Consider the following 113,983-nt stretch of genomic DNA (forward strand, 5'->3'; position numbering starts at 1 on the left):
GTATATAAAAACAGTATCATTGAGAGGTTAAGATCATGCCACGCCTTTACGAAATTGAAACAGCCTGCCGGGCGGCGATAGTCATCGAGCCCAACGGCAGGCGCACCATCACCACCAGGCGGTTTCTTCAGGAGCTGGAAAAAGTAAACTGGCACTGGTCGCCACGGCAGGCCAATCAGTGGATAGAGGGTTATGTGACGACATTCAAAGACGTCTCTACGCAAGAGGGTGACGACCGCACATTCCAGCTCTACAACCCGAACGGAGGTCTGTAATGGGGTTTGAATCGCCAGCGAAAGACTATATTGAGGATACCCTCACCGTCACGAAACTGTGCCGCGTGGATGCCAACTCCAAAATCGTCAAAACAGATTCCGGTTATGCCATTTTAGATCTGTCGCTGCGTCCGCAGCCTGGTGATTATGTTTTGATTCGTTACGATGGGATAACGGATTTCGGTCAGCTGCAGGGCCAATCGTTCATTACCCGTGATGGAGAAGCGATCGAGGGCGAGGGTGTGGAGGTTTACGGAGTGGTGACGTTCACCGTTAACGATCTGCGTCGAGATGACTGTCCGGTGTGAGAGGTGGTGGCTCTACGCCACCTTTCCATCTAAATAATCCGCCCACCATTGCATCATCTCTTTGCGCTTATCCAGGTACTGAGCATGGTTGTATATCCCGCGAATTGAGCCGCTGTTGGCGTGCGCGAGTTGTTTCTCTATCGCGTCCGCCGGCCACTCATGCTCATTCATTATCGTACTAAACTGGTGGCGGAACCCGTGGCCGCTCGCCAGTCCTTCATATCCTATCTGCCGTATGACAAGCAGAACGGCATTTTCACTGATGGATTTCTTTTTGTCGTTGCGTCCGGCGAAAACGAAATCCGATACTGGGCTGGTTATTGGCTTCAGAGCGTTGAGCAGATTGATTACCTGATCCGACATAGGCACAACGTGGACACGTCGCCCCTTCATCACTGCGGCATCGATAGTTATCATCCTGTTTTCAAAATCGACGTTCGCCCATTGCATAGACCTGAGCTCTTTAGTGCGAAGCACGGTATATTGCAAAACCTGTGTAGCAATTTTCGAAACTATGCTTCCTGAGAAACCTGACAGGGCCTTATTGAATGCTGGTATCTGATCTGCCGGCAGGAAAGGGTAGTTCTGCTTACGATAACCTTTCATCGCATCTGCAAGGTCTGGTGCAGGATTGTATTTTGCTCGTCCAGTAACGATTGCGTACCTGAATACTTCCCCGCATCGGCGCCGAGCTTTATTAGCTCGCTCCATCGCTCCTCGGTCTTCAAACCGGCGGATCACCTCAAGTATCCTCATTGGCTCTATTTCATTAATTTCCAGACCGCCAATCATCGGAAGTATGTCATCCTGGAACATGCGAGCCAGCTCGTTACCGTACCCCTCTGACCATACCTGCTTCTTATGCTCATACCATTCAAGATAAATTGCGCCGAAAGAGTTGTCTTTGACGGATAGCTTTTTAGCTTTGACCGGATCAACCCCCACCGAAACGTCTTTCCTCGCAGCCCACGCTTTATCTCTCGCCTCCTGCAATGACATAAGTGGGTACTTCCCTACAGTCAGAACCCTTTCTTTCCCATCAATTTTGTAGCGCAACTGCCAGACCTTTTTCCCGGATACGGGCACGTACAGGTAAAGGCCGTTGCTGTCGAGCAGTCGATACGGTTTATCTTTCGGCTTCGCCGCGTCGATTTGCTTGATGGTTAGCATGGGTAAAATTCCAGTGGGTAAAATTATTTACTCGTTTTTTACCCGCTCAAGCATGCGGCTGTCAACGACCTGAAGCGAACTATGGCGAACGGGTGTTTTATGGAGTGCTTGCTGTGTAAGGGTTTATGCGAACTATGCCGGAGGGTGGCGAACTGATAAGAAGTGTCCCCTGCAGGAATCGAACCTGCAACTAGCCCTTAGGAGGGGCTCGTTATATCCATTTAACTAAGGGGACGAAGCGGCGGGATTATAGCGTTTTTTTCCTTACAGGTTAAGCAGCTATCGGCTGACTGCTCAATCTATCGCCACTTAGCGTGTTTTTTTAGCTTTAGCCCGCGCTTTTTTCTCATTACTGATGTCGTTACGGATCTGGGCATGGCTGAGCAGGGCGAAAATAAACGTCCCGCCGCAAATATTGCCGGCCAGCGTCGGCAGGGCGAATGGCCAGATAAACTCCTGCCATGGCAGCGAGCCGTTGAAGACCAGATAAAATATCTCGACGCTGCCGACCACAATATGGGTGGTATCGGCGAGTGCAATAAGCCAGGTCATCATAATTATGACCACGATCTTTGCCGCACCGGCGGCGGGGAACATCCACACCATCGTTGCTACCAGCCAGCCGGAAATAATCGCGTTGGCAAACATTTCGCCCGGCGTGTTCTGCATGACCTTCAGGCTGATTTTCTCAAAGGCGTCGCGGGTGGCAGGGTCAAATATTGGCATAACATCAAAGGCCCAGGCGGCGATGGCCGTGCCGATGAGGTTGCCCGCCAGCACAATGCCCCACAGACGTAATAACAGGCCGACGTTACCGAGGGTGGGTTTATGCATGATTGGCAGCACGGCGGTCACGGTATTCTCGGTAAACAGCTGCTGGCGGGCCATGATAACGATGATAAAACCGAAGGTGTAGCCGAGGTTTTCCAGCAAATACCCGCCCGCTACGTCGGTAAGATGCACGTGAAAAATGCCTTTTGCTACCAGCGAGGCGCCCATCGACAGGCCCGCAGCGACCGCTGACCAAAGCAGAGCCATGCCGTCGCGCTCAAGCTCCTTCTGACCCTCCTGGCGGATCTCTTCATGCGTGGCCATGGCGCGAGAGGGCAGACGATCCTCATCCACCTCTATTTCCTCGCCCTGCTGTTTCTCGTCGCTCTCAACTTCTATCTCTTCTTTACCGCTGCGGCGATCGGGCGATTCCGGGTATGGAGTCATGCCGTTTCCCTCAATGATTTTTCATTATCATAAGCGTAGAGATATTTTCCGCGGACGGCGCTGGTGAACCTCCTATTTTTTGTGCAATGGCAAGAATAGCAATACGAATATTGCAAAATATGTATAGAATCAGGACGCAACGATTATACCAAAGAGGGCTATGCTGAAAGCAGGCACCAGAGTGCACCTTGCTTCGGGCGATATCTTCATGGAGGCTGCAGTCCCCGGATGACCCACAGCGATAGCCAAAATTAACAGGGAGACACACCTATGAATTATCGCCTGTCGGCGCTTGCGCTCGGCGCCACACTGCTGGTGGGATGTGCCAGTTCCAGCTCTGGCGATTCGCCACAGGGGCGTTCAGACCCGCTTGAAGGGTTTAACCGTACGATGTTCAACTTCAACTTTAACGTGGTGGATCCGTACGTTCTGCGTCCGGTAGCCGTGGCATGGCGTGACTATGTCCCGCAGCCGGCGCGTAATGGGCTGAGTAACTTTACCAGCAACCTTGAAGAACCGGCGGTGATGGCCAACTACTTCCTGCAGGGCGATCCCTATAAAGGTATGGTGCACTTTACCCGCTTCTTCCTTAACACTATTCTCGGGATGGGCGGCCTGATTGACGTCGCCGGAATGGCGAACCCGCAGCTGCAGCGCGTCGAGCCGCATCGCTTTGGTAGCACCCTGGGTCACTACGGTGTTGGCTATGGCCCGTACGTGCAGCTGCCGTTCTACGGAAGCTTTACGCTGCGTGATGAAGGCGGTGATATGGCCGATGGGCTCTATCCGGTGCTCTCCTGGCTGACCTGGCCAATGTCTATCGGTAAGTGGGCGGTTGAAGGGGTAGAGACCCGAGCCCAGCTGCTGGATTCCGATGGCCTGCTGCGCCAGTCCTCAGATCCGTATATCCTGGTGCGTGAAGCCTACTTCCAGCGCCATGACTTTATCGCGAGCGGCGGTAAGCTCACGCCGGCAGATAACCCGAACGCCCAGGCGATTGAGGGCGATCTGAAAGATATCGACTCGCAGTAATCTGTTGATATAAATAAAAAGGGTGAACATCGCGTTCACCCTTTTTTTATGCCGTCAGCTTATCAGAAGCGATAGTTGAAGTTTGCGCCGTACAGCCAGGCCTTGCCTTCAGAACGGAAGGTGTAAGGACCTTCTTTGATCTCTACGTGCTGGCCGTGCATGTAGGAGACGCCAACGTCTACGGATGCATCTTTATTGAAGGCGTAGGTGGTACCTGCGCTCAGCCACAGACGGTCCTGATCCGGAATGGAGATGGAGCGGTTAGAGGCTGGAACCGGGCTATCATCGAAGGCGATACCGCTACGGAAGGTCCAGTTATCGTCGTAGTAATAGGTGGTACCCAGCGCGATGCGGTAGGCATCCTTAAAGCTCTCATCTTTATAGAACAGCGTCTCGCCGTTGCTGCCGGTCGCTTTCAGCTCCTGGAACTGACTCCAGCTGGTGTAGGTCAGGCTATAGTGAACCGCCCACTGCGGTGCGACGCGGTTATAGCCGGACAGCTCCCACATTTCAGGCAGGTTCAGGGTCAGAGAACCATTGGTAGTCTGACCGTTGGTCCCGGCCGGAAGGCCGAAATTGCCGAGGATTTGGTTGTACGCTGAAGGCAGGCTGCTCTTGTAGTTACCGTCAAAGTCGATTTTCACTTCAGAACGGTAGGTGAAGCCATAGCGGTTATTCTTATCAAGTTCATAAAGAATACCGGCGTTCCAGCCGAAGCCCCAGGCGTTACCGTTCAGGTGCGCAATCTGCGTATCCGCAGGGATTTGCGATACCGGGCCCGCCAGCTGCGGCGGCAGGGCGCCTGAACCGGCAACGATCTGCCCCAGATCGCCCGCGTAGCGCTCGATCTTGGCCTTCGCATACACCGCATCAAACCCTAAGCCAAAGCTCCAGTGGCTGTCCAGGCGATAGGCGCCGCTCAGGTTGAAGTTGGCGGTGGTTAAATCGGTTTTCCCCCCCATGCTGCCGGCGGCATAATCGTCGGCGTACTCGGTAGCCAGACCGTAGTTAGAGGTAATCGATGCCCCCCAGCCAAACTGATCGTTAATCGGCGACACGAAGTGGAAGTTAGGTACCCATGCGGTTGGCGCAATATTTTTGGCGTTCAGGCTTTTGCCCGTTGGCGAGTTGCCCGACATGTTGACATCGGGATCGACAAATACCGCGCCCATAGACATGGTTGGACGATCGAACATCATAATCAATGCTGGGTTACGGCTGGCATTGCCCGCATCGTCAGCAATTGCACCTTCACCGGAATAGGCGCGACCAAGGCCTGATGAAGAGAATTCGTTTAACTGAAAGCCTGCTGACCAGGCCTGTGTGGAAACAAGTGCTACAGCCACTGCGAGGGCAGATTGGGTAAAGCGGGTTTTCTGGCTCATGCCCATAACCTCATTGAGTTATTTTTATTTAAACTATGTTACATGCCGTAACAGAAGCGCGAAGTGTAGGGTCTGCTTTACGACAGAGAAATCAGACCAGTGCGCTGATTATAGGTCTGACCAGATGAGATGTTGCAAGTTTGTTCATGGGATTTTTCAATTGTGATACGAAAAAAGCGATCCAGCCGGCAAATTTGCCTTCATCCAGGGGGGCTGATTCGGGTAATTCTTGTTTTGGATCATTTTTAAGTGTGATTTCGGTCACTTAGAGCCGTTGTCATCATTAACGACTGGAGGCACTCCTCGACCGGGCGTAAAATAAGCCTATTAATTGTCTGGCACCTTGCGTGCATATACAGAGGAAATCTACGATGAGTAAAGTTAGTGCAGATGAAACCCCGGTTTGCTGCTGTATGGATGTTGGCACCATTATGGACAACACCGATTGCACCGCCTCCTACAGTCGCGTGTTTGCCAACCGCGCTGAAGCCGACGAAACCCTGGCGGCGTTGAGCGAAAGAGCCCGCGGCGTTGAATCCGATCCGTGCAAAATTATCCCGACCTTTACCGAGGTTGAAGGCGGCGTGCAGCTGGATATCGATTTTGTATTCTGCTGCGAAGCGGAAACCCTGATTTTCCAGCTCGGACTGCGTTAATTCCGTTCTGACGCCCCCTTTCTGCGGGGCGTCATCTTCTCCTTTCAATGTGTTTTGGCTCCCACTTTTTTGCTTCTCCGATTGGCTTAATGTAAAAAATTAGTTAAAACTGTTATCAGGTCAGACCACTTGGTCTTATCGGTTAACAGGGGAAAGTTATGAGTCAGGCACTACCGCTTGTCACCCGTCAGGGCGATCGCATTGCCATCGTCAGCGGTTTACGTACGCCGTTTGCCCGTCAGGCAACGGTATTTCACGGCGTTCCCGCGATTGATTTGGGAAAAATGGTCATCAGTGAAATGCTGGCTCGCGGCGATATTCCCCCGCAGATCATTGAACAGCTGGTCTTTGGCCAGGTGGTACAGATGCCGGAAGCGCCGAATATTGCGCGCGAGATCGTGCTTGGCACCGGCATGAGCGTGCACACCGATGCCTATAGCGTCAGCCGCGCCTGTGCGACCAGCTTCCAGGCCGTCGCCAACGTAGCCGAAAGCCTGATGGCCGGAACGATCCGCGCGGGCATTGCCGGCGGCGCCGATTCCTCATCGGTGCTGCCTATCGGCGTAAGTAAAAAGCTGGCCCGCACGCTGGTGGATGCCAATAAGGCGCGCACCCTTGGCCAGCGGCTGAAGCTTTTTTCTCGCCTGCGCCTGCGCGATCTTTTACCGGTACCGCCCGCCGTCGCCGAATACTCGACCGGGCTGCGGATGGGCGATACCGCAGAGCAGATGGCAAAAAGCTGGGACATCAGCCGTGAACAGCAGGATGCACTGGCGCTTCGTTCCCATCAGCTGGCGGCCAAAGCCTGGGAGGAGGGAAAACTTTCGGCCGAAGTGATGACCGCCTACGCGCCGCCGTTCCGCGAGCCTGTAGAAAGCGATAACAATATTCGTAAGAATTCTACCCTTGCTGATTACCAAAAGTTACGTCCGGCCTTCGATCGCCAGCACGGCACGGTCACCGCGGCCAACAGTACGCCGTTAACCGACGGCGCCGCGGCGGTGATGATGATGACGGAATCCAGAGCTAAGGAGCTGGGGTTAACCCCGCTGGGCTATCTGCGCAGCTACGCCTTCACCGCCATCGGCGTTCAGCAGGACATGCTGCTGGGGCCGGCATGGTCAACACCTTTGGCGCTGGAAAGGGCGGGTCTGACCCTCGCCGATTTAACCCTTATCGATATGCATGAGGCTTTTGCCGCGCAAACGCTGGCCAACCTGAAGTGTCTGGCAAGCGATCGTTTTGCCCGCGAAGTGCTGGGCCGCTCGCAGGCCACTGGCGAAGTGGATGACAGCAAGTTTAACGTCCTCGGCGGCTCCATTGCTTACGGTCATCCCTTTGCCGCGACCGGCGCGAGGATGATCACGCAAACGCTGCACGAGCTGCGGCGCAGAGGGGGCGGGTTTGGTCTGGTCACCGCCTGTGCGGCGGGCGGTTTAGGCGCCGCCATGATTCTGGAGGTGGAGTAATGACTCCTGCATCGGCGTTTACTCTCGATATTCGTCCGGACAACGTGGCGGTTATTACCATCGATACGCCCGGCGAAAAAATGAATACCCTGAAGGCCGAGTTTGGCAGCCAGGTGCGGGCTATTATCCGCCAGATCCGCGATAACAAATCCCTGCGCGGCGTGGTGATCATTTCTGCTAAACCGGACAACTTCATCGCCGGGGCGGATATCAATATGATTGCCCGCTGTACCAGCGCGGAAGAGGCGGAGGCGCTGGCTCGTCAGGGGCAGCAGATCATGGCCGAGCTCCACGGGCTGACTATTCCGGTAATCGCCGCTATCCACGGCGCCTGCCTTGGCGGAGGCCTTGAGCTGGCGCTGGCCTGCCACGGGCGAGTTTGTAGCGATGATGATAAAACTCGCCTTGGTCTTCCTGAGGTGCAGCTGGGTTTGCTGCCGGGTTCCGGCGGCACGCAGCGGCTGCCGCGGTTGATTGGCGTCAGAAGCGCGCTGGAGATGATTCTCACTGGCAAACAGCTGCGCGCCAGACAGGCGCTTAAGGCCGGGCTGGTGGACGATGTGGTACCGCAGGCTATTTTACTGCAAACGGCGGTGGAGCTGGCGCTGAAAGGGCGTCCGGCAAGCCGCAATATGCCAATGCGCGAGCGCGTTCTTGCCGGCCCGCTAGGGCGTAATCTGCTGTTTCGCCTGGTGGCGAAGAAGACGCAGCAGAAGACCCAGGGCAACTATCCCGCCGCGAGAAAAATTCTTCAGGTCATTGAGAACGGGCTGGCTCATGGCTGCAGCAGCGGCTACGCCGAGGAGGCGAAAGCCTTCGGCGAGATGGCGATGACGCCGCAATCGCAGGCGCTGCGCTCTATTTTCTTTGCCAGCACCGAGCTGAAAAAAGATCGCGGCGCCGAGGCTGAAGCTGGGCCTTTAAACAGCGTCGCCGTTCTCGGCGGCGGCCTGATGGGCGGGGGAATAGCTTACGTTACCGCCAGCAAAGGCGGATTGCCGGTGCGAATCAAGGATATTCAGGCCAGCGGGATTAACCATGCTTTGAAGTACAGCTGGGCGCTGCTGGACAAGCAGGTGCGCCGCCGCTATATGCGCGCCAGCGAGCGCGACCGCCAGCTGGCGCTTATCTCCGGGACCACGGATTATCAAGGGTTTGCCCACCGCGACGTGGTGATTGAAGCCGTATTCGAGGACTTAGCGCTTAAACAGCGCATGGTCGCCGAAATAGAACAACATTGCGGCCCGGAGACGATCTTTGCCTCCAATACGTCTTCGCTGCCGATCGCCGGGATCGCGGCGCAGGCCAGCAGGCCTCAGCGGGTGATCGGCCTGCACTATTTCAGTCCGGTTGAAAAAATGCCGCTGGTGGAGGTTATCCCGCACCAGCATACGGACCCGCAGACCGTCGCCACGGTGGTCCGACTGGCAAAAATGCAGGGCAAAACGCCGATCGTGGTGGCGGATAAAGCTGGCTTCTACGTCAACCGGATTCTCGCCCCCTACATTAACGAAGCGATGCGTTTACTGATGGAAGGCGAACCCGTTGAGCATATCGATAACGCACTGGTTAAATTCGGTTTTCCTGTAGGGCCTATCCAACTGCTCGATGAAGTGGGTATCGACACCGGCACCAAAATTATTCCCGTTCTGGAATCGGCGTGGGGAGAACGTTTTAGCCCGCCTGCAAATATCATTGATGCGATCTTGAATGACGATCGCAAAGGCAGAAAAAATAGCCGCGGTTTCTATCTTTATGAGAAAAAAGGGCGTACAAGCAAAAAACGACCCGATGCGGCAATTTATTCGCTACTGGGGATTTCTGCCCCGCAGGCGCGATTGTCAGCGCAGCAGGTGGCGGAACGCTGTGTGATGATGATGCTCAATGAAGCGGCGCGCTGCTTCGATGAGCAGGTTATTCGCAGCGCCCGCGATGGCGATATCGGCGCCGTGTTTGGTATTGGCTTCCCGCCGTTTCTTGGCGGCCCATTCCGCTATATGGATACATCCGGGGCGGGTGAAGTGGTTGCAATTTTGCAGCGTCTGGCCGCTCAGTACGGCCCGCGTTTTACGCCATGTGAAAATTTATTGCGCATGGCCGAGCAGGGGGCGACATTTTGGCCCGCTGGCGAACGGACGACCTAAGTTCTGGTCAAAGAAGATAAATCCGACGATGAATGACGCTGTCGGTTGGCTGTTTTGTCAACAATCATTGACTATACTTACGCCACTGAGGTAAAAAACAGCGTTTCATTCGTTGGATGGATCAGGCACAATGCCCGGCCACTGAGTCGACTGCGTATTACCTTCGCGGGCAAGACTACGGTGCTTCTGGTTAACAAAAGCGGTGCAATATGCAAGTTTTTATCATGCGTCACGGCGACGCTGCCCTCGATGCAGCCAGTGACTCGGTTCGTCCATTAACCGCATGCGGTTGTGATGAGTCTCGTCAGATGGCAACCTGGCTGAAAGGTCAGAAAGTGGATATTAAGCGGGTTCTTGTGAGTCCTTATCTGCGTGCAGAACAGACGCTGGATATCGTAAGAGAGTGCATGAACCTGCCGAAGAACGTCGACGTCATGCCGGAGCTGACGCCGTGCGGCGACGTTGGCCTGGTCAACGCCTATCTTCAGGCGCTGGCGAATGAAGGTGTGGCAACGGCGCTGGTCGTTTCTCACCTGCCGTTGGTGGGGTACCTCGTCTCAGAGCTCTGCCCGGGAGAGACTCCTCCGATGTTCACGACCTCGGCCATTGCCTGCGTGACGCTCGATGACAACGGCAAGGGCGAATTCAACTGGCAGATGAGCCCCTGCAACCTGAAGATGGCGAAAGCTATCTAATCTCTCCCCGGAGCCGACGTATTACGGAAGCTCCGGCGGTTGCCACTCTTCAATCTCAATCAGCACCAGCAGTGCGGCGTCTCCGCCGTACTCTTTTGGCGCCTGATGGAAGGCCATAATATGCGGATGCTGCGCCAGCCATAATGGCGTTTGCTGCTTCAGAATATGCTTTCCGTGGCCGTGCATCACACAGGCGCAGAATACGTGCTCCCGGCGGCATGCGGCAATCAGCGCGCCCAGCTCCTGCTTTGCCTGCTGCTGGGTTAAACCATGCAGGTCAAGAAACAGCTCGGGCGAATAGTCTCCGCGGCGCAGCTTTTTCAACTCAAAGTGGCTCACGTCCGAACGGACGTATTTTACCGACCCCTCGGTATTCAGCAGCGGCTGAAATTCATCCGAAAAGTAGTGACTGTTGTCGGCCTGCTCCTGAAGCAGACGCTTCGGCGGCACTTCGGTTATTTTCTTGCGCAGCGGGCGGTGAACGATAGTGTCCTGCTTAATCTTACGCGTGCCGGTCATGAGCTGACGGAACAGCGTCTGATCCTCCACGCTAAGCGATGTTTTCTTTTTCATTGCCCACTCTCATCTTTTCTTTGCGCTAGTTTACCCGACCCGGAGTAGATCCAGGCAAGCAAAACGTACTTTTCCCCCTCTGCCTGACGTAAGAATGCTGATTTATCGCCGTCTTCGTGGCAAACTAGCCGCCGAATTTACAGTAGAGCGTGTCCTGGAGGATGGCGTGGATAAAATTTTTGTTGATGAAGCAGTCAATGAGCTGCAGACCATTCAGGACATGCTGCGCTGGGCGGTAAGCCGTTTCAGCGCGGCGAATATCTGGTACGGTCACGGCACCGACAACCCGTGGGACGAAGCGGTGCAGCTGGTGCTGCCATCGCTGTACCTGCCGCTGGACATCCCGGAAGACATGCGCATTGCGCGCCTGACCTCCAGTGAAAAGCACCGCATCGTTGAGCGCGTGATTCGCCGCGTCAACGAGCGCATTCCGGTCGCCTATCTGACCAACAAAGCCTGGTTCTGCGGCCATGAGTTTTACGTCGATGAACGCGTGCTGGTGCCGCGCTCGCCGATTGGCGAGCTTATCGAAAACCAGTTTGCCGGACTGATTGACCATCAGCCGCAGCACATCCTCGATATGTGCACCGGCAGCGGCTGTATCGCCATCGCCTGCGCCTATGCCTTCCCGCAAGCGGAAGTCGACGCGGTGGATATCTCCCCTGACGCGCTGGCCGTCGCCGAACAAAACGTGGAAGAGCACGGGCTGATTCATCAGGTTACGCCGATTCGCTCCGATCTGTTCCGCGATCTGCCGAAGGTGCAGTATGACCTGATCGTCACCAACCCACCGTACGTCGACGAAGAAGATATGTCCGATCTGCCGGGCGAATATCGGCATGAGCCGGTGCTCGGGCTGGCCTCAGGCAGCGACGGTCTGAAGTTAACCCGCCGCATCCTCGCCTGCGCCCCGGATTACCTCAACGATGACGGTATTCTGATTTGTGAAGTCGGTAACAGCATGGTACATCTGATTGAACAGTATCCGGATGTCCCGTTCACCTGGCTTGAGTTCGATAACGGCGGAGACGGCGTGTTTATGCTGACCAAACCGCAGCTGATCGCCGCCCGGGTGCATTTCGGTATTTATAAAGACTAAAAAGCAAAAACAACACGCAAACATGACGGAGCCGTGATGGCAGGAAATACAATTGGACAACTCTTTCGCGTAACCACCTTCGGCGAGTCGCACGGCCTGGCGCTGGGCTGCATCGTCGACGGCGTACCGCCGGGCATCCCGCTGACCGAAGCCGATCTGCAGCACGATCTGGATCGCCGCCGTCCCGGCACCTCGCGCTATACCACCCAGCGTCGCGAACCGGACCAGGTTAAGATCCTGTCCGGCGTATTCGAAGGCGTCACCACCGGCACCAGTATTGGCCTGCTGATTGAGAATACCGACCAGCGTTCGCAAGATTACGGTGCGATTAAAGACGTTTTTCGTCCCGGCCACGCGGATTACACCTACGAGCAGAAGTACGGCCTGCGCGATTATCGCGGCGGCGGACGCTCGTCGGCGCGCGAAACCGCGATGCGCGTTGCGGCAGGGGCGATCGCCAAGAAGTTCCTCGCGGAGAAGTTTGGCATCGTCATCCGCGGCTGCCTGACCCAGATGGGTGATATCCCGCTGGCCATTAAAGACTGGGAGCAGGTTGAACAGAACCCGTTCTTCTGTCCCGATCCGGATAAAATCGACGCGCTTGATGAGCTGATGCGCGGCCTGAAAAAAGAAGGTGACTCGATTGGCGCAAAAATCACCGTCGTAGCCGATGGCGTGCCTCCGGGACTCGGTGAGCCGGTATTCGACCGCCTGGATGCTGACATTGCCCACGCGCTGATGAGCATCAATGCGGTGAAAGGCGTTGAGATTGGCGACGGCTTTGAGGTGGTTAAGCTGCGCGGCAGCGAAAACCGTGATGAGATAACCAAAGCCGGTTTCCAGAGCAACCATGCGGGCGGCGTGCTCGGCGGGATCAGCAGCGGTCAGCAGATTGTCGCGCATATTGCGCTGAAGCCGACCTCCAGCATCACCGTTCCGGGGCATACCATTAACCGCTTTGGCGAAGAAGTCGAGATGATCACCAAAGGGCGGCACGATCCGTGCGTGGGGATCCGCGCGGTGCCGATCGCGGAAGCGATGCTGGCGATCGTGTTAATGGATCACTTTATGCGTCAACGCGCACAGAACGGCGACGTGACGACATCAATTCCACGCTGGTAATCGATGAAAAAAACCGTTATCGCTCTGCTGGCACTCGTGGCCAGCTCTGCCTGCACTGCGGCAACGCCGTGGCAAAAAATCACTCAGCCGATAGGCGGCAGCGCGCAGTCTATCGGCGCTTTTGCTAACGGCTGTATTGTAGGAGCCCAGGCGCTGCCGCTGAACTCGGTAAACTACCAGGTGATGCGTACCGACCAGCGCCGCTATTTCGGCCACCCCGATCTTGTCCGGTTTATCCAGCGCCTGAGCAATCAGGTGCATAGCCGGGGAATGGGCACGATGCTGATTGGCGATATGGGCATGCCCGCCGGCGGGCGTTTTAACGGTGGCCACGCCAGCCATCAGAGCGGCCTGGACGTGGATATTTTCCTCCAGCTGCCGCAGACGCGCTGGAGCCCGGCGCAGCTGCTGAAGCCGCAGGCGCTGGACCTGGTTTCCGGCGACGGCAAGCGCGTTGTCCCGGCGCGCTGGAGCCCGCAAATTAGCCAGCTGATCAAGCTGGCGGCGGAAGATAGCGAGGTCACGCGCATCTTCGTTAATCCGGCCATCAAACAGCAGCTCTGCCTTGATGCCGGAAGCGATCGCGACTGGCTGCATAAGGTTCGCCCGTGGTTCCAGCACCGTGCGCATATGCACGTTCGCCTGCGCTGCCCTGCCGGAAGCCTGGAGTGCGAAGAGCAGGCGCCGCCGCCTGCCGGCGATGGCTGCGGTGCTGAGCTGCAAAGCTGGTTCGAACCCCCGAAACCCGGAACAACCCCTCCTGTGAAGAAGACGCCGCCTCCGCTGCCGCCTTCCTGCCAGGCGCTACTGGATGAGCACGTTCTTTAATGGATAGTTTTATCAACCTGTTTATGGTTTCGCCCACGGTGCTGGTAGTGCTTTTTTTCGTCGCTATTCTCGCCGGGTTTATCGATTCTCTGGCCGGCGGCGGCGGGCTGTTGACCGTCCCGGCGTTGATGGCTGCGGGGCTTCCTCCGGCGCAGGCGCTGGCGACCAACAAGCTGCAGGCCTGCGGCGGCTCGCTCTCCGCGTCGCTCTACTTTATCCGCCGCAAGGTGGTGAACCTCGCCGATCAGAAGCTTAATATTGTGATGACCTTTATCGGCTCCACCGGCGGTGCGCTGCTGGTACAGCACGTGCAGTCCGATATCCTCAAGCAGATTTTGCCGATCCTGATTATCGGGATTGGCCTCTATTTTCTGCTGATGCCAAAATTAGGCGAGGCCGATCGCCAGCGTCGTTTGTACGGCCTGCCGTTCGCGCTTATCGCCGGCGGCTGCGTGGGTTTTTATGACGGCTTCTTCGGCCCGGGCGCCGGCTCGTTCTACGCTCTGGCCTTTGTGACCCTGGCGGGGTTCAACCTTGCAAAATCAACCGCTCATGCGAAGGTGCTCAACGCAACCTCCAACCTTGGCGGCCTGCTGCTGTTTATAATTGGCGGCAAAGTGATTTGGGCCACCGGATTCGTGATGATGGCGGGGCAGTTTATTGGCGCCCGCGCGGGCTCACGGCTGGTATTGAGCAAAGGGCAATCGCTGATTCGACCGATGATCGTGGTCGTGTCCGCAGTGATGAGTGCGAAACTTCTTTATGACAGCCACGGGGCGGAAATCCTACAGTGGTTGGGAATGAATTAATGCAACAGCAACACCATTATGAGCAGCTGATCGCTATTTTTGACGGCTGCTTCGCCGACAATTTTAATACCCGTCTGATTAAAGGCGATGACGAACCGATCTATCTTCCGGCTGATGACGACGTACCTTTTAACCGTATCGTCTTTGCCCACGGCTTTTATGCCAGCGGCCTGCACGAAATTTCGCACTGGTGTATTGCCGGGAAAGCGCGTCGTGAACTGGTTGATTTCGGCTACTGGTACTGCCCGGATGGCCGCGATGCGATGACCCAGTGTCAATTTGAAGATGTCGAAGTGAAGCCCCAGGCGTTTGACTGGCTATTTTGCGTGGCGGCGGGCTTCCCATTTAACGTCAGCTGCGACAACCTGGAAGGGGACGTCGAGCCCGATCGCATTGCCTTTCAGCGGCGGGTCCATGCCCAGGTCATGAGCTATCTGGAGCAGGGGATCCCGGAACGTCCGGCACGATTTATTCAGGCATTACAAAAATATTATCAAACGCCGCCACTGACGGCAGAACAATTTCCGTGGCCGGAAGACCTGCACTAAGGCCACGCTTTACACTAGAAGAGGAAAGACAATGCTCGCGGAGTTTGAATCACGCATTCTGGCGCTAATCGACGAAATGGTAGACCACGCCAGCGATGATGAACTGTTTGCCGGCGGCTATCTGCGTGGCCACCTGACGCTGGCGGTAGCCGAGCTGGAAGGCGGAGACGATCACTCGCCGCAGGCGATCAGTGACCGGGTTACTCATAGCCTGGAAAAAGCGATCGGCGCGGGAGAGCTTTCGCCGCCGGACCAGATCCTCGTTCAGGATATGTGGAATAAATTGTATCAGCAGGCAAAACGCTAAATAGCCTGCTCGATAGCCCTGGCCGCGCGTTGCGAGGTCGGGGAATAGCCCGGAGAGTGCCATCCGGGCTACCTCAACGGATTATTTCACCTCTTTTCCCTTCAGCAGTTTCCTCACCCATAGCCGATTAGGATTGAGCGCCGCCAGCGTTTCGCGATCCATTGGCAGCGGTTCACCGCTCATCTGTGCCGCCAGAATTTCCGCCGTTAACGGCGCGGAGCACAGCCCGCGCGATCCCAATGCCCCAAGAAGATAGAGATTGCTATGCACCGGCGCAGAGGGCGCATCCTCCTTCTGCTCGGCAAGCTGAGCGTACCGGGCCAGGGTGGCATCATAGTCCGGCACGTTGCCGACCATCGGTAAATGGTCGCGGGTGGCGCAGCGCACACCGCAGCGGGCCTCGTTGGCGCTGATATCGACCTCCTGGGCCCACTGCGCATCGGGGAAGCAGTCTACCAAACGCTGACGGTTCTGCTGCTGGTCCTCGGCGCTGAACGCCGTTTCCGTCTGCCCGCGATGATAGCTGGCTCCGATACAGTGCTGCTGGTTACGCGGGTTTTGCGGCGTCAGGTAGCCGTCATAGCACAGCACCTGGCGCAGCTGAGAAAGCTCCGGCGTTGTCGGGATATGGCTAACCTGGCCGCCCACCGGATAGGCCGGCAGCTGCGCGGTTTGGCTGAAGGTTGTCAGCTGATGGCCGTTCGCCAGTACCACCACGGCATGCTGCTGGCGCTGGTTCAGCTGCCAGCCGTCGCCCTCGGCGGTGAGCGTCTCCACCTTAAAGCCATAGCGCGCGTGCAGCCCTCGGGTCGCCGCCAGCGCGAGGAGTTCGGCCGTCAGCTGCTGCGGGCAGAGCCAGCCTCCTGCGGGATAGGCGATCCCGCCGCAGCCGGTCTCGACGCCGGTCGCCTGCGCCACCGCTTCGGCGCTGACGACGGCGGCAATTTCCGCTGGCAGATTGAGCTCAAGCATCCGGGCGATTTTTTGCCCGCTTTTCTCATCCCAGGCGAGCTGCGTCACGCCGCACCACTGGTGGTCGAAGGTGACCGGCAGCGCATCGTAAATCCTGCGCGCGAAGGTAAATGCGGCGGGGAAGAAGCGGGTCAGGGCCGGGTCGTGCTGGCTGAGCAAAGGATACAGAGCTCCCTGACGGTTGCCGGATGCGCCTTTGGCAGGGGCATCGTCGGCGCAATAGAGCGTCACCTGCCAGCCGCGGCGCAGCAGCGCGAGTGACAGCAGGGCGCTGGCAATCCCACCGCCGATAATCGCCACCTCGCGTTTTTCGCTGGCGGTGCGGGCAAACCACGGCGCGCGCGCGGGCAGGTTCAGCTCGCGGCTCATCTCGCCGATCAGCATCTCTCGCTTGCGGCCGAAACCTTTATGCTTATGCATAGTGAAGCCGGCTTCCTGCAGGCCGCGACGCACGAAGCCTGCGGAGGTGAAGGTCGCCAGGGTTCCGCCCGGTTTTGCCAGACGGGCCATGGCCGCGAAGAGCTCTGGCGTCCACATATCCGGGTTTTTTGCCGGCGCAAACCCGTCGAGAAACCAGGCATCGACCTGCTGATTGAGAGAGTCATCAAGCTCAAGGGTCAGCTCGTTGATATCGCCGAACCATAAATCGAGGGTCACGCGTCCGTCATCAAGCAGCAGCCGGTGGCAGCCGGCAACGGGCAGCGGCCACTGGGCCTGCAGCTGCTCCGCCCACGGCGCCAGCTCCGGCCAGTGCTGGTGGGAGAGGGCCAGATCGGCGGCGGTGAGCGGAAATTTTTCAAAACTGATGAAATGTAATCTTTGCAGGGTAGCTTCGGGGTAGTCACGGTGAAAAACGTCGAACGCCTGCCACAGCGTAAGGAAGTTGAGGCCGGTGCCGAATCCGCTCTCCGCCACCACAAACAGCGGCTGTGAATGCACAGGAAAGCGTTCACCGAGGCGGTTGCCGCCGAGAAAAACGTAGCGGGTCTCTTCCAGACCGTTGTCATTGGAAAAGTACACGTCGCCGAAATCTCGGGAAACAGGTGTACCCTCAGCGTTGAATTCCAGGTTGGCAGGTTGTATGGCGTTTTGTTTCACGTAAGTTACTCGAATCTCAAGGCGTAGAACGATCTTAACGATGTGTGCCGGGAGGCGCAAATTTATACACAAAATGGCTGATCGGACTTGTTCGGCGTACAAGTGTACGCTATTGTGCGACTCGAAACTTAAAATAGTGCGACTTACAGAGGTATTGAATGAAACGTGCAGTGATTACTGGCTTGGGCATCGTTTCCAGCATCGGTAACAACCAGCAGGAAGTCCTGGCATCTCTGCGTGAAGGACGTTCAGGGATCACTTTCTCTCAGGAATTTCAAGATTCAGGTATGCGCAGCCACGTATGGGGCAACGTTAAGCTGGATACCACCGGTCTGATCGACCGTAAAGTGGTTCGCTTTATGAATGATGCTTCCATCTACGCCTATCTCTCAATGCAGCAGGCTGTAGAAGACGCTGGATTGAAAGAAGAAGTTTATCAAAATAACCCGCGCGTCGGTCTGATCGCCGGTTCCGGCGGCTCTTCAAAATATCAGGTGTTTGGCGCCGATGCGATGCGTAGTTCGCGCGGCCTGAAGGCCGTTGGCCCGTACGTGGTGACCAAAGCGATGGCCTCTGCCGTTTCTGCCTGCCTGGCCACACCGTTCAAAATCCACGGCGTCAACTACTCTATCAGCTCCGCCTGTGCGACTTCCGCACACTGTATCGGCAATGCCGTAGAGCAGATTCAGCTGGGCAAACAGGATATCGTTTTTGCCGGCGGCGGCGAAGAGCTGTGCTGGGAAATGGCCTGCGAATTCGACGCAATGGGCGCGCTGTCCACCAAATACAATGAAACCCCTGACAAAGCGTCCCGTACCTATGATGCGAACCGCGACGGTTTCGTTATCGCTGGCGGCGGCGGTATGGTTGTAGTTGAAGAGCTGGAGCACGCTCTGGCACGCGGCGCGCACATCTATGCGGAAATCGTCGGCTACGGCGCAACGTCCGATGGCGCTGACATGGTTGCCCCGTCTGGCGAAGGCGCAGTCCGCTGCATGCACATGGCGATGCAGGGCGTTGACACCCCGATTGATTACCTGAACTCCCACGGTACCTCAACGCCGGTTGGCGACGTGAAAGAGCTGGGTGCAATCCGTGAAGTCTTCGGTGATAACAGCCCGGCAATCTCCGCAACGAAAGCGATGACCGGCCACTCGCTGGGCGCCGCTGGCGTACAGGAAGCTATCTACTCTCTGCTGATGTTGGAACACGGCTTTATCGCTCCAAGCATCAACATCGACGAGATGGACGAGCAGGCCGCAGGCCTGAACATCGTGACTAAGCCGACTGAACGTGCGCTGACCACCGTGATGTCCAACAGCTTCGGTTTTGGCGGCACCAATGCCACCCTGGTGATGCGTAAACACGACGCATAGTCAGTCAGTAATTGAAAAGGGAGCCAGCAGGCTCCCTTTTTTGCATTATTGAGAGAGCCTGGCGCAGGGAGGCACACTCACCTCGTCTTACTCTGCGAACTGGAGTAAAGCATGTCCGCAGCGACAAAAAAAACGAATCCCTCTTCGGCGAATATTTCGCTATTTCGCATTACGTTCTCCGTATTTCTGACCTACATGACCGTTGGCCTTCCGCTGCCAGTGATCCCCCTTTTTGTGCACCACGAGCTCGGTTTTGGCAACACGATGGTTGGCATCGCCGTTGGAATACAGTTTCTGGCGACGGTTCTGACGCGAGGCTACGCCGGTCGCCTCGCCGACCAGTACGGGGCGAAACGCTCGGTGCTGCAGGGGATGCTCGCCTGCGCGCTGGCCGGCGCCGCGTGGCTGCTGGCGGCGCTCCTGCCGGTATCGATTGTGGCGAAATTTGCGCTGCTGGTGCTGGGCCGCCTGATCCTTGGCTTTGGCGAAAGCCAGCTGCTAACCGGTAACCTGAGCTGGGGGCTGGGCCTCGTCGGGCCGTCGCGCTCGGGGAAAGTCATGTCATGGAACGGAATGGCCATCTACGGATCGCTGGCGGCCGGCGCCCCGCTGGGGCTGCTGATTTACACGCAGTACGGCGTTGCCGTGCTGGCCTGCGTCACCATGGCGCTGCCGCTCCTTGCCCTCGCGATTAACGGCACGGTCCGCAAGGTTCCGGCGCACGGCGGCGAACGTCCGTCGCTGTGGAGCGTTGTCGGTATGATCTGGCGTCCGGGGATTGGCCTTGGCCTGCAGGGCGTCGGATTTGCGGTGATTGGTACCTTCGTCTCGCTCTACTTCTCCAGCAACGGCTGGGCGATGGCCGGCTTTACGTTGACCGCTTTTGGCGGTGCTTTCGTGCTGATGCGCATCCTGTTTGGCTGGATGCCCGATCGCTTTGGCGGGGTCAAGGTGGCGATGGTCTCGCTGCTGATTGAGGCCGCTGGCCTGACGCTGCTGTGGCTGGCGCCGGATGCCTGGACCGCCTTAGCGGGCGCCGCGCTGACCGGCTGCGGCTGTTCGCTTATCTTCCCGTCGCTGGGCGTGGAGGTGGTGAAACGCGTTCCGCCACAGGTGCGGGGCACCGCGCTCGGCGGCTATGCGGCATTTCAGGATATTTCCTACGGTATTAGCGGTCCGCTTGCCGGGCTGCTGGCGACTTCTCTGGGATACTCATCCGTCTTCCTGGCTGCTGCCATCTGCGCCGCGCTGGGTATCGTCGTTACCCTGATATCACTACGAAAATAGCCTTATGGCTCGGCCCTCGGTGAGTGAGGGCCGATCGCCTCATGCGGGCGTTATCGCAACGGTGACTTTAGCCGCCCGGCGACGGCGTTTCTCTGGCGGCAGGCGCTACGCAACCATCAGCCATATCAGCGCCAGCGCGACCAGCGCCAGCAGGATAAGCCACGGCTTTTTGAGCCGCGCGGAGAGCGAGGTGGCCTCCGTTTGTAGCGAGGGGATCGCCAGGGTTTCCTGGGCCCGCGCCACGCGCAGCACGAAAACTTTGTTTAACAGCGTCAGGATCTGGCTGGCGCTCAGCGTCGACTGCGGCGTCACGTGCCAGCTGTTGCGGGCAAAATCGGCGATCTTCTGCCACTCCTGCGCTTCAAGCGGCTGCTTCAGCGCGGCCTGCAGCGAGTTGAGTGTCGGGCTGGCCTGGGTGCTTAGCGTTTGTCGCGCCTGAAGCCAGTAGGAGAGCGGGGTAAAATGCGTTGCCGGGATCAGCTCGCCGGTTTTCACGCCGCACAGCTCCAGCATTGATTGCCAGATAAGCTTGCCGGGCTCGCCGGTTGCGGCGCCAAGGCGGGTCACCAGCTGATTCAGCGTGTTGTGCTCCGCCGGCAGCAGCGGGCGCAGCGTAGGCTGACGCTGCTGAGGCGACGGAATCGACAGCTGGCCGTTTTGCAGCAGCTGTAGCACGTTCTCAAGCTGCTGCTGGGTCAGCGCGTGTAGCGTAGTTTGCCCATAATTCTGGCGAATATAATCGCTCACCGCCTGACGATTGTTGCCCTGGCTCAGCAGCTCGCCGAGCTGCGCCAGAGTCTGACGGTGGTGATGGTTTTGCTGCGCAACGGTCAGGCGCTGGTTCAGGTGGCTTTCGGCGGCGTCAAAGTGGCATGCCAGCAGCGGCGCATCGCCTTTCAGTCCCAGATCGTGCTTGATTCCGGCCCACACTTCCGCGTTCTGCTGCGATGTTAGCGCCACCAGGCGCGTGATCAGTCGCTCGAGAACGGTGCGTTGTTGGGTGGTCAGCGAAAGCTCCCCGGTGACGGGCGCACCGGAGGGAGCCGTCCCCGGAGGGCGATCGGACATACCTGAAACGGGTTGTGTCATGATTAATCCTTTCCGTATTACTGTACTGAGGCCCGGTGATGATGTTCCTGGCGGCGAGATTATGGCACACTTCCCCGGTTTACTCTCGTTCTCAGACAGGTACTGAACCGTGAAAATCCTCGTTGATGAAAATATGCCCTATGCCCGTGAGCTTTTTAGCCGTTTGGGCGAGGTGAGGGCGGTCCCCGGCCGCCCAATTCCGGCTGAAGCGCTGACCGATGCCGACGCGCTGATGGTCCGCTCCGTCACTAAAGTCAATGAAGCGCTGCTTGCCGGTAAGGCTATTCAGTTCGTCGGCACCGCGACCGCGGGCACCGATCATGTCGATCAGGCGTGGCTCCAGCAGGCGGGGATTGGTTTTTCCGCTGCGCCCGGCTGTAACGCGATTGCGGTGGTTGAGTATGTTTTCTCGGCGCTGCTGATGCTGGCCGAGCGCGACGGCTTTGCGCTGACCGATCGTACCGTCGGGATCGTGGGAGTGGGCAACGTCGGCGGACGGCTGCAAAAACGTCTTGAAGCGCTGGGGATTAAAACGCTACTTTGCGATCCGCCGCGCGCGGATCGCGGTGATGAGGGCGATTTCCGCAGCCTCGACGAGCTGGTTCAGCAGGCCGATGTGCTGACGTTCCACACGCCTTTATATAAAGAAGGGCAGTACAAGACGCTGCACCTCGCGGATGAGGCGCTGATTAGCCGTCTGAAGCCGGGAACGGTGTTAATTAACGCCTGCCGTGGTCCGGTGGTGGATAACGGTGCGCTGCTGAAGCGCCTGCAGGCTGGGCAGCCGCTGAGCGTGGTGCTGGACGTCTGGGAGCCGGAGCCGGATCTTAACCTTGAGCTGCTGGATCGCGTGGATATCGGTACCGCGCATATCGCGGGCTATACCCTTGAAGGGAAAGCGCGCGGGACGACCCAGGTGTTTGAAGCCTACAGCGCGTTTATCGGCCATCCGCAGCAGGTTGCGCTGGATACCCTGCTGCCGGCGCCGGAGTTTGGACGTATCACCCTCCACGGCGCGCTCGATCAGGCAACCCTGAAAAGGCTGGTCCATTTGGTGTATGATGTGCGCCGCGACGATGCGCCGCTGCGAAAAGTGGCCGGTGCTGCGGGTGAATTTGACAAGCTGCGCAAAAATTACCAGGAACGCCGTGAATGGTCTTCGCTGTACGTACAGTGCAGCGATGAGCAGGCGGCGACGCTGTTGCGCCAGCTCGGCTTTAATGCCATACATCATCCTGTTCGTTAATATCTTCTTAATGACCCTGTTGGATACTCCTGCAGGGTCGCTTTTTTCTGGAGTAAACCACCATGTCTGAAGGCTGGAATATTGCCATACTGGGCGCAACGGGCGCCGTCGGCGAAGCCCTGCTCGAAACCCTTGCTGAACGTCAGTTCCCGGTGGGTGATATTTACGCCCTGGCGCGTAACGAAAGCGCGGGCGAACATCTGCGCTTCAACGGTAAGTCGGTCATCGTACAGGACGCCGCGGAGTTTGACTGGACCCAGGCCCAGCTGGCCTTTTTCGCCGCCGGCGTCGAAGCTACGGCGGCCTACGTTGATGAGGCGACTAACTCAGGCTGTCTGGTTATCGACCTCAGCGGCCTGTTCGCGCTGGAGCCGGACGTCCCGCTGGTCGTGCCGGACGTCAACCCATTCGTGCTGGCTGATTACCGCAATCGTAACGTTATTGCCGTGGCCAACAGCCTGACCAGCCAGTTACTGGCCGCGCTCAAGCCGCTGATTGACGAAGGCGGCCTGTCGCGTATTCAGGTCACCAGCCTGCTCTCCGTTTCTGCCCACGGTAAAAAAGCCGTCAGCGCGCTGGCAGGCCAGAGCGCTAAGCTGCTCAACGGCATGCCGATTGATGAAGATGATTACTTTGGTCGTCAGCTGGCGTTCAACATGCTGCCCATTCTGCCCGATCGTGAAGGCAGCGTGCTGGAAGAGCGGCGTATCGTCGACGAAGTACGGAAAATCCTCCAGGATGAAGGGCTGATGATCTCCGCAAGCGTGGTCCAGTCGCCGGTATTCTACGGCCATGCGCAGGTGGTTAATTTCGAAGCCATGCGTCCGCTGGCCGCAGAAGAGGCGCGCGATGCCTTCGTACGCGGCGAAGATATCGAGCTGTCCGAAGCGCGCGAGTTTCCGACTCAGGTTGGCGACGCCTCCGGCACCAGCCAACTCTCCGTCGGCTGCGTGCGTAACGATTACGGGATGCCGGAGCAGATTCAGTTCTGGTCCGTTGCCGACAACGTCCGCTTCGGCGGCGCGCTGATGGCGGTCAAAACCGCTGAGAGGCTGGTGCAGGAGTATTTTTACTGATGTCTGAGATGGAGCAGCAGCCGGTCTGTAAAATCGCGCTGGGCATCGAGTACGACGGCAGTAAATATTACGGCTGGCAGCGGCAGAACGAAGTACGTAGCGTGCAGGAGAAGCTGGAAAAGGCGCTCTCGCAGGTGGCGAATGAACCGATTAACGTCTTCTGCGCGGGCCGCACCGACGCCGGCGTTCATGGCACCGGACAGGTGGTGCATTTTGAAACGCGTGCGCTGCGTAAAGACGCGGCCTGGACGCTGGGCGTGAATGCGAATCTGCCTGGTGACATTGCCGTGCGGTGGGTTAAACATGTGCCGGAAGAGTTCCACGCGCGCTTCAGCGCAACGGCGCGCCGCTACCGCTACGTTATCTATAATCATCGGCTGCGCCCGGGGGTATTAAGCCAGGGGGTGACCCATTATCACCAGCCTCTGGATGCCGAACGGATGCAGCGTGCGGCGCAGTGCCTGCTGGGTGAGAATGATTTTACCTCGTTCCGTGCGCTGCAGTGCCAGTCGCGTACGCCCTGGCGCAACATGAAGCACATTAGCGTCACCCGTTATGGCGCATATGTGGTGGTCGATATCAAAGCAAACGCCTTTGTACATCATATGGTAAGGAACATTGTCGGCAGCCTGATGGAAGTAGGGGCCGGTAACCAGCCAGAGAGCTGGATTGCAGAACTTCTGGCGGCAAAAGACAGGAAGCTAGCCGCCGCGACGGCCAAAGCCGAGGGACTGTATCTGGTGTCGGTTGATTATCCGGCCCATTTCGATCTGCCGGTGATGCCGATGGGCCCGCTATTTCTGGCGGACTGACGTATACGCCTCATCCTTCAGGCCGCCGCGTTGCCAGCCGCGCTGGTTTTCCCGGACCCGCTTTTTTGCGCGCGTTCCGGGAGCTGTCGCTCGGCCGCCTGGCTGCGCCGCGAAGGATTTTACGTATTGCTATTAAGGACTAAAACGGTATGGACCTGATCCGCTTTTTAATTGATTTCATCCTGCATATAGATGTACACCTGGCCGAACTGGTTGCCGAGTACGGTATCTGGGTTTATGCCATTCTGTTTTTGATTTTGTTTTGCGAAACGGGTCTGGTGGTGACACCGTTCCTGCCGGGAGATTCGCTGCTGTTTGTTGCCGGGGCGCTGTCTGCGCTGCCGACTAACGATCTGAACGTGCATCTGATGGTGGTGCTGATGGTTATCGCGGCGATTCTCGGCGATGCCCTGAACTACACCATCGGCCGGCTGTTCGGGGAAAAGCTCTTCAGTAATCCTGACTCAAAAATCTTCCGCCGCAGCTATCTGGACAAGACCCACGCGTTCTACGAGCGTCACGGCGGCAAAACCATTATCCTCGCTCGCTTCGTGCCGATTGTCAGAACCTTTGCGCCATTTGTGGCGGGAATGGGCCACATGTCCTATCGTCATTTTGCGGCCTATAACGTTGTTGGCGCGCTGCTGTGGGTGCTGCTGTTCACCTACGCAGGCTACCTGTTTGGCGATTTACCGATCGTCCAGGAAAACCTGAAGCTGCTGATTGTGGCGATTATTCTCCTGTCCGTGCTGCCGGGAGTGATTGAAATCATTCGCCACAAGCGCGCGGCGGCTAAGCAGTCAAAATAATCACCGTAGCCTAATCTTCTTCGGGCGGAGCGCCGCCGCCCGAAGAGTGAAGTGTGAGCGGTACGACCACTTTTTTATCCCATGTGACGGGATGTTATGATTTAATGTGCAACATTCATGGTCTGTAAGGGTCAAAAATGGCATTATGCGCCCCTTACGACAAAACTGGCATCGACCAGGTTCAGGCAGAAAGGTTATCAATGAGCTGGATTGAACGAATTAAAAGCAATATAACTCCCACCCGCAAGGCAAGCATTCCTGAGGGTGTATGGACCAAGTGCGACAGTTGCGGTCAGGTATTGTACCGCGCAGAGCTGGAGCGCAACCTGGAGGTTTGCCCTAAGTGCGATCACCATATGCGTATGTCGGCGCGTAATCGCCTGCATAGCCTGTTGGACGAAGGTTCCCTCGTGGAGCTGGGAAGCGAGCTCGAGCCGAAAGATGTGCTGAAGTTCCGCGATTCGAAAAAATACAAAGACCGCCTGGCGTCGGCTCAAAAAGAGACCGGCGAGAAAGATGCGCTGGTGGTCATGAAAGGCACCCTGTACGACATGCCGGTTGTCGCCGTTGCTTTTGAATTCGCCTTTATGGGCGGTTCGATGGGCTCGGTGGTGGGCGCGCGCTTCGTACGTGCCGTTGAGCAGGCGTTGGAAGACAACTGCCCGCTGGTTTGCTTCTCAGCGTCCGGCGGCGCGCGCATGCAGGAAGCGCTGATGTCGCTCATGCAGATGGCGAAAACGTCAGCCGCGCTGGCGAAAATGCAGGAGCGCGGTTTACCGTATATCTCCGTGCTGACCGACCCGACGATGGGCGGTGTATCGGCGAGCTTTGCGATGCTCGGCGATCTCAACATCGCGGAACCGAAAGCGCTGATCGGCTTTGCCGGTCCACGCGTTATCGAGCAAACCGTGCGCGAAAAGCTGCCGCCAGGATTCCAGCGCAGCGAGTTCCTGATTGAAAAAGGGGCGATCGACATGATCGTACGTCGCCCTGAAATGCGCCTGAAGCTGGCCAGTATTCTGGCGAAGCTGATGAATCTCCCGGCACCGTGCCCGGAGGTTCATCATGAAGGCGACGTGGTACCGCCGGTACCGGATCAGGAACCAGAGGCCTGATAATGCAGAGGGCAGGCCTGACGGTGCTGCCCTTTTTTTATATTCAAATAGCTACGCGACATCGTCCTGACCTGACCGCTTCGCGGCACGCTGAAGGATGAGCGTATTTACCGTTAACTCTTGCGGACATCATGGAAAAAGAACCTATTCCTCAGGCCACGTCGCCCCTGGCTACGTGGCTTTCTTATCTGGAGCATCTGCACAGCAAAACTATCGATCTCGGGCTGACGCGGGTGAACGAAGTTGCCGGGCGGATGGCGGTAGTGAAACCCGCACCGTTCGTCTTTACGGTGGCGGGAACCAACGGTAAGGGGACCACCTGCCGTACGCTGGAGTCGGTGCTGATGGCGGCGGGCTATAGGGTCGGCGTCTACAGTTCCCCGCATCTGGTGCGCTATACCGAACGCGTTCGCGTGCAGGGAGAGGAGCTGCCGGAAGCGGCGCATACTGCCTCTTTCGCCGAAATCGAAGCCGCGCGCGGTGAAATCTCCCTGAGCTATTTTGAGTTCGGTACGCTCTCCGCGCTGTGGCTGTTTAAGCAGGCGCAGCTGGATGTCGTTATCCTTGAGGTTGGGCTCGGCGGTCGCCTTGATGCGACAAATATCGTTGATGCCGACGTGGCGGTGGTGACCAGCATTGCGCTCGATCATACCGACTGGCTGGGGCCGGATCGGGAGAGCATCGGCCGCGAAAAGGCCGGTATTTTCCGCTCAGGCCGGCCGGCCATCGTCGGTGAGCCGGATATGCCCCATACCATCGCCGACGTTGCGGCCGAAAAAGGCGCGGTGCTGCGGCGTCGCGGCGTCGACTGGCGCTACGCGAGCGGCGAGCAGGGGTGGGATTTCAGCGATGAGCAGGGGACGCTGGCGGGACTGCCGTTGCCTCAGGTGCCCATGCCGAATGCGGCTACGGCGCTTGCCGCGCTGCGCGCCAGCGGGCTGACGGTGGGCGAGCAGGCGATTCGCGACGGCATTAGGCAGGCGATGCTGCCCGGGCGTTTCCAGATAATTGGCGAGGCACCGCGCGTGATCCTCGACGTTGCCCATAATCCGCACGCGGCGGCGTATCTGGCCGGGCGTCTCAAAAGCCTGCCGAAAACGGGGCGCGTGCTGGCGGTTATTGGTATGCTGCATGATAAGGATATTGCCGGTACGCTGGCAAACCTGATGGCTGAAGTTGATTGCTGGTACTGCGCGCCGCTGGAAGGGCCGCGTGGGGCAACGGCGGAGCAGCTGCTGGAGCATTTGCGTGCAGGGAGAGCCTGTGCAGACGTCGCTCAAGCATGGCATGCGGCCATGGCCGATGCCGGACCTGAAGATACGGTGCTGGTGTGTGGCTCATTCCACACGGTAGCGCACGTAATGGAAGAAATAGACGCGGGGAGAATCGGTGGCGAGTAAGTTTCAGAACCGTTTAGTCGGGACGATTGTGCTGGTGGCGCTGGGGGTTATTATCCTCCCAGGGCTGCTTGACGGTCAGAAAAAACACTATCAGGATGAGTTTGCGGCGATCCCGCTGGTGCCAAAGCCGGGCGATCGCGATGAGCCTGATATGCTACCGGCGGCAACGCAGGCCTTGCCTGCCCAGCCTCCGGAAGGGGCGGCAGAAGAGGTGAGGGCCGGAAATGCGGCGGCGCCGTCGCTGGATCCGTCGCGCATCCCGGTAAACAATAACAGCTTCGATGATGTCCAGGAGCCGGTTGTCGCGCCAAAGCCGCAGCCGAAACCTCAGGCCCAGCCGAAGCCGCAACCTCAGCCGCAGCCTAAGCCGGTCGAGAAGCCTCAGCAGGCGCCGCCGCAGCAAACTGCCGCCCAGACGCCGGCGCCGAAGCCAGCTGAAATTCCTGCACCGACCGGCAGAGCCTACGTGGTGCAGCTGGGCGCGTTGAAGAACGCGGACAAGGTCAACGAAATCGTCGGTAAGCTGCGCTCCTCCGGGTTCAAGGTTTACACGTCGCCTTCAACGCCGGTGCAGGGGAAAATCACCCGCATTCTGGTTGGCCCTGATGCGTCGAAAGATAAGCTGAAAGGCCAGCTTGGCGATCTGAAGCAGCTGTCGGGTCTGAGCGGCGTGGTGATGGGATACACGCCAAACTAGCCTTGCTATTCAGTCTGATAGCGTTGAAGAACGCCGAGGCTTGTGCCGGGCAAGAAGGCATTCTTCCTTGCCCGGTCAGGGTCGGGCAGATCGGTGGGCCGTCGGGCCCTCCATCCCGCTTGCTGTCGGCGAGCAAAGGGGCTGGATCCCTTACCTGACGCGCCCTGCAGAGGCGAAAGGCAGCATGGCGTTGAATGTTTTTTCAGCGCCATTTTTATTTCTGTAGGGCATGGAAATCCCTACGCAAACGTTTTCTTTTTCTGTTAGAATGCGCCCCGAACCGGACGACAGGGCGTAAAATCGTAGGATGTATATGGTCTGGATTGATTACGCCATTATTGCGGTGATTGGTTTTTCCTGTCTGGTAAGCCTGATCCGCGGCTTTGTTCGTGAAGCGTTATCGCTGGTAACCTGGGGATGTGCTTTCTTTGTTGCCAGTCATTACTACACTTACCTGGCTGTCTGGTTCACGGGCTTTGAAGACGAAATGGTCCGCAATGGGATTGCTATCGCGATACTGTTTATCGCAACGCTTATCGTCGGCGCTATCGTTAACTACGTGATTAGCGCACTGGTAGAGAAAACCGGCCTGTCGGGTACCGACAGGGTGTTAGGGATCTGTTTTGGCGCTCTCCGTGGCGTGCTGATTGTCTCGGCGATCCTGTTCTTTCTCGATAGTTTTACCGGTATGGCGAAGAGCGACGACTGGCAAAAGTCGGAGCTTATCCCGCAGTTCAGTTTCGTTATCAGATGGTTTTTTGACTATCTGCAGAGCTCGTCAAGTTTCTTGCCCAAAGCATAAGCGTTGGGATGTAGCTGAACGAGGAAAAGACGTATGTGCGGTATTGTCGGTATCGCCGGTGTTATGCCGGTCAACCAGTCGATTTATGACGCGTTAACGGTGCTTCAGCATCGTGGCCAGGATGCCGCAGGCATCATCACCATTGATGCAAATAATTGCTTCCGCTTGCGTAAGGCAAACGGGCTGGTGAGCGATATTTTTGAGGCTCGCCACATGCAGCGTATGCAGGGCAACATGGGGATCGGCCACGTCCGTTACCCTACGGCTGGCAGCTCCAGCGCCTCCGAGGCTCAGCCTTTCTACGTTAACTCGCCGTATGGCATTACGTTGGCACATAACGGTAACCTGACCAACGCACACGAGCTGCGTAAAAAGCTGTTTGAAGAAAAACGCCGCCACATCAACACCACCTCCGATTCTGAAATTCTGCTCAATATTTTCGCCAGCGAGCTGGATAACTTCCGCCATTATCCGCTGGAAGCCGACAATATCTTTGCGGCAATTGCTGCGACCAATCGGCAGATTCGCGGCGCCTATGCCTGCGTGGCGATGATTATCGGCCACGGTATGGTGGCGTTTCGCGATCCGAACGGTATTCGCCCGCTGGTGCTGGGCAAGCGTGATATTGGCGACGGCCGTACCGAGTACATGGTGGCCTCCGAAAGCGTGGCGCTGGATACGCTGGGCTTTGAGTTCCTGCGCGACGTTGCGCCGGGTGAAGCGGTGTACATCACCGAAAAAGGCCAGCTGTTTACCCGCCAGTGTGCGGAGAACCCGGTCAGCAACCCGTGCCTCTTTGAGTACGTCTATTTTGCCCGTCCGGACTCCTTCATCGATAAGATCTCCGTCTACAGCGCTCGCGTGAATATGGGGACTAAGCTGGGCGAGAAGATTGCCCGCGAATGGGAAGATCTGGACATTGACGTGGTCATTCCGATTCCGGAAACCTCCTGCGACATCGCGCTGGAAATTGCCCGTATTCTCGACAAGCCTTATCGTCAGGGCTTCGTTAAAAACCGCTACGTCGGCCGTACTTTTATCATGCCGGGCCAGCAGCTGCGTCGTAAATCAGTACGTCGTAAGCTCAACGCTAACCGCGCCGAGTTCCGTGATAAAAACGTCCTGCTGGTCGATGACTCCATCGTTCGCGGCACCACCTCGGAGCAGATTATCGAGATGGCGCGCGAAGCGGGTGCGAAGAAGGTCTATCTGGCCTCCGCTGCGCCGGAGATTCGCTTCCCGAACGTCTACGGCATCGATATGCCGACGGCCACCGAGCTGATCGCTCACGGTCGTGAAGTTGACGAAATTCGGCAGATCATCGGCGCTGACGGCCTAATCTTCCAGGATCTGAACGATCTGATCGACGCCGTGCGGGCCGAGAATCCGGATATTCAGCAGTTTGAGTGTTCGGTATTTAATGGTGTGTACGTCACTAAGGACGTCGATCAGCAGTATCTTGATTATCTCGACTCTCTGCGTAACGACGATGCCAAAGCGGTGCAGCGTCAGAACGAAGTGGAAAACTTAGAGATGCATAACGAAGGCTAAGCCACGCCTTTGTTGTCAAAGCCCGCCGTCGTCAGGACTGCGGGCTTTTTGTTTTTCGGGCCCCGGCTAGCGGGCCACCGGACTTGCGTCCGGTGCTATAATCCGGCAAAGTCTGCGACTCTAAGCAGAAGGGGCAACCATCGTGAAACGACTTATCATTGGAATTTCTGGCGCCAGCGGTGCCGTTTACGGCGTACGGCTGCTACAGATATTGCGCGATGTCGCGGATGTTGAAACCCATCTGATCATGAGCCAGGCGGCGCGGCAGACTCTGGCGCTGGAGACCGACTACTCGCTGCGCGAAGTTCAGGGACTGGCTGATGTCGTCCACGATGCCCGCGATATCGCCGCCAGCATCTCTTCCGGCTCGTTTAAAACGGCCGGGATGGTGATACTACCCTGCTCGATGAAAACGCTTTCAGGCATTGTTCATAGCTATACCGATGGTCTGCTGACCCGGGCGGCGGACGTGGTGCTGAAAGAGCGTCGTCCGCTGGTGCTCTGCGTGCGCGAAACGCCGTTCCACCTCGGACACCTGCGTCTGCTGGTCCAGGCGGCGGAAATGGGCGCGGTTATCATGCCCCCGGTTCCGGCCTTCTATCATCGTCCGCAAACCCTGGACGACGTGATCAACCAGACGGTCAATCGCGTTATCGATCAGTTCGATATCACGCTGCCGCAGGACCTGTTTGCCCGCTGGCAGGGGGCCTGATAGCGCGCTAAAATAGTGCGCTTTATGATTCTTTGCGCCCCGATGGTGCAATTTTGTCGCCCCGATCAAATCCTCAACATTTAATTTGTTTTTTTGCGTTTCGACGCTGCGGTTTCTCCGTTAATACTGGTATCTTCCCTTTCAAGACAATCCTGCAACTTTATATTAACAAATTTAACGCTGTTTCCAGCACGCACTGAGAAAATGGCACAAAAACTGCAGGATACGTCGGCACTACACATAACTAACAACGCACCGCATAACAACATCACGACACTTAAGGGTATTGTATGAAGAAGACGATCCTGGCTCTCTCTTTAATTATGGGAATTAGCAGTGCTTCCAGCGTCTTTGCAGCTCTGCCGCAAAGCATCCGTATCGGTACCGATGCCACCTACGCGCCATTCTCCTCTAAGGACGCCAAAGGTGATTTCGTCGGCTTTGACATCGATTTGGGTAACGAACTCTGTTCGCGTATCAAGGTAAAATGTACCTGGGTAGGGAGTGATTTTGATTCACTGATCCCGTCGCTGAAGGCGAAGAAAATTGACGCCATCATCTCTTCATTATCGATTACCGAAAAACGTCAGCAGGAGATTGCCTTCTCTGACAAGCTTTATGCCGCAGACTCCCGTCTGATTGCGCCGAAAGGCTCCACCATCCAGCCGACCCTGGAGTCGCTGAAGGGCAAGCACGTCGGCGTACTGCAGGGCTCTACTCAGGAGTCTTACGGTAACGAACGCTGGCGCAGTAAAGGCGTAGACGTGGTGGCCTATCAGAACCAGGACCTGATCTACTCTGACCTCGCCGCCGGTCGTCTTGACGCCGCGCTGCAGGATGAAGTGGCCGCCAGCGAAGGGTTCCTCAAGCAGCCTGCCGGCAAAGATTTCGCCTTTGCCGGTCCCTCAGTCAAAGACAAACAGTTCTTCGGTGATGGCACCGGTATTGGCCTGCGCAAGGCGGACGGCGAGCTGAAAGCGGCCTTCGACAAAGCGTTGGGTGAAATGCGTAAAGACGGCACCTACGACAAGATGGCGAAGAAGTACTTCGACTTTAACGTTTACGGTGACTAAGCATGCGCGGGCCCGGTATACCGGGCCCTTTAGCGTGGCGATAGCGATGAATGCCCCTTATTGGTGCATTCATCGTATCGCCGTCTCATTTTGGTGCAAAAAATGCATAGTTAAGCGTTTATGATGCGAAAAAATTTGCTCCCCAGCGCAGAATGTTTTGCCATATCGGGGAGAAAAGTGGCACGATAACTGGCGTAAGTACTTCTAATAAACCCATTAGAATGACAGTTTGTTGAGGATAGTTATGAAAAAACTGGCGTTGTCTCTTTCTTTAGCGCTGGCCCTTTCCAGCGTTTCCACGGTATTCGCAGCAATTCCGCAAAAGGTTCGTATCGGTACAGATCCCACTTATGCCCCGTTTGAATCGAAAAATGCGCAGGGTGAGTTGATTGGTTTTGACATCGATCTGGCCAAAGAGCTGTGTAAGCGCATCAATACGCAATGTACCTTCGTTGAAAACCCGCTGGACGCGCTGATCCCCTCTTTAAAAGCGAAGAAAATCGATGCGATTATGTCTTCGCTTTCTATTACTGAAAAACGCCAGCAGGAAATTGCCTTCACCGACAAACTTTATGCTGCCGATTCCCGCCTGGTGGTGAAAAAGGGCAGCGATATCACGCCGGATCTTACTCGCCTGAAGGGCAAGCGTATCGGCGTGCTGCAGGGCACAACCCAGGAAACTTACGGCAACGAGCACTGGGCGCCAAAAGGGATTGAGATTGTCTCCTATCAGGGCCAGGACAATATCTATTCCGACCTGACCGCTGGCCGCATTGACGCTGCGTTCCAGGATGAAGTGGCCGCCAGCGAAGGCTTCCTCAAGCAGCCGGTAGGTAAAGACTATCAGTTTGGCGGCCCGTCCATTAAGGACGAGAAGCTGTTTGGCGTCGGCACCGGCATGGGCCTGCGTAAAGACGACAACGAGCTGCGTGAAGCGCTGAACAAAGCCTTCGCCGAAATGCGCAAAGATGGCACCTATGACAAGCTGGCGAAAAAATATTTCGATTTTAACGTGTACGGCGACTAACCATCACGCGTACGCCACCGCGCGTATTTTCGCGCGCGGTGGTCGATGATAGACAGGGCAGACAGCATGCTGTACGGGTTTTCACAGGTAATATTGCAGGGCGCTCTTGTCACGCTGGAGCTGGCCCTTAGTTCGGTTGTGCTGGCGGTCCTGATTGGTCTGGCCGGCGCCGGCGCGAAGCTATCGAGCAATCGACCGCTGGCGCTGGTATTTGAAGGCTACACCACCTTAATTCGTGGCGTACCGGATCTGGTGCTGATGCTGCTGATTTTCTACGGGCTGCAGATTGCACTGAACACGCTCACCGATGCGTTGGGAATGTCGCAGTTTGACATCGACCCGATGATTGCAGGCATCATCACGCTGGGCTTTATCTACGGCGCATACTTTACTGAAACCTTCCGTGGCGCCTTCCTCGCGGTACCGAAAGGACATATCGAAGCGGCGACCGCCTTTGGTTTCAGCGGCGGGCAGACGTTTCGGCGCATTCTGTTCCCGTCGATGATGCGCTATGCGCTGCCGGGGATCGGCAACAACTGGCAGGTTATCCTGAAAGCCACGGCGCTGGTTTCGCTGCTGGGGCTGGAGGATGTGGTGAAAGCGACGCAGCTGGCGGGGAAAAGCACCTGGCAGCCGTTCTATTTTGCCATCGTCTGCGGTCTGATTTATCTCGTATTTACAACGATTTCCAATGGTGTGCTGCTGCTGCTTGAACGCCGTTATACCGTGGGCGTGAAGAGGGCTGACCTGTGATTGAGATCATTCAGGAGTACTGGAAATCCCTGCTGTGGACCGACGGCTACCGCTTTACCGGCGTCGCCATCACGCTGTGGCTGTTAATCTCCTCGGTGGTGATGGGCGGCGTGCTGGCGATTTTTCTCGCCATCGGGCGCGTCTCCAGCAATAAGTACATTCAGTTTCCGATCTGGCTTTTTACCTATATTTTCCGCGGCACGCCGCTCTACGTGCAGCTGCTGGTGTTTTACTCCGGTATGTATACGCTGGAAATTGTCAAAGGTACCGAGCTGCTGAACGCCTTCTTCCGCAGCGGCCTGAACTGTACGGTGCTGGCGCTGACGCTGAATACCTGTGCCTATACGACGGAGATTTTTGCCGGGGCGATTCGTTCGGTTCCCGCCGGTGAAATTGAGGCGGCGCGGGCGTATGGTTTTTCATCGGCCAAACTGTATCGCTGCATTATTCTCCCCTCCGCGCTGCGCATCGCGCTGCCGGCGTACAGTAATGAAGTGATTCTGATGCTGCACTCCACAGCGCTGGCCTTTACCGCCACGGTGCCGGATCTGCTGAAAATTGCCCGTGATATTAACTCGGCGACCTATCAGCCGTTTACCGCCTTCGGCATTGCCGCGGTGCTGTACTTAATTATCTCGTATATGCTGATTAGCCTGTTCCGCAAAGCGGAAAAGCGCTGGCTGCAGCATATAAAACCTTCTTCGACGCACTGAGAACGCCATGTCCGACAATAAATTAAACGTTATCGATCTCCATAAACGTTACGGCGAGCATGAGGTGCTGAAAGGTGTCTCGATGCGGGCAGAAGCCGGGGACGTTATCAGCATCATCGGCTCATCGGGTTCCGGTAAAAGTACCTTTTTGCGCTGTATTAACTTCCTTGAGAAACCGAGCGAAGGCACGATTGTGGTGAGCGGGCAGAATATTGGCCTGGTGCGCGACAAGGATGGTCAGCTCAAGGTTGCGGATAAAAACCAGCTGCGCCTGCTGCGCACCCGTCTGACGATGGTATTCCAGCATTTCAACCTGTGGAGCCATATGACGGTGCTGGAAAACGTCATGGAAGCGCCCATTCAGGTGCTGGGGCTAAGCAAGCAGGAAGCGCGGGTACGGGCAGAAAAGTACCTGGCGAAAGTCGGTATTGACGAGCGTCAGCAGATCAAATATCCGGTGCATCTTTCCGGCGGTCAGCAGCAGCGCGTGTCCATTGCGCGCGCGCTGGCGATGGAGCCTGAAGTCCTTCTGTTCGACGAACCGACCTCTGCGCTTGACCCTGAGCTGGTGGGGGAAGTGCTGCGCATTATGCAGCAGCTGGCGGAAGAGGGGAAAACGATGGTGGTGGTGACGCACGAAATGGGCTTTGCCCGCCACGTCTCCTCGCACGTTATTTTCCTCCATCAGGGCAAGATTGAAGAGGAAGGCCATCCTGATGAGCTTTTCGGTAATCCGAAAAGCCCGCGTCTGCAGCAGTTCCTCAAGGGTTCGTTGAAGTAAATTTCACGCTCTCCCCGGCGGGGTTAACCCTGCCGGGACAGGATCAGCGCTCCAGGCGATAGATCCAGTCATCGTAGTCAACGCCGTCCAGATGCCAGGCCTTCTCGAGGATCTGGATCCGCCGGAAACCATGCTTTTCCAGCAGCCGCGAAGAACCTGAATTATCCCCGATGACCCACGCATTAATCGCGTTAACGCCGAGCCGGGTAAATCCGTAGCGGCAAACCTCCCCCAGCGCTTCACTGGCATAGCCATGCCCCTGAGCCTCAGGCAGCAGCGCGTAGCCGACGTCCGCTTCGTGCGGATTTTTACTGCTGATGCGCAGGCCGATGTCGCCAAGAGCCTCGCCGCGGCTATCGCGTAGTACGAATACGCCGGATGCTTCACGCCGCGCATCGAAGACGTTTCGCAGCGCCTCCTCGTCAAGGATAGGCCCCATAAAACGCATCACCTGAGGGTCGCTGCGCAGGCGCAGGAAAAAGGGCCAGTCGGATTCACTGAACGGAGAAAGCAGCAGGCGCGAGGTGGTTAGCGTAATCATAAGCGGGCCATAACGGGGGATCGTCCATTAACCTTAACACCAGAAAGTCCCGGATAACACGATCCTGTCCCGATCGTTGCGGCGGTTACCCGGCGGCCGGTGAGGCTGGCTGCGGCTTGTCGAGCCCGTGAAAATAGTGCAGCACGGTTTCGCTCTGCTGAGAGGCCCGCAGCTGCAGGGCCAGATTCAGGCTGTCGAGGACCTCTGCGTGTACCACCAGCGGTGAGTCTGCCGCAATTCTTGCTTCCGCGAGCAGCCAGCTGACAATGGTTTTCCAGCGCCACAGCGGCGAGTTGCCTTTTACGCGCTGTACGGGGCCGGGGAATTTGCCGGAGCCGCGCGCCCCGTCTTTCAGCAGGGCAACGGCCTGTCGTGAAAGACCGGTGAGTTCAGCGATATCGCTTAGGCCCACCAGCGTGGCGTCAACGGACTCGACCCGGGCATTCAGCTCCGATGCGGATTCGATGTTATCGATGGCAGACAGAATCGCCCGTTCGAGCGATTCGCTTTCGCGATCGAATTCCAGATACACCGCCGTTCCGTAAAAACAAACCAGCGCGTCGGCACAGCCGGCGCGATACAGCGCGTCCTCGAGATCTGGCGTGTGGGTGCTAACGCCTGATAGCGTCAGGGTAAAGTTATAGAGGGTCATAGTTTGCGATCCTTATGATTAAACCAGGCCGTCGACGTTGAACGACAGTGGTCGACCATCCTGATAATTTGCCTCGCGTGCTTCTCGGGAACGGCAGGAGTAGACCAGATGCTCATCATGTGCTCGCGATGATTGGCCGTACCGCACCTGAGCCGTCCGAAGCAGTGCGCGCTTTTCCCGCCAGCAATAAAAAATCCACCCCCGGGCGCGAGCATAATCGATGGCTGCCCTGATGTGCTTATCCGGATGTTCCTTCATCAATGTGTCCTCTGATACTGAGTGTTATGTTGACGATTGTCAACAGTGTTATGTTGACAAAACAAACACCGGGACGTTATGACAGAGAGCGAGAAAGGACGCTGGAACGAGCTTCACGGCGATAAGTGAACGGTGGCGGGAGATTGGATTACTGCGAGATAGCTTCCACGGGCGGCAGGGGAGTCCGGGAGAGCGGTAAATCTCCCGGGATTAAATTGTGTTAGCCAAGGACGTCTTTTAGCGCTTCTTCTAAATCGTACCAGCGAAAGCCAAAGCCCGCGGCTTCCAGTCGTTTTGGCAACGCGCGCTGGCCGCCGAGCACCAGTACCGAGGATTCACCCATAAGCAGGCGCATCGCCGCCGCCGGCACGCGAAAAATGGCCGGGCGATTTAGCGCCTGGCCAAGCGCGTGGGCGAACTGTTCGTTGCGTACCGGATAAGGCGAAACCATGTTAAAGGGGCCGCGCAAGTCGTTATCCAGCAGCCACAGAATAGCGTTAACCATATCGTCGATATGGATCCACGCCAGATACTGCCTGCCGCTGCCGATAGGGCCACCAAGGCCGAGCTTAAAGGCGGGGGTCATTTTGGCAAGGATGCCGCCTCTCGAGGCCAGCACAACGCCGGTTCGCAGCAGACAGACGCGGGTGCGGTCGCTTTGCGCTTCGCAGGCCAGCTGTTCCCAGCGGGCGCAGAGTTTGTGGGTGAACTCGTTGTGCGGCGGCTCTTCTTCGGTGACAACAACCTCTCCGAGGTCGCCATAATAACCTGCCGCAGAGCCGCTAATCAGCACCGCAGGCGGGGTGTCGCTGGCGTTGATGAGCGCGACCAGCTTTTGCGTGATATCCCAGCGGCTGTGGCACAGGCGCTGCTTTTGCTCCGCCGTCCAGCGCTTGTCGGCGATAGGCTCGCCCGCCAGATTGATAACGGCGTCAATGTCGTTGAGGTGCTGGTGATTGTCAAAGCCGCGCCACAGCGTGACGCGGGGATCGAGCCGGGCGCGGGCTTTTTCCGGGCTGCGCGTGGATACCGTTACGTTATGCCCCAGCTCAAGCAGCCGGGGGATGAGATGCCGACCAATCAGGCCGGTACCGCCGGTAAGCAGAATCTTCATAGCGCCTCCCTAAGAAGCCTACCGCCGCCAGCTCATGGTCATTGATACCGAGTCGGCGTAGCGTAGTGCATAGAGTTTATCGATCTCAACTTCAGCATAAGTGACCCAGTGATTTTCGCATGCGATATCGAGCACATCCTGAGTTAATTTTTCCAGTAAGAAGAAGCGGTTATTCTCAATATGGCTGATGATACGCTTGGTAATGGTGCGGTAATTCAGCGCATCGTTGATATCTTCGCTGTTGCGGGATTGATCCGCTGGGTAGTGGATGGCGACGTTGACCACCACATCCTGGCGGTTGGCGATCTCTTCCTCTTTAATACCAATAAAAGTACGCAAGCGTAGGTTTTTTATACGAATAATGGCGTCTGGCTGAGACATTGCAGGCTTCCTTCGTGTTGTCATTCCCGCAATCATACATGAAAGCGGTTCGTGCGAGCAGGGGGTTAATATTGTTGAATTTTCAGCAATGCCTGAGCGGTTGCAGGGCGCTGGCGAATACGCTCAAACCAGTTATGTACCGCCGGGAAGTTTGCCAGATCGATACGCTGGCGCTGGTGCGCGCTAATCCACGGCCAGCAGGCGATATCGGCAATGCTGTAGCGTTCTCCGCCGAGCCACGGGCTGACCTCCAGACGCCGGTTGAGCACGCTATATAGCCGCTGCGTTTCCACCTGATAGCGCTCAATGGCATAGGGAACCGTCTGCGGTGTCGAATGGTTAAAGTGCTGATTTTGCCCAAGCATCGGTCCCAGTCCGCCCACCTGCCAGAACAGCCACTGCAGCGTAACGTGGCGCTCGCGCAGCTCGCCGCTCAGCAGCTTTGCCGATTTCTCGGCGAGGTAGAGCAGAATGGCCCCGGATTCGAACAGGCTCAGCGGCGCTCCGCCGTCAGCGGGAACGTGGTCAACTATCGCCGGGATTTTATTGTTGGGTGAAAGGCTGAGAAACTGCGGGCGGAACTGTTCGCCCTTGTTGATATCGACCCGAATCAGCCGATAGGCCAGCTCAGCCTCTTCGAGGAACAGAACGATTTTTTGGCCGTTTGGGGTGGGTGCGTAGTAAAGATCGATCATGATGTCTCCCGCCGTCGTGGGTCGCCAGTTTTCGAGTATAGGTGACCTGGCGTATTACGGGAGCGCAGGGCAGAAATTCAGCGCGCCGCGGTGGACGGAGACCTCATTTCGCGCACCAGGGCGATAAACGCCTGCAGCCCCGGCGGGATATGGCGGCGGCCCGGGTAGTAGAGGGAGAGGCCGCCAAAAGAAGGGCACCAGTCGTCCATCACGCTGATGAGCCTGCCGCCGGCAAGATCGTCCTGGATAAACCAGTCAGAAATAAACGCCAGCCCGATCCCCGCCAGCGCCGCGCGGTGAATAGCCTGCATCTCGCTAAGAATAATGCGCGGCGGGACGTTAAGCGCCATTTTTTGCCCATCCCTCTCGAGCTCCCAGCGATAAATTCCGCCGTGTGACATACGCATGCTAATCCCCTGATGATGCATAAGATCGTCCGGACCTTGCGGAACGCCGTGGCGGGCAAAATAGTCCGGGGTGCCGACGATCAGCATCCGCGCGTCGGGCGTCAGGGTGACGGCAATCATATCCTGCGGCAGCGACTCCGCCAGGCGGATCCCCGCGTCGTAGCCTTCGGCAACGATATCCACCAGCCGGGATTCGGTGGTGATATCCAGGCGCATGGATGGATAGCGCTTGAGGAAGGTCTCGAAAATATCAAACAGTAGGGCAACGCTTTCCCGCGGCGCGTTGATCCGCAGCGTCCCGCTCGGCATTTCAGGCCGGGTGGCGACCTCCTCCGAGGCGCGCTGGATTTCGGCTACGGCGGGCGCTATCCGCTCAACGTAACGCTGTCCGGCTTCGGTCAACGCGACGCTGCGGGTCGTACGATTGAACAGGCGCACGTTCAGGCGGGCCTCCAGTCCGGCAACGGCGTTGCTGACGGCGGTCGCCGACATACCCAGCTCCCGGGCCGCTGCCCGAAAGCTTTGCCGGTGCGCGACGGCGAGGAGGACTGCGAGTTCGGTAATACCGCTACGCTGCATAATTATCCCGATTTTCGTAACAGACTGTGTTGATTATACCCGCTTATCGCGGCAATACGACGACCCTATACTGCCGGGTATCCAGCAAGGTGGGGAGAGCGTTATGCAGAACATCAACCAAATTTATATCAACGGCCAGTTTGTCACGCCGCACGGTAGCGAAGAGTTTGCACTGTTTAATCCGGCGACCGAAGCGACGATTGGCCGGGTCCGACTGGCTGACGAACGGGATGCGGAGCAGGCGATTGCTGCGGCAAAGGCGGCATTTCCGGCGTGGTCGCGGACGACGAAAGAGGAGCGTTTGGCGGTGCTGGAACGCATGTACCTTGCCGTTCAGGCGCGGGAGGCCGACCTGCTGGAAGCGATTGTCACGGAATACGGCGCACCGGCTTCCCGCTCGCAATGGATGGCGGCGTGGCCGGCGCAAACCATCAGGCAGGCGATGGTCACGCTGGAGTGTTTTGAGTTCGTCGAGCAGGCCGGGCGTGCCCGGGTGGTGATGACGCCGGTCGGCGTCGCGGGATTGATTACGCCGTGGAACAGCGATGCCGGTTTTATTTGCAGCAAGCTGGCGACGGCGATGGCGGCAGGCTGTACGGCGGTGATTAAGCCGAGTGAGATGAGCGCCTGGCAGACGCAAATTATTAGCGAAGCGCTGCATGCGGCTGGGATCCCGGCGGGCGTATTTAATATCGTCACCGGGCGCGGCGAGGTCGTGGGGGATGTCATTAACCATCACCCCGATATCGCAAAAATTTCGTTTACCGGCTCAACCGCCGTCGGCAAACATATTATCGAAAGCGGGGCGCAAACGCTCAAGCGCGTGACGCTGGAGCTTGGAGGCAAGTCGCCCACCGTGATTCTTGATGATGCGGATATCGAGCTGGCGGTTCCGCTGGCGCTGGCGGCCGGGTTTATGAACAGCGGGCAGGCGTGCGTTGCCGGCACGCGTATTTTGCTCCCCGCCCGGCGCCAGGCCGAGTTTGAGCAGGCTATCGTACAGGCCGTTGAAGCCGACTATAAGTCTGGCGACCCGCGCGATCCGCGGACCGTGATTGGCCCGATGGTCAGCCATAAGCAGTGGCAGCGGGTGCAGGATTATATCCGCCTTGGCCAGCAGGAGGGCGCCCGGGTGCTGACGGGAGGCGTTGGCCGGCCGCAGGGCATGGAAAAAGGCTGGTGCGTTAAACCGACCGTGTTCAGCGATGCGCATAATCAAATGCGTATCGCGCGGGAAGAGATTTTTGGCCCGGTGCTGGTCATTATCCCTTATCAGGACGAGGCTGAAGCAATTGCGATTGCCAACGACACCGCGTACGGACTGAGCGCGCTGGTATTATGCGGCGATCGCCAGCGCGGGACGGAGGTGGCGCTGGCGATTGAGTCCGGGCGCGTGCTGGTCAATACCCTCGAACATGAGCCGCAGGCGCCGTTTGGCGGGTTCAAGCAATCCGGGGTGGGGCGTGAAATGGGGAGATGGGGAATGCAGGCCTATCTGGAGCCGAAAACGCTGCTTGTTGGCTAGTGCAAAATCCTCATGGTGCGGTAAGTGACATCCCTCAGAAGACAGGATATGTTGCTTTATCGCCCCATTATTAATTGAGGATGCCATGAGTCAGCCGGTCATTACCCTGTGGTCCAATTCCGATTTTTTCTCTCCGTACGTGATGTCAGTCTACGTTTCCCTGCAGGAGAAGAGCCTGCCTTTTACGCTTAAAACCGTCAATCTGGATAGCGGCGAACACCTGCAGGCGGGCTGGAAGGGATACTCTGCCACCCGGCGCGTGCCGCTGCTGGAGGTTGACGATTTTGCCCTCAGCGAATCGTCCGCGATTAGTGAATATCTCGACGAGCGCTTTGCGCCGCCGGAGTGGGAGCGGCTCTATCCCCACGATCTGCAAAAGAGGGCCCGTGCCCGTCAGGTTCAGGCCTGGCTGCGCAGCGATCTGCTGCCCATTCGCGAAGAGCGCTCTACCGACGTGATTTTCGCCGGGCAAAAGAAACCTGCGCTGAGCGCGGCGGGGCGCAGGAGCGCAGAAAAACTCTTCGAGACGGTTTCCGGACTGCTGGCCCACGGCGGCACCAATCTGTTCGGCGAATGGTCAATTGCCGATACTGACCTCGCGCTTATGCTCAACCGACTGGTGCTTAATGGTGATGAGGTGCCGGAGCGGCTGGCAGATTACGCCGCCTTCCAGTGGCAGCGGGCATCCGTTCAGCGCTATGCCGCACTGTCGGCCAAACGAGCCGGCTGATTCGCGTTCGCGGTTCCGCTATCATAGGGCATCGTAATGCGTGGAGATGAAAAAATGCGGCTGATGTTTGCATCGGATATTCATGGTTCTCTGCCCGCCGCCGAGCGCGTGCTGGAACGGTTCGCGCAGAGCGGGGCGCAGTGGCTGATTATTCTGGGTGACGTGCTCAACCACGGGCCGCGTAACGCTCTCCCTGAGGGCTACGCGCCGGCAGAAGTTGCCGGGAAGCTCAATGGCGCTGCGGCGCGCATTATTGCCGTACGCGGCAACTGCGACAGCGAAGTCGATCAGATGCTGCTGGACTTTCCCATCACCGCGCCCTGGCAGCAGGTTCTGACTGAACGGTGTCGGCTGTTTCTGACTCACGGGCATCTGTACAGCCCCGAAAAATTGCCGTCGCTCTGCGCTGGCGATGTCCTGGTTTATGGTCATACTCATATTCCGGTAGCCGAGAAGCGCGGCGATATTTTTCTCTTTAACCCCGGTTCCGTGAGCATCCCCAAAGGGGGATTTCCCGCCAGCTATGGCCTCCTTGAAGGGGATCGGCTGCAGGTTTTAGCACTCGATGATCATCAGGTTATTGCAGAGGTGGCAATTAACCCGTAATTTACCCCCAACCGTAAAGACGCGCCGCAAGAGCGCTTTAAAAAGTAAGGTTTCCTGATGGCGGAACAGAACGATTTGGCAAGCACAGAATGGGTAGATATCGTTAATGAAAACAATGAGGTGATAGCGCAATCCAGCCGCGAGCAAATGCGCGCGCAGTGCCTGCGCCATCGTGCAACCTACATTGTCGTTCATGATGGAATGGGCAAAATTCTGGTGCAGCGTCGTACCGAGATAAAAGATTTTCAGCCGGGCATGCTGGATGCCACCGCCGGTGGCGTGGTGCAGGCCGACGAGCAACTGCTGGATTCAGCGCGTCGCGAGGCCGAAGAGGAGCTGGGCATTGCTGGCGTACCCTTTGCCGACCACGGCCAGTTCTACTACGAAGATAAGCACTGCCGCGTCTGGGGAAGCCTGTTTAGCTGCGTGTCGCACGGCCCCTTTGCTTTGCAGGAAGAGGAGGTCAGCGAAGTGTGCTGGCTGACGCCGGAAGAGATCACCGCCCGCTGCGATGAGTTCACCCCGGACTCGTTAAAAGCGCTGGCGCTGTGGATGACCCGCAATGCCAACAACGAGTCGGCAAAACCGGAAAAGCAGGAAAAGCAGGAAGAGGCCGAGTAGCCGCCTAGCAGCTATCCCGCAGGCATAAACTGGAGACGATGGGTTTTCCGCCGCTCCAGTTTCCTTCATTAAGGCGCTCCAGAAGCGCGCGTCCAGCTTCAATACCAATCTTGTGATGCGGTACGGCCATCGTGGTTAGCGGCGGCTGGCAGACCCGGCTGACATCGCTATCGCCGAAGCCGACGACCGCCAAATCGTCCGGGACTTTAATACGCCGACGCTGGCATTCGTACAGCGCGCCGCACGCCAGCTCGTCGGAGACGCAGACCAGCGCATCCAGCTCCGGCCACGCCAGCAAAAATTCCGGTAGCTGCGAAGCGCCGGTGGAAAAACTGGGGGGAAGCGCGGCGTTAATCACCCTATTTGGCGACATATGGTGGCGCAGCATCGCTTTGTACCACCCCTGCAGATGCTGCTGAAAAATCCACTGCTCCTGGTTGGCGCACAGCAGGCCGATATTCTGATAGCCGCGATGAATGAGCATTTCGGTGAGCTCGAACATGGCGGCAACGTTATCAATGCCGATATTCATATCAATCGGGTCGGCGCGCATGGCGCCCATCTCCATCACCGGAATCGACGCGTTATTCAGCCAGTGGCGTACGGTATCGCTATGTTCAACGCTGAGCAGAATGGCGGCCGCAATGTTCGACGCCAGCAGCGTTTCCAGCAGCTTCTCTTCCTGTTCAAGACGATGCTGCGACTCCGCCAGCATAATCTGATAACCCGCCGGCTGCAGCACCTGCTGAAGCCCGGCAAACATCGCGGAGCAGCCCGCTTCGGCAAGATTTGGCACCACCATGGCTATCGTTCTTGAGGAGGCGGAAGCCAGCGCGCTGGCGGCCAGATTGGGCATATATCCCAGCTCCTGCACCGCGGCTTCGATTTTTTCACGAAGCTTGTCGGAAACCTGCTCCGGCGTGCGCAGCGCACGCGAGACGGTCATCGTGCCCACGCCGGCAAGCTGGGCAACATCGGCGATCGTCACCTTACCGGTACTACGCCGTTTTCGGGTTAGAGACATACATATTCCTGCTGAACAGACGCTTTTCATTAGCATCCATCACTTTACGTTTCAGGGAGTATACGCTTTAAATCCACATTTTTGCTGCGTTTTCATATGATGATTGCGAATTGATAGCGCTATCACAATTTTGAATGTTATCTGTTGATAGCGCTATCTTTGTGATCACCATCGCAGCTAACTGCTGTGCGCTTGAATAAAGTTTGCCCATCTTTTGCTAAAAGACGGGGGAGATAAAATGCTCAGTAAATGGATCTTTGATGCCACTATCACGCTCCGGCAGAGCGTAGAAGCCTGGCCTCAGGCTCTTGAGGTTTGTGCCACGCCGCTGCTCGACGCCGGCGTTATTGCGCCCGAGTACGTGACCGCGATTGTTGAACAACATGCGAAGCTGGGACCCTACTATGTGCTGGCACCGGGGCTGGCAATGCCGCATGCGCGGCCGGAAGAGGGCACCAAAGGTCTTGGCCTTTCGCTGCTGAAGCTGGAGCAAGGCGTGTCGTTTGGTTCAGAAGAGTTCGACCCGGTCGATGTTATTATTATGCTGGCGGCGCCCGATAAGCATAGCCATATCGAGATGATTTCCGCGCTGGCTGAATTATTTTCCAGCGACGAAGATATGGAACAATTACATCAAGCGAAAACCCTGGAGGAAATTAAAACGATAATCGCGCGATTCTGATCTTATTCATAACCTGATTTATAACCCATTACGCCTGGCGTGATGCGGACCAACTGTACCCAAAAAAGGTGATAACAATGAAAATTATGGCGATTTGTGGTTCTGGCCTGGGCAGTAGTTTTATGGTTGAAATGAATATTAAAAAAGTGCTTAAAAAGCTCGAAATTGAAGCGGAAGTTGAACACTCCGATCTCTCATCGGCAACGCCGGGAGCGGCAGATTTATTCGTGATGGCTAAAGACATTGCCGCCAGCGCCAGCGTGCCGGAAAGCCAGCTGGTGGTGATCACCAACATCATCGACATCAATGAACTCGAAGCGCAGCTGCGCGCGTGGTTCGCCAAACAATAACTATTTGTAGCGAGGCGGATATGTTTATCCTGGAAACGCTGAATTTTGTTGTTGATATTCTGAAAGTGCCCTCGGTGCTGGTGGGGTTAATTGCGCTGATCGGCCTGGTGGCACAAAAAAAATCATTTTCTGACGTCGTCAAAGGAACGATTAAAACCATTCTTGGATTTATTGTTTTGGGCGGCGGAGCGACGGTATTAGTCGGTTCGCTGAATCCGCTGGGAGGCATGTTTGAACACGCCTTTAATATTCAGGGGATTATTCCAAATAACGAGGCGATTGTTTCTATTGCCCTCGAAAAATACGGCGCGTCAACCGCGCTAATTATGGCCTTTGGGATGGTTGCGAATATCATCGTCGCTCGCTTTACGCGGCTGAAGTATATCTTCCTGACCGGGCATCATACCTTCTATATGGCCTGTATGATCGGCGTGATCCTCACCGTGGCGGGCTTCGAAGGCGTGGGGCTGGTGTTTACCGGCTCGCTGATCTTAGGCCTGGTGATGGCGTTCTTCCCGGCGCTGGCGCAGCGCTATATGAAGCGAATTACCGGAACCGATGATATTGCCTTCGGCCACTTCGGTACCCTGGGCTACGTGCTTTCGGGCTGGATTGGCAGCGTCTGCGGAAAAGGCTCCCGCTCCACCGAAGAGATGAATCTGCCGAAGAACCTCAGCTTCCTGCGTGACAGTTCCATCTCTATCTCCCTGACGATGATGATTATCTACCTGATCATGGCCGTGAGCGCGGGACGTGAGTATGTGGAAAGCACCTTTAGCGGCGGCCAAAACTATCTGGTCTACGCCATTATCATGGCGATTACCTTCGCCGCCGGGGTGTTCATCATCCTGCAAGGGGTGCGTCTGATCCTTGCGGAAATCGTGCCGGCATTTACCGGATTCTCAGAAAAACTGGTGCCGAACGCGCGCCCTGCGCTGGACTGCCCGGTGGTCTACCCATATGCGCCCAACGCGGTGCTGATCGGCTTCCTGTTCAGCTTCCTCGGTGGTCTGGTGGGGCTGTTCCTGCTCGGACAAATGAATCTGGTGCTGATTCTACCGGGCGTCGTGCCGCACTTTTTCACCGGTGCGACGGCGGGAGTCTTCGGCAACGCCACCGGCGGTCGTCGGGGCGCGATGATTGGCGCGTTTGCCAACGGCCTGTTGATCACCTTCCTGCCGGTGCTGCTGCTGCCGGTTCTGGGGGCGATCGGTTTTGCCAATACCACCTTCTCTGACGCCGACTTCGGCGCAATCGGCATCGTGCTCGGCAACCTGGCGCGCTACCTGTCGCCGTTTGCGATTACGGGTCTTGTTGTGGCGCTGTTCGCTCTGCTGGTTGCGTACAACGTCTTTGCGAAGAAGAAATCTGCGGGCAATAGCGCGCAGGAGAATACCGGAGCTAAATCATGAATGTGCAAGAAGTGACCCAACTGGCGCGCGACATTCGCGTCGCCACGCTTAAATCGCTGACCAATCTGGGTTTTGGCCACTATGGCGGCAGCATGTCGGTCGTCGAAACGCTGGCGGTGCTGTACGGCGCGGTGATGAAAATCGACCCCGCTGACCCGGACTGGCCGGAGCGCGACTACTTTGTGCTGTCAAAAGGGCATGCCGGTCCGGCGCTCTACAGCACCTTAGCCATCAAGGGCTATTTCCCAATGGAAGATCTCAGCACGCTGAACCATAACGGCACTCGTCTGCCAAGCCACCCGGACCGCCTGAAAACGCGGGGAGTCGATGCGACCACCGGTTCGCTGGGGCAGGGGATTTCCATCGCTGGCGGCATGGCGCTCTCGCATAAGCTGGCCGGGCGCCCGAATCGGGTATTCTGCATTGTCGGCGACGGCGAGCTCAACGAGGGGCAGTGCTGGGAGGCGTTTCAGTTTATCGCCCACCATCGCCTGAATAATCTGACGGTGTTTGTTGACTGGAACAAGCTGCAGCTTGACGGCACGCTCGACGAAATTATCCGCGCCTTCAACCTCGAGGAGAAGTTCCGCGCCTTTGGTTTTGACGCCATCACCGTGAAGGGAGATGACATTGTCGGGCTGCTGGAGGCGGTACAGCCCGTGCCGGCCGCCGATGCCCGTCCGCGGGTGGTGATCCTCGACAGCATTAAGGGGCAGGGCGTGCCGTATCTTGAGCGGCTCAGCAACTCCCATCACCTGCGCCTGACGGATGAGATGACTGCGGCGCTGAATGAGACGATTCGTCAACTGGAGGCCGCACATGATTAACGTCGTACCCGCAGGACAAAAAGACGCCGTGGAAATGCGCAAAGTGTACGCCGGATTTGTCGCCCGGCAGATTGAGGCCGGGAGCGACATTATCGCCCTCGAGGCCGATCTGATGAGTTCGATGGCAATGGACGGCGTGGCGCGGAATTATCCGCAGCACGTGATCAACTGCGGCATCATGGAGGCCAACGTTATCGGGACCGCCGCCGGCCTGTCGCTGACCGGACGTCAGCCGTTTGTTCATACCTTTACCGCTTTTGCCAGCCGTCGCTGTTTCGACCAGCTGTTTATGGCGCTGGATTATCAGCGTAACAACGTCAAGGTTATTGCCTCCGACGCCGGCGTTACCGCCTGCCATAACGGCGGCACCCATATGTCGTTTGAAGATATGGGGATTGTTCGCGGCCTGGCGCACTCGGTGGTACTGGAGGTCACCGATGCGGTGATGTTCGACGATATCCTGCGCCAGCTGATGAAACTTCACGGTTTCTACTGGGTGCGTACCATCCGCAAGCAGGCGCCGAGCGTCTACGCCCCGGGCTCAACGTTTACCATCGGCAAGGGCAATGTGCTGCGGGAAGGCGAAGATATTACCCTGATTGCCAACGGCATTATGGTGGCCGAGGCGCTGGAGGCGGCGCGACAGCTCGAGCTGGAGGGCGTCAGCGCGGCGGTGATTGATATGTTTACCCTCAAGCCTATTGACCGCATGCTGGTGAAAAATTATGCCGAGAAAACCGGGCGCATCGTGACCTGCGAAAATCACAGCATTCACAACGGGCTGGGCTCAGCCGTCGCCGAGGTGCTGGTGGAAACCTGTCCGGTGCCGATGCGCCGCGTGGGGGTGAAGGAGCGCTACGGTCAGGTCGGTACCCAGGATTTCCTGCAGAAGGAGTACGGCCTGACGGCCCATGACATAGTGTCGGCGGCGAGAGAGCTGCTGTAAATAAAAAAGGCGACCACGTGGTCGCCTTTGTTTTTACCGACCGGCGCAGGCGCCGGCGGAGAGTATTACTGCTGCTGCTGAGACGACTGAATCGCGGTCAGCGCGATGGTGTAGACGATATCGTCTACCAGCGCGCCGCGGGACAGGTCGTTCACCGGCTTACGCATACCCTGCAGCATCGGCCCGATGGAGATCAGGTCAGCAGAACGCTGTACGGCTTTGTAAGTGGTGTTACCGGTGTTCAGATCCGGGAAGATGAACACGGTCGCGCGGCCGGCAACCGGAGAGTTCGGCGCCTTGGATTTTGCCACGTCAGCCATAACGGCGGCATCGTACTGCAGCGGGCCGTCGATCATCAGGTCAGGACGTTTTTCCTGCGCCAGACGCGTTGCTTCACGCACTTTTTCGACGTCGCTACCGGCGCCGGAGGTGCCGGTGGAGTAGGAGAGCATCGCCACGCGCGGTTCAATGCCAAAGGCGATTGCGGAGTCCGCGGACTGAATCGCGATCTCTGCCAGCTGTTCTGCGGTTGGGTCCGGGTTAATCGCGCAGTCGCCGTACACGTAAACCTGTTCAGGCAGCAGCATGAAGAACACGGAGGAGACCAGAGAGCTGCCCGGCGCCGTTTTGATCAACTGCAGCGGCGGACGAATGGTGTTGGCGGTGGTGTGTACCGCGCCGGACACCAGACCGTCGACTTCGTCCTGCTCCAGCATCAGCGTGCCGAGAACCACGTTGTCTTCCAGCTGCTCGCGAGCAACCGCTTCGGTCATGCCCTTGCTCTTACGCAGTTCGACCAGGCGAGCCACGTAGCTTTCGCGAACCACTTCCGGATCGACGATTTCGATACCCGAACCCAGCTCTACGCCCTGAGCGGCGGCAACGCGGTTGATCTCATCCGGGTTACCCAGCAGCACGCAGGTTGCGATACCGCGTTCTGCACAGATTGCCGCGGCTTTAACGGTACGCGGCTCGTTGCCTTCCGGCAGAACGACGCGTTTGCCCGCTTTGCGCGCCAGCTCGGTGAGCTGGTAGCGGAAGGCCGGCGGAGAGAGGCGACGGCTGCGCTCGGAGGTCGCAGTCAGGGACTCGATCCAGTCGGCGTTGATGTAGCTTGCCACGTATTCCTGAACTTTCTCGATGCGCTCGTGATCGTCAACCGGAACTTCCAGGTTGAAGCTCTGCAGGCTCAGAGAGGTCTGCCAGGTGTTGGTGTTAACCATGAATACCGGCAGGCCGGTGGCAAACGCGCGTTCGCACAGCTTGCTCACGCGGGCGTCCATTTCGTAGGCACCGGTCAGCAGCAGCGCGCCGATTTCTACGCCGTTCATCGCCGCCAGGCAGGCTGCAACCAGGACGTCAGGACGATCGGCGGAGGTCACCAGCAGTGAACCTGCGCGGAAGTGTTCCAGCATGTGCGGAATGCTGCGCGCACAGAAGGTAACGGATTTCACGCGGCGGGTATTGATGTCACCTTCATTGATGATGGTGGCATTCAGGTGGTGCGCCATATCGATTGCGCGGGTGGCAATCAGATCGAAGCTCCACGGCACCGCGCCGAGGATCGGCAGCGCGCTGCCGTTCTGCAGCTGAGCCGGATCGATCTTGACCACTTTCGCTTTCGAAGAGTCATCGAAAATTTCAGACAGGTCGGGACGGGTACGCCCCTGCTCGTCAACCGGCGCGTTCAGCTTGTTGACGATAACACCGGTAATGTTGGTGTTCTTCGTGCCGCCGAAGCTGTTGCGGGTCAGTTCGATACGCTCGTGCAGCTGTTCCTGGGTGTCGGTGCCCTGAGACATCACGAAGACGATTTCAGCGTTCAGGGTTTTGGCAATTTCGAAGTTCAGCGACTGGGCAAACTGGTGTTTACGCGTCGGAACCAGGCCTTCTACCAGCACGACTTCAGCATCCTGAGTGCTTGTGTGGTAGTTAGCAATGATCTCTTCCATCAGCACGTCTTTCTGGTTGCTGGACAGCAGCGACTCGACGTGGCTCATCTTCAGCGGCTCTGCGGCCGGAAGGTTGGAATTCGCGCGAACGATGGCGGTCGTCTGGTCAGGCGCATCGCCGCCAGCACGCGGTTGCGCGATAGGTTTAAAGACGCTCAGGCGAACGCCTTTACGTTCCATAGCACGGATAACACCGAGGCTGACGCTGGTCAGGCCTACGCTGGTTCCGGTAGGGATTAGCATGATTATACGGGACACGATATATCCTCTTTCGTTACCGCCAGTATCAGGCGGGATACAAAAACTGCACCCCCAGCTTCCCGTCATACTTCAAGCTGCATACGCGTTGGCATTTGCCCTTGTGGGCCGCCGCGACGACGGATTTGTCGCTCACCCCGGTCACGTACTTCTCTTACGCTCCCGGGGATTTGCTGCGTCGCCGCTTTCCTGCAACTCGAATTATTGAGGATTATCGCTGGTGGTGTGCAATCAGGCGGTCAGACGGTTGGCGTCTTGCGCGATAACCAGCTCTTCGTTGGTCGGGATGACCAGTGCAGGGCGGGTACCTTCTTTGTTGATGAAGCCGGATTTGCCGAAACGGGCTGCCAGGTTGCGTTCATGGTCAACATCGAAGCCCAGTACGCCCAGTTTGCCCAGAGACAGTTCACGAACCATCGCCGCGTTTTCACCGATGCCGCCGGTGAAGATAACCGCGTCCAGACGACCGTCCATCAGCGCGGTGTAGGAGCCGATGTATTTTGCCAGGCGGTGGCAGTAAACGTCCATCGCGCGCTTAGCGTCTGCTTTATCCGTGTAGTTGTCTTCAACATAACGACAGTCGCTGGTGACTTCAGTCAGGCCGAGCAGGCCGGACTCTTTGGTCAGCATTTTGTTGATAGCATCAACGCTCATGCCCAGGGAGTCGTGCAGATGGAAGATGATTGCCGGGTCGATATCGCCTGAACGGGTACCCATGACCAGGCCTTCCAGCGGGGTCAGACCCATAGAGGTATCAACGCACTGGCCGTTACGGATAGCGGAAACAGAACCACCGTTGCCCAGATGGCAGGTGATGATGTTCAGCTCTTCAACCGGTTTGTTCAGGACTTTTGCTGCTTCCTGAGTCACGTAGAAGTGGCTGGTGCCGTGGGCGCCATAGCGACGGACGCCGTGCTCTTTGTAGAGGCTGTACGGCAGGGCGTAGAGGTAAGATTCTTCCGGCATGGTCTGATGGAACGCGGTGTCGAACACGGCAACGTTCTTGTCTTTCAGGTGTGGGAAGGATTTCAGCGCTTCAGCAATACCGATCAGATGCGCCGGGTTGTGCAGCGGTGCGAAAGAGGCGGAATCTTTGATGCCCTGAATGACGGAATCGTCAATCACCACGGAACTGGTGTATTTCTCACCACCGTGAACGATACGATGGCCAATTGCGGTCAGCTGAGCAGACAGTTCTGGTTTTTGTGCCAGAATAGTGTTAACGATAAAGTTAAGCGCTTCACTGTGAGCGGCGCCAGCGCCTAAATCTGCTTCTTGTTTGCTGCCATCCATTTTCCATTTGATACGTGCTTCAGGAAGATGGAAACATTCGGCTAAACCGGACAGATATTCGTCACCGTTGAGAGCATCAATGATAGCAAATTTCAGTGAGGAACTACCGCAGTTCAGAACCAGTACTAGCTTACTCGACATGGAAGTACCTTTTATGATACGTGGCTAAAAAAACGTCATTGTGTCACAAAGCGTAGCGCAGGATGACATCGACATTTATGATTAACATCATGCCTTGTTCTGTTTCCGGGCACGATGAGATAAGTACATTTGATTTTATGCCATTTTGAATAATTTTCAGACAATGGCAGAATATGCGATAATTTGACTAACCTGGTAAAAGGGTCTATCGCCCTTTCAAGTGGGCACAGGATACCTGATTGCCGCACCCATTGCCAAAATGTTTTGAACGTTGTCATGCACAGTTGGTGTTTTGCACGAATATTTTAAGATTTATATGTAAAGTTGAGGTACAGCCATGTCGACACCCGAGAATCGTCCCGTTAGCTTTTTCAGCTTGTTTCGCCGCGGGCAGCATTACACAAAGACCTGGCCTTTAGATAAACGCCTCGCCCCGGTGTTTATTGAAAACCGCATTATTCGCGCCACCCGCTACGCGATTCGCATCATGCCTCCGGTCGCCGTCTTTACGCTGTGCTGGCAAATTGCCCTCGGCGGCCAGTTGGGTCCCGCGGTCGCCACGGCGCTGTTTGCGTTGAGTCTGCCCATGCAGGGACTGTGGTGGCTGGGTAAACGTTCGGTGACGCCGCTGCCGCCGTCAGTATTGAACTGGTTTTATGAAGTTCGCGGCAAGCTGCAGGAGGCGGGACAGGCGCTGGCGCCGGTTGACGGTAAGCCTGATTATCAGGCTTTAGCTGACACGCTTAAGCGCGCCTTCAAACAACTGGATAAAACTTTCCTTGATGATTTGTAATTCCCTAAGGAAAACGCATATAAAAGAAGGCGCATGATTAATGCGCCTTCTTTTTTCACGCCGTAAAGTGCCACAGGAGTCAAAAAATGGAAATGACCAATGCGCAGCGCCTGATTTTGTCAAATCAGTACAAGATGATGACGATGCTCGACCCGGACAACGCTGAGCGCTATCGCCGTCTGCAGACCATCATCGAGCGTGGTTACGGGCTGCAGATGCGCGAACTGGACCGCGAATTCGGCGAGCTGACCGAGGAAACCTGCCGTACCGTCATCGATATCATGGAAATGTATCATGCGATGCACGTCTCCTGGACTAACCTCAAGGACGGCAGCGAAATCGACGAGCGTCGGGTGACCTTCCTGGGGTTCGACGTGGCTACCGAAGCGCGCCTCCTCGGCTACGTGCGTTTTATCGTCAACGTCGAGGGGCGCTACAGCCACTTTGACGCCGGCACTCACGGTTTCAATTCGCAAACGCCGATGTGGGAAAAATATCAGCGTATGCTGGCCGCCTGGCACTCATGCCCGCGGCAGTACCATTTGAGCAGCAACGAAATTAATCAAATTATCAACGCCTGATGGAGGTTTCCGTGCAGTGTAAAGGTTTTCTGTTCGATCTTGACGGGACGTTAGTCGATTCTTTGCCGGTGGTGGAACGCTCGTGGTGTACGTGGGCGGATCGTTTCGGCATCCCGCATGATGAAGTGCTGAACTTTATCCACGGCAAGCAGGCGATAACCTCTTTACGCCATTTTTTACCCGGGCGTAGCGAAGAGGAGATTCAGACGGAATTCCGCTACCTCGAAGCAGTAGAGGCGCAGGATACCGACGGTATTACGGCGCTGCCGGGGGCGGTTGCGCTGCTGACTCAGCTGGATAGTGCTGGCATTCCGTGGGCTATCGTCACCTCCGGTTCGGTGCCCGTCGCCCATGCGCGCCATCGCGCCGGGGGACTGCCCGACGCTAAAATTTTCGTCACGGCGGAGCGGGTTAAGCACGGCAAGCCGGCACCCGATGCCTATCTGCTCGGGGCCGAGCTGCTGGGGCTGGCGCCGCAGGCGTGTGCGGTGGTTGAGGACGCGCCGGCGGGATTACTGTCCGGCCTGAGCGCCGGATGCCGTACTATTGCCGTTAACGTGCCTGCCGACGCGCCGCGTCTCGATGAAGCAGACTTTGTGCTGACCAGCCTCGAAGAGCTGGAGATTATCCGGCAGCCAGACGGCAACGTTAGCGTTACGCTTAAAGCATAATCTCATGATTTAGCCCCGCTCTGTCGGGGCTTTTTTGTGCCACAATTTCGACTCCATCTTCAGACAAGGATAAGTTGTGAACGGTGAACTGATTTGGGTGCTGTCTCTTCTTGCCGTTGCGGTCGTGCTGTTTGCCACCGGAAAAGTGCGCATGGATGCTATCGCGCTGCTGGTGATCGTCGCCTTCGTCCTCAGCGATACGCTGACTCTCAGCGAAGCGTTTTCCGGTTTTAGCGATCCGAACGTTATTCTTATCGCCGCGCTGTTTATCATCGGTGACGGCCTCGTGCGCACCGGCGTCGCAAGCAAAGTCGGCAGCTGGCTGGTGAAGGTAGCGGGCAGCAGCGAAACAAAAATGCTGATCTACCTGATGCTGACCGTCGCCGGGCTGGGCGCGTTTATGAGCTCCACCGGAGTAGTGGCTATTTTTATTCCGGTGGTGCTGAGCGTTTCTGCACGCATGAATACCTCCCCGTCGCGCCTGATGATGCCGCTGAGCTTTGCGGGGCTTATCAGCGGGATGATGACCCTGGTGGCAACGCCGCCTAATCTCGTAGTCAACAGCGAGCTGATACGCGAAGGGCTGCAGGGCTTTAGCTTCTTTAGCGTGACGCCCATTGGTCTGGTGGTTTTGGTGCTGGGCGTTTTCTACATGCTGGCGGTTCGCTTTATGCTGAAAGGCGACGAGAGCGAGTTGTCGCGCGACGGACGTAAGAGAAGCACCTTTCGCGATTTAATCAAAGAGTACCATTTAACCGGCAGGGCGCGTCGCCTGGCGATCCGCCCCGGTTCGCCGATGATTGGCCAGCGTCTCGACGATCTTAAGCTACGCGAGCGCTACTGCGCTAACATTATCGGCGTGGAGCGCTGGCGTCGTTTTCGGCGGGTGATTGTGAACGTTAACGGGGTATCCGAGTTCCGCGCCCGCGACGTTCTGCTGATTGACATGTCGGCTTCGGACGTCGATTTGCGCCAGTTCTGCGGGGAGCAAATGCTTGAGCCGATGGTGCTGCGCGGGGAGTATTTCTCCGACCAGGCGCTGGATGTTGGCATGGCGGAGGTGACGCTGATCCCCGACTCGGAGCTTATCGGTAAAACGGTGCGTGAAATCGCCTTCCGCACCCGCTTTGGTCTCAATATTGTCGGCCTGAAGCGGGACGGCAAAGCCCTCGATGGCGCGGTGGTCGATGAGTCCCTGCAGCTTGGAGATATCATGCTGGTGGTCGGCAACTGGCGGCAGATTGCCCTGCTGGCGAAGCGTGGGCGTGATTTTGTGGTGCTAAATATGCCGATCGAGGTGAACGATGCCTCACCGGCCCACAGCCAGGCGGCGCATGCTATTTTCTGCCTGGTGCTGATGGTGGCCCTGATGCTCACCGATGAAATTCCCAACCCAATTGCCGCCATTATCTCCTGCCTTTTGATGGGGAAGTTTCGCTGTATCAACGCCGAGAGCGCTTACAAAGCGATTCACTGGCCGAGCATTATTCTGATTGTCGGGATGATGCCTTTTGCGCTGGCGCTGCAGAAAACCGGCGGCGTGGATTTAGTTGTTCAGGGACTGATGGACGTTGCCGGCAACAAAGGACCCTATTTAATGCTGGGCTGTCTGTTTGTGATGTGCGCGGCCATCGGCCTGTTTATTTCAAACACCGCAACGGCGGTGCTGATGGCGCCGATTGCGCTGGCGGCAGCGAACTCAATGGGCGTGTCGCCTTACCCCTTTGCGATGGTGGTGGCGATGGCGGCTTCGGCGGCATTTATGACCCCGGTATCTTCACCGGTTAACACCCTGGTACTGGGTCCCGGTAAATACTCGTTCAGCGATTTTGTGAAGATCGGCGTGCCTTTTACCGTGCTGGTGATGGTGGTTTGCGTGCTGCTGATCCCGGTCCTGTTCCCGTTCTGAGCCCCGTTTCCTCATGGCCCGGCCGCAGGCCGGGCTAGCGTCGATTTACAGCGGGGAGTCCTGGCTGATTTCATCCAGAGAGAGATGAAAGCTCGGGACAAACACCTGCATAAAATAATCCATTTCATCGCTGCGGCGGGATTCCAGCGTTTTCTCGAGCCGGCCTTTGGCCAGTAAAAATTCGTTATTCCCGGCCGACAGCTCTTCGAGGCATTTCAGATAGGCGCAGAGCGCATCGGCCTGCTTGACGATTGATTTTTCCTCTTCGCTGTAGCTGTGTTCATCAATCAGCGGCTCAAAAATATCGCGCAGCTCGTCGGGGACCATATCGATCAGCTTCTGCTGGGCAATTTTCTCAATGGCCTTATATTCCTGGGCGATCTGCGAGTTGAAATATTTTACCGGTGTCGGCAGATCGCCGGTTAAAACTTCCGACGCATCATGGTACATCGCCAGCAGCGCGATCCGCTCGGCATTAACGTTGCCCGCAAACTTGCGATTCTTAATTGCCGCCAGCGCATGGGCGACCATGGCGACCTGCAGACTATGCTCGGACACGTTTTCGGTACGCACGTTGCGCATCAGCGGCCAGCGGTTAATCAGCTTCAGGCGGGAGAGGTGGGCAAAGAAATGACTCTGACTCATAAGGACCCTTAATCAGTGACGACATCGGGTTCCATTGTGCGCAGGGATTGCCGCCGGATGCAAATACCGGCGGCGGGTTCGACTTATCAGAGCTGGTGATAGCCCGAGAGGAAGCGGCCGAAACGTGAAATGGCCATTTCCAGATCGTCTTCGCGAGGCAGGGTCACGATACGCACGTGATCCGGCCACGGCCAGTTAAAGGCGGTACCCTGTACCAGCAGCACTTTCTCCTGCAGCAGGAAGTCGAGCACCATTTTCTGATCGTCGTGAATGTTAAAGCGCTTAGCGTCTATTTTCGGGAACATATAGAGCGCGCCTTTCGGCTTCACGCAGGAGACACCCGGGATCTCGTTAATCAGCTCCCAGGCGCGGTTACGCTGTTCATACAGGCGCCCGCCGGGAACAATAAACTCGCTGATGCTTTGATAGCCGCCAAGGGCCGTCTGAATGGCATGCTGCGCCGGAACGTTGGCACACAGGCGCATGGAGGCCAGCATTTCCAGGCCTTCGATATAGCCCTTAGCGTGTTTTTTCGGTCCGTTCAACACCATCCAGCCCTGGCGGAAGCCGGCGACGCGATAGGTTTTTGACAGGCCGTTAAAGGTAATCGTCAGCAGATCGGGAGCCAGCGCGGCGATCGAGTGGTGCTGGGCTTCGTCGTAGAGGATCTTGTCGTAGATTTCATCAGCAAAGATGATCAGATTATGCTGGCGAGCAATTTCGACGATCTCCAGCAGCAGCTCTTTTGAATAGACCGCGCCGGTCGGGTTGTTCGGGTTAATAATCACGATCCCGCGGGTGCGTGGGGTGATTTTTGCGCGAATATCGTCGAGATCCGGGAACCAGTCGGCGGATTCATCGCAAAGATAGTGCACTGCTTTGCCGCTGGAGAGCGATACTGCCGCCGTCCACAGGGGATAATCCGGCGCCGGGACCAGCATTTCGTCACCGCTGTTCAGCAGCGCCTGCATGGCCTGGACAATCAGTTCCGATACGCCGTTGCCGATATAAATATCTTCAACCGTCACGTCGCGCATGCCGCGGGCCTGATAATGCTGCATGATAGCTTTGCGCGCCGAGTAGAGGCCTTTAGAGTCGCAGTAGCCCTGGGCGGTCGGTAAATTACGAATGACGTCAACGAGGATTTCATCCGGGGCATCGAAGCCAAACGGCGCCGGGTTGCCGATGTTCAGCTTGAGGACTTTATTGCCTTCTTCTTCAAGGCGCTTCGCTTCTTTGAGAACCGGGCCGCGGATGTCGTAACAGACGTTGTCTAACTTGCTGGATTTTTCGATAGGGGACATGAATCTTTGCCTTTTTAGCTGTTATCGCCACTCCCTGCCGTGGAAGTCAGCTCGGAACAATGTACTCTTCATCCCCGCTGTTTTGAAGGGTTAGCAGGAGAAGATTTTGCTAATATTCTTTTTTTAGGGTAATTGATTTATCTGTTGATTGGCTTCCGTGTTTATATAATATGCCTGTAAGTCGTATTTTATTGGTCATATCTTGTGGTTTTATCGCTATATGATGAGCGTTTATCTGGTTTGAGACGGCGGGGAGGTCCTGCGCTGATACTTTTTTGCTCACAAAAAAGCACTATGCTTTTAACTGACGGGGGAAGACTGTAGCGGTAATGTTAAATATACTTAATAAAAACATCTAAGAGATTAATGAGTCTTATTTTTTTGGCAATGAATAATCCTGGTTTTGTTAATTTAATTAAAGTCCTGAAAAAATGTTTAAAATTATATTTAATAATACTGATTTACCCTTATAAATAAGGCTGTTTTCGGTTAGGATGTCGTTGTTAATATCAAATAAACCTCGTAAATAATGCGGTTTTTATTGTTAATATATTGTTATTGCAGGTTTTTTGTTTGTCGTTCAGCAAGCTTTTGCGTAGGCAGACTGCGTATTGACGTGCAGGGCTGCGCTGTAGATGGCTTTTTGAATCAGGTCACATAAAGCGGCTCGCCGTAATTAGAAAAAGCTTAGGCGTACGAACAAAATATGACTCAGAGGTTCCGCACAATTGACGCGGACGAGCACTTTCAAATGCAATAACGTTCTTCCAGCTGTTGCCCGTTTCCTTTTTGCGGATGACACGAGGCTCAAGGAATAGCCGGAAACCTGGAGCACAGCATCAACAAGGCAGGTCAGCGATAGCTACCTGTGAGTGAAGCAACATGATGAATGCAAATCGTCCAATACTAAATCTCGACCTCGATCTGCTGAGAACGTTTGTTGCCGTTGCCGATTTGAGTACGTTTGCTGCCGCCGCTACGGCGGTACGCCGTACCCAGTCTGCGGTGAGCCAGCAGATGCAGCGGCTGGAGCAGCTGGTCGGAAAAGAGCTCTTTGCCCGCCACGGGCGCAATAAGCTATTAACTGAGCAAGGCATTCAGCTGCTCGGCTATGCGCGTAAAATTCTGCGCTTTAACGACGAAGCCTGCATGTCGTTGATGTTTAGCAGCTTGCAGGGGACGTTGACTATCGGCGCCACCGACGAAACGGCGGATACTATTTTACCGTTTTTGCTTAATCGGATCGGCAGCTTCTACCCGCGGCTGACCCTGGAAATTAAGGTATTCAATCATGCCGAGGCGGTGGAGAGACTGGCAAACGGCGCGATAGATCTGGCGTTGACCACCCATCAGTCTGACAGCTTTGAAATGCTGACGCTGCGCACGTCGCCAACCCTGTGGTACTGCGCGGCGGACTACGTGCTGCCGCACGAGGCGTCGGTACCGCTGATCCTGCTTGAGGGGCCCGGCCCCTTCCGGGATGATATTACCTCGGCGCTCAATAGCGCGAAGACGCCGTGGCATTTGGCCCACTCGGCATCCTCACTGGCAGGCGTTAAAGCGGCGGTGAAAGCCGGGCTTGGCGTGACGGCGCGGCCGGTTGAGATGATGAGCCCCGAGCTGCGGGTGGTTGGCAAGAGCGACGGCCTGCCGGGATTACCGGATACTCGCTACGTTTTGAGCTGCGATCCGCAGAGCGTGAGCGAACTGGCGCAGGCCATCTTTCAGTCGCTGAGCCAGGACCATAATCCCTGGTCGTCGGACCCGCTCTTTACCCCCGAAGGGGGAGGCCATACCCTCATCTCCTGAGGGGTATTTAAGCCACATTGGTCACAAAAAGCTGGTAACAAAATGTAAATGCAAAAAGGAGCCGCTGAGGTGAGAATTAGACCCTGCGGTTCTTTTTTTTCTTATTTTACAGTTATTTTTAATATATTGTTGTTTTATTGTTATTAATATCAGTTGGTTAGTGGTGATCCGACCTACACTTCTCTACTTTTCCCTGCACTTTCAATAGTTCATGCTAATGTTAAAAAACGGGCCAGTTTGTTGCTGTTTTTTTGGTTTAATTAACAAAAGCGTGTCACAGATCAAGAAAATACCCCTCCTTAGGGGGAGGAATCGAGGCTAAATCCTGTCAAAATAGGCGGGTAATTATGATTTACAATGGAAACGGACACGATTCAACAACACTAAATCCAATTGGTATGCAAGGTTATTTCGCATAAAAGGGCATTTAATGTTAATGAAAAAAACGTAATGTAAATTAATGTTGTTAAAACTTTTGTTGAAGTTGACAAAAGGTTAAAGAAAGGGGTAAAAAGCCAGCGCATGTGGCCTTCTACGATAAGTAGGGACGCTTTTTTGCAAGGTTATTTTTTTATTCCTCCCCGTGAAACGCTGTGGCGTTCATCTGCCAGTAAGAGCAGAGGGTTTAGCGCTACACTTTTTTGGTTAAGCAATGCGTATGTCAACATCCACTGAAGTCATCGCTCATCATTGGGCATTCGCTATATTTCTCATCATTGCCATCGGCCTGTGCTGCCTGATGCTTGTCGGGGGCTGGTACCTCGGCGGTCGCGCGCGCGCGCGAAGCAAAAACACGCCGTTTGAATCGGGGATCGACTCCGTTGGTTCGGCTCGCTTACGTCTTTCTGCGAAGTTTTATCTGGTTGCCATGTTCTTCGTTATCTTCGACGTGGAAGCCCTGTATCTCTACGCATGGTCGACCTCTATCCGCGAAAGCGGTTGGGTTGGCTTTGTGGAAGCCGCAATTTTCATTTTAGTGCTACTGGCTGGTCTGGTTTATCTCGTACGTATCGGCGCACTGGATTGGACGCCTGCGCGTTCCCGTCGCACGCTGGTTAACTCAGAAACAGACAGTCCCACTAACCGTCATATGCAGTAAAAGCGAGGCAATAAGATGGATTATACGCTCACCCGCATAGATCCTAACGGTGAGAACGACCGTTACCCCCTGCAAAAACAGGAGATCGTAACTGACCCCCTGGAGCAAGAAGTCAACAAAAGCGTGTATATGGGGAAACTCGAACACGCGCTGCATGACATGGTGAACTGGGGCCGTAAGAACTCAATCTGGCCCTATAACTTCGGCCTTTCTTGCTGCTACGTAGAAATGGTGACGTCATTCACCGCGGTGCATGACGTCGCGCGTTTTGGCGCAGAAGTTCTGCGTGCCTCTCCTCGTCAGGCTGACCTGATGGTGATCGCGGGCACCTGCTTCACCAAGATGGCACCGGTTATTCAGCGTCTTTACGATCAGATGCTGGAGCCGAAATGGGTTATTTCCATGGGGGCGTGTGCCAACTCCGGCGGTATGTACGATATTTATTCTGTCGTGCAGGGCGTAGATAAATTTATTCCGGTTGATGTTTACATCCCGGGCTGTCCGCCGCGTCCGGAAGCTTATATGCAGGCGCTGATGCTGCTGCAGGAATCTATTGGTAAAGAGCGCCGTCCTCTCTCGTGGGTGGTTGGCGATCAGGGCGTTTATCGCGCCAACATGCAGTCGGAACGTGAGCGTAAACGCGGCGAACGCATTGCAGTGACCAATCTGCGGACTCCGGACGAGATTTAATTTGCGCCTGCGGGCGGCGGTAAAATACTTCGCAAATCAATCTACAACAGCGCGAAGCGTCGCCCGGCAGAACGACGGACCTTTTGCAATGGTGAACAATATGACCGATTTAAACGCGCATGATGCCGCACCAGCCTGGCAAACCCGCGATCACCTTGATGACCCGGTGATCGGCGAACTGCGCAATCGTTTTGGCCCGGATGGCTTTACCGTTCAGCCAACTCGTACCGGTGTACCGGTAGTTTGGGTGAAGCGCGAGCAGCTGCTCGAGGTGGCCGATTTCCTGAAGAGATTGCCAAAACCTTACATCATGCTGTTCGATCTGCACGGCATGGACGAACGTCTGCGCACCCACCGTGACGGGCTACCCGCCGCGGATTTTTCCGTTTTCTATCACCTGATTTCTATCGAACGCAATCGCGATATCATGCTCAAGGTAGCATTATCCGAAAACGATCTGCGCGTGCCGACATTGACCAAACTGTTCCCTAACGCCAACTGGTATGAGCGTGAAACGTGGGAAATGTTTGGCATTGATATCGAAGGCCACCCGCACCTGACGCGCATCATGATGCCACCGACCTGGGAAGGCCACCCGCTGCGTAAAGACTATCCGGCACGCGCCACCGAATTCGACCCGTTTGAGCTGACGAAAGCGAAACAGGATCTGGAAATGGAAGCGCTGACCTTCAAGCCGGAAGAGTGGGGCATGAAGCGCGGGACCGAAAATGAGGACTTTATGTTCCTTAACCTCGGCCCGAACCACCCCTCCGCGCACGGTGCTTTCCGTATCGTTCTGCAGCTGGATGGCGAAGAGATCGTCGACTGCGTTCCGGATATCGGCTACCACCACCGCGGTGCTGAAAAGATGGGCGAGCGCCAGTCGTGGCACAGCTACATTCCTTACACCGACCGAATCGAATATCTCGGCGGCTGCGTCAATGAGATGCCGTACGTGCTGGCGGTAGAAAAGCTGGCGGGTATAACCGTGCCGGATCGCGTCAACGTGATTCGCGTGATGCTCTCCGAGCTGTTCCGCATCAACAGCCACCTGCTGTACATCTCCACCTTTATTCAGGACGTTGGCGCCATGACGCCGGTGTTCTTTGCCTTTACCGATCGCCAGAAAATCTACGATCTGGTAGAAGCCATCACCGGTTTCCGTATGCACCCTGCGTGGTTCCGCATCGGCGGCGTCGCGCATGACCTGCCGCGCGGCTGGGATCGCCTGCTGCGTGAATTCCTTGAGTGGATGCCAAAGCGTCTGGATTCCTACGAAAAGGCCGCGCTGCGTAACAGCATTCTGATTGGCCGTTCGAAAGGGGTGGCCGCTTACAATGCGAAAGAAGCGCTGGAGTGGGGCACCACCGGTGCTGGCCTGCGCGCGACCGGCATTGGCTTCGACGTGCGTAAATGGCGTCCGTATTCAGGCTATGAAAACTTCGACTTTGAAATCCCGACCGGCGGCGGCATCTCCGATTGCTACACCCGCGTGATGTTAAAAGTCGAAGAACTGCGCCAGAGCCTGCGCATCCTTCAGCAGTGTCTCGATAATATGCCGGAAGGGCCGTTCAAGGCGGATCATCCGCTGACCACGCCGCCGCCGAAAGAGCGCACGCTGCAGCATATCGAAACCCTGATCACCCACTTCCTGCAGGTTTCCTGGGGCCCGGTGATGCCGGCCAACGAATCCTTCCAGATGGTTGAAGCGACGAAGGGTATTAACAGTTACTACCTGACCAGCGACGGCAGCACCATGAGCTATCGCACCCGTATCCGCACGCCGAGCTATGCGCACCTGCAGCAGATTCCGGCGGCGATTCGCGGCAGCCTGGTATCCGATCTTATCGTATATCTGGGTAGTATCGATTTTGTTATGTCAGACGTGGACCGCTAATTATGCACGAAAATCAACAACCACAAACCGAGGCTTTTGAGCTGAGTGCGGCAGAACGTGAGGCAATTGAGCACGAGAAGCACCACTACGAAGACCCGCGTGCGGCGTCCATCGAAGCGCTGAAGATCGTTCAGAAACAGCGCGGCTGGGTGCCGGATGGCGCGATCTATGCGATCGCAGACGTACTGGAGATCCCGGCAAGCGATGTCGAAGGCGTTGCGACCTTCTACAGCCAGATCTTCCGTCAGCCGGTTGGCCGTCACGTTATTCGCTACTGCGACAGCGTGGTGTGTCACATCACCGGCTATCAGGGGATTCAGGCCGCACTTGAGCAAAAGCTGAATATCAAGCCGGGTCAGACGACGTTTGATGGCCGCTTTACCCTGTTACCGACCTGCTGTCTGGGTAACTGTGATAAAGGCCCAAGCATGATGATTGATGAAGACACCCACAGTCATCTGACGCCGGAAGGAATTCCTGATTTGCTGGAGCGGTATAAATGAAAAACGTTATCCGAACTCCCGAAACGCATCCGCTAACCTGGCGCCTGCGCGATGACAAACAGCCGGTATGGCTGGATGAGTATCAGAGCAAAAACGGCTACGAGGGCGCCCGTAAGGCACTGCTGGGCCTGGCGCCGGATGAGATCGTCAATCAGGTGAAAGACGCCGGCCTGAAAGGGCGCGGCGGCGCGGGCTTCTCCACCGGTCTGAAGTGGAGCCTGATGCCGAAAGACGAATCCATGAACATCCGTTACCTGCTGTGTAACGCCGATGAGATGGAGCCGGGCACCTATAAAGACCGCCTGCTGATGGAGCAGCTGCCGCACCTGCTGGTGGAAGGCATGCTGATCTCCGCGTTTGCGCTGAAAGCGTACCGCGGCTACATCTTCCTGCGCGGCGAATATATTGAAGCGGCGGTTCATTTACGCCGTGCCATTGCCGAAGCGACCGAAGCCGGCCTGCTGGGCAAAAACATTCTCGGCACCGGTTTCGATTTCGAACTGTTCGTGCACACCGGGGCAGGGCGCTACATCTGCGGTGAAGAGACCGCGCTGATTAACTCCCTCGAAGGTCGTCGCGCCAACCCGCGCTCCAAGCCGCCGTTCCCGGCGAGCTCCGGCGTTTGGGGTAAGCCGACCTGCGTCAACAACGTTGAGACCCTGTGTAACGTCCCGGCCATTCTGGCCAACGGCGTCGAGTGGTATCAGAACATTTCTACCAGCAAAGATGCCGGTACCAAGCTGATGGGCTTCTCTGGCCGGGTGAAAAATCCGGGCGTCTGGGAGCTGCCGTTTGGTACCACCGCGCGTGAAATCCTCGAAGACTATGCCGGCGGTATGCGTGATGGCCTGAAGTTTAAAGCCTGGCAGCCGGGTGGTGCAGGGACTGACTTCCTGACCGAAGCGCATCTCGACCTGCCGATGGAGTTCGAAAGTATTGGTAAAGCGGGGAGCCGTTTGGGTACCGCGCTGGCGATGGCCGTCGACCACGAGATTGGCATGGTTTCGCTGGTGCGTAACCTTGAAGAGTTCTTCGCCCGTGAGTCCTGCGGCTGGTGTACGCCATGTCGCGATGGCCTGCCGTGGAGCGTGAAGATCCTGCGCGCCATTGAGCGCGGCGAAGGCCAGCCGGGTGATATCGAGACACTTGAGCAACTGTGTCGATTCCTTGGGCCGGGTAAAACCTTCTGCGCGCATGCGCCAGGCGCGGTCGAACCGCTGCAAAGCGCCATTAAATATTTCCGCGACGAATTCGAAGCAGGCATTAAGCAGCAGTTCAGTAATACCCATGCAATCAACGGGATTCAGCCGAACCTGCTTAAGACGCGCTGGTGATTCCCACCGACTCATTCAGCCTGCGTCAAGACGGCAGCTGAGTGAGGAAGTGGTAACGATTTTTTTAATTTGGAAGCATGCTAATGGCTACGATTCATGTAGACGGCAAAGAATACGAGGTCAACGGAGCGGACAACCTGCTAGAGGCTTGTCTCTCTCTCGGTCTTGATATTCCATACTTTTGCTGGCACCCGGCGCTCGGGAGCGTCGGCGCTTGCCGCCAGTGTGCGGTGAAGCAATATCAAAACGCGGAAGACACGCGTGGTCGCCTGGTGATGTCCTGTATGACACCGGCATCGGACGGCACTTTTATTTCCATTGACGACGGCGAAGCGAAGCAGTTCCGCGAAAGCGTGGTTGAGTGGCTGATGACCAACCACCCGCACGACTGTCCGGTCTGCGAAGAGGGCGGTAACTGCCACCTGCAGGATATGACCGTGATGACCGGTCATAGCTTCCGTCGCTACCGCTTTACCAAGCGCACCCACCGCAATCAGGATCTGGGGCCGTTCATCTCGCATGAAATGAACCGCTGCATCGCTTGCTACCGCTGCGTACGCTACTACAAAGACTACGCTGACGGCACCGATCTGGGCGTTTATGGCGCTCACGACAACGTCTACTTCGGTCGTCCGGAAGACGGCGTGCTGGAGAGCGAATTCTCCGGCAACCTGGTTGAGGTCTGCCCGACCGGCGTGTTCACCGATAAAACGCACTCCGAGCGCTATAACCGTAAATGGGATATGCAGTTTGCGCCAAGCATCTGCCAGCAGTGCTCCATCGGTTGTAACATCAGCCCGGGTGAGCGTTACGGCGAACTGCGTCGTATCGAAAACCGCTACAACGGCACCGTCAACCGCTACTTCCTCTGCGACCGCGGTCGTTTCGGCTATGGCTACGTGAACCTGAAAGACCGTCCGCGTCAGCCGGTTCAACGCCGCGGCGACGACCTAATCGCCCTCAACGCCGAACAGGCCATGCAGGGTGCGGCGGATATTCTGCGTCAGTCGAAAAAAGCGATCGGCATCGGCTCCCCGCGCGCCAGCCTCGAAAGCAACTTTGCGCTGCGCGAGCTGGTCGGCGCCGAGAACTTCTATACCGGCATCGCTAAAGCTGAGCAGGAACGTCTGCAGATGATGCTGACGGTGCTGCGCGACGGCGGTATTCATACCCCGACGCTGCGCGACATTGAATCCTACGATGCGGTACTGGTGCTGGGGGAAGATATTACCCAAACCGGCGCCCGCATTGCGCTGGCCGTACGCCAGGCGGTGAAAGGTAAAGCGCGTGAAATGGCCGCGGCGCAGAAAGTCGCCGACTGGCAGATTGCCGCGATCCTTAATATCGGCCAGCGTGCGAAGCATCCGCTGTTTGTCACCAATATCGACGACACCCGTCTGGACGACGTCGCCGCGTGGACCTACCGCGCGCCGGTTGAAGATCAGGCGCGGCTGGGCTTCGCCATCGCGCACGCGCTGGATGAAACCTCGCCGGCGGTGGAAGGCCTGAGCAAAGATCTGCAGGGCAAAATTGACGTGATCGTCCAGGCGCTGGCCGGGGCGAAGAAACCGCTGATCGTCTCCGGAACCAACGCCGGTAGCATCGAGATTATTCAGGCGGCGGCCAACGTGGCTAAGGCGCTGAAAGTTCGCGGCGCAGACGTCGGTGTGACCATGGTTGCCCGCGCGGTGAACAGCGTCGGTCTGGGTATGATCGGCGGCGGTTCGCTGGAAGAGGCGTTGAGCGAGCTGGAAACCGGCGCTGCCGACGCGGTTATCGTGCTGGAAAACGATCTGCATCGTCATGCTTCCGCCGCGCGTGTAGACGCTGCGCTGGCCAAAGCGCCGCTGGTGATGGTTGTTGACCATCAGCGCACCGCGATCATGGAAAAAGCGCACCTGGTGCTCTCTGCGGCAAGCTTTGCAGAAAGCGACGGCACGGTGGTCAACAACGAAGGGCGCGCCCAGCGTTTCTTCCAGGTTTATGACCCGGCCTACTACGATGCGAATACCGTGATGCTGGAGAGCTGGCGCTGGCTGCATTCTCTGCACAGCACCGTCGACAACCGTCAGGTTGACTGGACGCAGCTGGACCACGTGATTGACGCGGTGGTGGCTAAGCTGCCGCAGCTAGCAGGCATTAAAGATGCCGCGCCGGACGCGAGCTTCCGCATTCGCGGTCAGAAGCTGGCCCGTGAACCGCATCGCTACAGCGGCCGCACGGCGATGCGCGCCAATATCAGCGTGCATGAACCGCGCCAGCCGCAGGACAAAGACACCATGTTTGCCTTCTCGATGGAAGGGAACAACCAGCCGTCCGCCCCGCGCTCGCAAATTCCGTTTGCGTGGGCGCCGGGCTGGAACTCACCGCAGGCGTGGAACAAATTCCAGGATGAAGTGGGCGGTAAGCTGCGCCACGGCGATCCGGGCGTGCGCCTGATTGAAGCCTCCGCCGAGGGTCTGGACTACTTTACCGCGGTGCCGGCAAGCTTCCAGGCCGAAGAAGGGAAATGGCGGATTGCGCCGTACTACCATCTGTTCGGCAGCGATGAGCTGTCGCAGCGCTCGCCGGTGTTCCAGAGCCGCATGCCGCAGCCGTATCTCAAGCTTAACCCGGAAGATGCCGCGAAGCTTGGCGTCAACGCGGGGGCGATGGTTTCCTTCAGCGTTGAGGGTCATCTGCTCAGCCTGCCGCTGATTATCTCTGCGGGCCTGACGGCAGGGCAGGTTGGCCTACCGATGGGGATGCCTGGCATTGCGCCGGTTCTGACCGGAGCGCGTATTGATACTCTGCAGGAGGCAAAAGCATGAGTTGGTTAACACCGGATCTCATCGACATTCTGTTAAGCATCCTGAAGGCGGTGGTCATTCTGCTGGTGGTTGTCACCTGTGGCGCATTCATGAGCTTCGGCGAACGTCGTCTGCTCGGGCTGTTCCAGAACCGCTATGGACCTAACCGCGTCGGCTGGGGCGGTTCGCTGCAGCTGGTTGCCGACATGATCAAAATGTTCTTTAAAGAGGACTGGGTTCCGCATTTTACCGATCGCGTGATCTTTACTCTGGCCCCGGTTATTGCCTTTACCTCGCTGCTGCTGGCCTTTGCTATCGTGCCGGTCAGCCCGTCGTGGGTGGTGGCCGACCTGAACATCGGCATCCTGTTCTTCCTGATGATGGCAGGCCTGGCGGTCTACGCGGTGCTGTTTGCCGGCTGGTCGAGTAATAACAAATACTCGCTGCTGGGCGCGATGCGCGCCTCCGCGCAGACGCTGAGCTATGAAGTGTTCCTCGGCCTCTCCCTGATGGGCGTGGTGGCGCAGGCGGGATCGTTCAATATGGGCGATATCGTCAACAACCAGGCGCATCTGTGGAACGTTATCCCGCAGTTCTTTGGCTTTGTTACCTTTGCGATTGCGGGCGTGGCCGTGTGTCACCGTCACCCGTTTGACCAACCGGAAGCCGAGCAGGAACTGGCCGACGGTTACCACATCGAATATTCCGGCATGAAGTTCGGCCTGTTCTTCGTCGGTGAATATATCGGGATTGTCACCGTTTCGGCGCTGATTGTGACGCTGTTCTTCGGCGGCTGGAATGGCCCATGGTTACCTCCGTTCATCTGGTTCGCGCTGAAAACTGCGTTCTTCATGATGATGTTCATTTTGATCCGCGCATCATTACCGCGTCCACGTTATGACCAGGTAATGTCCTTTGGCTGGAAGGTATGCCTGCCATTAACGCTGATCAACTTGTTGGTAACGGCGGCTGTCATTCTCTGGCAGGCGCAATAAGGGGTGAATTGACCATGACCTTAAAAGAATTATTGGTGGGGTTCGGCACCCAGGTCCGCAGTATCTGCATGATCGGGATGCACGCCTTCGCCAAACGTGAAACCCAGATGTACCCGGAAGAGCCGGTATATCTGCCGCCGCGCTATCGTGGCCGCATCGTGCTGACGCGCGATCCGGACGGCGAAGAGCGCTGCGTTGCCTGTAACCTGTGTGCGGTAGCGTGTCCGGTAGGCTGTATCTCTTTGCAAAAAGCAGAGACCAAAGACGGCCGCTGGTACCCGGAGTTTTTCCGCATCAACTTCTCACGCTGCATTTTCTGCGGTCTGTGTGAAGAAGCGTGCCCAACCACGGCGATTCAGTTGACCCCGGACTTCGAACTGGGTGAATACAAGCGTCAGGATCTGGTGTACGAAAAAGAGGATCTGCTGATTTCCGGTCCGGGCAAATACCCGGAATATAACTTCTACCGGATGGCGGGTATGGCAATCGACGGCAAAGATAAGGGCGAAGCAGAGAACGAAGCTAAGCCTATCGACGTCAAGAGCCTGTTACCGTAAGGAGAGGGCAATGGAATTCGCTTTTTATATCTGTGGCCTTATCGCCATCCTCGCAACCCTGCGGGTGATCACCCACACTAATCCGGTGCACGCGCTGCTGTACCTGATTATTTCGCTGTTAGCGATTGCTGGCGTGTTCTTCGCGCTGGGCGCGTACTTCGCCGGGGCGCTGGAGATCATCGTCTACGCCGGGGCCATCATGGTGCTGTTCGTCTTCGTAGTGATGATGCTTAACCTGGGCGGCAGAGAAATTGAGCAGGAACGTAAGTGGCTGCAGCCGGGGATCTGGATCGGCCCGGCCATCCTTTCCGCGGTGCTGCTGGTGGTTATCGTTTATGCCATCCTCGGTCTTAACGATCAGGGCATTGAAGGCACCGCGATAAGCGCGAAAGAAGTCGGTATTGCGCTGTTTGGCCCGTACGTACTGGCGGTGGAGCTGGCCTCCATGCTGCTGCTGGCCGGTCTGGTCGTTGCCTTCCACATCGGCCGCGAAGAGCGCATCGGTGAAGTGCTGAGCAACCGCCAGAACGATAGCGACAAAAGAAAAACGGAGGAGCACGCATGATCCCCTTAACACATGGACTGATCCTCGCCGCGATCCTGTTTGTTCTCGGTCTGACGGGGCTGGTGATTCGCCGCAATCTGCTGTTTATGCTGATTAGCCTGGAGATCATGATCAACGCCGCGGCGTTAGCCTTCGTGGTTGCCGGAAGCTACTGGGGTCAGGCCGATGGTCAGATAATGTACATTCTCGCGATCAGCCTTGCGGCTGCGGAAGCGAGTATCGGTCTGGCGCTGCTACTGCAGCTCCATCGTCGCCGCCAGAACCTGAACATCGATTCAGTAAGTGAGTTGCGTGGATGAACATGCTTTCCTTAACCATTCTTTTGCCATTGATTGGCTTTGTGCTGCTGGCCTTTTCCCGCGGGCGCTGGTCGGAAAACCTCTCCGCCACTGTGGGGATGGGGTCGGTAGGCCTGGCCGCGCTAGTTACGGCCTTCGTTGGGATGGACTTCTTTGCTAACGGCAGGCAGGCGATCAGCGTTCCGCTGTGGACGTGGATGTCGGTGGGCGATTTCAACATCGGCTTTAACCTGGTGCTGGACGGTCTCTCCCTGACCATGCTCTCGGTGGTCACCGGCGTCGGTTTCCTGATCCACATGTTCGCCTCCTGGTACATGCGCGGGGAAGAGGGCTACTCCCGCTTCTTCGCCTACACCAACCTGTTTATCGCCAGCATGGTGGTTCTGGTGCTCGCCGATAACCTGCTGCTGATGTACCTCGGCTGGGAAGGCGTGGGCCTGTGCTCCTATCTGCTGATCGGTTTCTACTATACCGATCCGAAGAACGGCGCCGCGGCGATGAAAGCGTTTGTGGTGACCCGCGTCGGCGACGTGTTCCTCGCCTTCGCGCTGTTCATTCTCTACAACGAGCTGGGAACCCTGAACTTCCGCGAAATGGTCGAGCTGGCGCCCCAGCACTTCGAAGCCGGCAACAACATGCTGACGTGGGCGACGCTGATGCTGCTGGGCGGCGCGGTGGGTAAATCCGCCCAGCTGCCGCTGCAGACCTGGCTTGCGGACGCGATGGCGGGCCCGACCCCGGTCTCCGCGCTGATCCACGCCGCAACCATGGTGACCGCGGGCGTGTATCTGATTGCGCGTACGCACGGTCTGTTCCTGATGACGCCGGAAATTCTGCATCTGGTGGGTATCGTCGGTGCGGTGACGCTGGTGCTGGCAGGGTTTGCCGCGCTGGTGCAAACCGACATCAAACGCGTGCTGGCCTACTCGACGATGAGTCAGATTGGCTACATGTTCCTGGCGCTGGGCGTTCAGGCATGGGACGCGGCGATTTTCCATCTGATGACCCACGCGTTCTTCAAAGCGCTGCTGTTCCTCTCGTCCGGTTCGGTCATTCTGGCCTGCCATCACGAGCAGAACATCTTCAAAATGGGCGGCCTGCGTAAATCGATTCCTCTGGTGTACGTCTGCTTCCTGGTGGGGGGCGCGGCGCTGTCCGCACTGCCGCTCATCACCGCAGGCTTCTTCAGTAAGGATGAGATCCTCGCCGGCGCAATGGCTAACGGTCATCTCAATCTGATGGTTGCCGGCCTGGTCGGCGCGTTTATGACCTCGCTGTATACCTTCCGCATGATTTTCATCGTGTTCCACGGCAAAGAGCAGATTCACGCTCACGCAGGCAAGGGGATTACCCATCACCTGCCGCTGATTATTCTGCTGGTTCTCTCCACCTTCGTTGGCGCCATGATTGTGCCACCGCTGCAGGGCGTACTGCCGCAGACCACCGAACTTGAGCACGGCCGCGTGATGACGCTGGAAATCGTCTCCGGGATTGTGGCTATCGCCGGTATCCTGATCGCCGCATGGCTGTGGCTGGGTAAACGCACGCTGGTGACCTCCATCGCCAACAGCGCCCCTGGCCGCCTGCTCGGCACCTGGTGGTACAACGCCTGGGGCTTCGACTGGCTGTACGACAAGGTGTTCGTGAAACCGTTCCTCGGCGTGGCGTGGCTGCTGAAAAGCGATCCGCTGAACTCGATGATGAACATTCCGGCTATCCTCTCCCGCTTTGCAGGTAAAGGCCTGCTGTTAAGCGAGAACGGCTATTTACGCTGGTATGTCGCGTCAATGAGCATCGGTGCGGTTGTCGTGCTGGCGCTGCTGATGGTACTGCGTTGAGTTTGTTGGCTGGGTGAGTGATTGCCGGATGGCGCTGCACTTATCCGGCCGACAAACCCTAAAAGAATTTTAGAATTCGTTGAAAATCTGTTCCTGAGGTACAGGCGTCATCGGCGAAGTCAGACCGGAGACCGCCAGCGCAGAGCAACCGCAGCGTACGAAAGTGCGCGAGGAGTGCGAGCACTGCCGGAATTCGGGCTGGCGAGCGAGATAGCCTGAGCAGGAGTAAATATAAGGGACATACTCAGCTATGTTATTACCCTGGTTAATACTAATCCCCTTTATCGGCGGGTTCCTGTGCTGGCAGACCGAACGCTTTGGCGTGAAGATGCCGCGCTGGATTGCGCTGATTACCATGGGACTGACGCTGGTTCTCTCACTGCAGCTGTGGCTGCAGGGCGGCTATTCTCTGACACAGGCCGCGGGTATCCCCCAATGGCAGTCTGAATTTGTCATGCCGTGGATCCCTCGCTTCGGTATTAGCATTCATCTGGCTATCGACGGTCTGTCGCTGCTGATGGTGGTGCTGACCGGCCTGCTCGGCGTACTGGCCGTACTCTGTTCATGGCGCGAGATCGAAAAGTATCAGGGCTTCTTCCACCTCAACCTGATGTGGATCCTGGGCGGCGTTATCGGCGTGTTCCTTGCCATCGACATGTTCCTGTTCTTCTTCTTCTGGGAGATGATGCTGGTGCCGATGTACTTCCTGATCGCGCTGTGGGGCCACAAGGCTTCCGACGGTAAAACGCGTATCACGGCGGCCACCAAGTTCTTCATCTATACCCAGGCGAGTGGGCTGGTGATGCTGATTGCCATCCTGGCGCTGGCGTTCGTGCACTTCAACGCCACCGGCGTGTGGACCTTCAACTATGAAGATCTGCTGAAGACGCCGATGTCCCACGGCGTGGAATACGTGCTGATGCTGGGCTTCTTCATCGCCTTCGCGGTGAAAATGCCGGTGGTACCGCTGCACGGCTGGCTGCCGGACGCGCACTCCCAGGCGCCGACCGCCGGTTCCGTTGACCTTGCGGGGATCCTGCTGAAAACCGCGGCCTACGGTCTGCTGCGTTTTGCGCTGCCGCTGTTCCCGAACGCCTCTGCCGAATTTGCGCCCATCGCTATGTGGCTGGGCATCATCGGTATTTTCTACGGCGCGTGGATGGCCTTCTGCCAGTACGATATCAAACGCCTGATTGCCTACACCTCGGTTTCTCATATGGGCTTCGTGCTGATTGCCATCTATACCGGCAGCCAGCTGGCCTATCAGGGTGCGGTGATTCAGATGATTGCGCACGGCCTCTCCGCTGCCGGTCTGTTTATCCTTTGCGGCCAGCTCTACGAGCGCCTGCACACGCGTGATATGCGTCAGATGGGCGGCCTGTGGAGCAAAATTAAGTGGCTGCCGGCGCTGTCGATGTTCTTCGCCGTGGCGACCCTCGGGATGCCGGGTACCGGTAACTTTGTCGGTGAGTTCATGATCCTGTTCGGCAGCTATAAAGTGGTGCCGGTGATTACCGTGATCTCCACCTTTGGTCTGGTGTTCGCTTCCGTCTACTCGCTGGCGATGCTGCATCGTGCCTACTTCGGTAAAGCGAAGAGCGAGATTGCGGCGAAAGAGCTGCCGGGAATGTCGCTGCGCGAGCTGTCGATTGTTCTGCTGCTGGTGGTTCTGCTGGTGCTGCTGGGCTTCTTCCCGCAGCCGATTCTGGACACCTCACATGCTGCGATGAGCAACATTCAGCAGTGGTTTGTTAATTCTGTTTCTACTACAAGGCCGTAATTCGCCATGACAATAACTCCACAACAACTGATCGCACTGCTACCGCTGCTGATCGTCGGCTTGACGGTGGTGGTTGTGATGCTCTCCATTGCGTGGCGACGCAATCATTTCCTTAATGCCACGCTGTCGGTTCTCGGGCTTAACGCCGCGTTGATATCGCTTTGGTTTGTCGGTCAGAACGGTGCGATGGACGTTACGCCGCTGATCCGCGTTGACGGCTACGCCATGCTCTACACCGGACTGGTGTTGCTGGCGAGCCTGGCGACCTGTACTTTTGCCTATCCGTGGCTTGAGGGTTACAAGGACAACAAAGAAGAGTTCTACCTGCTGGTGCTCATCGCCGCGCTGGGTGGGATTCTGCTGGCGGGTGCAAACCATCTGGCGGCGCTGTTCCTCGGTATTGAATTGATTTCTCTGCCGCTGTTCGGTCTTGTCGGCTACGCCTTCCGTCAGAAACGGTCGCTGGAAGCGAGTATCAAATACACCATTTTGTCTGCCGCAGCGTCGTCGTTCCTGCTGTTCGGTATGGCGCTGGTGTATGCCAACTCCGGTAACCTGTCGTTCCTGGCGCTGGGCAAGAACCTGGCCGATAACACCCTGCATGAACCGCTGCTGCTGGCGGGTCTGGGTCTGATGATCGTGGGTCTGGGCTTTAAGCTGTCGCTGGTGCCGTTCCACCTGTGGACGCCGGACGTTTATCAGGGCGCGCCGGCGCCGGTATCAACCTTCCTGGCCACCGCCAGCAAGATTGCTATCTTCGGCGTGGTGATGCGTCTGTTCCTGTATATGCCGGTAGGCAACAGCGAAGCGGTGCGCATCGTGCTGGGTCTGATAGCCTTTGCGTCCATCATCTTCGGTAACCTGATGGCGCTGAGCCAGACCAACATCAAGCGCCTGCTCGGCTACTCCTCGATCTCGCATCTCGGCTATCTGCTGGTGGCGCTGATCGCCCTGCAGAGCGGCGAAATGTCGATGGAAGCCGTCGGCGTCTATCTGGCCGGCTACCTGTTCAGCAGCCTCGGCGCCTTCGGCGTGGTGAGCCTGATGTCCAGCCCGTACCGCGGCCCGGATGCCGACTCGCTGTACTCCTATCGCGGCCTGTTCTGGCACCGTCCGATTCTGTCTGCGGTGATGACGGTAATGATGCTGTCGCTGGCCGGTATTCCGATGACGCTGGGCTTCATCGGTAAGTTCTACGTGCTGGCGGTCGGCGTGCACGCGCACCTGTGGTGGCTGGTTGGCGCCGTGGTGGTGGGTTCGGCGATTGGTCTTTACTACTACCTGCGCGTCGCGGTGAGTCTCTATCTGAGCGCGCCGGAGAAACTGAACCGCGATGCGCCGTCTAACTGGCAGTACAGCGCCGGCGGTATCGTGGTACTGATCTCAGCTCTGCTGGTGCTGGTACTCGGCGTCTGGCCGCAGCCGCTGATTAGCATCGTACAGCTGGCAACGCCGCTGATGTAAAGCGGCTACGGCTGCAAAAAAACCGCCGGTCTACGATCGGCGGTTTTTTTATGCGCGTCGTTAAGCCGGGCTAGCCCGCTTAGCGGATGGGATAGACCATAAAATCCTCCGCCAGCAGGGTCTGCGGGAAGATCTCCCGGCACTCCGCCAGCAGGCGCTGACAGCCCTGCAGATCGTAGCGCGAGCTGAAATGGGTGGCGATAAAGGTGCCGACCCCGGCATCGCGCGCCAGCGCCGCCGCCTGCTGGCTGGAGGAGTGCCCGCGAGCGTTCGCCTTCTCGGCCATCGCCTGTTCCAGGGTGGTCTCATGAATCATGACGTCCACGCCGTGCGCCAGCTCAAGCGCCGCCGCACAGGGTGCCGTATCGCCAAAGATGGCCAGCTTTTTCCCCGGCGTCGTCGGGCCAAGATAGCGCCGGCCGTCAACGATGCGCCCGTCGGCAAGCTCGACGCTCAGCCCCTGTTTGAGCTGCTGAAACAGCGGCCCGGAGGGAACGCCGTCGGCGATAAGACGGGCCGCGTCCAGGGGGCCGGGCTTATCGTACTCTTCAATGCGGTAGCCGTAGCACTCCACCGGATGGTTTAGCGGCCAGGCCGTGACCCGATATCCGGCGTCGTCCAGGATAAGGCCGGGGCCAATTTCGACAATATCCAGCGGATAATCGGTCCACGAGCCGCTGAGGCGCAGCGCCACTTCGACAAACTCCCGCAGCCCTTTTGGCCCGTAGAGGGTCAGCGGCAGCGAGTTGCCTTGCATCGAGCGGCTGCACAGCAGGCCGGGGAGGCCAAACAGATGGTCGCCGTGAAGATGGGTAATAAAAATTTTATTCAGCTTGCCGGGGTGCAGGGCGGTATGCAGAAACTGATGCTGGGTGCCTTCTCCGCAGTCGAACAGCCAGACCTCCGCCGTCGTTGGCTGTTGCAAATTCAGCACGATAGACGTCATATTACGCGTACGGGTCGGCACGCCAGCGGATGTCCCCAAAAAAGTTAATTCCATCGTCCTGTGTCCTTAGGGCGTGAGTCAAAAACAGAGTATACCCGTCATCCTTCAGGTTGCGCGCGCGTTGGTTGAGCCTGTTGCCGTCAGTCGCTCGCCTGCCGCCTTCATGCCGCCGGAATGAATGCAGGGCCCACTTCAATAAAGGAATAATAGATGATGATATGGCAGGATCTCCACCACAGCGAGCTGACCGTCCCGCAGCTCTATGCGCTGCTAAAGCTGCGCTGTGAAGTCTTTGTCGTCGAGCAAAACTGTCCCTATCAGGACGTTGATGGCGACGACCTGATCGGTGAAAACCGTCATCTTCTCGGCTGGCGCGGCGATGAGCTGGTGGCCTATGCGCGGATCCTGAAAAGCGCAGAGGATTTCGAACCGGTGGTTATTGGCCGGGTTATCGTCAGCCCGACGGTGCGAGGGGAGAAGCTCGGCTATCAGCTGATGGAGAAGGCGCTTGCCAGCTGCGCCCGCCTGTGGCCGCAAAAGGCTATCTATCTCGGCGCTCAGGCACATCTACAGCCCTTCTACGCCAGCTTCGGCTTCCAGGCGGTGACCGACGTTTACGATGAAGACGGGATCGCGCATATCGGCATGGCCCGCGAGGCCGCTGCGGACCCGCTCCAGCCCAGGTAGCCGCAGGCTATCTATACTTCCTGAGTGAGCGACGGGCCGCCAAAGGCCACTCCCTCATCGTGGGTACTGCTATTTCTCGCCAGGACCCCGTATAATGTGGGGTTTTTATCCTGAGGAGGTTTGCGTGCTGTCTGTTTCCGCTGCGCTGGAAAGCTTACGCGGCTGTCTGAACGATGAGTTCCCCGCATCGTCCGGCACGCGAATTTTCGATGTTTCGTTTCCTCTCCACGATGCGTTCGATCCCCTGCTGTGGTGCGGGCATCAGCCTCAGTGGCCGCAGTTTTACTGGCAGCAGCGTAGCGGCGACGAAGAGCTTGCCGCGCTCGGGGCGGTGAAAAGGTTCTCTTCGCTGGCCGAAGCGCAGCGTTTTTTACAGCATCAGCAGCATCGGGACCTGCGTATTTGCGGCCTGAATGCGTTCAGTCCGCAGGCCGGGGCGCTGGTGCTGCCGCGGCTCGAGTGGCGTCGGGTGGGGGGCGCGGCGTCGCTGCGGCTGGTGCTGTGCAGCGACGCTTCTCTGCGCGAAGATGCTCATGCGGCGCGCGAGTTTCTGCACTCCTTGACGGCGGAGCAGGCGCGGCCCGCGGCGATACCTGAGCTACTCAGCGAACGGCACGTCCCGGAATATCCGCGCTGGCGTGAGCTTATCCTGCAGGCTACCCGGGCCATTGCGGCCGCAGAGATGGAAAAAGTCGTCCTGGCACGCGCCACGGACCTGCGGTTCGCCGCTCCCTTAGATGCCTGGTCGATTATGGCCGCCAGCCGCCGCAGCAACTTTAACTGCTTCCATTTCCTGATGGCCTTTAACCCGCAGCAGGCGTTTTTCGGCTCAACGCCGGAGCGGCTGTGGCGTCGGCGCGGAACGCTGCTGCGCACCGAGGCGCTGGCGGGGACCGTCGCCGGCCATGCTGACGATCGCCAGGCGCAGGCGCTGGCCGACTGGCTAATGCACGACGATAAAAACCAGCGGGAAAACATGCTGGTGGTGGAGGATATTTGCCAGCGTATGCAGGATGAAGTGCCGATGCTGGAGGTGCTGCCGCCGCAGGTGGTGCGCCTGCGTAACGTACAGCATCTGCGGCGCTGCATCTGGACGGTGCTAAACGCACCCGACGATACCCGCTGCCTGCAGCAGCTGCAGCCTACGGCGGCGGTCGCCGGGCTACCCAGGCGGGCGGCGCTGGACTTTATCACTCAGAATGAACCCTTTATCCGCGAATGGTACGCCGGTTCCGCCGGCTATCTGTCGCTGGCACAAAGCGAATTCTGCGTGGCGCTACGCTCGGCGAAGGTGGAGAACGACACCCTCAGGCTTTACGCCGGCGCCGGGATTGTCAGCGGTTCCGATCCTGAGCAAGAGTGGCAGGAAATTGAAAATAAAGCGGCGGGGCTGCGTTCGTTGCTGTTGAGAAAAATGTAGATAAACGACGCATATCAATACTCCATCACTTTGTATTACCTATACTTAGCCTCAATATTTGATATCGGACAATTTCATGTCAGTAAGCGCATTTAACCGACGCTGGGCGGCGGTGATCCTTGAAGCATTAACCCGCCACGGTGTGCAGCATATTTGCATTGCGCCGGGGTCGCGCTCGACGCCCTTAACGCTGGCAGCCGCGGATAACCGCGCATTGATTCCCCATACTCATTTTGACGAACGCGGGCTTGGCCACCTGGCGCTGGGGCTGGCGAAGGCCAGCCGGCAGCCGGTGGCGGTCATCGTCACCTCCGGTACCGCCACGGCCAATCTCTATCCGGCGCTGATTGAAGCCGGGCTGACCGGCGAAAAGCTGATTCTGCTTACCGCCGACCGGCCGCCGGAGCTGATCGACTGTGGCGCCAACCAGGCTATCCGCCAGCCGGGCATGTTCGCATCGCATCCGTCCGAAACCCTCTCTTTGCCGCGTCCGTCGCAGGATATTCCCGCGCGCTGGCTGGTCTCAACCATCGACCAGGCGCTGGGCGCGCTGCATTCCGGCGGCGTGCATATTAACTGTCCGTTTGCCGAGCCGCTGTATGGCGATATGGACGATACCGGCGTGAGCTGGCAGCAGCAGCTCGGGGATTGGTGGCAGAGCGAGACGCCCTGGCTGCGTCAGTCGCTGCATCTCGGCAGCGAAAAGCAGCGCGACTGGTTTTTCTGGCGACAAAAGCGCGGTGTGGTGGTTGCCGGGCGCATGAGCGCCGCCGAAGGAGTACAGGCCGCCGGGTGGGCGAAAATGCTCGGCTGGCCGCTGATTGGCGACGTGCTTTCGCAAACCGGGCAGCCGCTGCCCTGCGCCGATTTATGGCTGGGTAACGGTAAAGCGGTCAGCGAGCTGGAGCAGGCGCAAATCGTCGTTCAACTGGGCAGCAGCCTGACCGGAAAACGCCTCCTGCAGTGGCAGGCGACCTGCGAGCCCGAGGAGTACTGGCTGGTCGATAATTTACCCGGCCGTTTAGATCCGGCTCAGCACCGCGGCCGCCGTCTGGTCTGCCCGGTGGGGGAGTGGCTTGAGCTGCATCCGGCGGAAAAACGCCAGCCCTGGGCAACGACGCTGCCGGTTCTTGCCGAGCAGGCCTGGCAGGCGACGGTCGAATGCAGCGAGCGCTTTGGCGAGGCCCAGCTGGCCCACCGCATTCATCGCTATCTGCCGGATCAGGGACAGCTGTTCGTGGGCAATAGCCTGGTGGTGCGCTTAATTGACGCGCTCTCGCAGCTGCCGGCGGGATATCCGGTCTACAGCAACCGCGGCGCCAGCGGCATTGACGGCCTGCTGGCAACCGCCGCCGGCGTGCAGCGGGCCAGCGCCCGCCCTCTGCTGGCGATCGTTGGCGATCTTTCTGCGCTCTACGATCTGAATTCGCTGGCGCTGCTGCGCCATGCGTCGGCGCCGCTGGTGCTGATTATTGTCAACAATAACGGCGGGCAGATCTTCTCTCTGCTGCCGACGCCGCAGGAAGAAAGGCGCCAGTTTTATTTAATGCCGCAGGATGTCAACTTCGGCCATGCCGCGGCGATGTTCGATCTCGACTACCACCGCCCCGGCAGCTGGGACGAGCTGGAGACGGCGCTGTCCGGCGCGTGGCGGACCCCTGGCGCGACGGTGATTGAGCTGGCGGTGAACGAAACCGACGGCACCCATACTTTGCAGCAGCTGCTGGCACAGGTGAGTCGTCTATGAGTTTGCACGCCGAGTGCGAACGCGGCCAGGCCAATCAACCCTGGCTGATTTTTTTACACGGTTTTTCGGGCGACAGTCGTGAATGGCAGCCGGTCGGGGAGGCGTTTAGCGCCCGTTCGCGGCTCTATATCGACCTGCCCGGCCACGGCGGTTCCCGCGATATTCAGGTCGATGATTTTGCCGATGTCTGCCGGCGGCTGCAGGAGACGCTAGATAGTTACAGCATCCTTAACTACTGGCTGATTGGCTACTCCCTCGGCGGCCGCATCGCGATGGCCTTTGCCAGCCAGCCGCGCGACGGTCTGTGCGGGCTGGTCGTGGAGGGCGGTCATCCGGGACTTGTTGACGATAGCGAGCGCCTGCTGCGTCGGCGCAGCGATGCGGCCTGGGCCGAACGCTTTCGCCACGAACCGCTGTCCCAGGTTTTTGCAGACTGGTACCGGCAGCCGGTTTTCGCCTCGCTGGATGCGCAGCAGCGAGCGGACTTAATCGCGCTCCGCAGCCGCAACCATGGCGCCAATCTGGCCGCCATGCTGGAGGCGACGTCGCTGGCGGTCCAGCCCGATCTGCGCCCGGCGCTGCATGCCTGCCGCTTTCCTTTTCACTATCTTTGCGGCGCGCGCGATGACAAATTCCGCGCGATAGCCAGCGATCTCGCCGCGACGATACACGTTATTCATCATGCCGGGCACAACGCGCATCGGGAAAATCCCGCCGCGGTAACCGCCTGCCTGGCGCAGTTTTTAGCAAGTTAACTAAAGGACATTCTATGATCTCTCTTGATGAAGCCATGCTCTACGCCCCCGTTGAATGGCACGATTGTTCCGAAGGCTATACCGATATTCGTTACCAAAAATCGACGGACGGTATTGCTAAAATCACCATTAACCGCCCACAGGTGCGTAATGCATTCCGTCCGCTGACCGTAAAAGAGATGATTCAGGCGCTGGCTGATGCCCGCTATGACGACAATATTGGCGTCATTATCCTGACCGGCGAAGGGGACCTGGCGTTCTGCGCCGGCGGTGACCAGAAGGTGCGCGGCGACTACGGCGGCTATCAGGACGATTCCGGCGTGCATCACCTGAACGTGCTCGATTTCCAGCGTCAGATCCGCACCTGTCCGAAACCGATCGTCGCGATGGTCGCCGGCTACTCCATCGGCGGCGGCCACGTGCTGCATATGATGTGCGACCTGACAATCGCGGCAGAAAACGCCATCTTTGGTCAGACGGGTCCGAAAGTCGGCTCCTTCGACGGCGGCTGGGGCGCAGCCTATATGGCCCGCATCGTTGGCCAGAAAAAAGCGCGTGAAATTTGGTTCCTGTGCCGCCAGTATGATGCGCAGCAGGCGCTGGATATGGGGCTGGTCAACACCGTCGTCCCGCTGGCCGATCTGGAAAAAGAGACCGTTCGCTGGTGTCGCGAAATGCTGCAAAACAGCCCAATGGCTCTGCGCTGCCTGAAGGCTGCGCTGAACGCCGACTGCGATGGTCAGGCGGGTCTGCAGGAGCTGGCGGGTAATGCCACCATGCTGTTCTACATGACTGAAGAGGGTCAGGAAGGGCGCAACGCATTTAATCAGAAACGTCAGCCGGACTTCAGCAAATTTAAACGGAATCCGTAATGCGCCGGGCGCAGGTTTACCGCTGGCAGATACCGATGGACGCGGGCGTGGTTCTACGCGAACGGCGGTTAAAAACCCGTGACGGGTTATTCGTCCATCTCCAGGAGGGCGAGCGCGAAGGCTGGGGAGAGGTTTCTCCTCTGCCGGGATTTAGCGAAGAAACCCTGGAAGAGGCGCAGGCTGCGCTGCTGGTCTGGGTGATGGCCTGGCGTCAGGGACAGGATCTTCCTTTTCCTGCGCAGCCCTGCGTGGCGTTCGGGATCAGCTGTGCGCTGGCCGAGCTGAATGAGCAGCTGCCGCAGGCGGCAGATTATCGCGCCGCGCCGCTGTGCACCGGCGATCCGGACGAGCTGTTTGCCAGGCTTGCAGCGATGCCGGGCGAGAAGGTCGCCAAGGTCAAAGTGGGCCTGTATGAGGCCGTACGCGACGGCATGGTTGTGAATCTGCTGCTGGAGGCTATCCCTGAGCTGCGGCTGCGTCTGGACGCCAACCGTGCCTGGACGCTGCTCAAAGCGCAGCAGTTCGCAAAATACGTGGATCCGCAGTATCGCGATCGCATCGCTTTCCTCGAGGAGCCGTGCAAAACTCAGGCTGATTCTCGCGCTTTTGCGCAACAAACCGGCATTACCATTGCCTGGGATGAGAGCCTGCGTGAAGCCGATTTTTGCCTGCAGGCCGAGGCGGGAGTGGGGGCGGTGGTGATTAAGCCAACCCTTACCGGTAGCCTGCAAAAAGTGCAGGAGCAGGTTGCCGCCGCCCACGCTCTGGGGCTGACGGCGGTCATCAGCTCCTCGATTGAGTCGAGCCTTGGGCTGACGCAGCTGGCGCGTATTGCGGCCTGGCTGACGCCGCAGACCGTTCCGGGCCTCGATACGCTGACGCTGATGCAGTCCCAACTGGTGCGCCCGTGGCCTGAAAGCCCGCTGCCGTGCCTGTCAACGGATACGCTGGAGCCGCTGCTGTGATCTTTCGCGACTGGCCGTGGCACCACTGGCGTCAGCGACGGGGCGAGGCGTTTGCTCTGCGGCTGAACGACGATAGCCTGACCTGGCAGCAGCTGTGCGAACAGGTTGACGCGCTGACGGCAGGGTTTGTCGCTCAGGGCGTAGGTGAGGGCGATGGCGTTATTCTGCGAGCCCACAACCAGCCGGCGGCGCTGTTGGCCTGGCTGGCGCTGCTGCAGTGCGGTGCCAGGGTGCTGCCGCTTAATCCGCAGCTGCCGTCGGCAATGCTGGCGCAGCTGCTGCCGTCCCTCGATATGCACCATCTACTGGCGCTTAGCGGTGAGGATAATGCTGTCCTCGGCTATTCGCCGCTGGCTATGCGCGCCGATGCCGGAGAACGCAGCCTGGCCTGGAGCGAAGATCGTCTGGCGTCGATGACGCTGACCTCAGGTTCTACCGGGCTGCCGAAGGCCGCAGTGCATACTTTCCGCGCTCATCTTGCCAGCGCGCAAGGGGTGCTGGCGATGATCCCGCTGGCCGCCGACGATGACTGGCTGCTTTCCCTGCCGCTGTTTCACGTCTCGGGGCAGGGAATTCTCTGGCGCTGGCTGCTGTCCGGATCGCGTCTGACGGTGCGGGAAAAGCGGCCGTTAGAACAGGCCCTGCAGGGCTGTAGCCATGCGTCGCTGGTGCCAACCCAGCTGTGGCGGCTGCTCAACGGCGATACGCAGGTCTCGCTGAAGGCCGTTCTTCTGGGCGGGGCGGCGATCCCCGTCGAACTGACCGAGCAGGCCCGGGAGAAAGGTATTCGCAGCTGGTGCGGATATGGCCTGACCGAATTTGCCTCGACGGTGTGCGGCAAAGAGGCCGACGGCGAGGCGGATGTCGGACAGCCGTTGCCCCAGCGGGAGCTGAAAATTGTCGACGGCGAGGTTTGGCTGCGCGGGGCCAGCATGGCGGCGGGCTACTGGCGCGACGGCGGGCTGGTGCCGCTGGTTAACGAGCTGGGCTGGTTTGCCACGCGCGATCGCGGCGAACTGCGCGGCGATAAGCTGACGATCCTTGGGCGTCTGGATAATCTCTTTTTCAGCGGCGGCGAAGGCATCCAGCCGGAAGAGGTTGAGCGGGTGATTATCGCGCATCCGCAGGTCCGCCAGGCGTTCATCGTGCCGTTGGATGATGCCGAGTTTGGCCAGCGTCCGGTGGCGGTGGTTGAAGGCGATGAACGGTGCGACATGGCGGCTTTAGCGGCCTGGGTAGAGGATAAACTGGCGCGCTTTCAGCAGCCGGTACGCTGGCTGGCGCTGCCTGAAACGTTGAAAACCGGCGGGATTAAAATCTCCCGCCGGGCTTTAAGCGAATGGGTCAACGCCATCTTACGTGACGCAAGTTAGCCCACATCTGCTTCGGTATGATGCTGGCGTTTTTTGCGCAGGAAGCGCAGCAGCGGTGGAACGATAATCACCGCGATGGCAAGGAACAGTAAGGTTTTGGTGACGCCGCTTCCCCATAAAATCGCCAGGTCGCCGTTGCTGATAGAGAGCGCGCGGCGCAGGTTTTGCTCCAGCATCTCTCCGAGGACGAAGCCTAAGATCAGCGGCGACATCGGGAAGTGCATTTTACGCAGGATGTAGCCGAGCACGCCGAGTCCGACCATCAGCAGTAAATCGAAGGTGGTGCTGTGAACGGCATACACGCCGACGGCGGAGACGGCGGCAATCGCCGGTACCAGGAACCACAGCGGGATCGTCAGCATGCGGGTGAACAGACCGATCAGCGGAATATTCATCAGCAGCAGCATAACGTTGGCGATAAGCAGCGCGGCGATCAGCCCCCAGACGATATCCGGCTGTTCGGTGAACATGGCCGGGCCCGGAGTGATGTTATAGAGCGTCAGCGCCCCCATCATCACCGCCGTGGTTCCGGAACCGGGTACGCCCAGCGTCAGCATCGGGATGAATGAGCCGCAGGCGGAGGCGTTGTTAGCCGCTTCTGGAGCGGCAACGCCGCGGATATCGCCTTTGCCGAAGCTGTCGCTGTTGCCGCTGAGTTTTTTCTCGGTCATGTAGGTAATGGCGCTGGCTATCGTCGCGCCGGCGCCGGGCAGAATCCCGACAAAGAAACCGACCACCGACGAGCGCAGCGTTGCGCCCACGCACTGACCGGCCTCCCTGGCATTAAACAGCATGCGCCCGGTTTTGCGGACCAGGGTCTGGCCACCGCTGGTGCTTTCCAGCATCAGCAGAATTTCAGACACGGAAAACAGCCCTATTACCACCACAATAAACTGCACGCCATCGGAGAGGTGGATGCTGTCAAAGGTGAAGCGGTAAACCCCGGTGTTGGCATCCACGCCCACCGTCGCCAGGCCTAAACCAATCAGCGCGGCGAGGAAGGATTTCAGCGGATTCTCTGCCATCATGCTGCCCAGGCAGGCAATGGCGAAGACCATCAGGGCAAAATATTCCGCGGGTCCAAACGCCAGCGACCACTGAGCCAGTATCGGAGCGAAGAGAATAATGCCGCCAATGGCGATTAATGAGCCAACAAATGAGCTGACCGCCGAAATCGACAGCGCCACGCCGCCACGGCCCTGCTGCGCCATTGGGTAACCGTCCAGGGCGGTCATTATGGCGGCGGCATCACCGGGAACATTGAGCAAAATAGAGGAGATTCGGCCACCGTACTCGCAGCCGATATAGACCGTTGCCAGCAGAATCAAGGCGGACTCGGCGGGCAGATGCAGGGCAAACGCCAGCGGCAGCAGGATCGCCACGCCGTTAATCGGCCCCAGCCCCGGCAGCAGTCCGACAATGGTACCCACAAAGCAGCCAATCAGGGCAATCATCAGGTTCGATGGCGTCATCGCCACGGCGAAGCCCTGCGAAAGATAAATCCAGGTATCCATAAACTTCTCCGTTAACTTAACCACACGCCGAGCGGCAGGGTGACATCGAGCAGGGTGTCAAAGGCGTACCACAGGGTGATGCCCATTACCGCTCCAGCCACGCCTGCGGCAGGCAGCGTGGCGCCAAACAGCAGGCCAATGATCGCGGTCAGCAGAGCGGTGGCAAGCGGGAAGCCGAGCCATTCAAACCCCCACGCGTAGATCATCAGCACCGCCACCATGGTCAGTAAGCGTTGTAAAACCCGCCGCCCGGGCCACTCCACCGCATCAGGGCGGCGCAGCAGCAGCAGCACTGAACAGAGCAGCATCAGGCCGACAATCCCTAGCGGAAACGGGCGGGGTCCAACGGGTTCGTAGGAGTACTCGCTGTGAATCTGCCAGGCAACGAACATCCCGCCTACGCATAGCAGCAACCAGATCCCAGCAAAAATACGATCGCTCATCGCAACCTCCGCAGATTATTTCGCCAGACCAAAGGCCCTGGCCTGTTCGTGATAGTTGTTGACCTGTTTTTTCACGTATTCATCCAACGCACTGCCGCTCATGTTGAATTCAAACAGGCCGCGCAGTTCGCGCTGCTTTTTAAACTCTTCGGTCTGCTGGAGCTTGTTGAACTCTTCAACCCACCACTGATAGTCGACATCGCTGACTTTCGGACCGACGTAAAAACCGCGAATAATCGGCCATACCAGATCGTAACCCTGCTCCCTGGCCGTCGGGACGTTGGCTAGCGCGCCGGGCAGACGTTCGGCTGAGAACACTGCCAGCACGCGGATTTTGTTGCCCTGCAGGTACGGCACCATTTCGCTCAGATCGCCCGACACCGCCTGGACGTGGTTACCCAGCAGTGCCGTCACCGGCTCGCCGCCGCCTTCAAAGGCCACATAGCGCATTTTATGCGGGTCGACGTGGGCCTTTTGCGCCATCAGCGCCGCTTTCATCCAGTCCTGGCTACCGATAGAGGCGCCTGCGCCGATGACGATATTGGCGGGATCTTTTTCCATTGCCGCCAGAAACGAAGGTAAATCTTGCCATGGGGAGTCGGCGCGTACGGCGATCATCCCGTAATCGGTTCCGACGCTGGCCAGCCAGCGGACGTCATCAACGCCGTAGCGGCCAAATTTCCCCTGCGATAAATTGAGTAACGAACCGCCGGAGAAGGCGACAACGGTGCCCGCTTCGCCGGGACGCTGGGCAACGATAGCGTTATAGGCTACCGCCCCGACTCCGCCGGGCATGTAGGTCACGCGCATCGGTTTTTTGATAGCCCCGGTTTCCATCAGGCTGACCTGAATCAGTTTGCAGGTGAGGTCAAAGCCGCCGCCGGGTTTTGCCGGGGCGATACATTCGGTACGAGAAGGCGCCTCGGTGGCATACGCGGAGGCGCTACAGAGGCATAAAGCGAGCGCGCTAAGATGGCGCAAAAATGGTTTGTTCATAAGCTTCCTCAGTCAGGTACGGGTACGTTTATTGTGATTATGTGAAACGATGCTGGACTGCTTGGTTGCGTAATTGTTAAATCAATAACCTTTCATTTCCCTTTCAATCCCCGCGCAACTTTGCAGGATGTGATAGATATCTCTTATTGGTCGTCGCGAAGGGCGTGAGTCAGCGCGGAGAACATATCCGTAGCGAAGGGCATGTTGCCATAATGAACAGGACCAATACTGACCCAGGGGATTGTGGTGAACGGCTTAATGAAAAACTATTGTGCTCATGAAAATAAAAATAGCAGATTAGTCTAATATATCATGAATAAATATTAGCGCTCGGCGGCGTTTATTCTTGAAGGCATGTTTGTACTTTCTGATATCTTTCAGGTAGGAACGTAAAGAGAAAACGGATATAATGATAAGAGTGACCGCCAGAGCTAAAATAAAAACTAACCGTGCCTTTAGTTCATTGATAAGGTGGTGTTTTTTTGTTTATGGCATAATATGTTGATATTCCTGAGGCGAAAAAAAGATCGCCATCAAGTGCCACGCCCAATCATCCTTTTACCGGTCTAATTCATACATTCCGATGGTCCGTATTACATTGTCTGTGGCGCTCCGCTGATGGTCGTTTAAAATAGTGTGGATATATATTTCCGCGAAAAGTTATGACTCTCATTTAACCGATAATAATAAGATTCTGGCGTGGCCGGTGAATGACACCTGCGTCAACGCTGCTCAGTAAATCGGCACATTCCGGCGTATAACAAACATCGTGCGATCGGGGGAACCGGGGCGATCTCGTCGATAGTGTTAAATCGCTTACAAATAAGCCGCTCTGGTGTTGCATATTTGTTTCATTTTGTCATTCTCATCCTTTCCTGCGCGATGATAGATGACGGTGGCTACGGGTTAGCTACGGAATCAACAACGATCGCCGTCAGGCTGTTGTGCCGATAAACATGGAGAGACCATCACAATGCGCCTTTTATTAGCCGAGGATAACCGGGAGCTGGCCCACTGGCTGGAGAAAGCGCTGGTGCAGAGCGGGTTTGCCGTCGACTGCGTATTTGATGGACGCGCGGCAGACCATCTGCTGCAAAGTGAAAAATACGCCCTCGCGGTGCTGGATATTGGTATGCCTGGCCTCGACGGGCTGGAAGTGGTTCAGCGGCTGCGTAAGCGCGGGCAGACGCTGCCGGTGCTGCTGCTGACGGCCCGCAGCGCGGTGGCGGACAGGGTCAAAGGGTTGAACGTCGGGGCCGATGATTATCTGCCGAAGCCCTTTGAGCTTGAAGAGCTGGATGCGCGCCTGCGGGCGCTGCTGCGGCGCAGCGAGGGCCAGGTGCATGAAGTCCAGCAGCTCGGGGAGCTGGAGTATCGCGACGAGGGCTATTTTTTGCTGCGCGGGCAGATGCTGTCGTTGACGCCGCGCGAGCAGGCGCTGCTGACGGTGCTGATGTTTCGCCGCACGCGCCCCGTCTCGCGCCAGCAGCTGTTCGAACAGGTTTTCAGCCTGAATGATGAAGTCAGCCCGGAGAGCATCGAGCTCTATATTCACCGCCTACGTAAAAAGCTGCAGGACAGCAACGTGCGGATTACGACGCTGCGCGGGCTGGGCTATGTGCTGGAGTGCGGGCATGAAGTGGGGTAAGCCGCAGTCGCTGTTTGTCCAGCTGCTGCTGTTTCTCGGACTGCCGCTGGTGCTTCTGTGGGGGCTGTCGGCGTTTAACAGCTATGTCAGCGCACTCCAGGCGGCGACGCAGGCCTACGACCGGACGCTGCTCTCCTCCGCCCGCACCGTCGCGGAGCGCCTGGTGGTGCGCGAAGGTAAGCTCGAAGTCAACGTGCCCTGGGTGGTGCTGGACAGCTTCGAGCTCAACATGAACGATCGCCTGTATTACAAGGTTGTAGACCCTGAAGGGAGGGTTATTTCAGGCTTTGACGACCTGCCCGCCATGCCGCCTTCCACCACGCGCACTCAGCTCTACCCGGCGCTGGCATGGTTTTACCATACCGAATATCGTGGCCAGGCGATCCGCGTCGCGCGCCTGCTGCAGCCGGTCAACGAAGGCGGGATCCTCGGGATGGCGGAAATCTATATCGCTGAGACCCTGCAGTCGCGGCGCTGGCTTGCCGGGCAGCTACTGTTCTCATCCTGGGTGTCGCAGGGGCTATTGGTGCTGCTGACGCTGGTGCTGACCGGCTGGCTGCTGCGGCGCGTACTGCGACCGATGCGCCAGCTCTCGGCGCTGATGGTCCGACGGGAGCCCGGTCTGCTGACGCCGCTGCCGGAGCTGCTGCCGTGGTCGGAAACCCGGCTGCTGATTGTGGCATTTAACCGTTATATTGACCGCCTCAGAGTCATGATTTCGCGCCAGGAACGCTTCAGTGCCGATGCCGCTCATCAATTAAAGACCCCGCTGGCGGTACTAAAAACCCAGGCTTCCGTTGCTCTGGCCAGTGATGACCCGCAGCTGTGGCGCGAAAGCCTGCAGGCGATGCGCGGCACGCTGGATGGCACTATTCTGCTGACCGAGCGCCTGCTGCAGCTGGCGAGCGTGAAGCGAAAAGAGCAGGGGGAACGCGCATTTTTACCGCTCAACCTGCTGGAAATTGTGCAGCACAGCTGCTTTTCGCGGATCCCTCAGGCGCGAAGTAAAGAGATAGACCTGGGCTACGAAGGGGAGCAGTCGGCGGTGATGATTGAAGGCGATGGGGTGCTGCTCGGCGAGCTGTGCGCCAATCTGCTCGATAATGCCATTCGCTACACGCCGGTGCAGGGCACGGTTACCCTGAGCCTGCGGCGTGAGGGCGACGCGGTGGTGATGGAGGTTGAAGATAGCGGCCCGGGGATCGATGATGACCAGATCCCGCAGGCGCTGCTGCCGTTTCATCGCCTGGAAAATGTCGGCGATAACCCCGGCGCGGGGCTCGGACTGGCGTTGGTCAGCGACATTGCCCGGCTGCATCGCAGCCACCCGCAGCTGCTGCGAAGCACAGCCCTTGGCGGCCTGAAGGTCAGCCTGCGTTTTCTGGCCGCAGCGCCGGCGCGATCAGAGCAGACCCTTCAGGGTTAAGGTCTTACGCGTGGCGACATTCAGATCGTAACGCGGTAAATCCTCGGGGCTGACCCAGGCATACTCCTGAAACTCTTCGTTAATGGCGATCTCGCGATTGGCGCTGATGCAGTCGAAAATCAGGTAAATCATATAAATCTCTTCCTGGCGACCGTCGGCATAGGTTTTGACCCGAATATCGTCGCTGAAGGTCCAGGGCGTAATGCTCGTCAGCCGCAGGGCTTCACCCAGCTCTTCACGAATTTCACGCCTCAGGGCGTCCTCAATTCGCTCGCCTTGCTCGACGCCGCCGCCGGAAAGTGCCCACTGCCCGGGGAAAACGCCGCGATCGTCCGCCATTTTACACAGCAGATAGTGTCCTTCATTCTGAATCAGCGGACAGACAATGGTCCTTTGGCGCATGGTTTCTCCTTTGGATGAATGAACGGCTAGCAAAGCATCTGGCTGCCAGTTTGCGAGCCGCCTCGGTAAACCGCAAGCGAAAACGCGCGCCCGGCGTTGGCGGTGGTAGGGTGGGTTGAAATGACGGACAGGAGGTCAGCATGAGCCGGGCGACAGCGCACTTCCCGCATGATGCCGTGTTTAAGAGCCTGCTGTCGGACCGGGCGACGGCGGCGGATTTTTTACTGATTCACCTGCCGGAAAATTTACGCGAGCTGTGCGACCTGCAGACCCTGCATCTGGAATCCGGCAGCTTTATTGACGACGATTTACGGGCAAGCCACTCGGATATTCTCTATTCCGTGCAGACCCGGACTGGCGAAGGCTATATCTATCTGCTGATTGAGCATCAAAGCTCTGCGGAGCGGCATATGGCCTTTCGTTTAATGCGCTACGCCGTGGCGGCGATGCAGCGTCATCTTGATAAAGGCCTGCAGCAGCTGCCGCTGGTGATCCCGCTGCTTTTCTATCACGGTAAGGCGAGCCCCTGGCCGCACTCGATGCGCTGGCTGGACGGCTTTTCACAGCCAGAGATAGCCGAAAAGCGCTATAGCCAGCCTTTTCCGCTGGTGGATGTGACGACTATCCCGGACAGCGAGCTGCTGCAGCATCGACGCGTGGCCATACTGGAGCTGCTGCAAAAACACATTCGACAGCGGGATCTGATGGAGCTTCAGGCACAGGTGGTCAGCTTATTAGCGCTGGGATACACTAGCGAAAGACAGCTGCAGACGCTGTTGCACTATATACTCCAGGCGGGGAGTACCGCCGATCCCGTGGCATTTCTGCGTCAGCTGGCGCAAAGCGTGCCGCTACAGCCGCATAAGGAGGCGCTCATGAATATTGCTCAGTTTCTGGAAGACCGCGGTCGTCAGGAAGGGATGCAGCAGGGAAGGCAGCAAGGGCTTGAGGCAGGGCTGGAGGCAGGAATAGAAAAAGGCCGACAGGAAGGTGAACAAAAGGCCGCCGAGCGTATTGCGCTGGCGATGATCGACTGCGGACTTGAATTGCCTCTGGTCGCCGAGCTGACCGGCCTGTCCCTGCAGCGCCTGGCGCAGCTTAAGCACTAGCGCATAATGCTCACAACGCGGCGGCCGAATGGTTGCCGCTTTTTTTACGCCGCTATTTTTTGCCGCTGCCCGGCGCCGACGCCCGACGATGCGCCACGACGGCGCGCAGAACGCCTCTTTTTACCAGACATCTTGCCCTCGCCAGCGCTGATGGCGGCGCAGCGACCGGCCAAATCCTGCGTTCCGGTAGCAACTGCTTACAATCCCAACAATAAAGGTCGTTTTGTGCATTGATTCCTCAGCATTCGGCAGTACAATTCTGCGGTTTTTGGGACTTTTTTGATTCTTGTTTTCTGGATAGAGTAAAAATGAAAAAGAGCATGTTTTTAGGCCTGGCTGGCATGATGCTGGTCTCGACGGCGGCCAACGCTATTAGCGTCACCGGGCAGGCCGGTGAGCACTACACCAACCTTGGCGTGGGTTTTGGTACCGAATCAAGCGGACTGGCGGTAACCGGCAACTGGATGCACAGCGACAACGACGGCGACGCGGCAGGTTTAGGGCTGGGTTTAAACATTCCTCTGGGGCCATTCCTGGCAACGGTGGGTGGCAAAGGCGTATATACCAATCCGAAAAGCGGTGATGAAGGGTATGCGGCGGCGGTCGGCGGCGGCCTGCAGTGGAAAATTGGCGACAGCTTCCGCCTGTTCGGCGAATACTACTATTCTCCGGACTCCCTCTCCAGCGGTATCCAGAGCTATCAGGAAGCCAATGCCGGCGCGAGCTGGACGGTCATGCGCCCTCTGAGCATTGAGGCCGGCTATCGCTATCTGAACCTGGAAGGTAAAGACGGTAACAAAGATAATACCATTGCTGACGGCCCGTACGTCGGCGTCAGCGCCAGCTTCTGATCCCCAGGCGCGGTATTATGCCGCGCCGATTTCCTGTCTACCCAGCCAGCGCCTTTGCGTTATAGTATTTCCACTTATCAGGCTGGAGTTCACAATGTTAAACGTGGAAATGCTGTCCACCGGCGACGAAGTGCTGCATGGGCAAATCGTCGATACCAATGCCGCGTGGCTGGCGGATTTCTTTTTTAATCAGGGATTGCCTTTAACGCGTCGCAACACCGTCGGTGACGATCTTGATTCTCTGATCGCAATTTTACGCGAGCGCAGCGAGCATGCGGACGTACTGATTGTCAACGGCGGGCTAGGGCCGACCAGCGACGATCTCAGCGCGCTGGCTGCGGCAACCGCTAAAGGCGAATCGTTAATTCTGCACGCCGGATGGCTGGAGACGATGACGCGTTTCTTTGCCGAACGCGGACGGCCGATGGCGGAAAGCAACCGCAAGCAGGCGGAAATCCCCGCCAGCGCGGAGATGATCAACAACCCGGTGGGCACCGCCTGTGGTTTTGCCGTTCAGCTTAATCGCTGTCTGATGTTTTTTACCCCCGGCGTGCCGTCGGAATTTAAGGTGATGGTTGAGCAGGAGATTTTACCGCGCCTGCGCGAACGCTTCCCGCTGTCTGCGCCGCCGCTGTGCCTGCGCCTGACCACCTTTGGTCGTTCAGAAAGCGACCTGGCGCAAAGCCTAAATCCGCTGCCGCTGCCGCCTGGCGTGGTGATGGGCTACCGTTCTTCGATGCCAATTATTGAGCTTAAACTCACCGGTCCTGCTGAACAGCGCGAGGCGATGCTGGCGCTATGGCCAGAAGTGCAAAAAGTGGCCGGCGAGAACCTGATTTTTGAAGGTACCGAAGGGCTGCCTGCGCAGATTGCGCGCCGCCTGCAGGAGCGGCAGCTGAGCCTGACCCTCAGTGAGCAGTTTACCAGCGGCCTGCTGTCGCTCCAGCTCTCCCGCGCCAGTGCTCCGCTGCTGGCGAGCGAAGTGGTCCCCGCGCAGGAGGAGACGCTGGCACAGTCGGCCCGCTGGACGTCAGAGCGGCGGGTGAAGCATTTTGCCGGCCTGGCGCTGGCGGTCTGCGGCCAGGAAGCCGACTACCTGAACTTCGTGCTCTCCACCCCGGAAGGCACCCACGCGCTGCGGGTTAAGCTCAGCGTCACCCGCTACAGCCTGCAGGTCCGCCAGGAGGTTTGCGCGATGATGGCCCTGAATATGCTGCGCCGCTGGCTGAACGGCCAGCCGGTAGCCGGCGATCACGGCTGGATTAACGTTGTCGAAACGCTGTCGATCTAAGCCGCCAATCGCGCCGGGAACCCCTCCCGGTGCGTTTTCAGTCCAGCCCGCTGTACTTATTTTTAAATATTCTGTGCGCTATCCCTCATTTATACGCTGCGAAATGTCCACCCCGCTGGAATAACGCCGTGATTTGAGGCCGCTCACAATTTTCTCCCCTGACAATCGCAACACTGATTCCAGTATTCAGGATTGGAGTCCAGTATGTTGGAATCAAGCAAGGTCCCGGCGCTGACCCGCGCCATCGATATTCTCAATCTCATCGCCCGCATTGGCCCCTGCGGCGCGGCGACGATTATTGACGAACTCGGTATTCCGAAAAGCACCACCTATCTGCTGCTGGGAGAGCTGAGAAAGCAGCGTTTCCTCAGTATGGATAATCAGGATAACTACTGCCTGTGGACCAAGCTGGTGGAGCTGGCCGGGCACGCCGTAAGCAAAATGGATCTCCGCGAGCTGGCGCGGCCGAGGCTGACTCAGCTCATGGACGAATGCGGGCTGCTTTGCCATCTGGGGATCATCGATCAGGGTAACGCCTACTACATTCTGAAAGTCGAATCTTCGGCCACGATCAGCGTCCGCTCACACGAGGGGAAAAGCCTCTCGCTCTACCGCTCCGGCATTGGCAAATGCCTGCTGGCCTGGCAGCCCGCGCATATACAACGCGCCATCATCAGCGAACTGCGGTGGGAGCGCTCTACGCCGACCACCATCACCACCGCCCAGCGGCTTCACGAGGAACTGGAGCTTATTCGCGCCAGAGGCTGGAGCTTTGATAACGGCGAGGATTACCTCGACGTCCGCTGCGTCGCAGCGCCGGTCTTTAACGCCAATAACGATCTCACCGCCGCGATCTCGGTGGTGGGGACGCGTTTGCAAATCAATGAAGATAATCGTGATTACCTTGCCGGTAAGGCGATTGCCTGCGCCAAAGATATTTCCCGTTTGCTGGGGTGGAAGAGCCCCTTCGAGCGACGAGCTTCATAACAAGGAGAACATCATGACCCTACCGAAAATTAAACACATCCGCGCGTGGTTTATCGGCGGCGCGACCGCGGAAAAGGGCGCCGGCGGCGGCGACTACCACGATCAGGGCGCAAACCACTGGATTGACGATCATATCGCGACCCCGATGAGCAAATATGCCGAGTATGAACAGTCCCGCCAGTCGTTCGGCATTAACGTGCTGGGCACGCTGATTGTTGAAGTGGAGGCCGATAGCGGCCAGACCGGCTTCGCGGTAACCACGGCGGGAGAGATGGGCTGCTTTATTGTCGAAAAGCACCTCAGCCGCTTCGTTGAAGGAAAATGCGTCAGCGATATTAAGCTGATCCACGATCGGATGCTCAATGCCACCCTGTTCTACTCTGGATCCGGCGGTCTGGTGCTGAATACGATTTCCTGTATCGACCTGGCGCTGTGGGATCTGTTCGGCAAAGTGGTTGGCCTGCCGGTTTACAAGCTGCTGGGCGGTGCGGTTCGCGATGAGATTCAGTTCTATGCCACCGGTGCGCGGCCGGATCTTGCGCAGGAAATGGGTTTTATCGGCGGCAAAATGCCGACGCACTGGGGGCCGCACGACGGCGACGCCGGGATCCGCAAAGACGCCGCCATGGTTGCGGAATATCGCGAGAAATGCGGCGCGGATTTCTGGCTGATGCTTGATTGCTGGATGAGCCAGGATGTGAATTACGCCATTAAGCTGGCTCACGCCTGCGCGCCATATAACCTCAAGTGGATTGAAGAGTGCTTACCGCCGCAGCAGTACGAAGGCTATCGCGAACTCAAACGCAGTGCCCCTGCCGGGATGATGATCACCAGCGGCGAGCACCACGGCACGCTGCAGTCCTTCCGTACGCTGTCGGAAACCGGCATCGATATTATGCAACCCGACGTCGGCTGGTGCGGCGGATTAACCACCCTGGTAGAGATCGCGGCGATCGCCAAGGCGCGCGGTCAGCTGGTGGTGCCGCACGGCTCGTCGGTCTATTCGCACCATGCGGTGATTACCTTCACCAACACCCCGTTTAGCGAGTTCCTGATGACCAGCCCGGACTGCGCCACGCTGCGCCCTCAGTTTGACCCGATCCTACTGGGCGAGCCGGTGCCGCAGAACGGAAGGATCCATAAATCCGTGCTGGATAAACCGGGCTTTGGCGTCGAATTGAATCGCGACTGTCATCTCAAACGCCCCTATAGCCACTGATCTCGTCGTGCTGCGCGGCGTTGCCGTGCGGCCAATTCCTGAGGATATTGCGATGAGTAATACTTTGCTGGAGAGCGTGGTGAAGAAAAACCGCGCCCGTTTGATCCCCTTTATGCTGGCGCTGTACGTGCTGGCGTTTCTTGACCGTTCGAATATTGGTTTTGCCAAAGAGACCTACCAGCTGGATACCGGGTTGAGCAATGAGGCCTACGCCCTTGGCGCCGGAATATTTTTTGTGGTGTATGCCTTCCTCGGGGTGCCCGCGAATCTGCTGATGCGTAAATTTGGTGCGAGAAAATGGATTGGCTGCACCACTTTACTATGGGGCGTGCTCTCTGCGGCAATGGCATGGGCGGATAGCGAAACAAAATTCCTGCTGGTACGGACGTTGCTCGGTGCCGCCGAAGCGGGCTTTTTCCCGGGAATGATCTACCTGACTTCCCAATGGTTCCCCCAACAGAACCGCGCCAGCATTATGGGGCTGTTCTATATGGGCGCGCCGCTGGCGCTCACGCTCGGCTCGCCGCTATCCGGCGCGCTGCTGGAAATGCACGGCTTTATGGGGCATCCCGGCTGGTTCTGGATGTTTGTGATTGAGGGGCTGTTGGCCGTCTGCGCGGGATTTTTCACCTTCTTCTGGCTCGACGATACGCCGCAAAATGCGCGTTTTCTGACCGCCGCCGAAAAGCAGGTGCTGCTTAGGCAGCTGGCCAGCGAAGAGGAGAAAAAGGTGACTTCGCGGCTCTCCGATGCGCTGCGCAACGGGCGCGTCTGGCAGCTGGCGATTATCTATTTGACGATTCAGGTTGCGGTTTATGGCCTGATCTTCTTCCTGCCGACCCAGGTTGCCGCGCTGCTGGGCACCAAAGTGGGGTTTGTGGCCTCGGTGGTGACGGCGATCCCGTGGATTGCGGCTCTGCTGGGGACCTGGCTTATTCCGCGCTACTCCGATCGGACCGGCGAACGGCGCAATATTGCGGCTCTGACCTTACTGGCGGCGGCGATTGGTATCGGCGTCTCCGGGCTGGTTCCACCGGTGCTGGCGATACTGGCGCTGTGCGTCGCGGCGGTCGGTGTGATCGCCGTGCAGCCGGTATTCTGGACGATGCCGACGCAGCTATTGTCCGGTACCGCGCTGGCCGCGGGCATCGGCTTCGTCAACCTGTTCGGCGCAATCGGCGGTTTTCTGGCGCCGATCGTGCGCGTTCAGGCGGAGACGATTTTCGCCAGTGATTCCGCCGGCCTGCTGACGCTCTCCTGCGTGGCGATAGTGGGCGTCGTTATTATCTTTTCATTGCGCGTCACACGCATGGTGCCGCAGTCCGGCAGCGTACCGCATTAATATAAGGAAGACCTATGAACGCTATTTTATCGAACCCGTTTAAAGCGGGATTATCCAGGGGAGAAACGCAAATTGGCCTGTGGCTGAGTTCAACCTCTTCCTACGTGGCCGAGATAGCCGCTACGGCAGGCTACGACTGGCTGCTGATTGACGGCGAACATGCGCCAAATACCATTCAGGATCTTTACCATCAGCTGCAGGCCATTGCCCCCTATGCCAGCCAGCCGGTGATACGCCCGGTCGAGGGGAGCCGCAGCTTGATTAAGCAGGTGCTGGATATTGGCGCCCGGACGTTACTTATCCCAATGGTCGATACGGCCGAGCAGGCGCGGGATATCGTCGCGGCAACCCGCTATCCGCCGGTCGGCACGCGCGGGGTAGGCGCCGGCGTGGCGCGCGCGGCGCGCTGGGGAAGAGTAGGGAACTATATGGCTCAGGCGAATGATGAACTCTGTCTGCTCATTCAGGTCGAGAGCAAAACGGCGCTCGACAATCTGGATGAGATCCTCGAAGTGGAAGGCATTGACGGCGTATTTATTGGCCCTGCCGATTTGTCTGCCTCCCTCGGCTATCCGGATAACGCCGCTCATCCTGACGTGCAGCGGATTATTGAGCAGAGCATTCGCCGCATTCGCGCGGCGGGCAAAGCGGCCGGCTTCCTTGCCGTCGATCCGAAAATGGCGCAAAAAAGCCTTGAGTGGGGCGCCAGTTTTGTCGCCGTTGGCGTAGATACTCAGCTCTATACCGACGCGTTGGATAGCCGGCTGGCGATGTTCAGGCCCGGCGCACGGCGGGAGGAAGAAAAGGGGAGCTACTGACTCCCGCAATCATCGCGCAGAGGTTCAGGCCAGCGCCTGCGCCAGCAGGGTGATGGGATGTTCGCAGCGCTTGCTGGTGGACATCTCAATCTGCCATTTGCAGGTTTCACAATCGGTCACCACCCTATCGGCGCCGCTCTCCTCAATCTGGCGGAAGAGCGGCGCGCCGATGGCCTGGGAAGACGCGTAGTTCTCCGACTTAAACCCGTAGGTGCCGGCGATGCCGCAGCATTGCGAATCCAAAACCTCCAGCTGCAGGCCGGGGATTTGCCGCAGCAGTTCGAGGGTATAGAGCGACCAGCCCATCTTTTCCATATGACAGGGAGTGTGGTAGACCACCTTCAGCGGCAGCGGTTTTAGCGGCAGGGTTCGCCCGCCGTCAAGCTGGCGCCAGATCCAGCGGGTCGCCAGCTCAACCCTGTCGCGCACGTCGCTATTGTCAACATCCAGCACGTGCGGGTACTCATCGCGCAGGGTAAAGGTGCAGGTGGAGGAGGTGGCGATGGTCGGCAGTGCGCTTTCGCGCATGGCGGCGACGTTACTCAGCGCCTGCCTGCGGGCTTTGGCAAAAAAGCCGTTGGCAATCAGCGGCACGCCGCAGCATTTTTCTTTGGACAGCAGCTGTACCCCGGTGCCCATGGCGTTCAGCACGCGGATAAGATCCTTACCCAGCTGGGGATGGTTGTAGTTGACGTAGCAGCCGTGAAAGAAGGCGACCTGGTCGCTAAACTGCGCCTGCTGGGCGGCGAGCTGGCGGTATGCCCGGCGGAAAGTGCCGAAACCGTATTTTGGCAGCGTTCGGCGGTGATCTATCCTGAGTGCCGTATCGAGCAGCCGACGCACCGGCTGCAGTCCCGTGACGGCGTTGACCAGCGGCGCAAACGGCGTAGAAAGGGTGCCCATCAGATCCGTATGGCTCAGTACCGCATCGCGTAGGGTGGGCTTCTGCTGGCCGTACTGCGCCCGCGCCCGCTGGATAATATCGCCGATTTTCACGTCAGAAGGGCAGGCGACCTCGCAGCGCTTGCAGTTAATGCAGTACTTCAGCGCTTCATCATACAGCGCGCCGTCTTTTAGCCGCAGCCGCTCGCCGTCGGGTCCCGCCTGTTTAGGGCCGGGATAGCGCGGATTAACCCGGCTGACCGGGCAGGCGGTGGTGCAAACCGTGCATTTGATGCAGCTCTCAAAGCGGGTATCGTTCATCGTTCGCCTCCGGCAAGGTCGTTGATCTGTTTGGCGACGTGCAGCGCGGTGATCGCGCAAACGCCGCCGCCGCATCCTAGCTGAATGGCGTCGAAGCCGCCGAGCAGAGAACCGGCGGCAAACAGGTTGTTGAGCGGCCGCCCCTGCAGCAGCGGACGCAGCATCGCATCCGTTTTAAGGCCGAAGCGCTGCCAGGGCTGAGAGGCGAAGAAATCCCGCTGATACCAGTTCTCGCGCGGCATGCTCTGCTGTAGGTCAAGGCCCAGAATCGGCTCGCGCACGCCATCGCGCCCGGCGATCAGGCCGTTGCTGAAGAAGCTGCCGCTGGCCAGGACGGTAAAGCGCGGCCGCAGCGGGATATCGCCGTGGTTACGCGTCCATACTCTGCTGACCGTTCCATCCTGATGGCTGATGTTGGTCACCTCATCTCCGGCCAGCCAGGTGCCTCCGCCGCGAATAAAGTGGCGCTGGAGCTGGCTATGCAGGCGCATTCCTGGTACGGAAGCGGGCAGAGTTGGCAGCAGGCGCAGCGGGCAGGGCAGGCGCTCCTGTAGCCACAGATAGAGCCGGTTATCGCTAAGGCCAAAGCAGGCGGGCAGGATCAGCAAGTCGTGTTCCTGCGCCAGCGGAAGCAGTGCGGCCAGCAGCGCCGGCCAGTGGCGCTCGTCATCCAGCACTCTGGCAATATTGGCGGCGCGAAATTCGCTTGGGCTCTCGCGCAGGACGTCCAGCAGCGGTAAATCGATTTCCGCCGCGCTGGCGTTCATTCCGTGCTGATTAAGCGACGCGGCGGCCAGGTGCGGCTGGAAGTCGGCAAAGCCGCCGATCCCGACCATGCAGGGGGATTGGGCGGTTAACGGGTAAACGGGAACCTCCTGCGGGGAGAGCCACGCGGCGCGCAGGGTGCCGAGGGGCGTAATGCGCAGATGCGGCCGGGCGGCATCGCCCTGCATCACAATGCCGCTGGCTGCCAGCAGCGCCTGGGTTTGCGCCGCGTAGCCCATGACGCGTTCGACGCCTATTCTCGCGTAGGGATGCTCCGGAGTCTGCTCTGCCAGCCGGGCGAGACCCTGGGCAACCTCGGTCACCTTTTCGCCGCTGGGCAGCTCAGAGAGCAGGTCCAGCGAGGCGGAGGAGAAATGCAGCGCGCTTTGGCCGCGGCTGACGATCGCGCTGCGTAAGCCATTCTGATTCAGGCTCAGCCCGCAAAGTAGCCCGGCGAGCCCGCCGCCGATAATCGCGCAATCAAATTTCATCCTGCTGCTCCTTTTGCAAACCGCACAGCCCGAGATAGACCCAGCGGGTGAATTCACTTTCGCGCAGCGCATCGCCCCAGGCGACGGGCTGTACGCCTTTCCAGCGCTCGTTTAAAAACTCAGAAAGTTGGGTCAGCGATTGGGCCGGCGTGGCGACATTGAAGCGCTGCAGTAGCCCGGCGGCGCGGCAGGCGCACAGCTCGCCCTGGCAGGTTCCCATCCCGATTCGGGTACGGCGGCGTAAATCGAGCAGGTTGTTGACCGCTAAATTTTCTACCGCGTACTGCACTTCCCCCGCGGTTACCGCTTCGCACTCGCAGACCAGGCTGCGATGCTGGCGGCTATCGCCAAGCCACGCGGGCGTGCGATCGCCGTGGCGGTACACCGCCGATCCCCGCAGCGGCGCGGGCAGAGAGATGATTTTTTGCAGCGTGGCTTCGACCGGCTCGCGGGATCCCGGTAAAGGGGTTTCGGCGGTGGTGCAGGGGACAGTGTTGCCAAGCTTGCGGCAAACGGCGTCCGTCGCCCATTCCGCCATCAGGCGGTAGGTCATCAGCTTGCCGCCGGTTATGGTAATAAACCCGGCCATCCCGTCGCGTTCGGCATGATCCAGCAGCACAATGCCGCGGCTGACGCTACGACCGCTGGGGTCGTTATCGCTGGCGACCAGCGGGCGTACGCCGGAGTAGGCGCGCAGCACCCGGGTGCGGGCCATGACGGGTGTCAGCTTCTCGCCTTCGCGCAGCAGGGTATCGACTTCCGCAGCGGTGACCCGGTTATCGTCAATTTCATCGTAGGGTATATGCACCGAGGTGGTGCCAATCAAGGAGATGGTATCCCCGGGAACCAGAATATCCGCATCGGCAGGCTTGCGGCAGCGGTTGATAACGTGGCGATTAATGCGATGGTCGAGGATCAGCAGCGATCCTTTAGCCGGAAACATCGCAATGCGCAGATCGGCATATTCCGCAATCCTCTGACCCCAGATCCCGGCGGCATTGACCACTACGCTGGCGCGCAGCGTGCGGTTTTCACGGCGCTTATGGTCATAGCACTGCACGCCGTTGACCCGATCGCCGCTGCGCAGCAGGCCGGTGATTTCACAGCCGGTAAGGATGGTGGCGCCGTGTTCGCGGGCGTCAAGCATATTGGCCGCGCTCAGGCGAAACGGATCGACGGTGCCGTCGGGTACCTGAACGGCGCCGAGCAGCGCGGGATTGACGGTGGGCTCAAGGCGCAGCGCCTCGGCGGGCGAGAGCTGGCAGGTCTCAATTCCGGCCTGCCGGCAGGCGTGAATAAAGGTCTGTTGCCAGGCGAGGTCGTCTTCGGGGAGGGTAATAAACAGCCCGTTAGTGGGTTCCACACAGTGGCGGGCGATGCGGCGCAGGATGCGGTTTTCGCTGATGCATTCACGCGCCGATTCGCCGTCGGTCACCGCGTAGCGGGCGCCGCTGTGCAGCAGCCCGTGATTGCGTCCGGTCGCCCCGGTGGCGATATCGTGGCGTTCTACCAGGGTTACGCGCAGCCCGCGGAGCGCGCAGTCACGGGCGATCCCTGCTCCGGTTGCGCCGCCGCCAATGACAATGACATCACACTCATCGGTCTCGGCCATCTCTCTATCCCTCTACTTTCGTTTTACGCCATTTAGCCACACTAATAGTGCGTATTGTTTGATTTCGAGCATATTCGCGCGTTTATCGAGCGTGGAATGTGATTTCATGCTCACAATGGAATGCTTTGTCATATTTTTGTAACAAAGCGTGCGATGTTTCACAGTATCGTCTGCGAGGTTTCCCTACCATCGCGACATATCAGAAGTGGGTGATTAAATTAGGTTTTTTTTACCTGTACCCATAAAAGCAAATGGCAACGGAGGCTGCTATGTTAAGTATTTTTAAACCCGCGGCGCACACAGCGCGTCTACCCGAGGCGGAAATTGACCCGCACTATCGTCGACTACGCTGGCAGATTTTTATCGGTATTTTCTTTGGCTATGCCGCCTACTATCTGGTGCGCAAGAACTTTGCGTTAGCCATGCCATACCTGGTGGAGCAGGGATTCTCTCGCGGCGATCTCGGCTTTGCGCTGTCCGGGATTTCCATCGCCTATGGCTTTTCAAAATTCATTATGGGCTCGGTATCCGATCGCTCGAATCCGCGCATTTTTCTGCCGGCGGGGCTGATCCTGGCGGCACTGGTCATGCTGGTGATGGGCTTTGTGCCCTGGGCGACCTCCAGCATCATGGTTATGTTTGTGCTGCTGTTCCTCTGCGGCTGGTTCCAGGGGATGGGCTGGCCGCCTTGCGGACGTACGATGGTGCACTGGTGGTCGCAGAAGGAGCGTGGGGGCATCGTTTCGGTATGGAACTGCGCGCACAACGTTGGCGGCGGGATCCCGCCGCTGCTGTTCCTGCTCGGGATGGCCTGGTTCAACGACTGGCACGCGGCGCTGTATATGCCGGCGTTTGGCGCGATCCTGCTGGCGGTATTTGCCTTTGCCATGATGCGCGATACCCCGCAGTCCTGCGGCCTGCCGCCGATTGAAGAGTATAAGAACGACTATCCGGATGATTACAGCGAGCAGCACGAGCAGGAGCTCACCGCCCGGCAGATCTTTAAGCAGTATATTCTGCCAAACCGGCTGCTGTGGTATATCGCCATCGCCAACGTCTTTGTCTACCTGCTGCGCTACGGCATTCTCGACTGGTCGCCAACCTACCTGAAAGAGGTGAAGCACTTTGCGCTGGATAAATCCTCCTGGGCCTACTTCCTCTATGAGTATGCGGGGATCCCCGGGACGCTGATTTGCGGCTGGATGTCGGATAAAGTGTTCAGAGGCAACCGTGGGGCGACCGGGGTCTTCTTTATGACGCTGGTGACCATCGCCACCGTCGTTTACTGGCTTAACCCGCCGGGTAATCCAGGCGTTGATATGGCCTGCATGATCGTTATCGGCTTCCTGATTTACGGTCCGGTGATGCTGATTGGCCTGCATGCTCTCGAGCTGGCGCCGAAAAAGGCCGCCGGTACCGCGGCGGGCTTTACCGGACTGTTTGGTTATCTGGGAGGCTCCGTTGCCGCCAGCGCAATCGTCGGCTACACCGTCGACTTCTTCGGCTGGGACGGCGGATTTATGGTCATGATCGGCGGTAGCGTCCTGGCGGTGCTGCTGCTGATTGTGGTGATGGTGGGCGAAAAGCGTCATTACCAGCAGCTGAAACAGTCCTGAGGAATAAGCATGAAAACGGCAATAACGACCTTGATGATCGGGATGCTGCTGGCAGGCTCCACGCTGAGTTTTTCCGCTCAGGCGGGGGATAAGATAGTCATTGCCCACCGCGGCGCCAGCGGCTATCTGCCGGAGCATACGCTGCCGGCGAAAGCGATGGCCTATGCCCAGGGAGCCGATTATCTCGAGCAGGACCTGGTGATGACCAAAGACGATCGGCTGGTGGTGCTGCATGACCACTATCTCGATCGGGTCACCGACGTGGCGGAGAAGTTCCCGCAGCGCGCGCGTCAGGATGGCCGCTTTTACGCGATCGATTTCACTCTGGCGGAGATAAAAACGCTGAAGTTCAGCGAGGGGTTTGAACCCAAAAACGGTAAGAACGTCCAGACCTTCCCGGGGCGCTTCCCGATGGGAAAAGCGGATTTTCGCATTCATACCTTTGAAGAAGAGATTGAGTTCGTTCAGGGGCTGAACCACTCAACCGGGAAAAATATCGGTATCTACCCGGAAATTAAAGCGCCGTGGTTCCACCATCAGGAAGGCAAGGATATCGCCACCAGCGTCCTGCAGGTGCTGAAGAAGTATGGCTACACCAGCAAGCAGGATAAGGTGTATCTGCAGTGTTTTGATGCCAACGAGCTCAAGCGCATCAAGAATGAGCTGGAGCCGAAGATGGGGATGAACCTGAATCTGGTGCAGCTGATCGCCTACAGTGACTGGAATGAAACCCAGCAGCGCCAGGCGGATGGCAAATGGGTTAACTACAGCTATGACTGGATGTTTAAGCCCGGCGCGATGGGGCAGATTGCCCAATACGCCGACGGCATTGGCCCGGACTACCACATGCTGGTGGCGGCGAACGCCGGAGCGGGCCAGGTGGCGCTGACCGATATGGTGAAAGAGGCGCATCGCCAGCATCTGGTGGTCCACCCCTATACCGTCCGCGCTGACCAGCTGCCGGATTACGTCACCGACGTGAACCAGCTGTTCGACCTGCTGTATAACAAGGCCGGCGTCGATGGATTGTTCAGCGACTTCCCGGATAAGGCGGTGCAGTTTCTGCAGCAGGAGGGGGAACGCCGCTAACCTGCGGCGTGAATGGCAGACCTGTCCGCGCCGGCCGGCGCGGATGGGATGTTGCCAGGCCGCTACATCTCGATTTCGATATCGCTTTTTGCCCGGCAGCAGCAGGGCAAAATCTCTCCCGGCTGAATAAACGCCAGCGGCTCGGTCAGCCAGTCAACCTGGCCGGACACCAGCCGCGTGCGGCAGGAGCCACAATAACCTTCGCGGCACTGATACTCCACGTCGATATTATGCGATTCCAGGGCATCAAGCAGGCAGCGATGTTCATCCTGACACTCGAGATGAGTGTCAGAAATTTTCAAAAAAATGCGTTTCATCAGAGCTGGAAGTTGCTCAGGTCGTCGGCGTCGACTTCAGCATCGATCTGCCCCACCAGGTAGGAGCTGACTTCCACTTCCTGCGGCGCAACCTGCACGTTATCGGATACCAGCCAGGTATTGATCCACGGGATGGGGTTGGAGCGGGTCTGGAACGGCAGTTCGAGACCGACTGCCTGCATGCGGATATTGGTGATGTATTCGACGTACTGGCAGAGAATGTCGCGGTTCAGGCCAATCATTGAACCATCGCGGAACAGATAATCTGCCCACTCTTTCTCCTGCTGAGCCGCCAGCACGAACAGGTCATAGCACTGCTGCTTGCACTCTTCGGCAATTTCGGCCATTTCCGGATCGTCGACGCCGGAACGCAGCAGGTTCAGCATATGCTGGGTGCCGGTGAGGTGCAGCGCTTCGTCGCGAGCGATCAGGCGGATGATTTTAGCGTTACCTTCCATCAGCTTACGCTCGGCGAAGGCGAAGGAGCAGGCGAAGCTGACGTAGAAGCGAATCGCCTCCAGCGCATTCACGCTCATCAGGCACAGGTACAGTTTCTTTTTCAGCTCGCGCAGGTTCACGGTGACGGTTTTACCGTTAACGCTATGGGAGCCTTCACCCAGCAGATGCCAGTAGCTGGTCAGCTCAATGAGCTCATCGTAGTAGCTGGAGATGCCTTCCGCACGCTTCTGAATCTGCTCGTTGGTGACAATATCATCGAAGACCATCGCCGGATCGTTGACGATGTTGCGGATGATATGGGTGTAGGAGCGCGAGTGAATGGTTTCAGAAAACGCCCAGGTCTCTACCCAGGTTTCCAGCTCAGGAATCGAAATCAGCGGCAGCAGCGCGACGTTCGGGCTGCGGCCCTGGATGGAATCCAGCAGGGTCTGGTACTTCAGGTTGCTGATGAATATATGCTTTTCGTGATCCGGTAGCGCCTGATAATCGATACGATCGCGGGAAACGTCAACTTCCTCCGGGCGCCAGAAGAAGGAGAGCTGCTTTTCGATGAGCTTTTCGAAGATGTCATATTTTTGCTGATCGTAACGGGCAACGTTAACCGGCTGGCCAAAAAACATCGGCTCAAGTAGCTGATTGTTTTTGGTCTGAGAAAAGGTGGTATATGCCATTAAATGTGCGTCCTGTGATGTTATTGCCCCTCGCTCCGGCCCTACAGACGGGGCCGGGCTTTGATGTTCCCTCGCCCTGGGGCGAGGGGGGCGTTATCAGATCTTACAAGCGCCGCTTTCGCAGCCGTCGTCCTGGATGGATGGCGCCAAATCGTCCTGCGCATCTTCCGCGCCATCACGGGTGTTGTGATAGTACAGAGTTTTTACGCCAAATTTATAGGCGTTGAGCAGGTCTTTGAGCAGCTGCTGCATCGGCACTTTTCCGGACGGGAAGCGCGTCGGGTCGTAGTTGGTGTTGGCCGAAATCGACTGATCGATAAACTTCTGCATAATGCCGACCAGCTGCAGGTAGCCATCGTTGCTCGGCATTTCCCACAGCAGCTCGTAGCTGTTCTGCAGCTTTTCGTAATCCGGAACCACCTGGCGCAGAATGCCGTCTTTCGAAGCTTTGATGCTCACATGGCCGCGCGGTGGTTCAATACCGTTGGTGGCGTTAGAGATCTGCGAAGAGGTCTCTGAAGGCATCAGCGCGGAGAGGGTCGAGTTACGCAGGCCGTGGGTTTTGATCGACTCGCGCAGCTGCTCCCAGTCGTAGTGCAGCGACTCGCCGACGATAGCGTCGAGATCCTTTTTATAGGTATCGATCGGCAGAACGCCCTGAGCATAGGTGGTTTCGTTGAACCACGGGCAGGCGCCCTGTTCGATAGCCAGCTCGTTGGAGGCTTTCAGCAGGTAGTACTGAATAGCTTCAAAGGTTTTGTGCGTCAGGTTGTTGGCGCTGCCGTCGGAGTAGCGTTTGCCGTGTTTTGCCAGATAGTAGGCAAAGTTAATCACGCCGATACCCAGCGTACGACGGCCCATCGCGCCGCGTTTCGCCGCCAGAATCGGGTAGTCCTGGTAGTCGAGCAGCGCATCCAGCGCGCGAACCGCCAGCACCGCCAGACCTTCCAGCTCGTCCAGGCTTTCAATCACGCCGAGGTTGAACGCTGACAGAGTGCACAGGGCGATTTCGCCGTTTTCATCGTTGACGTCGTTCAGCGGCTTGGTCGGCAGAGCGATTTCCAGGCACAGGTTCGACTGGCGAACCGGCGCGACAACCGGGTCGAACGGGCTGTGGGTGTTGCAGTGGTCAACGTTCTGGATGTAGATACGGCCGGTTGAGGCGCGCTCCTGCATCATCAGAGAGAACAGCTCAACCGCTTTGATCCGCTGCTTGCGGATGCTGTCGTCTTTTTCGTATTGGGTATACAGACGCTCAAATTCGTCCTGGTCGGCGAAGAAGGCGTCATACAGGCCCGGGACGTCGGACGGGCTGAACAGGGTGATATCTTCACCTTTCAGCAGGCGGGTGTACATCAGCTTGTTGATCTGTACGCCGTAGTCCATATGACGAACGCGGTTCGCCTCGGTGCCGCGGTTGTTTTTCAGCACCAGCAGGGTTTCAACTTCCAGGTGCCACATCGGATAGAAAAGGGTGGCCGCACCGCCGCGCACGCCGCCCTGTGAACAGGACTTCACCGCGGTCTGGAAGTGCTTATAGAACGGGATACAGCCGGTGTGGAAGGCTTCACCGCCGCGAATCGGGCTACCCAGCGCGCGGATGCGGCCGGCGTTAATGCCGATACCGGCGCGCTGGGAAACGTATTTCACAATCGCGCTGGAGGTGGCGTTGATGGAGTCGAGGCTGTCGCCGCACTCGATCAGCACGCAGGAGCTGAACTGGCGGGTCGGCGTACGCACCCCGGACATGATCGGCGTCGGCAGCGAAATCTTGAAGGTGGATACCGCGTCATAGAAGCGCTTGACGTAGTCCAGACGGGTCTCGCGCGGGTAGTTCGAGAACAGGCACGCGGCGACCAGAATGTAGAGGAACTGGGCGCTTTCATAAATTTCGCCGGTCACGCGGTTCTGCACCAGATACTTACCTTCCAGCTGCTTAACTGCCGCATAGGAGAAGCTCATATCGCGATCGTGCACGATGAACGAGTCCATCTGCTTGAACTCTTCTTCCGTGTAGTCTTCCAGCAGATGAGTATCGTATTTACCCTTGTTGACCATCTTCGTGACGTGATCGAACAGCGCCGGCGGCTCGAACTGGCCGTAGGCCTTTTTACGCAGATGGAAAATCGCCAGACGCGCGGCGAGATACTGGTAATCCGGAGCATCGCGGGAGATAAGATCCGCCGCGGCCTTGATGATAGTTTCGTGAATATCGGCAGTTTTGATGCCGTCGTAGAACTGAATGTGGGAACGCAATTCTACCTGAGAAATCGAAACGTTATTCAGTCCTTCTGCCGCCCAATCCAGTACGCGATGGATTTTGTCGAGATTAATACGCTCGGTTGTACCGTCGCGCTTTGTCACCAGCAGACTCTGATTCATGTGGATTATACCTGTCCGTGAAAGAAAATATCCCCCGCTTATCCACAGAGGGTCGTTGTGACTAACTCTGTGGATAAATACTATATGTAGGGGGTTGTCGATAAAAAGAACGCTATATGGTGAGTATTCTAGTAAGGATTCTTTTGAGTACAAGAGTTGATTTTGACGTTAAATTGAGGTTGCACAAGCGTAATAATAGCCGGGCCCACGTCGCATAAGGCCTGGCGAAGATGTCAATAAACTCAAAAATAAAAATGAAAATTTGATCGAGTGCTGATTTCTTCGGCGCCAGGAAAAATTACGCGGCTTGATGCCGCGCAATCATCATATGAAAAACTGCTGACGTTATGCGTTTTTCGCCGTTGTATGCAACATGTAGTTAACATCAACGCCCGGCGCCAGCTTGAAGGTGTTGGTTAGCGGATTGAAATGCAGGCCGGTAATATGCTGCTCTTTCAGATTTGTCTGATCTACCCAGCCGATCAGCTCGGACGGCTTGATAAACTTCTTCGCGTCATGGGTCCCCTTGGGCACCATCTTCAGCACGTATTCGGCGCCGACTACCGCCATCAGCCACGCTTTGCCGTTGCGGTTGATGGTCGAGAAGAAGACCTGGCCTCCGGGCTTAACCAGCCGCGCGCAGGCGTGGACGACGGACTGCGGGTCGGGAACGTGCTCCAGCATCTCCATACAGGTCACCACGTCGTACTGCTGCGCATGCTTCAACGCGTGCTCTTCGACGGTCTCCTGGACATACTCAACCTGAACGCCGCTTTCCAGCGCGTGCAGCTTCGCCACCTGCAGCGGTTCAAAGCCCATATCCAGCCCGGTCACCGTTGCGCCTTCCCGCGCCATGCTCTCCGCAAGAATGCCGCCGCCGCAGCCGACGTCGAGCACTTTTTTGCCGAACAGGCCGCCGGAGCGCTGCGCAATATAGCCCAGCCGCAGCGGGTTGATGCGATGCAGTGGTTTGAACTCGCCCTCTAAATCCCACCAGCGCGAGGCGACGGCTTCAAATTTAGCGATTTCATTATGATCAACGTTGTGGGCCACCGACGGTTTTTCGGCATTCATGGGCGCTTTTACTCCTTTTCAGTTCAGACCTGCGAGTATATCAGCAGACCGCCATGAATAAACCGTCTATACCCGTCGCCTTTCGCACTGCCTCTTCGTTGGCCGCACGCACTCACCCGAATCACTCACTACGGTGAGCTCATCGGGACTCCTGCGCTTGCCGCCTTGATGCGGTACGAAATTCATTGGGTATGCCCGTCGCCTTTCGCACTGCCTCTTCGTTGGCCGCACGCACTCACCCGAATCACTCACTACGGTGAGCTCATCGGGACTCCTGCGTTTGCCTCCTTGATGTAGTGCGAAATTCATTGGGTATAGGTTTACCGGTATCACCGCGGCTGTGTTATAATTTGCGACCTTTGAATCCGGGATACAGTAGAGGGATAGCGGTTAGATGAGCGACCTTGCGAGAGAAATTACACCGGTCAACATTGAGGAAGAGCTGAAGAGCTCGTATCTGGATTATGCGATGTCGGTCATTGTTGGCCGTGCGCTGCCGGATGTCCGAGATGGACTGAAACCGGTACACCGTCGCGTACTTTACGCCATGAACGTATTGGGCAATGACTGGAACAAAGCCTATAAAAAATCCGCCCGTGTCGTTGGTGACGTAATCGGTAAATATCACCCTCACGGTGATACCGCCGTTTATGACACCATTGTACGTATGGCGCAGCCATTCTCCTTGCGTTATATGCTGGTCGATGGCCAGGGTAACTTCGGTTCTGTCGATGGCGACTCCGCCGCAGCGATGCGTTATACGGAAATCCGTATGTCGAAAATCGCCCACGAGCTGATGGCCGACCTCGAAAAAGAGACGGTTGATTTTGTTGATAACTATGACGGCACGGAGCGCATCCCTGACGTCATGCCAACAAAAATCCCCAACCTGCTGGTAAACGGTTCGTCCGGTATTGCCGTCGGGATGGCGACCAACATTCCGCCGCACAACCTGACGGAAGTGATTAACGGCTGCCTGGCCTATATCGACGATGAGGACATCTCCGTCGAAGGCCTGATGGAACACATTCCAGGCCCAGACTTCCCGACCGCCGCCATTATCAATGGCCGTCGCGGCATCGAGGAAGCCTACCGTACCGGCCGTGGTAAAATTTATATTCGCGCCCGCGCTGAGGTAGAAACCGACGCGAAAACCGGCCGTGAAACCATCATCGTGCATGAAATTCCGTATCAGGTGAACAAGGCTCGCCTGATCGAGAAAATGGCCGAGCTGGTGAAAGAGAAGCGTCTGGAAGGCATCAGCGCGCTGCGCGATGAGTCTGACAAAGACGGCATGCGCATCGTGATTGAGATCAAGCGTGATGCGGTGGGTGAAGTGGTTCTTAATAACCTCTACTCGCTGACTCAGCTGCAGACCTCTTTCGGCATCAATATGGTTGCGCTGCACCACGGCCAGCCGAAGATCATGAACCTGAAAGACATTCTTTCCGCGTTCGTGCGTCACCGCCGTGAAGTGGTCACCCGTCGTACTATTTTCGAGCTGCGTAAAGCCCGCGATCGTGCGCACATCCTTGAAGCCCTGGCGATTGCGCTGGCCAACATCGACCCGATCATCGAGCTCATCCGCCGTGCGCCAACGCCTGCGGAAGCGAAAGCCGGGCTGGTTGCCAGACCCTGGGATCTGGGCAACGTGTCGGCGATGCTGGAACGCGCCGGTGATGATGCCGCGCGTCCGGAGTGGCTGGAGCCAGAGTTCGGCGTGCGTGACGGTCAATACTATCTGACCGAACAGCAGGCTCAGGCGATTCTGGATCTGCGTCTGCAGAAGCTGACCGGCCTTGAGCATGAAAAACTGCTCGACGAATACAAAGAGCTGCTCGAACAGATTGCTGAACTGCTGCATATCCTCGGCAGCGCCGACCGTCTGATGGAAGTGATTCGTGAAGAACTGGAAGCGATGCGCGAACAGTTCGGCGACCAGCGTCGTACCGAAATCACCGCCAACACCGCTGATATCAACATCGAAGATCTGATCAACCAGGAAGATGTGGTGGTCACCCTGTCTCACCAGGGCTATGTGAAGTATCAGCCGCTGACCGACTACGAGGCGCAGCGTCGCGGTGGCAAAGGTAAATCGGCCGCACGCATTAAAGAAGAAGACTTTATCGACCGCCTGCTGGTGGCCAACACCCACGATACGATCCTGCTGTTCTCCAGCCGCGGTCGTCTCTACTGGATGAAGGTTTATCAACTGCCGGAAGCCAGCCGTGGCGCGCGTGGACGTCCAATCGTCAACCTGCTGCCGCTGGAAGCCAATGAACGTATTACCGCCATCCTGCCAGTACGCGAGTACGAAGAGGGCGTGAACGTCTTTATGGCGACCGCGAGCGGTACCGTTAAGAAAACGGCGCTGACCGAATTTAGCCGTCCGCGTTCAGCCGGCATTATCGCCGTGAATCTGAACGAAGGCGACGAGCTGATCGGCGTTGATCTGACGAACGGCGAAGACGAAGCGATGTTGTTCTCTGCTGCCGGTAAAGTGGTGCGCTTTAAAGAGAGCGCAGTACGTGCCATGGGCCGTACCGCGACCGGCGTACGCGGTATCAAGCTGGCGGGTGAAGATAAAGTTGTCTCCCTGATCATTCCGCGCGGCGAAGGTGCGATCCTCACCGTGACCCAGAACGGCTACGGCAAGCGTACTGCGGCGGATGAGTATCCGACCAAGTCCCGCGCTACTCAGGGCGTTATCTCGATCAAAGTGACCGAGCGTAACGGCTCCGTGGTGGGTGCGGTACAGGTGGACGATTGCGATCAGATCATGATGATCACCGATGCGGGCACCCTGGTGCGTACTCGCGTATCGGAAGTGAGCATCGTGGGTCGTAACACTCAGGGCGTGATCCTTATCCGTACTGCGGAAGATGAAAACGTTGTCGGCCTGCAGCGCGTTGCTGAACCGGTTGATGACGAAGAGCTGGATGCCATCGAC

Annotated in this window: 107 protein-coding genes, 1 tRNA gene and 1 pseudogene (1 of these 109 cut by a window edge); 76 read left to right on the forward strand and 33 right to left on the reverse strand. The window is 57.6% G+C overall.

From position 1 onward, the window contains the following. Positions 1-35: 35 nt before the first annotated feature. Positions 36-275, forward strand: a complete 240-nt coding sequence (locus GVK32_RS11570) for a DNA polymerase V (RefSeq protein WP_159865776.1) — start codon at positions 36-38, stop codon at positions 273-275. Continuing rightward, entirely contained in the window at positions 275-583 is a 309-nt protein-coding gene (locus tag GVK32_RS11575) for a hypothetical protein (protein ID WP_227697807.1), read from the forward strand. Before GVK32_RS11570 ends, GVK32_RS11575 begins: the two co-directional genes overlap by 1 nt. 12 nt (positions 584-595) lie before the next feature. Here GVK32_RS11575 and GVK32_RS11580 read toward each other — a convergent pair whose 3' ends face one another. The 3 genes from GVK32_RS11580 to GVK32_RS11590 all read right to left on the reverse strand — a co-directional run bounded on the left by GVK32_RS11580 (position 596) and on the right by GVK32_RS11590 (position 2,971). Next, positions 596-1,753: a tyrosine-type recombinase/integrase gene (locus tag GVK32_RS11580; protein WP_159865779.1), complete on the reverse strand. Its 1,158-nt coding sequence runs from the start codon at positions 1,751-1,753 to the stop codon at positions 596-598. A 163-nt stretch (positions 1,754-1,916) separates the two neighbouring features. Continuing rightward, positions 1,917-1,988 (reverse strand) — tRNA-Arg (locus GVK32_RS11585). Between the two features lie 74 nt (positions 1,989-2,062). Beyond that, entirely contained in the window at positions 2,063-2,971 is a 909-nt protein-coding gene (locus GVK32_RS11590) for a formate/nitrite transporter family protein (protein ID WP_159865782.1), read from the reverse strand. A gap of 270 nt (positions 2,972-3,241) precedes the next feature. Between GVK32_RS11590 and mlaA the strand changes: the two genes are divergently transcribed. Continuing rightward, positions 3,242-4,003: a phospholipid-binding lipoprotein MlaA gene (gene mlaA / locus GVK32_RS11595; protein ID WP_159865785.1), complete on the forward strand. Its 762-nt coding sequence runs from the start codon at positions 3,242-3,244 to the stop codon at positions 4,001-4,003. Between the two features lie 62 nt (positions 4,004-4,065). Here the strand turns inward: mlaA and fadL are convergent, their stop codons facing one another. After that, positions 4,066-5,388: a long-chain fatty acid transporter FadL gene (gene fadL, locus GVK32_RS11600; protein WP_200842868.1), complete on the reverse strand. Its 1,323-nt coding sequence runs from the start codon at positions 5,386-5,388 to the stop codon at positions 4,066-4,068. Between the two features lie 91 nt (positions 5,389-5,479). After that, on the reverse strand, positions 5,480-5,653 hold the full coding sequence (locus GVK32_RS11605; protein ID WP_159865791.1) for a hypothetical protein: 174 nt from the start codon (positions 5,651-5,653) through the stop codon (positions 5,480-5,482). Between the two features lie 106 nt (positions 5,654-5,759). On the opposite strand from GVK32_RS11605, the gene GVK32_RS11610 reads away from it, so the two are divergent. The 4 genes from GVK32_RS11610 to sixA all read left to right on the forward strand — a co-directional run bounded on the left by GVK32_RS11610 (position 5,760) and on the right by sixA (position 10,352). Continuing rightward, the gene (locus tag GVK32_RS11610; RefSeq protein ID WP_041146616.1) at positions 5,760-6,044 is read left to right on the forward strand and encodes a YfcZ/YiiS family protein; all 285 of its coding nucleotides are present in this window, start codon (positions 5,760-5,762) and stop codon (positions 6,042-6,044) included. A gap of 158 nt (positions 6,045-6,202) precedes the next feature. Beyond that, a complete protein-coding gene (gene fadI, locus GVK32_RS11615; protein WP_159865794.1) occupies positions 6,203-7,513 on the forward strand; it encodes an acetyl-CoA C-acyltransferase FadI in 1,311 nt (436 codons plus the stop codon). After that, a complete protein-coding gene (gene fadJ / locus GVK32_RS11620) occupies positions 7,513-9,657 on the forward strand; it encodes a fatty acid oxidation complex subunit alpha FadJ (RefSeq protein ID WP_159865797.1) in 2,145 nt (714 codons plus the stop codon). Before fadI ends, fadJ begins: the two co-directional genes overlap by 1 nt. Positions 9,658-9,866: 209 nt before the next feature. Beyond that, positions 9,867-10,352, forward strand: coding sequence for a phosphohistidine phosphatase SixA (gene sixA / locus GVK32_RS11625; RefSeq protein WP_159865800.1), 486 nt, complete (start codon positions 9,867-9,869; stop codon positions 10,350-10,352). 21 nt (positions 10,353-10,373) lie between these two features. On the opposite strand, the gene smrB is transcribed toward sixA, so the two are convergent. Beyond that, positions 10,374-10,925 carry an endonuclease SmrB gene (gene smrB, locus GVK32_RS11630; protein ID WP_045856128.1) on the reverse strand — a complete coding sequence of 184 codons (552 nt, stop codon included), beginning with the start codon at positions 10,923-10,925 and terminating at the stop codon, positions 10,374-10,376. Between the two features lie 166 nt (positions 10,926-11,091). Here smrB and prmB point away from each other — a divergent pair, with 166 nt between their 5' ends. From prmB to GVK32_RS11660, 6 genes are read left to right on the forward strand one after another with little or no spacing between them, the layout of a single operon-like run. Further along, the gene (prmB, locus tag GVK32_RS11635) at positions 11,092-12,024 is read left to right on the forward strand and encodes a 50S ribosomal protein L3 N(5)-glutamine methyltransferase (protein ID WP_041146611.1); all 933 of its coding nucleotides are present in this window, start codon (positions 11,092-11,094) and stop codon (positions 12,022-12,024) included. Between the two features lie 36 nt (positions 12,025-12,060). After that, the gene (aroC, locus tag GVK32_RS11640) at positions 12,061-13,146 is read left to right on the forward strand and encodes a chorismate synthase (protein ID WP_041146610.1); all 1,086 of its coding nucleotides are present in this window, start codon (positions 12,061-12,063) and stop codon (positions 13,144-13,146) included. A gap of 3 nt (positions 13,147-13,149) precedes the next feature. Then, on the forward strand, positions 13,150-13,974 hold the full coding sequence (mepA, locus tag GVK32_RS11645) for a penicillin-insensitive murein endopeptidase (protein ID WP_159865803.1): 825 nt from the start codon (positions 13,150-13,152) through the stop codon (positions 13,972-13,974). Next, entirely contained in the window at positions 13,974-14,783 is an 810-nt protein-coding gene (locus GVK32_RS11650; protein ID WP_159865806.1) for a sulfite exporter TauE/SafE family protein, read from the forward strand. The genes mepA and GVK32_RS11650 overlap by 1 nt, the downstream gene beginning before the upstream one ends. After that, on the forward strand, positions 14,783-15,331 hold the full coding sequence (locus GVK32_RS11655) for an elongation factor P hydroxylase (protein ID WP_159865809.1): 549 nt from the start codon (positions 14,783-14,785) through the stop codon (positions 15,329-15,331). The genes GVK32_RS11650 and GVK32_RS11655 overlap by 1 nt, the downstream gene beginning before the upstream one ends. 31 nt (positions 15,332-15,362) lie before the next feature. Then, positions 15,363-15,638: a YfcL family protein gene (locus GVK32_RS11660; protein ID WP_041146606.1), complete on the forward strand. Its 276-nt coding sequence runs from the start codon at positions 15,363-15,365 to the stop codon at positions 15,636-15,638. An 81-nt stretch (positions 15,639-15,719) separates the two neighbouring features. On the opposite strand, the gene mnmC is transcribed toward GVK32_RS11660, so the two are convergent. After that, a complete protein-coding gene (gene mnmC, locus GVK32_RS11665) occupies positions 15,720-17,708 on the reverse strand; it encodes a bifunctional tRNA (5-methylaminomethyl-2-thiouridine)(34)-methyltransferase MnmD/FAD-dependent 5-carboxymethylaminomethyl-2-thiouridine(34) oxidoreductase MnmC (protein ID WP_200842869.1) in 1,989 nt (662 codons plus the stop codon). 158 nt (positions 17,709-17,866) lie between these two features. On the opposite strand from mnmC, the gene fabB reads away from it, so the two are divergent. Together fabB and GVK32_RS11675 are read left to right on the forward strand one after the other, a co-directional pair. Beyond that, positions 17,867-19,084 (forward strand): beta-ketoacyl-ACP synthase I, encoded by a 1,218-nt coding sequence (gene fabB / locus GVK32_RS11670; protein WP_159865815.1) that lies wholly within the window; start codon positions 17,867-17,869, stop codon positions 19,082-19,084. 111 nt (positions 19,085-19,195) lie between these two features. Further along, complete coding sequence (locus GVK32_RS11675; RefSeq protein ID WP_159865818.1) at positions 19,196-20,371, forward strand: MFS transporter; 1,176 nt, start codon at positions 19,196-19,198, stop codon at positions 20,369-20,371. A 105-nt stretch (positions 20,372-20,476) separates the two neighbouring features. Here the strand turns inward: GVK32_RS11675 and flk are convergent, their stop codons facing one another. Continuing rightward, positions 20,477-21,460, reverse strand: coding sequence for a flagella biosynthesis regulator Flk (flk, locus tag GVK32_RS11680; RefSeq protein ID WP_159865821.1), 984 nt, complete (start codon positions 21,458-21,460; stop codon positions 20,477-20,479). A 109-nt stretch (positions 21,461-21,569) separates the two neighbouring features. Here flk and pdxB point away from each other — a divergent pair, with 109 nt between their 5' ends. From pdxB to GVK32_RS11730, 10 genes are all read left to right on the forward strand, one after another. Continuing rightward, positions 21,570-22,706: a 4-phosphoerythronate dehydrogenase PdxB gene (pdxB, locus tag GVK32_RS11685; RefSeq protein WP_159236768.1), complete on the forward strand. Its 1,137-nt coding sequence runs from the start codon at positions 21,570-21,572 to the stop codon at positions 22,704-22,706. A 62-nt stretch (positions 22,707-22,768) separates the two neighbouring features. Continuing rightward, positions 22,769-23,782, forward strand: coding sequence for an aspartate-semialdehyde dehydrogenase (locus GVK32_RS11690; RefSeq protein WP_159865824.1), 1,014 nt, complete (start codon positions 22,769-22,771; stop codon positions 23,780-23,782). Further along, positions 23,782-24,594, forward strand: a complete 813-nt coding sequence (gene truA, locus GVK32_RS11695) for a tRNA pseudouridine(38-40) synthase TruA (RefSeq protein WP_159865827.1) — start codon at positions 23,782-23,784, stop codon at positions 24,592-24,594. Before GVK32_RS11690 ends, truA begins: the two co-directional genes overlap by 1 nt. A gap of 149 nt (positions 24,595-24,743) precedes the next feature. Further along, positions 24,744-25,403, forward strand: coding sequence for a DedA family protein (locus tag GVK32_RS11700; protein ID WP_159865830.1), 660 nt, complete (start codon positions 24,744-24,746; stop codon positions 25,401-25,403). A 200-nt stretch (positions 25,404-25,603) separates the two neighbouring features. Further along, positions 25,604-26,518, forward strand: coding sequence for an acetyl-CoA carboxylase, carboxyltransferase subunit beta (gene accD / locus GVK32_RS11705; RefSeq protein ID WP_200842870.1), 915 nt, complete (start codon positions 25,604-25,606; stop codon positions 26,516-26,518). Positions 26,519-26,649: 131 nt separating this feature from the next. Then, a complete protein-coding gene (gene folC / locus GVK32_RS11710; RefSeq protein ID WP_159865836.1) occupies positions 26,650-27,918 on the forward strand; it encodes a bifunctional tetrahydrofolate synthase/dihydrofolate synthase in 1,269 nt (422 codons plus the stop codon). After that, positions 27,908-28,615 carry a cell division protein DedD gene (dedD, locus tag GVK32_RS11715; RefSeq protein ID WP_159865839.1) on the forward strand — a complete coding sequence of 236 codons (708 nt, stop codon included), beginning with the start codon at positions 27,908-27,910 and terminating at the stop codon, positions 28,613-28,615. Before folC ends, dedD begins: the two co-directional genes overlap by 11 nt. Before the next feature lie 313 nt (positions 28,616-28,928). Then, positions 28,929-29,417 carry a colicin V production protein gene (cvpA, locus tag GVK32_RS11720; protein ID WP_159865842.1) on the forward strand — a complete coding sequence of 163 codons (489 nt, stop codon included), beginning with the start codon at positions 28,929-28,931 and terminating at the stop codon, positions 29,415-29,417. Between the two features lie 33 nt (positions 29,418-29,450). Then, positions 29,451-30,968: an amidophosphoribosyltransferase gene (gene purF, locus GVK32_RS11725; protein WP_045856095.1), complete on the forward strand. Its 1,518-nt coding sequence runs from the start codon at positions 29,451-29,453 to the stop codon at positions 30,966-30,968. Positions 30,969-31,110: 142 nt separating this feature from the next. Further along, a complete protein-coding gene (locus GVK32_RS11730) occupies positions 31,111-31,680 on the forward strand; it encodes a UbiX family flavin prenyltransferase (RefSeq protein ID WP_041146593.1) in 570 nt (189 codons plus the stop codon). An 80-nt stretch (positions 31,681-31,760) separates the two neighbouring features. Here GVK32_RS11730 and GVK32_RS28885 read toward each other — a convergent pair whose 3' ends face one another. After that, positions 31,761-31,922, reverse strand: a complete 162-nt coding sequence (locus GVK32_RS28885) for a hypothetical protein (protein WP_161795682.1) — start codon at positions 31,920-31,922, stop codon at positions 31,761-31,763. Between the two features lie 48 nt (positions 31,923-31,970). Here GVK32_RS28885 and argT point away from each other — a divergent pair, with 48 nt between their 5' ends. The 5 genes from argT (at position 31,971) to hisP (ending at position 36,027) form a co-directional block, all read left to right on the forward strand. Then, positions 31,971-32,753, forward strand: a complete 783-nt coding sequence (gene argT, locus GVK32_RS11735; RefSeq protein WP_123709415.1) for a lysine/arginine/ornithine ABC transporter substrate-binding protein ArgT — start codon at positions 31,971-31,973, stop codon at positions 32,751-32,753. Between the two features lie 244 nt (positions 32,754-32,997). Further along, entirely contained in the window at positions 32,998-33,780 is a 783-nt protein-coding gene (gene hisJ / locus GVK32_RS11740) for a histidine ABC transporter substrate-binding protein HisJ (protein ID WP_041146591.1), read from the forward strand. A gap of 66 nt (positions 33,781-33,846) precedes the next feature. After that, a complete protein-coding gene (locus GVK32_RS11745) occupies positions 33,847-34,533 on the forward strand; it encodes a histidine ABC transporter permease HisQ (protein WP_159866371.1) in 687 nt (228 codons plus the stop codon). Then, on the forward strand, positions 34,530-35,246 hold the full coding sequence (locus GVK32_RS11750) for an ABC transporter permease (protein WP_159865845.1): 717 nt from the start codon (positions 34,530-34,532) through the stop codon (positions 35,244-35,246). Before GVK32_RS11745 ends, GVK32_RS11750 begins: the two co-directional genes overlap by 4 nt. Positions 35,247-35,253: 7 nt before the next feature. Further along, positions 35,254-36,027 carry a histidine ABC transporter ATP-binding protein HisP gene (gene hisP / locus GVK32_RS11755; RefSeq protein WP_041146588.1) on the forward strand — a complete coding sequence of 258 codons (774 nt, stop codon included), beginning with the start codon at positions 35,254-35,256 and terminating at the stop codon, positions 36,025-36,027. Positions 36,028-36,070: 43 nt separating this feature from the next. On the opposite strand, the gene GVK32_RS11760 is transcribed toward hisP, so the two are convergent. The 7 genes and pseudogenes from GVK32_RS11760 to GVK32_RS11790 form a co-directional block, all read right to left on the reverse strand. Next, positions 36,071-36,568, reverse strand: a complete 498-nt coding sequence (locus GVK32_RS11760; RefSeq protein WP_159865848.1) for a GNAT family N-acetyltransferase — start codon at positions 36,566-36,568, stop codon at positions 36,071-36,073. A gap of 85 nt (positions 36,569-36,653) precedes the next feature. Then, positions 36,654-37,220: an AlpA family transcriptional regulator gene (locus tag GVK32_RS11765; RefSeq protein ID WP_159865851.1), complete on the reverse strand. Its 567-nt coding sequence runs from the start codon at positions 37,218-37,220 to the stop codon at positions 36,654-36,656. Next, positions 37,217-37,478 (reverse strand): annotated as a pseudogene (locus GVK32_RS11770) (hypothetical protein). Before GVK32_RS11770 ends, GVK32_RS11765 begins: the two are co-directional and overlap by 4 nt. 220 nt (positions 37,479-37,698) lie before the next feature. Further along, complete coding sequence (locus GVK32_RS11775) at positions 37,699-38,592, reverse strand: TIGR01777 family oxidoreductase (protein ID WP_123709411.1); 894 nt, start codon at positions 38,590-38,592, stop codon at positions 37,699-37,701. Positions 38,593-38,610: 18 nt separating this feature from the next. Then, on the reverse strand, positions 38,611-38,973 hold the full coding sequence (gene folX, locus GVK32_RS11780) for a dihydroneopterin triphosphate 2'-epimerase (protein ID WP_159865854.1): 363 nt from the start codon (positions 38,971-38,973) through the stop codon (positions 38,611-38,613). Positions 38,974-39,038: 65 nt separating this feature from the next. Further along, the gene (yfcG, locus tag GVK32_RS11785; RefSeq protein WP_159865857.1) at positions 39,039-39,668 is read right to left on the reverse strand and encodes a GSH-dependent disulfide bond oxidoreductase; all 630 of its coding nucleotides are present in this window, start codon (positions 39,666-39,668) and stop codon (positions 39,039-39,041) included. A gap of 77 nt (positions 39,669-39,745) precedes the next feature. After that, positions 39,746-40,654, reverse strand: a complete 909-nt coding sequence (locus tag GVK32_RS11790; RefSeq protein ID WP_159865860.1) for a LysR family transcriptional regulator — start codon at positions 40,652-40,654, stop codon at positions 39,746-39,748. A 103-nt stretch (positions 40,655-40,757) separates the two neighbouring features. Here GVK32_RS11790 and GVK32_RS11795 point away from each other — a divergent pair, with 103 nt between their 5' ends. From GVK32_RS11795 to yfcD, 4 genes are all read left to right on the forward strand, one after another. Beyond that, positions 40,758-42,179, forward strand: a complete 1,422-nt coding sequence (locus tag GVK32_RS11795) for an aldehyde dehydrogenase family protein (RefSeq protein WP_159865863.1) — start codon at positions 40,758-40,760, stop codon at positions 42,177-42,179. An 85-nt stretch (positions 42,180-42,264) separates the two neighbouring features. Then, entirely contained in the window at positions 42,265-42,909 is a 645-nt protein-coding gene (gene yfcF / locus GVK32_RS11800) for a glutathione transferase (RefSeq protein ID WP_159865866.1), read from the forward strand. Between the two features lie 54 nt (positions 42,910-42,963). Then, the gene (gene yfcE, locus GVK32_RS11805; RefSeq protein WP_133599244.1) at positions 42,964-43,515 is read left to right on the forward strand and encodes a phosphodiesterase; all 552 of its coding nucleotides are present in this window, start codon (positions 42,964-42,966) and stop codon (positions 43,513-43,515) included. 57 nt (positions 43,516-43,572) lie between these two features. Next, positions 43,573-44,136, forward strand: coding sequence for an NUDIX hydrolase YfcD (gene yfcD / locus GVK32_RS11810; RefSeq protein ID WP_041146578.1), 564 nt, complete (start codon positions 43,573-43,575; stop codon positions 44,134-44,136). Between the two features lie 4 nt (positions 44,137-44,140). Here the strand turns inward: yfcD and GVK32_RS11815 are convergent, their stop codons facing one another. Then, entirely contained in the window at positions 44,141-45,160 is a 1,020-nt protein-coding gene (locus tag GVK32_RS11815; protein ID WP_159865869.1) for a LacI family DNA-binding transcriptional regulator, read from the reverse strand. A gap of 238 nt (positions 45,161-45,398) precedes the next feature. On the opposite strand from GVK32_RS11815, the gene GVK32_RS11820 reads away from it, so the two are divergent. From GVK32_RS11820 to GVK32_RS11840, 5 genes are all read left to right on the forward strand, one after another. Beyond that, on the forward strand, positions 45,399-45,842 hold the full coding sequence (locus GVK32_RS11820; protein WP_159865872.1) for a PTS sugar transporter subunit IIA: 444 nt from the start codon (positions 45,399-45,401) through the stop codon (positions 45,840-45,842). Between the two features lie 77 nt (positions 45,843-45,919). Further along, positions 45,920-46,192 carry a PTS sugar transporter subunit IIB gene (locus GVK32_RS11825; RefSeq protein WP_041146575.1) on the forward strand — a complete coding sequence of 91 codons (273 nt, stop codon included), beginning with the start codon at positions 45,920-45,922 and terminating at the stop codon, positions 46,190-46,192. Between the two features lie 20 nt (positions 46,193-46,212). Further along, positions 46,213-47,604 carry a PTS ascorbate transporter subunit IIC gene (locus GVK32_RS11830; protein WP_159865875.1) on the forward strand — a complete coding sequence of 464 codons (1,392 nt, stop codon included), beginning with the start codon at positions 46,213-46,215 and terminating at the stop codon, positions 47,602-47,604. Then, a complete protein-coding gene (locus GVK32_RS11835) occupies positions 47,601-48,431 on the forward strand; it encodes a transketolase (protein WP_159865878.1) in 831 nt (276 codons plus the stop codon). Before GVK32_RS11830 ends, GVK32_RS11835 begins: the two co-directional genes overlap by 4 nt. Beyond that, the gene (locus GVK32_RS11840; RefSeq protein WP_159865881.1) at positions 48,424-49,377 is read left to right on the forward strand and encodes a transketolase family protein; all 954 of its coding nucleotides are present in this window, start codon (positions 48,424-48,426) and stop codon (positions 49,375-49,377) included. Before GVK32_RS11835 ends, GVK32_RS11840 begins: the two co-directional genes overlap by 8 nt. A gap of 65 nt (positions 49,378-49,442) precedes the next feature. Here GVK32_RS11840 and pta read toward each other — a convergent pair whose 3' ends face one another. Beyond that, positions 49,443-51,587, reverse strand: coding sequence for a phosphate acetyltransferase (gene pta / locus GVK32_RS11845; RefSeq protein ID WP_159865884.1), 2,145 nt, complete (start codon positions 51,585-51,587; stop codon positions 49,443-49,445). A gap of 231 nt (positions 51,588-51,818) precedes the next feature. Then, positions 51,819-53,021 carry an acetate kinase gene (gene ackA, locus GVK32_RS11850; RefSeq protein WP_159865887.1) on the reverse strand — a complete coding sequence of 401 codons (1,203 nt, stop codon included), beginning with the start codon at positions 53,019-53,021 and terminating at the stop codon, positions 51,819-51,821. A 337-nt stretch (positions 53,022-53,358) separates the two neighbouring features. Between ackA and yfbV the strand changes: the two genes are divergently transcribed. The 4 genes from yfbV to GVK32_RS11870 all read left to right on the forward strand — a co-directional run bounded on the left by yfbV (position 53,359) and on the right by GVK32_RS11870 (position 56,975). Continuing rightward, entirely contained in the window at positions 53,359-53,814 is a 456-nt protein-coding gene (gene yfbV / locus GVK32_RS11855) for a terminus macrodomain insulation protein YfbV (RefSeq protein ID WP_041146569.1), read from the forward strand. A gap of 86 nt (positions 53,815-53,900) precedes the next feature. After that, positions 53,901-54,395, forward strand: coding sequence for a YfbU family protein (locus GVK32_RS11860; RefSeq protein WP_041146568.1), 495 nt, complete (start codon positions 53,901-53,903; stop codon positions 54,393-54,395). Positions 54,396-54,406: 11 nt separating this feature from the next. Then, the gene (locus GVK32_RS11865; RefSeq protein WP_159865890.1) at positions 54,407-55,066 is read left to right on the forward strand and encodes a sugar phosphatase; all 660 of its coding nucleotides are present in this window, start codon (positions 54,407-54,409) and stop codon (positions 55,064-55,066) included. A gap of 76 nt (positions 55,067-55,142) precedes the next feature. Next, positions 55,143-56,975, forward strand: coding sequence for an SLC13 family permease (locus GVK32_RS11870; protein ID WP_159865893.1), 1,833 nt, complete (start codon positions 55,143-55,145; stop codon positions 56,973-56,975). Between the two features lie 45 nt (positions 56,976-57,020). Here the strand turns inward: GVK32_RS11870 and yfbR are convergent, their stop codons facing one another. Both yfbR and alaA read right to left on the reverse strand, forming a co-directional pair. Continuing rightward, positions 57,021-57,620: a 5'-deoxynucleotidase gene (gene yfbR, locus GVK32_RS11875; RefSeq protein ID WP_123709399.1), complete on the reverse strand. Its 600-nt coding sequence runs from the start codon at positions 57,618-57,620 to the stop codon at positions 57,021-57,023. 86 nt (positions 57,621-57,706) lie between these two features. Next, the gene (alaA, locus tag GVK32_RS11880; protein WP_041146565.1) at positions 57,707-58,924 is read right to left on the reverse strand and encodes an alanine transaminase AlaA; all 1,218 of its coding nucleotides are present in this window, start codon (positions 58,922-58,924) and stop codon (positions 57,707-57,709) included. An 882-nt stretch (positions 58,925-59,806) separates the two neighbouring features. Here alaA and GVK32_RS11885 point away from each other — a divergent pair. The 14 genes from GVK32_RS11885 (at position 59,807) to nuoN (ending at position 76,543) form a co-directional block, all read left to right on the forward strand. After that, positions 59,807-60,733 carry a LysR family transcriptional regulator gene (locus tag GVK32_RS11885; RefSeq protein WP_159865896.1) on the forward strand — a complete coding sequence of 309 codons (927 nt, stop codon included), beginning with the start codon at positions 59,807-59,809 and terminating at the stop codon, positions 60,731-60,733. Between the two features lie 652 nt (positions 60,734-61,385). Continuing rightward, positions 61,386-61,832: an NADH-quinone oxidoreductase subunit NuoA gene (gene nuoA / locus GVK32_RS11890; protein ID WP_004865103.1), complete on the forward strand. Its 447-nt coding sequence runs from the start codon at positions 61,386-61,388 to the stop codon at positions 61,830-61,832. A gap of 15 nt (positions 61,833-61,847) precedes the next feature. Next, positions 61,848-62,522: an NADH-quinone oxidoreductase subunit NuoB gene (gene nuoB, locus GVK32_RS11895; protein WP_159865899.1), complete on the forward strand. Its 675-nt coding sequence runs from the start codon at positions 61,848-61,850 to the stop codon at positions 62,520-62,522. An 88-nt stretch (positions 62,523-62,610) separates the two neighbouring features. Then, on the forward strand, positions 62,611-64,419 hold the full coding sequence (gene nuoC, locus GVK32_RS11900; RefSeq protein WP_159865902.1) for an NADH-quinone oxidoreductase subunit C/D: 1,809 nt from the start codon (positions 62,611-62,613) through the stop codon (positions 64,417-64,419). A gap of 2 nt (positions 64,420-64,421) precedes the next feature. After that, the gene (nuoE, locus tag GVK32_RS11905) at positions 64,422-64,922 is read left to right on the forward strand and encodes an NADH-quinone oxidoreductase subunit NuoE (RefSeq protein WP_041146562.1); all 501 of its coding nucleotides are present in this window, start codon (positions 64,422-64,424) and stop codon (positions 64,920-64,922) included. Next, positions 64,919-66,256, forward strand: coding sequence for an NADH-quinone oxidoreductase subunit NuoF (nuoF, locus tag GVK32_RS11910; protein ID WP_159865904.1), 1,338 nt, complete (start codon positions 64,919-64,921; stop codon positions 66,254-66,256). The genes nuoE and nuoF overlap by 4 nt, the downstream gene beginning before the upstream one ends. An 83-nt stretch (positions 66,257-66,339) precedes the next feature. Then, positions 66,340-69,066 carry an NADH-quinone oxidoreductase subunit NuoG gene (gene nuoG / locus GVK32_RS11915; RefSeq protein WP_159865907.1) on the forward strand — a complete coding sequence of 909 codons (2,727 nt, stop codon included), beginning with the start codon at positions 66,340-66,342 and terminating at the stop codon, positions 69,064-69,066. Beyond that, positions 69,063-70,040 (forward strand): NADH-quinone oxidoreductase subunit NuoH, encoded by a 978-nt coding sequence (gene nuoH / locus GVK32_RS11920; RefSeq protein ID WP_159865910.1) that lies wholly within the window; start codon positions 69,063-69,065, stop codon positions 70,038-70,040. The genes nuoG and nuoH overlap by 4 nt, the downstream gene beginning before the upstream one ends. A gap of 14 nt (positions 70,041-70,054) precedes the next feature. Beyond that, positions 70,055-70,597, forward strand: a complete 543-nt coding sequence (nuoI, locus tag GVK32_RS11925) for an NADH-quinone oxidoreductase subunit NuoI (RefSeq protein WP_015365590.1) — start codon at positions 70,055-70,057, stop codon at positions 70,595-70,597. 10 nt (positions 70,598-70,607) lie between these two features. Continuing rightward, a complete protein-coding gene (gene nuoJ / locus GVK32_RS11930) occupies positions 70,608-71,162 on the forward strand; it encodes an NADH-quinone oxidoreductase subunit J (RefSeq protein WP_159865913.1) in 555 nt (184 codons plus the stop codon). Beyond that, the gene (gene nuoK, locus GVK32_RS11935) at positions 71,159-71,461 is read left to right on the forward strand and encodes an NADH-quinone oxidoreductase subunit NuoK (RefSeq protein ID WP_002913148.1); all 303 of its coding nucleotides are present in this window, start codon (positions 71,159-71,161) and stop codon (positions 71,459-71,461) included. Before nuoJ ends, nuoK begins: the two co-directional genes overlap by 4 nt. After that, a complete protein-coding gene (nuoL, locus tag GVK32_RS11940; protein WP_041146557.1) occupies positions 71,458-73,299 on the forward strand; it encodes an NADH-quinone oxidoreductase subunit L in 1,842 nt (613 codons plus the stop codon). Before nuoK ends, nuoL begins: the two co-directional genes overlap by 4 nt. Positions 73,300-73,549: 250 nt before the next feature. Next, positions 73,550-75,079 carry an NADH-quinone oxidoreductase subunit M gene (gene nuoM / locus GVK32_RS11945; protein ID WP_041146556.1) on the forward strand — a complete coding sequence of 510 codons (1,530 nt, stop codon included), beginning with the start codon at positions 73,550-73,552 and terminating at the stop codon, positions 75,077-75,079. A gap of 6 nt (positions 75,080-75,085) precedes the next feature. Then, positions 75,086-76,543, forward strand: a complete 1,458-nt coding sequence (nuoN, locus tag GVK32_RS11950; RefSeq protein WP_159865916.1) for an NADH-quinone oxidoreductase subunit NuoN — start codon at positions 75,086-75,088, stop codon at positions 76,541-76,543. A gap of 79 nt (positions 76,544-76,622) precedes the next feature. Here nuoN and rnz read toward each other — a convergent pair whose 3' ends face one another. Next, complete coding sequence (rnz, locus tag GVK32_RS11955; RefSeq protein WP_159865919.1) at positions 76,623-77,543, reverse strand: ribonuclease Z; 921 nt, start codon at positions 77,541-77,543, stop codon at positions 76,623-76,625. Between the two features lie 156 nt (positions 77,544-77,699). Between rnz and GVK32_RS11960 the strand changes: the two genes are divergently transcribed. From GVK32_RS11960 to menE, 7 genes are all read left to right on the forward strand, one after another. Next, positions 77,700-78,176: a GNAT family N-acetyltransferase gene (locus tag GVK32_RS11960; protein WP_159865922.1), complete on the forward strand. Its 477-nt coding sequence runs from the start codon at positions 77,700-77,702 to the stop codon at positions 78,174-78,176. 124 nt (positions 78,177-78,300) lie between these two features. Continuing rightward, a complete protein-coding gene (gene menF / locus GVK32_RS11965) occupies positions 78,301-79,596 on the forward strand; it encodes an isochorismate synthase MenF (protein ID WP_159865925.1) in 1,296 nt (431 codons plus the stop codon). Positions 79,597-79,672: 76 nt separating this feature from the next. After that, on the forward strand, positions 79,673-81,343 hold the full coding sequence (gene menD / locus GVK32_RS11970) for a 2-succinyl-5-enolpyruvyl-6-hydroxy-3-cyclohexene-1-carboxylic-acid synthase (protein WP_159865928.1): 1,671 nt from the start codon (positions 79,673-79,675) through the stop codon (positions 81,341-81,343). Continuing rightward, complete coding sequence (gene menH, locus GVK32_RS11975) at positions 81,340-82,098, forward strand: 2-succinyl-6-hydroxy-2,4-cyclohexadiene-1-carboxylate synthase (protein ID WP_159865931.1); 759 nt, start codon at positions 81,340-81,342, stop codon at positions 82,096-82,098. The genes menD and menH overlap by 4 nt, the downstream gene beginning before the upstream one ends. Before the next feature lie 14 nt (positions 82,099-82,112). Continuing rightward, positions 82,113-82,970, forward strand: coding sequence for a 1,4-dihydroxy-2-naphthoyl-CoA synthase (gene menB / locus GVK32_RS11980; protein WP_041146549.1), 858 nt, complete (start codon positions 82,113-82,115; stop codon positions 82,968-82,970). Continuing rightward, on the forward strand, positions 82,970-83,935 hold the full coding sequence (menC, locus tag GVK32_RS11985; RefSeq protein WP_159865934.1) for an o-succinylbenzoate synthase: 966 nt from the start codon (positions 82,970-82,972) through the stop codon (positions 83,933-83,935). The genes menB and menC overlap by 1 nt, the downstream gene beginning before the upstream one ends. After that, a complete protein-coding gene (gene menE / locus GVK32_RS11990) occupies positions 83,932-85,308 on the forward strand; it encodes an o-succinylbenzoate--CoA ligase (protein ID WP_159865937.1) in 1,377 nt (458 codons plus the stop codon). Before menC ends, menE begins: the two co-directional genes overlap by 4 nt. Here menE and GVK32_RS11995 read toward each other — a convergent pair. From GVK32_RS11995 to GVK32_RS12005, 3 genes are read right to left on the reverse strand one after another with little or no spacing between them, the layout of a single operon-like run. Further along, complete coding sequence (locus tag GVK32_RS11995; RefSeq protein ID WP_159865940.1) at positions 85,305-86,822, reverse strand: tripartite tricarboxylate transporter permease; 1,518 nt, start codon at positions 86,820-86,822, stop codon at positions 85,305-85,307. The two genes, menE and GVK32_RS11995, sit on opposite strands and share 4 nt — an antisense overlap. A gap of 11 nt (positions 86,823-86,833) precedes the next feature. Further along, positions 86,834-87,265 (reverse strand): tripartite tricarboxylate transporter TctB family protein, encoded by a 432-nt coding sequence (locus GVK32_RS12000; RefSeq protein ID WP_159865943.1) that lies wholly within the window; start codon positions 87,263-87,265, stop codon positions 86,834-86,836. A 15-nt stretch (positions 87,266-87,280) separates the two neighbouring features. Then, the gene (locus tag GVK32_RS12005; RefSeq protein WP_159865946.1) at positions 87,281-88,261 is read right to left on the reverse strand and encodes a tripartite tricarboxylate transporter substrate binding protein; all 981 of its coding nucleotides are present in this window, start codon (positions 88,259-88,261) and stop codon (positions 87,281-87,283) included. Between the two features lie 973 nt (positions 88,262-89,234). On the opposite strand from GVK32_RS12005, the gene tctD reads away from it, so the two are divergent. Both tctD and GVK32_RS12015 read left to right on the forward strand, forming a co-directional pair. After that, positions 89,235-89,909, forward strand: coding sequence for a transcriptional regulator TctD (gene tctD / locus GVK32_RS12010; protein WP_123709385.1), 675 nt, complete (start codon positions 89,235-89,237; stop codon positions 89,907-89,909). Then, positions 89,896-91,335, forward strand: a complete 1,440-nt coding sequence (locus tag GVK32_RS12015; RefSeq protein ID WP_159865949.1) for a sensor histidine kinase — start codon at positions 89,896-89,898, stop codon at positions 91,333-91,335. Before tctD ends, GVK32_RS12015 begins: the two co-directional genes overlap by 14 nt. Here the strand turns inward: GVK32_RS12015 and nudI are convergent. Beyond that, positions 91,312-91,737 carry a nucleoside triphosphatase NudI gene (nudI, locus tag GVK32_RS12020; protein ID WP_159865952.1) on the reverse strand — a complete coding sequence of 142 codons (426 nt, stop codon included), beginning with the start codon at positions 91,735-91,737 and terminating at the stop codon, positions 91,312-91,314. The genes GVK32_RS12015 and nudI overlap by 24 nt on opposite strands. Positions 91,738-91,877: 140 nt before the next feature. On the opposite strand from nudI, the gene GVK32_RS12025 reads away from it, so the two are divergent. The 7 genes from GVK32_RS12025 to yfaU all read left to right on the forward strand — a co-directional run bounded on the left by GVK32_RS12025 (position 91,878) and on the right by yfaU (position 99,354). Next, the gene (locus tag GVK32_RS12025; protein WP_159865955.1) at positions 91,878-92,846 is read left to right on the forward strand and encodes an Rpn family recombination-promoting nuclease/putative transposase; all 969 of its coding nucleotides are present in this window, start codon (positions 91,878-91,880) and stop codon (positions 92,844-92,846) included. 308 nt (positions 92,847-93,154) lie between these two features. After that, positions 93,155-93,697, forward strand: a complete 543-nt coding sequence (locus GVK32_RS12030) for a YfaZ family outer membrane protein (RefSeq protein ID WP_159865958.1) — start codon at positions 93,155-93,157, stop codon at positions 93,695-93,697. Between the two features lie 94 nt (positions 93,698-93,791). Then, complete coding sequence (locus tag GVK32_RS12035; RefSeq protein ID WP_159865961.1) at positions 93,792-94,988, forward strand: nicotinamide mononucleotide deamidase-related protein YfaY; 1,197 nt, start codon at positions 93,792-93,794, stop codon at positions 94,986-94,988. Positions 94,989-95,192: 204 nt separating this feature from the next. Continuing rightward, a complete protein-coding gene (locus GVK32_RS12040; RefSeq protein WP_159865964.1) occupies positions 95,193-95,975 on the forward strand; it encodes an IclR family transcriptional regulator in 783 nt (260 codons plus the stop codon). A gap of 13 nt (positions 95,976-95,988) precedes the next feature. Continuing rightward, entirely contained in the window at positions 95,989-97,194 is a 1,206-nt protein-coding gene (rhmD, locus tag GVK32_RS12045) for an L-rhamnonate dehydratase (RefSeq protein ID WP_159865967.1), read from the forward strand. Positions 97,195-97,246: 52 nt separating this feature from the next. Beyond that, complete coding sequence (locus tag GVK32_RS12050) at positions 97,247-98,536, forward strand: MFS transporter (RefSeq protein ID WP_159865970.1); 1,290 nt, start codon at positions 97,247-97,249, stop codon at positions 98,534-98,536. A 14-nt stretch (positions 98,537-98,550) separates the two neighbouring features. Beyond that, complete coding sequence (gene yfaU / locus GVK32_RS12055; protein WP_132512326.1) at positions 98,551-99,354, forward strand: 2-keto-3-deoxy-L-rhamnonate aldolase; 804 nt, start codon at positions 98,551-98,553, stop codon at positions 99,352-99,354. Positions 99,355-99,378: 24 nt separating this feature from the next. Here the strand turns inward: yfaU and glpC are convergent, their stop codons facing one another. The 3 genes from glpC to glpA are packed head-to-tail and all read right to left on the reverse strand — an operon-like array spanning position 99,379 to position 103,425. Beyond that, entirely contained in the window at positions 99,379-100,557 is a 1,179-nt protein-coding gene (gene glpC / locus GVK32_RS12060) for an anaerobic glycerol-3-phosphate dehydrogenase subunit GlpC (protein ID WP_159865973.1), read from the reverse strand. Beyond that, positions 100,554-101,813: a glycerol-3-phosphate dehydrogenase subunit GlpB gene (gene glpB, locus GVK32_RS12065; protein WP_159865976.1), complete on the reverse strand. Its 1,260-nt coding sequence runs from the start codon at positions 101,811-101,813 to the stop codon at positions 100,554-100,556. The genes glpC and glpB overlap by 4 nt, the downstream gene beginning before the upstream one ends. Further along, complete coding sequence (glpA, locus tag GVK32_RS12070; protein WP_159865979.1) at positions 101,803-103,425, reverse strand: anaerobic glycerol-3-phosphate dehydrogenase subunit A; 1,623 nt, start codon at positions 103,423-103,425, stop codon at positions 101,803-101,805. The genes glpB and glpA overlap by 11 nt, the downstream gene beginning before the upstream one ends. 269 nt (positions 103,426-103,694) lie before the next feature. Between glpA and glpT the strand changes: the two genes are divergently transcribed. Together glpT and glpQ are read left to right on the forward strand one after the other, a co-directional pair. After that, positions 103,695-105,041, forward strand: a complete 1,347-nt coding sequence (gene glpT, locus GVK32_RS12075) for a glycerol-3-phosphate transporter (protein WP_159865982.1) — start codon at positions 103,695-103,697, stop codon at positions 105,039-105,041. Positions 105,042-105,050: 9 nt separating this feature from the next. Further along, positions 105,051-106,130, forward strand: coding sequence for a glycerophosphodiester phosphodiesterase (gene glpQ / locus GVK32_RS12080; protein WP_159865985.1), 1,080 nt, complete (start codon positions 105,051-105,053; stop codon positions 106,128-106,130). Positions 106,131-106,192: 62 nt separating this feature from the next. Here glpQ and yfaE read toward each other — a convergent pair whose 3' ends face one another. The 4 genes from yfaE to ubiG form a co-directional block, all read right to left on the reverse strand. Further along, entirely contained in the window at positions 106,193-106,447 is a 255-nt protein-coding gene (gene yfaE / locus GVK32_RS12085; RefSeq protein WP_045855971.1) for a class I ribonucleotide reductase maintenance protein YfaE, read from the reverse strand. Continuing rightward, positions 106,447-107,577: a class Ia ribonucleoside-diphosphate reductase subunit beta gene (gene nrdB / locus GVK32_RS12090; RefSeq protein ID WP_132512316.1), complete on the reverse strand. Its 1,131-nt coding sequence runs from the start codon at positions 107,575-107,577 to the stop codon at positions 106,447-106,449. Before nrdB ends, yfaE begins: the two co-directional genes overlap by 1 nt. 96 nt (positions 107,578-107,673) lie before the next feature. After that, positions 107,674-109,959, reverse strand: a complete 2,286-nt coding sequence (gene nrdA / locus GVK32_RS12095) for a class 1a ribonucleoside-diphosphate reductase subunit alpha (RefSeq protein ID WP_159865988.1) — start codon at positions 109,957-109,959, stop codon at positions 107,674-107,676. Between the two features lie 345 nt (positions 109,960-110,304). After that, complete coding sequence (gene ubiG, locus GVK32_RS12100; protein ID WP_041146530.1) at positions 110,305-111,033, reverse strand: bifunctional 2-polyprenyl-6-hydroxyphenol methylase/3-demethylubiquinol 3-O-methyltransferase UbiG; 729 nt, start codon at positions 111,031-111,033, stop codon at positions 110,305-110,307. Positions 111,034-111,427: 394 nt separating this feature from the next. Between ubiG and gyrA the strand changes: the two genes are divergently transcribed. Continuing rightward, on the forward strand, positions 111,428-113,983 hold the 5' portion of the coding sequence (gene gyrA, locus GVK32_RS12105) for a DNA topoisomerase (ATP-hydrolyzing) subunit A (RefSeq protein WP_041146529.1). 84 nt of this gene lie beyond the right edge of the window; the window shows 2,556 of its 2,640 coding nt (coding positions 1-2,556); the start codon lies at positions 111,428-111,430; its stop codon lies beyond the right edge, outside the window.

The organism is Klebsiella sp. 18074 (assembly GCF_902705905.1).
Classification (GTDB): domain Bacteria; phylum Pseudomonadota; class Gammaproteobacteria; order Enterobacterales; family Enterobacteriaceae; genus Klebsiella; species Klebsiella terrigena.

Excerpts from the sequence above, each read along its gene's own strand:
- GVK32_RS12025 (WP_159865955.1), top strand. The coding sequence starts at position 91,878 with ATGAGCCGGGCGACAGCGCACTTCCCGCATGATGCCGTGTTTAAGAGC.
- nuoM (WP_041146556.1), top strand. The coding sequence starts at position 73,550 with ATGTTATTACCCTGGTTAATACTAATCCCCTTTATCGGCGGGTTCCTG.
- GVK32_RS12005 (WP_159865946.1), bottom strand. The coding sequence starts at position 88,261 with ATGAACAAACCATTTTTGCGCCATCTTAGCGCGCTCGCTTTATGCCTC.
- nuoA (WP_004865103.1), top strand. The coding sequence starts at position 61,386 with ATGCGTATGTCAACATCCACTGAAGTCATCGCTCATCATTGGGCATTC.
- menC (WP_159865934.1), top strand. The coding sequence starts at position 82,970 with ATGCGCCGGGCGCAGGTTTACCGCTGGCAGATACCGATGGACGCGGGC.
- nuoL (WP_041146557.1), top strand. The coding sequence starts at position 71,458 with ATGAACATGCTTTCCTTAACCATTCTTTTGCCATTGATTGGCTTTGTG.
- aroC (WP_041146610.1), top strand. The coding sequence starts at position 12,061 with ATGGCAGGAAATACAATTGGACAACTCTTTCGCGTAACCACCTTCGGC.
- fadL (WP_200842868.1), bottom strand. The coding sequence starts at position 5,388 with ATGAGCCAGAAAACCCGCTTTACCCAATCTGCCCTCGCAGTGGCTGTA.
- fadJ (WP_159865797.1), top strand. The coding sequence starts at position 7,513 with ATGACTCCTGCATCGGCGTTTACTCTCGATATTCGTCCGGACAACGTG.
- GVK32_RS28885 (WP_161795682.1), bottom strand. The coding sequence starts at position 31,922 with ATGTGTAGTGCCGACGTATCCTGCAGTTTTTGTGCCATTTTCTCAGTG.
- yfcD (WP_041146578.1), top strand. The coding sequence starts at position 43,573 with ATGGCGGAACAGAACGATTTGGCAAGCACAGAATGGGTAGATATCGTT.
- cvpA (WP_159865842.1), top strand. The coding sequence starts at position 28,929 with ATGGTCTGGATTGATTACGCCATTATTGCGGTGATTGGTTTTTCCTGT.
- argT (WP_123709415.1), top strand. The coding sequence starts at position 31,971 with ATGAAGAAGACGATCCTGGCTCTCTCTTTAATTATGGGAATTAGCAGT.
- GVK32_RS11995 (WP_159865940.1), bottom strand. The coding sequence starts at position 86,822 with ATGGATACCTGGATTTATCTTTCGCAGGGCTTCGCCGTGGCGATGACG.
- GVK32_RS11760 (WP_159865848.1), bottom strand. The coding sequence starts at position 36,568 with ATGATTACGCTAACCACCTCGCGCCTGCTGCTTTCTCCGTTCAGTGAA.
- nuoB (WP_159865899.1), top strand. The coding sequence starts at position 61,848 with ATGGATTATACGCTCACCCGCATAGATCCTAACGGTGAGAACGACCGT.
- GVK32_RS11650 (WP_159865806.1), top strand. The coding sequence starts at position 13,974 with ATGGATAGTTTTATCAACCTGTTTATGGTTTCGCCCACGGTGCTGGTA.
- rhmD (WP_159865967.1), top strand. The coding sequence starts at position 95,989 with ATGACCCTACCGAAAATTAAACACATCCGCGCGTGGTTTATCGGCGGC.
- ubiG (WP_041146530.1), bottom strand. The coding sequence starts at position 111,033 with ATGAATGCCGAAAAACCGTCGGTGGCCCACAACGTTGATCATAATGAA.
- GVK32_RS11580 (WP_159865779.1), bottom strand. The coding sequence starts at position 1,753 with ATGCTAACCATCAAGCAAATCGACGCGGCGAAGCCGAAAGATAAACCG.
- glpA (WP_159865979.1), bottom strand. The coding sequence starts at position 103,425 with ATGGCCGAGACCGATGAGTGTGATGTCATTGTCATTGGCGGCGGCGCA.
- ackA (WP_159865887.1), bottom strand. The coding sequence starts at position 53,021 with ATGTCGAGTAAGCTAGTACTGGTTCTGAACTGCGGTAGTTCCTCACTG.
- GVK32_RS11570 (WP_159865776.1), top strand. The coding sequence starts at position 36 with ATGCCACGCCTTTACGAAATTGAAACAGCCTGCCGGGCGGCGATAGTC.
- folC (WP_159865836.1), top strand. The coding sequence starts at position 26,650 with ATGGAAAAAGAACCTATTCCTCAGGCCACGTCGCCCCTGGCTACGTGG.
- nrdA (WP_159865988.1), bottom strand. The coding sequence starts at position 109,959 with ATGAATCAGAGTCTGCTGGTGACAAAGCGCGACGGTACAACCGAGCGT.
- tctD (WP_123709385.1), top strand. The coding sequence starts at position 89,235 with ATGCGCCTTTTATTAGCCGAGGATAACCGGGAGCTGGCCCACTGGCTG.
- glpB (WP_159865976.1), bottom strand. The coding sequence starts at position 101,813 with ATGAAATTTGATTGCGCGATTATCGGCGGCGGGCTCGCCGGGCTACTT.
- GVK32_RS11660 (WP_041146606.1), top strand. The coding sequence starts at position 15,363 with ATGCTCGCGGAGTTTGAATCACGCATTCTGGCGCTAATCGACGAAATG.
- GVK32_RS12035 (WP_159865961.1), top strand. The coding sequence starts at position 93,792 with ATGTTAAACGTGGAAATGCTGTCCACCGGCGACGAAGTGCTGCATGGG.
- mlaA (WP_159865785.1), top strand. The coding sequence starts at position 3,242 with ATGAATTATCGCCTGTCGGCGCTTGCGCTCGGCGCCACACTGCTGGTG.
- nuoC (WP_159865902.1), top strand. The coding sequence starts at position 62,611 with ATGGTGAACAATATGACCGATTTAAACGCGCATGATGCCGCACCAGCC.
- glpQ (WP_159865985.1), top strand. The coding sequence starts at position 105,051 with ATGAAAACGGCAATAACGACCTTGATGATCGGGATGCTGCTGGCAGGC.
- menB (WP_041146549.1), top strand. The coding sequence starts at position 82,113 with ATGATCTCTCTTGATGAAGCCATGCTCTACGCCCCCGTTGAATGGCAC.
- nuoK (WP_002913148.1), top strand. The coding sequence starts at position 71,159 with ATGATCCCCTTAACACATGGACTGATCCTCGCCGCGATCCTGTTTGTT.
- GVK32_RS11700 (WP_159865830.1), top strand. The coding sequence starts at position 24,744 with ATGGACCTGATCCGCTTTTTAATTGATTTCATCCTGCATATAGATGTA.
- nuoF (WP_159865904.1), top strand. The coding sequence starts at position 64,919 with ATGAAAAACGTTATCCGAACTCCCGAAACGCATCCGCTAACCTGGCGC.
- GVK32_RS11885 (WP_159865896.1), top strand. The coding sequence starts at position 59,807 with ATGATGAATGCAAATCGTCCAATACTAAATCTCGACCTCGATCTGCTG.
- GVK32_RS12000 (WP_159865943.1), bottom strand. The coding sequence starts at position 87,265 with ATGAGCGATCGTATTTTTGCTGGGATCTGGTTGCTGCTATGCGTAGGC.
- smrB (WP_045856128.1), bottom strand. The coding sequence starts at position 10,925 with ATGAAAAAGAAAACATCGCTTAGCGTGGAGGATCAGACGCTGTTCCGT.
- fadI (WP_159865794.1), top strand. The coding sequence starts at position 6,203 with ATGAGTCAGGCACTACCGCTTGTCACCCGTCAGGGCGATCGCATTGCC.
- GVK32_RS11960 (WP_159865922.1), top strand. The coding sequence starts at position 77,700 with ATGATGATATGGCAGGATCTCCACCACAGCGAGCTGACCGTCCCGCAG.
- GVK32_RS11815 (WP_159865869.1), bottom strand. The coding sequence starts at position 45,160 with ATGTCTCTAACCCGAAAACGGCGTAGTACCGGTAAGGTGACGATCGCC.
- mepA (WP_159865803.1), top strand. The coding sequence starts at position 13,150 with ATGAAAAAAACCGTTATCGCTCTGCTGGCACTCGTGGCCAGCTCTGCC.
- GVK32_RS11610 (WP_041146616.1), top strand. The coding sequence starts at position 5,760 with ATGAGTAAAGTTAGTGCAGATGAAACCCCGGTTTGCTGCTGTATGGAT.
- yfaE (WP_045855971.1), bottom strand. The coding sequence starts at position 106,447 with ATGAAACGCATTTTTTTGAAAATTTCTGACACTCATCTCGAGTGTCAG.
- GVK32_RS11795 (WP_159865863.1), top strand. The coding sequence starts at position 40,758 with ATGCAGAACATCAACCAAATTTATATCAACGGCCAGTTTGTCACGCCG.
- yfbV (WP_041146569.1), top strand. The coding sequence starts at position 53,359 with ATGTCGACACCCGAGAATCGTCCCGTTAGCTTTTTCAGCTTGTTTCGC.
- menH (WP_159865931.1), top strand. The coding sequence starts at position 81,340 with ATGAGTTTGCACGCCGAGTGCGAACGCGGCCAGGCCAATCAACCCTGG.
- glpT (WP_159865982.1), top strand. The coding sequence starts at position 103,695 with ATGTTAAGTATTTTTAAACCCGCGGCGCACACAGCGCGTCTACCCGAG.
- yfcE (WP_133599244.1), top strand. The coding sequence starts at position 42,964 with ATGCGGCTGATGTTTGCATCGGATATTCATGGTTCTCTGCCCGCCGCC.
- nrdB (WP_132512316.1), bottom strand. The coding sequence starts at position 107,577 with ATGGCATATACCACCTTTTCTCAGACCAAAAACAATCAGCTACTTGAG.
- yfbR (WP_123709399.1), bottom strand. The coding sequence starts at position 57,620 with ATGAGTCAGAGTCATTTCTTTGCCCACCTCTCCCGCCTGAAGCTGATT.
- fabB (WP_159865815.1), top strand. The coding sequence starts at position 17,867 with ATGAAACGTGCAGTGATTACTGGCTTGGGCATCGTTTCCAGCATCGGT.
- GVK32_RS11835 (WP_159865878.1), top strand. The coding sequence starts at position 47,601 with ATGAATGTGCAAGAAGTGACCCAACTGGCGCGCGACATTCGCGTCGCC.
- GVK32_RS11775 (WP_123709411.1), bottom strand. The coding sequence starts at position 38,592 with ATGAAGATTCTGCTTACCGGCGGTACCGGCCTGATTGGTCGGCATCTC.
- GVK32_RS11790 (WP_159865860.1), bottom strand. The coding sequence starts at position 40,654 with ATGCAGCGTAGCGGTATTACCGAACTCGCAGTCCTCCTCGCCGTCGCG.
- alaA (WP_041146565.1), bottom strand. The coding sequence starts at position 58,924 with ATGTCCCCTATCGAAAAATCCAGCAAGTTAGACAACGTCTGTTACGAC.
- nuoJ (WP_159865913.1), top strand. The coding sequence starts at position 70,608 with ATGGAATTCGCTTTTTATATCTGTGGCCTTATCGCCATCCTCGCAACC.
- glpC (WP_159865973.1), bottom strand. The coding sequence starts at position 100,557 with ATGAACGATACCCGCTTTGAGAGCTGCATCAAATGCACGGTTTGCACC.
- rnz (WP_159865919.1), bottom strand. The coding sequence starts at position 77,543 with ATGGAATTAACTTTTTTGGGGACATCCGCTGGCGTGCCGACCCGTACG.
- nuoE (WP_041146562.1), top strand. The coding sequence starts at position 64,422 with ATGCACGAAAATCAACAACCACAAACCGAGGCTTTTGAGCTGAGTGCG.
- truA (WP_159865827.1), top strand. The coding sequence starts at position 23,782 with ATGTCTGAGATGGAGCAGCAGCCGGTCTGTAAAATCGCGCTGGGCATC.
- GVK32_RS11590 (WP_159865782.1), bottom strand. The coding sequence starts at position 2,971 with ATGACTCCATACCCGGAATCGCCCGATCGCCGCAGCGGTAAAGAAGAG.
- purF (WP_045856095.1), top strand. The coding sequence starts at position 29,451 with ATGTGCGGTATTGTCGGTATCGCCGGTGTTATGCCGGTCAACCAGTCG.
- GVK32_RS11825 (WP_041146575.1), top strand. The coding sequence starts at position 45,920 with ATGAAAATTATGGCGATTTGTGGTTCTGGCCTGGGCAGTAGTTTTATG.
- sixA (WP_159865800.1), top strand. The coding sequence starts at position 9,867 with ATGCAAGTTTTTATCATGCGTCACGGCGACGCTGCCCTCGATGCAGCC.
- GVK32_RS11655 (WP_159865809.1), top strand. The coding sequence starts at position 14,783 with ATGCAACAGCAACACCATTATGAGCAGCTGATCGCTATTTTTGACGGC.
- nuoN (WP_159865916.1), top strand. The coding sequence starts at position 75,086 with ATGACAATAACTCCACAACAACTGATCGCACTGCTACCGCTGCTGATC.
- menD (WP_159865928.1), top strand. The coding sequence starts at position 79,673 with ATGTCAGTAAGCGCATTTAACCGACGCTGGGCGGCGGTGATCCTTGAA.
- GVK32_RS12030 (WP_159865958.1), top strand. The coding sequence starts at position 93,155 with ATGAAAAAGAGCATGTTTTTAGGCCTGGCTGGCATGATGCTGGTCTCG.
- GVK32_RS11690 (WP_159865824.1), top strand. The coding sequence starts at position 22,769 with ATGTCTGAAGGCTGGAATATTGCCATACTGGGCGCAACGGGCGCCGTC.
- GVK32_RS11675 (WP_159865818.1), top strand. The coding sequence starts at position 19,196 with ATGTCCGCAGCGACAAAAAAAACGAATCCCTCTTCGGCGAATATTTCG.
- flk (WP_159865821.1), bottom strand. The coding sequence starts at position 21,460 with ATGACACAACCCGTTTCAGGTATGTCCGATCGCCCTCCGGGGACGGCT.
- yfaU (WP_132512326.1), top strand. The coding sequence starts at position 98,551 with ATGAACGCTATTTTATCGAACCCGTTTAAAGCGGGATTATCCAGGGGA.
- nudI (WP_159865952.1), bottom strand. The coding sequence starts at position 91,737 with ATGCGCCAAAGGACCATTGTCTGTCCGCTGATTCAGAATGAAGGACAC.
- GVK32_RS12040 (WP_159865964.1), top strand. The coding sequence starts at position 95,193 with ATGTTGGAATCAAGCAAGGTCCCGGCGCTGACCCGCGCCATCGATATT.
- GVK32_RS11830 (WP_159865875.1), top strand. The coding sequence starts at position 46,213 with ATGTTTATCCTGGAAACGCTGAATTTTGTTGTTGATATTCTGAAAGTG.
- GVK32_RS11820 (WP_159865872.1), top strand. The coding sequence starts at position 45,399 with ATGCTCAGTAAATGGATCTTTGATGCCACTATCACGCTCCGGCAGAGC.
- folX (WP_159865854.1), bottom strand. The coding sequence starts at position 38,973 with ATGTCTCAGCCAGACGCCATTATTCGTATAAAAAACCTACGCTTGCGT.
- nuoI (WP_015365590.1), top strand. The coding sequence starts at position 70,055 with ATGACCTTAAAAGAATTATTGGTGGGGTTCGGCACCCAGGTCCGCAGT.
- hisP (WP_041146588.1), top strand. The coding sequence starts at position 35,254 with ATGTCCGACAATAAATTAAACGTTATCGATCTCCATAAACGTTACGGC.
- GVK32_RS11745 (WP_159866371.1), top strand. The coding sequence starts at position 33,847 with ATGCTGTACGGGTTTTCACAGGTAATATTGCAGGGCGCTCTTGTCACG.
- hisJ (WP_041146591.1), top strand. The coding sequence starts at position 32,998 with ATGAAAAAACTGGCGTTGTCTCTTTCTTTAGCGCTGGCCCTTTCCAGC.
- nuoG (WP_159865907.1), top strand. The coding sequence starts at position 66,340 with ATGGCTACGATTCATGTAGACGGCAAAGAATACGAGGTCAACGGAGCG.
- GVK32_RS12015 (WP_159865949.1), top strand. The coding sequence starts at position 89,896 with ATGAAGTGGGGTAAGCCGCAGTCGCTGTTTGTCCAGCTGCTGCTGTTT.
- GVK32_RS11765 (WP_159865851.1), bottom strand. The coding sequence starts at position 37,220 with ATGACCCTCTATAACTTTACCCTGACGCTATCAGGCGTTAGCACCCAC.
- GVK32_RS11575 (WP_227697807.1), top strand. The coding sequence starts at position 275 with ATGGGGTTTGAATCGCCAGCGAAAGACTATATTGAGGATACCCTCACC.
- GVK32_RS12050 (WP_159865970.1), top strand. The coding sequence starts at position 97,247 with ATGAGTAATACTTTGCTGGAGAGCGTGGTGAAGAAAAACCGCGCCCGT.
- accD (WP_200842870.1), top strand. The coding sequence starts at position 25,604 with ATGAGCTGGATTGAACGAATTAAAAGCAATATAACTCCCACCCGCAAG.
- nuoH (WP_159865910.1), top strand. The coding sequence starts at position 69,063 with ATGAGTTGGTTAACACCGGATCTCATCGACATTCTGTTAAGCATCCTG.
- GVK32_RS11840 (WP_159865881.1), top strand. The coding sequence starts at position 48,424 with ATGATTAACGTCGTACCCGCAGGACAAAAAGACGCCGTGGAAATGCGC.
- yfcF (WP_159865866.1), top strand. The coding sequence starts at position 42,265 with ATGAGTCAGCCGGTCATTACCCTGTGGTCCAATTCCGATTTTTTCTCT.
- GVK32_RS11860 (WP_041146568.1), top strand. The coding sequence starts at position 53,901 with ATGGAAATGACCAATGCGCAGCGCCTGATTTTGTCAAATCAGTACAAG.
- yfcG (WP_159865857.1), bottom strand. The coding sequence starts at position 39,668 with ATGATCGATCTTTACTACGCACCCACCCCAAACGGCCAAAAAATCGTT.